Below are 115,343 nucleotides of genomic sequence, written 5' to 3' on the forward strand. Positions count from 1 at the left end.
TCGTGGTTGTTTTTGGATATGTGTGGGCCTCGGGGAGCTGTGCTCTACCCGAGGCCCGTATCGTGTGAAGCGACGACGTGCTACTCTCCCACACCCTAACGAGTGCAGTACCATCGCCGTGCTAGGTCTTAGCTTCCAGGTTCGGAATGGAACTGGGCGTTTCCCCTAGGCTATGGTCGCCGCAAATCTTTGATTATCCACACCCTTTCAAGGGGCATGGGACTGTGGTCGCTTGGGAACCGGACAGTGGACGCTTTGCTATTTCATCGATCGCTGCAGTCAACAAGTGCTCCTTGTCGCCGAGATGATGCCAGAAGGACCTGCACACCCACCCATCCTAGAAGATGAATGGAGTATGATTGCCTTTCGACTGTTAGTACCGGTCAGCTCCGACCCTTGCGGGTCTTCCACATCCGGCCTATCAACCATGTAATCTACATGGAGTCTTCAGAGACTCGAAGGTCTCACGGAATTCTTATCTTGGAGAAGGCTTCCCGCTTAGATGCTTTCAGCGGTTATCCCTTCCGAACGTAGCTAACCAGCCGTGCCGCTGGCGCGACAACTGGCATACCAGAGGTTCGTCCACCCAGGTCCTCTCGTACTATGGGCAGGACTCCTCAAAATTCCAACGAGCGCAGAGGATAGAGACCAAACTGTCTCACGACGTTCTGAACCCAGCTCGCGTGCCGCTTTAATCGGCGAACAGCCGAACCCTTGGGACCTGCTACAGCCCCAGGATGCGACGAGCCGACATCGAGGTGCCAAACCATCCCGTCGATATGGACTCTTGGGAATGATCAGCCTGTTATCCCCGGGGTACCTTTTATCCGTTGAGCGATGCCGCGTCCGTACACCGGCACCGGATCACTATTTCCGACTTTCGTCCCTGCTCGACCTGTCAGTCTCACAGTCAAGCTCCCTTGTGCAATTACACTCAACACCCGATTGCCAACCGGGCTGAGAGAACCTTTGAGCGCCTCCGTTACTCTTTAGGAGGCAACCGCCCCAGTTAAACTACCCGCCAGGCACTGTCCCTGATGTGGATAACACATCGAGGTTAGATATCAAATGAGAACAGAGCGGTATTTCAATTGTCGACTCCACCCAGGCTGGCGCCCAAGCTTCGAAGTCTCCCGCCTATGCTACACAGTTCGCACCTAATACCAATACCAAGGTATAGTAAAGGTCCCGGGGTCTTTTCGTCCTTCTGCGCTTAACGAGCATCTTTACTCGTACTGCAATTTCGCCGAGCTCCTGGTCGAGACAGTGGGGAAGTCGTTACGCCATTCGTGCAGGTCGGAACTTACCCGACAAGGAATTTCGCTACCTTAGGATGGTTATAGTTACCACCGCCGTTTACCGGGGCTTAAATTCACCGCTTCGCCGAAGCTGACGGATCCTCTTAACCTTCCGGCACCGGGCAGGCGTCAGTGCATATACAGCGACTTTCGTCTTCGCATGCACCTGTGTTTTTGGTAAACAGTCGCTACCCCCTGGTCTGTGCCACCCGCTCCAGCTCGCTCCGTGAAGGAGTCCACCAGGACGGGTCTCCCTTATACCGAAGGCACGGGAGTAATTTGCCGAGTTCCTTGACCAGGATTCTCTCGATCGCTTTGGTATTCTCTACCTGACCACCTGTGTTGGTTTAGGGTACGGGCGGCTATGAATCTAGCACCGAAGCTTTTCTTGACAGCCTGGATCACCGGATTCGAGCTAGAAAGCTCCCATCATCACACCTCGGACTTGCACCCGGCGGATTTGCCTACCGGGCATCCTGCGTGCTTGACCACGGAATACCACCTCCGCAGCCGGCTACCATTCTGTGTCACTCCTGTGCTGTCCTACTGTAAGGAAAGGTCGGAACCATGACGCCATCCACAGCCCGAAGGCTGCATCAGACGACACGGGACCTTAGTACTCCAAATCTCGGATTGGGCGATTCAAAGCCGGTAGGAGAATATCAACTCCTTCATCCATTCGACTACGCCTGTCGGCCTCGCCTTAGGACCCGACTAACCCAGGGACGATGAACGTGGCCCTGGAACCCTTAGTCATCCAGCGTGGGAGATTGTCACTCCCATTTCGCTACTCATGTCTGCATTCTCACTTCCGTACAGTCCACGGCCGAGTTCCCTCGCCGCTTCGCCCCGTACGGAACGCTCTCCTACCCATCAGCCACAAGGGCCGATGCCGCGTCTTCGGTGGTGTGCTTGAGCCCCGCTACATTGTCGGCGCGGAACCACTAGACCAGTGAGCTGTTACGCACTCTTTCAAGGGTGGCTGCTTCTAAGCCAACCTCCTGGCTGTCTATGCGACTCCACATCCTTTCCCACTTAGCACACGCTTAGGGACCTTAGACGACGATCTGGGCTGTTTCCCTTTTGACTACGAAGCTTATCCCCCGCAGACTCACTGCCGCAATACGCTTCACAGGTATTCGGAGTTTGGTTGCTGTTAGTACCCTATACGGGCCCGCAAGCATCCAGTAGCTCTACCCCCTGGAAGTAATCAAGCGACGCTGCACCTAAATGCATTTCGGAGAGAACCAGCTATCACGGAATTTGATTGGCCTTTCACCCCTAACCCCAAGTCATCCCCTCAGTTTTCAACCTAAGTGGGTTCGGTCCTCCACGCAGTCTTACCCACGCTTCAACCTGCTCAGGGCTAGATCATCCCGCTTCGGGTCCAGGACATGCGACTAAAACGCCTTTTAAGACTCGCTTTCGCTACGGTTGCCCCACTCGGGTTAACCTCGCCACATATCACTGACTCGCAGACTCATTTTTCGATAGGCACGCCGTCACCCCGAAAGGCTCCGACGGTTTGTAAGCACATGGTTTCAGAAACTATTTCACTCCCCTCCCGGGGTACTTTTCACCTTTCCCTCACGGTACTCGTACGCTATCGGTCAGATAGAAATATTTAGGCTTATCCAACGGTCTGGACAGATTCGCACGGAATTCCTCGAGTTCCGTACTACTTGGGAGAAACGATCGACAGGCAGCATGTCTTCAACTACGGGGCCATCACCCTCTACGGCCAGGTCTTCAATCCTGTTCGTCTATCACACTGCTTTATCACTGCCGCCGGCCATGTCAGCAACCGGACACATCTTCCCACGACACCCAATGCGCAACGCCTGACAGCTATCACGCGCACTCGGTTTAGCCTGATCCGCTTTCGCTCGCCACTACTCACGGAATATCTTTTCCTGCAGGTACTGAGATGTTTCACTTCCCTGCGTAGCCCCCGCATAAAGCGGTACCACCCCATGACGGGCGGTGTGTTTCCACATTCAGAAATCCTCGGATCAAAGCCCTGTTGGCGGCTCCCCGAGGCTTATCGCAGCCTCATACGTCTTTCATCGGTTCTATCTGCCAAGGCATCCACCATATGCCCTTGCAAGCAACACATACGCACAAACATATGCACTGTCACAAGCCTCTACTAGCAAATTCCCAGACAACAAATCATCACACTAATTGATCACAAACGATCGACACAAACTCCAAACGGAGTTCGGTCTGAAATATACAGCAAACAGGGAAAAACCCTGCTTGCTCGCGTCCACTATCCAGTTCTCAAGCCACCACGGCACCACCAGGCCACCCCATCCACAAGGAACGAAGCACCCCAGAAGGCCTCGAATCGCCGAGTGGCAATCCGGGAGCCCAAAAGCGTATCTGCACGAAAGCCAATCACCGTTCCACGCCAGCATGCCCACGCGGCCACCAACATGATGACCCATAGGCTCGTTCGCTACACACGGTAGCAATATTCTCCGTAGAAAGGAGGTGATCCAGCCGCACCTTCCGGTACGGCTACCTTGTTACGACTTAGTCCCAATCACGAGTCTCACCTTAGACGGCTCCCCCCAAAAAGGTTAGGCCACCGGCTTCGGGTGCTACCCACTTTCATGACTTGACGGGCGGTGTGTACAAGGCCCGGGAACGCATTCACCGCGACGTTGCTGATTCGCGATTACTAGCGACTCCGCCTTCATGGAGCCGAGTTGCAGGCTCCAATCCGAACTGAGACCGGTTTTCAGAGATTCGCTCCATGTCGCCATGTCGCATCTCGTTGTACCGGCCATTGTAGCATGCGTGAAGCCCTAGACGTAAGGGGCATGATGATCTGACGTCATCCCCACCTTCCTCCGAGTTAACCCCGGCGGTCCCTTGTGAGTTCCCACCATAACGTGCTGGCAACACAAGGCAAGGGTTGCGCTCGTTGCGGGACTTAACCCAACATCTCACGACACGAGCTGACGACGACCATGCACCACCTGTGAATCGGCCCCGAAGGGAAGCCCCATCTCTGGAGCGATCCGAAACATGTCAAGCCTAGGTAAGGTTCTTCGCGTTGCATCGAATTAATCCGCATGCTCCGCCGCTTGTGCGGGCCCCCGTCAATTTCTTTGAGTTTTAGCCTTGCGGCCGTACTCCCCAGGCGGGATGCTTAACGCGTTAGCTCCGACACGGAACCCGTGGAATGGGCCCCACATCCAGCATCCACCGTTTACGGCATGGACTACCAGGGTATCTAATCCTGTTCGCTCCCCATGCTTTCGCTCCTCAGCGTCAGTAACAGCCCAGAGACCTGCCTTCGCCATTGGTGTTCTTCCCGATATCTACACATTCCACCGTTACACCGGGAATTCCAGTCTCCCCTACTGCACTCTAGCCTGCCCGTACCCGGCGCAGATCCACCGTTAAGCGATGGACTTTCACACCAGGCGTGACAAACCGCCTACGAGCTCTTTACGCCCAATAATTCCGGATAATGCTTGCACCCTACGTATTACCGCGGCTGCTGGCACGTAGTTAGCCGGTGCTTATTCAAAAGGTACACTCACTCTCGCTTGCTCCCAATTAAAAGCGGTTTACAACCCGAAGGCCGTCATCCCGCACGCGGCGTCGCTGCATCAGGGTTTCCCCCATTGTGCAATATTCCCCACTGCTGCCTCCCGTAGGAGTCTGGGCCGTATCTCAGTCCCAATGTGGCCGGTCGCCCTCTCAGGCCGGCTACCCGTCAAAGCCTTGGTGAGCCATTACCTCACCAACAAGCTGATAGGACGCGACACCATCTCATACCGCTAACACTTTCCCGAAAATCCATGCGGAAAATCGGAACATCCGGCATTACCACCCGTTTCCAGGAGCTATTCCAGAGTATGAGGCAGGTTAGTCACGCATTACTCACCCGTTCGCCACTCTCACCACCAAGCAAGCTTGATGGATCCCGTTCGACTTGCATGTGTTAAGCACGCCGCCAGCATTCATCCTGAGCCAGAATCAAACCCTCCACAAAAAAACCATGAAGAGCCAAAAACGACTCTCAAAAATAATTCATATTGACGGATTCGTCAAAAAAAACGAACCACACAAAAAATCGGCAATCATTAAGTCCTCCCAGACACCCAGCAAAACCAGGCTCATGCCGAACTGGCAATTAATTGACTATAAAAAGTAGTACAAATACGCTCTTGAGTTCTCAAACCACCACCACACCAACAAGCTTCGTTCTCTCTCGTGGAGAAGTCCGCCGTATTGAGCAGCGAAGTACAAACATACACTCATTTCGGCTGTTTCGCATCTTGGTGGGCACAGTGAAGCCGAGAACCGTTGCAAATAAACGTTTCTCTCGGCGTGTTGGATTTGAGCATAATCCTACCTACATCTCAGATTACTCCAACTCAAGACCGCTCAGCGGATTGAAATTTCTCCGCTGACGGCGTGTCGTCATCTTCATTATGGCTTCCGGTCGGTTAACGCGGTATTTCCATCATTTGAACTTCATGTCATGCCATTCATAAGAACATTCATAAGAGCCCCGGTATTGCCATACAGAGAAGAAAGCACAGAACTCGCTCTGCTTCCACATCCACTGCGCGGCAGAGAGGCAGAAACGCAGAAACGCAGCGAGGTGGCTACACCTATTCCGTATTCACTTTCCGTATTCACCCCTGCCGAAACTGCGCACACATCAGCGTGGTAAGACTTGAGTATGACTACAAAGATTGCAGTATTGACAGGCGCAGGCATTTCAACGTCAGCCGGCATTCCCGACTTTCGCGGTCCGAATGGCGTGTGGACGAAGCACCCGGAGCAAATGAATGTATATGACATTGATTCATTCCTCTCAGACAAGGAGTCACGCGAATACTCGTGGCGTTGGCAGAAGGAATCTCCAGTCTGGGGGGCACAGCCCGGTGTTGCGCATAAGGCCCTGGCGAAGCTTGAACAGGCTGGACTGCTGACCTTGCTCGCAACGCAGAATTTCGATGCACTGCATGAGAAGGCCGGCAACAGTGCCGATGTCATCGTCAATCTGCACGGAAGCATTGGCACATCACACTGCATGAAATGCGGCGCGGCATATGACACCGCTGACATCATGAACGACCTGGACAACAATCCAGATCCGCATTGCCGTCGCAAGCTGCCGTACAAGAGCAATATGCCATGCAACGGAATCATCAAAACCGATGTCGTCTATTTTGGTCAGGCATTACCGGATGGGGCAATGGAGAAAAGCATGCGGATGGCATCATCCGCAGATGAATTCTGGGTCATCGGTTCGACGCTGGAAGTCTACCCGGCGGCATCACTGGTGCCCGTGGCAGTTCAGGCTGGCGTGCCGGTAACCATCATGAACATGGGCCACACCCAATACGATTCGATTGCATCGCGGCTGATCCATGACCCAATTCAAGATGCCCTTCCGAAGTTGGTTGACGAAACCATTGCCGCAGCCAAAAAGGCCTAAGCAGCGAAGCTCCCTACATTTCTGGTTTGCCGGCCCGCCAATATCCCATGAAAGCCACCGCTGAACGGTTAACGCCGAACTGCTGCACGATCATGCGGCGAAGCGTTCGAATAACCGAAGCCTCACCGGCCATCCACGAGTAGAACGAACGGCCAGTCGCCGATTCCGGCGTCTCCCACAGCAAATCCTTATCGACATCCACATCCTCCAGTGCCGAGGACTGGCTTGCAGCACCGTTCGCCGATGCACGTCCCGGATTGAGCATGGTCTGATTCGTTGCAGCATACTTACGCATGCGCGTTATCAGGCTTGCACCACGCTCGATTGTCGGTTCTGTGGCGTGACAGGACTGTGACCGAGCCACCCAGTCAACGGTGAGGCCCAGATCTTCTGCGTTGCGAAAGCCCTCCGTCTGCTTCAAGGCTGCGATGTCCTCTTGGTACGGGATTTCGAGCAGCACCATGCCCTGACCATGCCAGGATGCCTGGTGAAGCGAACTCAGGATGCCGCCGATGCCTGGCACCGCAGTCTCATCGCCAATCAGCAAGAGATGCTTCGCATCGCCAGGATGAAAATCAATGCCCTCTGCCGAATGAATGGAATGCGCGTCCGGGCCGATGACGAAGATTTCGTCACCCGGCTGTGCCCTCTGCGCGAAGGCACCAGCGGGCCCGGGATTGGCATGCAGCACGCAATCGACGGTGAGCTGACAGGATTGTGGATCGATTGCTCGAATCGTATAAGTTCTCATGGGATTGCGGTCCTTGGGCGGCAGCGCGCACCATCGCTCCCACCACGAACCCTGTTGAACGGCTTGCGGTGAACACATGTCAGGGTCACCCCAGCGGTTCCCATCGAGCGGCAGCAGCAGTTTCATCCTCTGATCGAAGCCGTCCGTTCCAAAGTTAACGAGATCATCGCCTTCGAATACCAGCCTGACAAAGCTTGGCGAAAGCGGGATGCGTTGTGCTACATGCACGCGATACGGCCTTGATCCTGGACGATCATCCTTATCAATCCGCTGAGATGAGACATGGATTGCATTCATAGCTTCTCCTTATCGAGGATTGCGCGCTTTGGAGCCAAAGCATGGCGTGAGTCGGCGATAATCATGGGCGTTTGACTTTCAGGATCCTGGATGATGCGCACATCCATACCGAACACTCGTCTGATTACATCTGGGGTGACGACCTCGCTCGGCGTGCCAAAGGTGTCACACGCTCCATCTTTCATGGCAAGAATCCAGTCGGCGTACCGTGCGGCCAGGTTGATATCATGAATGACCATGATGATGGTGATGCCGTCGATTGCATTTAAATCGGCAAGCAAATCAAGAACTTCAAGCTGATAGGCGACATCGAGATATGTGGTCGGTTCATCGAGAAGAAGAATATCCGTATCTTGAGCCAGCGTAAGAGCAATCCAGGCACGCTGACGCTGACCTCCAGAAAGCTGGTCAACGATGCGATCAGCGAACTCGCCCATATGCGTGACTTCAAGAGCATGCTCGACGGCATCCTGATCCTGCTTGGACCATGATGAACCGAATCTATGATAGGGATATCTCCCTCGTGAAACCAGATCGAACACAGTGATGCCCTCTGGCGCAATGGGCGATTGCGGCAATATACCTAGCTGCGTGGCGATGCGCTTGGTAGGGAGCGTGGCAAGGTCATGGCCGTTGAGAACGACCGTGCCTCCCTGTGGCTTCACCAATCGGGCCAAGGCTCGCAGGAAGGTTGACTTACCGCAGCCATTCGCACCGATTATGGCGCCTATCTGACCACCATGAGCATCAAGATCAACGCCCTTGACCGCAAGATGCTTGCCATAGGCGACACGTATCTTATGAGCCGAAAGACTTGCACGCTCAGATTGCGATTTACCGGAGTTCCGGGGATTCGCTGGAAGCTTCTGCAGTTTCATGGTTACGATTCCTTCCGCATGGACAAGTACATGAGCACGACCAGCACAGGTCCGCCAACGACACTGGTAACCACACCTACCGGGAATTGTGTGCCGGAAGCATGCTGAGCAATGATGTCAGAGCCAAGAACGAGGCAAGACCCCACCAAACCGGATGTGGCAATTGCGGAAGATCCTGAATGAATCAGACGCACGGCGATTGGCCCGGCGAGGAAGGACACGAATGCAATAGGCCCAACGGCACTGGTTGCAATGGACAGCATCAGCACAGCGGTGATGACAATCGCAGCTCTCGAAAGACCAACCCTGACACCAAGCCCGGCAGCAACATCATCTCCAAGACGCAACATATCGAGCTGACGACTTAACGGCATAACTGCAGCAAGGCCAAGGACGAGGGTTATCAAGGTGATGATCACATATGTCCAATCCGAGTCGGCAAGACTGCCGGTAAGCCATCGTGATGCAGATTGAATGTCCCACTGGTCAGCCCGAATCAGCATCCAGGAGCTGACGGCATTGAGCATGGCTCCGATGGCAATGCCAATCAATACCAGCCGCTGAGGGGCAAATCCATGATGGAAGGTGAGCATGGCGACGACAATTGCCGTCGTGAGACCGCCAACGATGGCGAAAACGCTGAGTTCCAGACCAGAAATGCCGAGAACGACGATGCCGAAAACAGCTGCCGTATTCGCACCTTCCGTAATGCCGATGATGTCTGGACTGGCAAGCGGATTATGCAGCAACCGTTGGAAGCTTGCTCCAGCCATCCCGAAAAGCGCACCGCATGCAAAGGCCGTCAACGCTCGCGGCAATCTGATCTCACCTATCACAAAGGTGATGCCACCAGGGGCACGACTCGTGATGACTTTCATCACGTCGTTGAACGTATACAGAGAGTCGCCTGCGATGATGTCAATGTAAAGAAGCGCCAGAGCAAGAACGAGCAGCGATGCAATCACCACTGCGGCACGCTGTGACGATATCCGTGCAGCAAGTGACTTTTCGTCGTGTGTTGGGTTCATGATATCTGCCTTCAGACCTGGCGAAGCATTCGACCGCGAGCAAGCGCGATGAAGCATGGAGCACCGATGATGGCGGTGACAATGCCTACCTCAACGTCGGAGGGACGTGTGAGGATGCGGCCTATGATATCGGCTGCAAGCAGCAAGATTGGGCCGAGAACCGCCGAAGCAGCAAGAATGTGACGATAATCCGAACCGACAAGCAGCCGTGCAGCATGGGGAACGACCAGACCGACAAATCCGATTGGTCCTGCCAGCGATGTCGTTGCAGCCGAAAGCAGCACGGCAGCAATCCAGGCCATGCCGCGAGTGAATTTCACCCGGCTTCCCAATCCTTGTGCGAGTTCATCGCCCATGGCAAGGGCATTGATGCCCGGAATCGTGAGGAGCGCAAGAAGCAAGCCACCCACAAGCAGCGGAAGCACTGGAAGCATCAAGGCAAACCGTGCTCCGGAAAGACCTCCTACCTGCCAGAAGCGATAGGTTGAAATCACCTGAATGCGAGGCAGCAGCAAGGCCGAGGTAAGCGAGGACAGCATGGCGGTGACGACAGCGCCAGCAAGCGTAAGTTTCAAGACCGTGGCACCGCTTGGGCCCATTGAGCCGAGAATCCACACGGCAAGAGCAGCTATCGATGAACCGATCAGAGCCACCCAGACATACTGCCTTGGAGCGCTCAATCCGAAAAACGACATGGAAACCACTACAGCGAAGGCCGCCCCGCTGTTCAATCCAAGAATCGAAGGATCAGCGAGAGGATTTCGCGTCATGCCCTGCATAAGGGTTCCAGCAACAGCGAGCGCAATGCCTGCAAGAATTCCAAGTATCGTCCGAGGAACGCGAAGTCTCACTGCCGCCGCCGAAATGCTGGAATCAGCAGGGTCTGCAAATGCGTGAAACACTTCGTTGACCGGTATGGTTCGAGAACCGATTGCGACGGACACGAGGCATAACACCATGAGCGTGACACATCCCAAGCAGAGAAATAGCGTCAAACGGCCATTTCTTGATCTCGACACGGTATTATTCATTCCCCATCCACAGTCTTATTCGCGAGCATTGCAACATATGTGGCGCTGCGCCTGCACCTCCAGAACGACAGGCAGAACGACGAGCTGGCTCGCACGCTCATCAGATGTTATCCGCTGCCTTCGAAAGAAGTCCGACATATTGATCCACAGTGGCAGGGATCGACAGCGCTGACGGTGCTATGGCGGATTCCAGAGCAGATGAGTTGTCGATGACTACAACGGATCCGCGCTTGACCGCAGGGATCTTACCGATGAGCGGATCGGCCTGAAGTGTTTTGAGCGTCGAGCTATCGCCATAGGTGACGATAATGTCTACGTCGTCGAGTTGGTCAACGTTTTCACTGGAGATGTCTTTGTAGAAGGATTTGGTACTGGCAGAAATCTTCTTCACCGATGCCGGGGTCCGAAGTCCGAGATCGTTGAGGAATCCAGCACGGGTATCGAGTGTGGTGTAGACGCTGACCGTTGAAAGCTTGGTGGTGTCGAAATACATGACCGCAGCCGTTTTGTCCTTGATGTTCGGCTTGGCGTCGACAGCCTTCTTGATGGCAGTTTCATCATCGGCGAGCACCTGCTTGCCCTTGGCTTGCATGTTCAGTGCCTTCGCTGCAATGGTAACGACATCGCGCCAAGGCGTTGCCCAGGCTTCCTTGGGATAGGCCAGCGTTGGAGCGATTTTGCTCAAGGTCTGGTATTGCTGCCGCGTGATGCCGGATTGTGTCGCTACGATCAGGTCTGGATTGCTGGATGCGATGGCCTCCGTATCGATGCTGTCTGATTCATCATGCAGTTTGGGTGCCTTGCTGCCGGTTCCACCAAGCTCCTTCAGCTTTGCGGAAGTCCAGCTGTACATCCCATTCTGGGCATCGCCGTCTGACACTTTTGGCATATCAACTGGAATGACACCGAGCGAAAGCACGGCATCGTAGGTTGTCCATCCAACGGTTGAGATGCGAGTTGGCTTGCTCTTGAGCGTGACGGAACCATAAGTATTCTTGATGGTTATTGGGTATCCGCTTGCGGAATCGGAGTCTTTTGACGACGCGGTTGAACCAGCGGTTGATCCGCATGCCGCCGTAAAGCCCAAGCCCAGTGCCATGATTCCCGCTACGACGAGCCTCAGCGTTTTTCTGGTCTGATTCGTCCTGTTCGGTGCGCTGGTGGAATCGAAGTGAGTCACCTCAGCTTCCTCGGTCGCATTACCTGTGAAATGTACCTGGTCTGCCAAGGACATCAACAGCTCCTCTCTTGTGTTCTTCTTGCCGTGCTCAGTTTCGCGAAATCAGCGTGTATGCGCACTGACGAAAGCATCTCATGTGGTGCCTTGCCACGGATTGCATGGAAAAGTTATCCGCATTCTCTCTGCACCTGCAATGTAGCAAATAAGTCTTGTTTTCAACAGACTTGATTTTTCATGGCAAGCAGGGTAAAGCGGTGACTTCTGGAGATTGGCGCAGACGAAAAACACGCTGATTGGCAGATTGTGGGAGTCATTGTGTGAGCCATTGCGGGAGGCTGCGTCTCAAGTCTTGACATCATGCGGGTGTCGTGACTGGTGCGTGGTTCATAATGTGAGACATGCAATCTGAACTCATTGAGAAGTTTCTCTCGCGAAACCATGTTGAAGATCTGAATAACGCAGCGCAACGGCTTTCGGGTACCGTTCGCCATACGGACATTGTTCCGTCACAGATTTTGAGTGACATGAGCGGTTTCTCCGTTGACCTGAAACCTGAGAACCTGCAGCGCACAGGCTCATTCAAGATCCGTGGTGCGTACAACAAGATTGCGTCATTGCCGCAAAGTCAGCTGGACAAGGGCATCATCACCGCTTCAGCGGGCAACCATGCGCAGGGAGTCGCATACGCGGCACGCGAGCGCGGAGCGAAGGCCACCATCGTCATGCCACAGATCACGCCGCCCCTCAAAGTGGATGCGACGCGAGCCTTTGGTGCCGAAGTGGTGCTCGAAGGCAGTGTATTCGATGAAAGCTTTGCCTATGCGGTTCAACAGGCAGAAGAGCATGACCTCACCTTCGTTCACCCCTTCGATGACTATGACGTCATCTGCGGGCAGGGCACCATCGCCTTGGAAATACTCAATGATGTGCCCGATGTAACCGACATTGTCGTGCCGATGGGTGGTGGCGGTCTGGCCGCAGGCATAGCCATGGCCGTGAAAAGTTTCAAGCCGGGGGTACATGTGATTGGTGCAACCCCGGAAGGTTCTCCCGCCTGGCATGATTCATTTGCTGCGGGGCATGTGGTTGAAGCTCCAAGCGTGAATACATCTGCCGAAGGCGTCGCCGTCAAAAAACCGGGTGATTTGACCTTCAGTCTGCTGAATCAGTATCTCGATGATCTCGTCATGGTGAGCGAACGTGATATTTCCGAGATGATCCTCTTGATGTTGGAGAAGCACAAGCTGGTTGTCGAGGCTGCTGGCGCGGTTTCTCTGGCAGCATTGAACAGGCTCTCCACAAGCCAGGTCTTCCAAAAAGCACCGGGGAAGCATGTCGTCGTTCCCATTCTTTCGGGAGGAAACATTGACACCGTCACGATTGGGGCTGTTATTCAGCGAGGCATGATTTCTCGCGGACGAATCATGCAGTTTGGGGTGGAACTGCCAGACGTGCCGGGGCAGTTGGCAGCCATTGCCAATCTTCTCGCGACGCTCAGGGCCAACGTGATTGAGCTCAACCATGATCAGTTCAAGGCTTCCGGACATTACCGCAACGGAGTGCTGCTTGAGGTCACAGTCGAAACGAACGGGCCGGATCATATCGCACTCATTTTGGATACATTGCGCACCAAAGGCTTCCGGGTACGGCAAGAATACTGATTTTCGCCGCATTGTTGCCTGTTGATTCGCTCATTGTGAACTTCGCAAAGTATCAACGCATATTTTTGGCCTTTTCACGCACCAATTACGCCATTTTTTAGCGTTTGTACTTTGACAAGTTCACAATGAACATAGTTGTTGCGTTATACGCGGTATACGAAAGCTTCCCAAGGGGAAAGTCGGCCGGTCACGAGTGCCGTGGCAGAGTGATCTGCCGAATAATTGCTGATGAGCACGCGATCCTGATCTATCATGCCCTCAGCAACGATCGACCATGACGGGTCAAGACCTATCGTCTTCGCCGTTTCCGGGGGAATCTGTGCTGTTCGACTCGTGAGATTGGCCACTACAACGATGCGGTCAACATCCTCAGAACCGTGGGACACTCCATCTGCATGGCCCGGTATATCGATGAGGGGAATCGAACGAGTAAACGCATACACACGCTGATCGTCCGCGTCAAGCAGGGTGAAATCTCCGGCAGCAACAACGGGATCGCTATGTCGCAGACGAATCATTTCCTTATAGAAGGCAAGCACCGAATTTGGATTATGCTGCTCGTTACGAACATTGATGTATTGCTTGTTGATGTTCACAGGAAGCCACGGGTGCTTATCGCCGTTCGGATTCATGAACCCTGCATACCGACTGCCGTCCCATTGCATCGGCGTGCGAGCATTGTCGCGACTGCGACGACCAAGAGCATCGATCATCTGATCATGGGTGGAAAGATGCATGGAAAGCACGCGCACACGGTAGAGATCAAGGGATTCAATATCGCGATACTGGTCGAGTGCCGTAAACCCGGCATTGGTCATGCCAAGTTCCTCACCTTGATATACATACGGGGTTCCTCGATGCATGTGCAGTATGAGCCCGATGGCCTTCGCTGAGTATTGTCGAAGCTCGTCGTTGGACGTATCTCCCCATCGCGAGACGACCCTGGGTTGATCGTGATTGTTGAAGAAGAGACTGCTCCATCCAACGTCCCTCACTGCATTCTGAGCGCGAGTCATGATCTGTTTGAGAGGCACGATGTTCAAGGGCAGAGGATTCCACTTGCTGCCATTCTCGTCGAACTCAACATGCTTGAAAAGGAAAAGCATATCCAGCTCGCCGTTCGCCGGATCGGTGATATGCCTATCTCTATCAGGAGAGATGCCTGGGGCTTCGCCCACGGTCAGCGTGCCGTCACGCCGGTCAAAAACCTCGTGGCGCATCTGCGAGAGAAACTCATCGAGTCGTGGCCCGTCGGCGGCGACCTTCTGCGAATTGGCATACCCGTCTTCTCCTGGCTCGCCGTCAGGAAGCGTGCCGTCTTCGAGCACAGGTTTCGAAATCAGGGTAATGACATCCATGCGGAAGCCGTCGATGCCACGGTCCATCCACCAGTTCATCATGTCGAAGACGGCTTGCCGTACATTCGGATTCTCCCAATTCAGATCAGGCTGCTTCGGTGAGAATGAATGCAGATAGTATTCGCCACGGTCTGAATCGAACTCCCACGCGGAACCCCCGAAATCAGAACCCCAATTATTGGGTTCGGCGCCAGGAGTGCCGGGGACGTGCCCCTCCTTTGGCGGACGCCACCAATACCAGTCGGTGTATCCATCAAAACTTTTACGGGATGCTTGGAACCACTCATGTTCGTCAGAGGTGTGATTCACCACCAGATCCATGATGATTTTCATGCCGCGTTCATGAACTCCAGCAATCAAATCGTCCATGTCGTAGAGGTTGCCGAAAACAGGGTCAATGTCACGATAATCCGAAATATCGTAGCCATTGTCGTCTTGCGGCGATTTATATACGGGACTTAGCCAGATGACATCGACACCCAGGTCCTCCAGATAATCCAAGCGTGAAGTGATACCGGGAATGTCGCCCATGCCATCGCCGTTGGAATCCTGAAAGCTTCTTGGATATATCTGATACACGACGGCATTCGTCCACCACGGGTTAGGTGTCGCACCATTCGTACGGATTGAATCCGGAAGATATATGCGCTGCTCGTCAGTCATATCCCTCATCTCATAACGGCCTTAGCACCTGGCAGTATTGTCGAAAGTGACGCAACGAAAGCGCTCAAGGAATCTCTCCTCAAATGGGCTCGTTGCGTCACATATCGGAACAACGACAATAGTAGATGCTACAGACTGTATAAGGCTAGAGTTTTATGAGATTGCGCAGCGCAACAGCCACGCAACAGCAGCGCTCTAACATGACGGTGACTTGATTCTTACACAATTATCACTCACGAGTGGCATCCGATTCGGCTGCAAGATATCCGAGCAGTCGCTGAACGGATGCAGCATTCAACAGTCGAGAATGTGCGCGCGTAATTCCGGCACCGACCTTGATGCTCCACGAGTCCTCCGGCATGACGGCAAACATGGTCTCGTCCGTCGAGTCATCGCCAGCGGCAAGTATGAAGTCATAGTCTCCGCTTTCAATGATCGGGGACACGGCCTGACCCTTGCTCACGGCGACTGGGCAGACTTCAACGACCTTGGAATTTTCCATAACCATCAGCCCAAGCTTTCCGGTGATTGCACGGAGCTTCTCAAGAAGTCTTCCACGCTGATCATTCGCCTTGCGCTGATCGCTCAGACGATAATGCCAAGCCATGGCATCATCCTTGTACTCGATGAACGATTTTGCGAGAGCATTGACTGAGTCCTTCATAATCGGCTCAATCTGCCTCTTCCATTCTTCAGCGTTAGGCAGACCTTCGAGACGAGTCCACTTGCGGCCCTCTCCAACGTCTTCCATGGACTCATAGTCACTTCGCCAGACACCGTGCTCTGCAATCAGGGCAACCGGCAGATCGCCAAACCATGCATTCATGGTTTCATGCGAGCGCCCTGAAACAATCTCAAGCTTGACCCCCGGATCCGAAGCAACGCGACGAATCAGCGCGCGCAGACCGTGTGTAGGCTTTGCGCGCTCTGGTGTTCGAACGAGCGGTGTGAGTGTGCCGTCATAGTCCAGCAGCAGCAGACGTTTCTTCGCCCCATCCCACTGCTCCATGATGGTGTTGCGCTGATCCATGCGCAGACGCTTGTCTGCAAGGCTGGAATCAGCAACCTGTGCAAGCGAAGCCAAGAATCCGGTGCACCATGTGGCTGCAGTTCTGAACTTCAAGCGTGCCTGCATCGCAATGTTGCGACGCCTTGACTCCTCATTCGAAATTTCCAGAGCTTCATGCAGCGCCTCACACACGGCAGAGGTGTCGTAAGGATTGACGATGAAAGCCTGATCCAATTCGCGAGCCGCGCCGCACATATCAGAAAGTACGAGGGCACCTGCACGACCGTCATGGCATGCAAGGTATTCCTTGGCCACGAGGTTCATGCCGTCTCGGAGGGGCGTGACCAGGGCGACGTCTCCGGCAGCGTAGATGCCGCATACAGGCTTGATTGGCAGGGAGCGGGTGATGTAATGGATGGGGTTCCATGACAGCAGCGAATATTTGCCGTTGATCTGGCCGACTAGCTGGTCGACTTGCTCCTTCAAACGCTTATAGGTCGGAACATTTTCACGCGATGGGGTTGCCAACAGATAGTAGGTGACGTGACCAATCCATTCCGGATACTTGTCGAGCATTTGCTCAAAGGCACGCAGACGTTCTGGAATGCCCTTGGTATAGTCGAGCCGATCGATGGAAACGATGACCTTGTTTGGCTTCGGACTGTTGGAGGCAGCAGAATTGGCCAAAGCCAGTTCGGGCAGATCTTCGCTTGAATAGTGGCTCCACCATGCGCCTTCCTTGGTGGAAGCCTCTGTCGCCGCATTGCTTTCTGCAGTCAACGACGTTGCATAGCGTTGGCCCGTTCGTTTGCCACATACCGATTCGATGCCTCTGCGCATTTCCGTTGCAAGATTGGAACGCGAAGTTCTGCGATAGAGATTGTAGTCAATGCCAATCGGGAATGCGTCGATGGTGCTCCTACGACCATCCTCCATCTCGATATGGCCTTGGTCGTCTACATCTTTGTCAAGAAGAAGCTTGACTGAGGCATTGAAACTGTTCGCATAGTCGACCGTGTGGAAACCAACCAGATCAGCCCCCAAGATACCGTTGAGAATGTCACGGCTCCATGGCAACGAGCGGAAGATTTCAGGACTTGGGAATGGGACGTGCAAGAACCAGCCGATGGATGCCTCCGGGAAGCGTTTGCGCAGCATCTGAGGAAGCAGCATCAGATGGTAGTCCTGAATCCAGATGGTATCGCCCTTATGAATGAGCGGGGCAATCTTGTCTGCGAACTTCTTGTTCACTGCCGTATAAATGTCGAAGGTCTCTTCATCGAAGTTTGCCTGATGCGCGAAATCGTGAAGCAGCGGCCACAACGTATCGTTGGAGAAACCTGCATAGTAGCCCTTGACTTCTGATTTCTTGAGGAAGATCGGGACACAGCGTCGTTTCGAGAACTCCTTCTTGATGCTTTCAACTTCCGATTTTGTATGGTTGGACGCATCGATACCACTCCAACCAACCCAGATGCTGTCACGATGTGCCTTATGATATGGTCCGATTGCCGTTGCCAGGCCACCAACATTCTGTCTCAGTGTGAATGTTTTGTCTTCGGTTTCTTCCATCGAAAACGGCAGTCGATTTGAAACTATTATGAGTCTTGACATGAAATCCTCCCCGGTTGCCGGTGGAAATAAGCCCGATCCAGCTGCTCAATGTGAGCGTTTCGTGTTTAAAGTCCTTCTCACGTTAAGCTATAGCACATCGCAATATCGGGTTGAGAGACATCCGATAAAGAACACGCCAAATCTGGTCGTAATCAAACTTGACTCAATTCAGTCATCGCAGCGGTCGATCATGCCGTTCATCAAGATTCAGGGGGCTGGATACCCGTGACGTTGGCGCTCAGACACATGTCCTGCATCTCGCCTTTCACCGATTCTGCCGACAGAAGATGCACTCCCATCTTCAAACCGCACTAGCGCACATCCCCTTTGAAGACTTCATATACTGCTATCGAGGAAGCAGCTGACCATGCTTGAGGGTGACAGGATGCCGGGTATGCGACCATATTCGGGGCCTTATCTCCCGAAAACAGTTCAGGCATCTGATAGTTGAAGATCGCGGCAGCATCAATGAGTCCGTTCCCAATCTCTCTGGCCTTCTCTTTCTCACCTTCCCTATAGAGTCCGAGCATTGCTATTGCAGTGTCGTGAGCCCACACAGAACCGCAGTGATAGCTCAACGGCCAATAACCTCCAGAGTTGCAGCTCAATGTACGAATGCCGTAGCCGGAATTCAATTCCGACGACATCAGACGCCTGCTCACTGCCTGTACCTCGTCCTCTTCGAGGATGCCAGTACCTAGCAGATGGCCCATATTACTGGCCACCGAATTGACAGCATGCTTATGCCCATCGAGTGCGACCGCGGGATAAGGGCCAAACTCGTCTTCCAGCCAGAAACTGGAAGAGAATCTTTCCTTGAGTTTGCTCGCCCACGCTCTCAATTCCACAGCACCATCTCGTCCAAATGCATCGAGCACGCGAGCACCGTCCATTGCCGCCTGATAAGCATATCCTTGAACCTCACACAAGGCGATCGGTCCTTCGGCAATGGTTCCGTCCATCCAACGAACCGAGTCGCCAGAATCCTTCCAGCCCTGATTTGTCAACCCATGGCCGGTCACATCAATGTATTCCAGAAAACCATCGCCGTCTGCATCTCCAAACTCTCTCATCCAGCTCAAGGCTCTTTCCATATGTGGAAGGAGCGTCTCCGCCTGCGATTGCGAGATCCCTGAGTCCACAAGCTCAGCAAAGAGAATGATCCAGAGAGCCGTGGCATCGATTGTTCCATAATATAGAGGTGGCAAACTCAGATGGCCCTGCGAAAATGCTTCTCCATAATCCACGGCTGCCGCTCGCAGTTCATGAGGAATCTTGCCCGGTTCTGCATTTGTTTCAAGATTGAATTCATCCGCTTGGAAATGGGCCAGCGTGCGCAATGTTCCCAATGCTGGAACGCTGGTTATGGGGAGCATGAATCGGGCCGCCCATAATGAATCTCGCCCAAAGAGAGTAAAGAACCAAGGCGCTCCGGCAGCGAAGAATTCATCGTTCGGCAAACTGGGTATCGACATTCGCAAACCTTCAAGGTCTCGAAGTGACCTATCAATCCACGCATCCAGATTCTTATCACCCGTGTCTATTACCGTGTCATGCCAGGAGGCCTTTCCCTGAGCAGGGATTACGACTCGTGTGGGCGATTGTGTATTCACGTCGAGCATGAACTCGCACTGATCGTCAGATCCGACTTCAGCATCCCACTGGAAGGTGCAGTCCAATCCTTGGTAGGTAATTGATGGAACTGGAACTGCACTCATGCGTAGAATCATGGATGGCGAACGTGCCTGAAGCTCGGCATCGGTATGCTGTACATGCAATGATTTCAGAGCTTCCTGTTGATTCTCCATTCCTCCTTTAAGACTTTGCATATCGGTGTTATCAATTCGAATCTGCACGCCGAATGTAAACTTCAGTGCTTTGTGCAACCCGTTCAACACTTGGAACCTGAGCGTAAGCGCGTCTTTGTTGATTTCCCGAAATTCATTGATTCGGAACACGGGGTCGACCGTAGCGCCACTGATATTGCGGGCTAGATATGTATTGCTTGTAGCATGCGAACTTGTTATTGAATTGTTCACTAATTCTGGCGCAAGACCGTTGATCGTTACCTCGATTTTCGAGATCAGTCTGGTATCCCCAACATAGAAGCCGCTGATTCCATGACCGTCTACGGCACCTTCGCGGCTGCTCCAAAGCTGTGCTGGAGCTGAGAGAATGACTTGCTTGTCATGAACCCACGGTTGTGCAGAAGCTGCATGCAGGGTCGCATCATCGTTAGATTTCATCGTTGAACTCATTTCGCGTGATCTCATTCCTTGACTGAACCTTCATTGGTATTCATGATCCGTTTTTGGAATATAAAGAATAGGATTGCTACAGGAACGGTCATGATTGCCGCTGCAGCAAGCTTTATTGGATATTGTGTACCGGCACTGAGCTGACCACTTGCCAGAGATGCGACTCCTTTTGTCAGTGTCATCAATGATGGAGACTGCGTGGCAACTATGAAGTGAGACAGCTCGTTCCAAGAACCTTGAAACGATAGAATCGTGATTGTTATCAGCGCTGGACGAGCCATCGGTAGAACGATTGACCAGAAGATTCTGAATGTCCCAGCTCGGTCGATTTTTGCCTGTTCCTCAACACTCTTCGGGATCGATTCAAAAAAGTTTTTCATGATGAACACACCGCTGGCATCAATCAACAACGGAAGAATCATGCCAAAATAGCTGTCATAGATTCCAAGACTTTTGATAATCAGGAATTTAGGAATCAGGAGCACGACCATGGGAACGCTCATAACAGCCACCAGCATCGCGAAAATGGTCTCACGACCTCTGAATTTGAGGCGGGACAATGCGTAACCAGCCATCGAATCGAAAAACACACGTCCCGCAGTGACACATACAGTCACGATTACCGAGTTCTTGAACCATAGTGGAAAATCGGAATTCAAGAACAAGCGCCTATATGCTGCAGTCGTCCAGATCTGTGGAACCAAGGATATCGGATGAGCTGCGGCATCAGCATCGGTTTTGAAGGATGTCGCTATCTGAATGATGAAGGGCATGATATAAATCATGGCCAGAATGATCAAAGCCATATACAGTATCCAAGAGCTGTTGGAAATGGCATGCGCCACTTTTCGGACTCTCCTTGAGTTCATATTCCTCCCTCGAACTGGAGAATTCTGAGTAGCTATCGCTTGGTGTTCACTCATGATGATCTTCTCCCCGACCAGAAGCGTTCGCGCTACTGCTCAATTGAGATGCGCTGACATGGCGCAATCCACGGGTTTCTGATTTCAATGCTTCGTAGTACGCAATCTTCCGACGCGACATTTTTCGATCTTTCATGATCTGGCGCTGAATCCAAGTCATGACAACGATGATGACGAAAAGAATGAACGAAATGGCGGCTCCCTGACCCCACTCTTGATTATCAAATGCAGCACTGTACGAGAGATAGGCAGGGGTGAGGGTGGTTTTGGAAGGACCGCCCTTCGTGCCCGTATAAATCTGATCGAATACTTGCCATGTTCCAATGATGCCAAGAGTGACGACAGTGAATATCGTTGGTTTCAGTTGAGGAACCGTGACATGCCAAAGCCGTTGCCATGCATTCGCACCATCCATGATTGCCGCCTCTTCGGTCCCCTCACCGATGCTCTGGAGCGCAGCAATGAACATCAACATGAACGTACCCGAGGTCGTGAAAATGACCATGAGTATTATTGCAAACATCGCCACTGAAGGACCTGCCAGCCAATCCCACCAACTGATTCCTAACAAACCATGCTGAGTCAGCGCTGATGGCCCCCTGCTGACACCGAGATGTGCCAGCAGTATCTGCAACAATCCTCGTGGATCATTGAACCAATTCGGCCCTTTGACACCGAACCACGAAAGGACCGCATTGATTGAACCAGTAGATCCAAAGAGAAACAGCCAAAGAACTGTGATAGCGACGGAGCTCGTGACCGAAGGAAAGTAAAAAGCTGTCCTGAAGAAGCTTCTTGCCTTGAGAATCCTACGATTGAGCATGACCGCAAGCAACAAGCTCAAGAGCGTCTGCAACGGTACGACAAGCAACGTATACCAAGCATTGTTGCGAATTGCCGTGCCAAAGTCGCTTTGAGCCAATCCCGGGGTGGTGAGAACCGACTCATAGTTCCCAACGCCAATGAAGTGAACGCCAGCGGAGAATGGATTCCCACGACCAGTCCAATCTGAAAAACTCACCCATAAAGCCATGATTATTGGAATGACGAGGAATACACCAAGAATGATCAGCATGGGTGCACAAAAAAGCCATGCCGATAATTGCTCTTTTGCATGCTTGATCTTTTTGGGAGCATATGGAACAAAATCATTTCCCGTGGATTCGGTATCGGTTTTGGCAAACATACCTGATCCTCTCTCTTGAATGCGGTGCAGGATTCGAACCGCAGCTTTGCGGGTGACGCACCGCTTCAGCGCTACTTATAAATTGCCTCAAGGTTGGTCTGTGTCTTGTCTAGAATCGCTTTCGGCTCGGTATTTTTCAACTGTGCCAGTTGAGAGTCAAAATCTGAGACTACAGTGCTTGCTCCCTTGGCAGCTGGCACACCGATGGCGTACTTAAGACCATCAATGAATGGTGCTTGCTGAGGATATTCCTTTTCCCAATCTGCAGCGAACTTCGAATTACCAGGCATGATTCCAAATGCCTTGGCAAACTCCATGATTACGCTCTCGCTCGTCAGATACTTCACTAGGCTGACGGCACCTTTCTGATCCGGACTGTCCTCTGCGATACCCCAACCGTTGGTGAACTGCATGGTTCCCTTGCCTGCTGGTCCAGAAGGCAAAGCAATCACCTTATATTTCACACTCGGATAATCGGCAGCGAGAGAGCCCAAAATCCAGTTACCTTCGATTGTCATCGCCGCTTTCCCGGTACCGAACGCCTCTCCACCCCAACCAGTTCCAAGATCAGAAGAAAACGCCGTGGACCCAGATGCAATGAGCTTCTTGACCTCGGTCAGGCCTTTCAGACTTTGCTCTGAATTGGCAGTCGCCTTGGTCCCCTTCGCATTCACCAATCCCCCACCAGCTTGGGCCATAAAGGTTCCGACACGCGCATATTGAGGTGAAAAGCTCAGTCCAACATGGCTTGATGTGGTGAGCTTCTTTGCGACGTTCTCCAATTGCGCCCATGTCTTGGGATAGTCAGATGCCGTTAACCCTGCAGCAGACCACATGTCCGTGTTGATGACCAATTGCAGCGTTGAAACATCCTTTGGTATCGCATACAACTTTCCCTTATATGTCAGGCTTTGGAGCAGACTAGGGTAGTAATCGTCCCGATTGGATATTTGATCGCCGTAGGCGAGCAGAGAACCACTAGATGCATAGCCTGCAAGTTGGTCCGGTGCCAGGTAGAAGACATCTGCTGGGGAACCAGATGCAAATCCTTGAGAAAGCTGTTGGTTAATATCACTCGCAACCGAAACAGTAACCTTTCTGTCGTTTTTCGTTGCCCAATCCTGAACTGCCTTCTTCACGGCCTTTGTTTCCGGATCCCCTGAGGATGCAATGAGAATGTTGAGTCCCTTGGTCTTATCCGATGTGAGTGAACCCGAAGTCGGTGAGTTCTCACTGCTGAATCCACTCCCGCCACAACCTGCCAGCAACATTGCAAGAACTGAAAAAGTTGATGCGACTACAGCCAGTTTCCTTTTCATGATTCTTCTCCTTACGCTACAGTCTTTGAAATCAATCATTAAGTTTTTAACGTTACAAAATTTGAGTTTGAAGAATACAACTATCCGAGTAGACGCATGCCCCTTATTTCTTTTCCCCCAAGCTAAGTTCGACTTTGAACTATGACTGAAACAATTTTTACGTTCCAATTTATAATCATAATACGGTATCATTGCAGATAATGTCAACTCTGAATATGTGAATATTCTCAAGTGGGCATCACCACGAAAGGCGATTTATGGCAAGCATCAAAGACGTGGCGCGTGACGCAGGAGTGTCGTCTCAGACCGTTTCAAACTATTTCAATAACCCATCTATCGTCACAGTGAAGACGAAGGCTAAGGTAGAAAAATCAGTGCAAAAACTTGGGTATATTCCCAATGCATCTGCACGAAGACTCAGAAACCAGCGAAGCTACACGCTTGCGGTAGGAATTGCCCCTTCTGGATATTCTCAGATCTTCGACCCCCTTCTCCATGCACTCGTCAGTGAGGCCGACAACCATGGATTAAGGATCATGCTGTACAAAACCGATTCAAAAACCGATGAAATCAGGCAATTCAAATCTTTGGTTTCAGGCGGAGACGTCGATTGCTTCATACTCACCGATACCGTATATGACGATCCACGCATCACATGGCTTACTTCTCACAACCAGGCATTCGTACTCTTTGGAAGACCCTGGGGGCAAGAGACCGACAGGGATTCATCGACGGCATGGGTGGACGTGAACGGCAGATTGGGCATTGCAGATGTGACTCGTCATCTTATTGTGACAGGGCACCGACGCATCGGCTTTCTTGGCTGGCCGGATCCATCGGGAACTGGCTCAGACAGACGGTCGGGTTGGGAAGATGCAATGCTTACGGCAAAGCTCGCCAGCAAAGATGAGCTGAAGTCGCTGCAAATCGAGTCTGAAGACAATATTCGAGCCGGCCAATTAGCATGCCAGAAACTGCTTAGAAAACATCCGGATTTGGATGCAATAGTCTGTGTCAGTGACACTCTCGCAACCGGCGCGCATACCTTTCTGCGTCAGGATTGTCACATCGATATAACGGGCTTTGACAATAATTCCTCTGCACAATCGCTCGGATTTATATCGCTCGAACAACCAAGCTCCGAGATTGCACACGAACTTGTCCGCATTGCCATCGAGAAAATCAGCGAAATCGAGCATGGTACAGTACACGCTGACCTGCAGTCTCAGCATGTGCTGTTAACGCCACGGATTGTACATGGGTGATTGAGCAGTGCGCCCAGTGCAAGCGTGATGCCACATCGTGACGCATCGAATGGCTGAGCCTGCAATCATATGAGACGATAGACAAAAGCTTCCCATGGAGATAGGGAACCCGTCAACAGTGAAGCGGCGGTATTCTCAGCTGGATAGGTGCTCAGCAGCACACGATTCGAATCAATTCCACCCAGAGAAGATATTTCTGCGGAAGACCTATCCACTCCCAATCTTCTCGCTGTCATATCAGGCACGCGGGTCGAATGCGATGAAAGATTCACTACAACGAGCAATTCTCCATTATCATGAGATTCCCCATATCGATCGGAGCCTTCATCACCCGGGAGCGAGCGCGTGAACGCGTAGACATGGGGGTCATCTGCATCGAGGAGATGCCATTCCCCGGCCGCAACAAGAACGTTGGTATGCCGCAGTTCGATGAGTCGCCTATAGAAGGCAAGAACGGAGTCATCGTCCTTGTTCTCGCGCTGGGCGTTGATCACATCATGGTTCGGATTGACCGATATCCAAGGCTCGGTAGGGGCATACGAGGCTGTAAAACCAGCATATGTGGTCGAATCCCACTGCATGGGTGTGCGCGCATTGTCTCGGCTCATCACCCCCATCGCATGCAGCATGGATTCGGACGACTGCACCTTAGCTTCTACTACCCGCTGACGATACAGGTCAAGGGACTCAATGTCGCGATACTGGTCGAGTCTGGTGAAACCGGCATTCGTCATGCCCAGTTCCTCACCCTGATAAATGTAAGGTGTTCCGCGATGCATGTGAAGCAGCAGACCAAGCGCCTTTGCAGAACGAGAGCGCATCTCCTCGGATGACGTGTCTCCCCAGCGCGAAACCACGCGAGGCTGGTCATGATTATCGAAATACAAGCTTGCCCAGCCAGCCTTGCGAACCGCTTCCTGCTGATTCGACATGACGGTTCGCAATTTGCCTACCTCAAACGGCAGCACATCCCACTTTGAAGAACCCTGATCGATGCCTACCTGTTCAAAGAGAAACAGCATATCCAATTCCTTGTTTTCAGGATTGGTTATGTCACCAATTCTCGCAGCCTTCAGCCCTGGTGCCTCGCCAACGGTGAGGTATCCTTCCCGCTTGCTGAATACTTCGCGACGCATCTCTGTAAGAAATTCTTCAAGCCGTGGACCATCGCAGCAGAATCCGGACGGATCCGAGAAACCTTCTGGTCCTACCGGATTGTCTTCCAGCTGACTTCCAGCCTCGCCGGGCAAACGGCCGTGCGCATCCATGAATTTCGAAATCAACACGATGACATCCATGCGGAAACCGTCGATGCCACGATCCATCCACCAGTTCATCATTGCATATACTGCATTGCGAACCGCTGGATTCTCCCAGTTCAGATCAGGCTGCTTGCGAGAGAATTGATGAAAGTAATATTGACCGCGTTTGTCGTCATATTCCCAGGCAGAACCACCAAAGTATGAGCCCCAGGCATTGGGCTCCGCACCTTGTTCGCCAGGCGTGGTACCGGGGCGCGCGTCACGCCACCAGTACCAGTCAGCGTGCTCGTCGTTGCGGTCACGGGAAGCTTGGAACCAAGCGTGCTCGTCAGAGGTATGGTTGACCACCAAATCCATGACAATCTTGATGCCACGATGATGTGCCTGAGCAATCAGTTCATCCATGTCATCCAAGGTGCCGAACATGGGGTCGATGTCCTGATAGTCAGCAATATCATAGCCGTTGTCGTCCTGTGGAGACCGGTACACCGGGCTGAGCCAAATCACGTCAACGCCAAGGTCTTGCAGATAGTCAAGACGGGAGGTGATGCCGGGGATGTCACCTAAACCATCGCCGTTGGAATCCTGGAAGCTTCGTGGATATATCTGATACACCACGGCGTTCGTCCACCAAGGGTTCGGGGTTTCGCCATTCGTACGAGTCGAATCCGATATAGAGACACGCTGTTGTGTAGTCATTACACGTACTTTCCTTACTTGATTTGATATGGGAACCGCTGTCGAGGGTTGTCGGGGATTGCCAAGGATTGTCAAGGATTGTCAAGGATTATCAAGGCTGATGCTTGAGTTTTGGTTCGCGCTTCGGAGGATTTTGCATGAAGCACAATAACCAGATGCGGGGGTCGGACGTGACCGACGTGCATTGAATCCCGCTGATTATTGTGCTTCGTACAATCGTCACAGCCTTGAGGCGACTGCCTCCAGGCCACTCACTGAGACTACTTCACTGCGCCTCTCATAACACCGGATATGACCCAGCGTTGTGCGAAGACGTAGACGATGAGAATCGGAGCCATGGCCATCAGATAGCTGGCGAAGGCCATGGGATAGTTGGTCGCAAACTGCGAACTGAAGACATACTGCGCCAGAGGAATCGTCTGATTCGACTGATCGGTCAGCACGATCAACGGCAGAAGGAAGTCATTCCAAGCCCATAGTGCAGTCAGAATGGCGATGGTCGCGTTGATGGGTCCCATCAACGGGAAGATGATCTTCCAGAAGATGCGCCAGGTGCTTGCACCATCGATTCTTGCAGCTTCCTCAAGCGACACAGGAATCGAACGAATGAATCCCGTGGCGATAAAGAGATTCGTTCCTAAGCCGAGAACAGTGTAGAGCATGATTAGACCGAGCTGATTGTCGAGATGCCAGCTACCGAACTGCTTCGCGATGGGGAGCATGACAACGGGGAAGGGCACGAACATGGCTGCGATGAAGAAGTAGTAGAGGAAGCGGAAGAAGCGCTTGTCCATGTTTCTTGCGATGGCATACGCCACAAAGGTGTTCGTGAACAGGGTCAGCACCACGGCCGCAACCGTGATGATGGCCGAATTCAATGCCGCCTTCGGGTAGTTCACCTTGGCCGACGCATCGGCAAAGTTATGCCATTCCCAGCTTGTGGGCAAACCGAAGCCACCGGCCTCTGCAGGCGTCTTCAACGCGGTGACGACGGTGAAATACAGCGGAATCAGAATGGTGAGCGACAGCACAGCGATGACTGCGGTGAGCCACCAGTTCACTTGACGGTGGCTATGCCACTTGGAATCAGTCTTTGTGCTTTGCTTGCCTTGCGAGCCTGAATTCGAAATCGTTACAGAAGTCATGTCAGATCTTCTCCTTGTTACCGAAGAACTTCAGCTGAATGAACGCGATGATTGCGAGGACGATGAAGAACAGTACCGCGTTAGCGGTCTCGTATGCATATTCTCCACCGGTCAGGCCGTTCGTATAAATAAGGTAGGTAACCGTTTCCGTAGAGGAATCAGGGCCACCTTGAGTCAATGCCATAACCTGATCGAAGGTTCCGAATGCGTTCTTCATGCTCAGCACAAGGTTGATGGTGAAGAACGGTCCGATAAGCGGGAAGGTGATTTGCCAGAAACGCTGCCACGGATTGACACCGTCAATGGATGCTGCCTCGTAGATCTCACCATCAATCGTCTGCAGACCTGCAAGATAAATCAGTGTTGAGTAGGCAACGCTCTGCCACACGGCAAGGAACACGATAGGAACCCATGCATAGTGTTCACTGGTGAGCAAGGACTGCGAAAGCCAGTTGATGTGCAGCGCCTGCCCAATCTCTGGAAGCGGCGTCATGAAGATGTACTTGAAGACATAGCCAATAACCAGCACTGCCAGAGTGTAGGGGATGAAGAAGATCGCTCTGAAACCATTCTTGAAGAGAATCTTGCCGTTCAATGCAACCGCCAAGAACATGGCAATCAGGTTCACGAGAATCGTGATTGCAACGGCAATCAGGAAGGTGAACAGATACGCATGTCCGACACGATTATCGATGAACAGCGCGAAGTAGTTCTTCAGACCGATGAACTTCGACTGACCGTATCCTTGCGAATTGGTGAATGAATAGCCAACGCCCTGAATGAATGGAACATAGAGGAACACTGCAAAAACCACTGCAGCAGGAACAGCCATCCAATAGTAGACGTGATCCACCTTGCGCGTTGAAAAAGCACTCTTGCGCTTCTTGCGAGGCTTACCCGCCTGGGGAGCCGAACTCGATACCGGAACATTCGTCATTGCCGGTGATTGTGCATTTGCCATGATTCTTCCTCCCCTTACTCGAACGTTCTCGCCTGAACTTTATCCCAGTCGGTCTGCATTTGATTCGTAAACCGTGGGACATCACCGGTGGTGGCCAGCGTCTGAAGATATCCACCGATGTTGATTGATGCAGGAATGTAGTGATCGCTGAAATCCGCAAGCTTATTGGACTTGAAGAATGGAAGCACGCCCTTCAGCGCATCATCGCCAATTCCAGTTTGCTTCAACGGAGTGAAGGCGGACTGAGCCTTGGCATATTCGTCAAGCTGTGGCTTGCTCATGAGGAAGTTGATGAACTTCATGGCCTCTTGTGGATGCTTGGTATTGGCACCCATCGTCAGCATGACATCATCGCCAGCCGTGAGAATCTGCTCGCTTTCGTTATCTGTTGCAGGCAGCTGTGCAAAACCAAGATCAGCCTTGGCATTGACCAGACGAACCTGTGGAATCGCATATGTTCCCAGAGGAAGAATGGCAACCTTGCCTGCAGCAAGATTCTGCGTCGCCTGCTGGTAGGTCACGCCCTTGTCGCTCGTCGCGTACTTGTAGAGCTCAACCTCTTTTGTAGCGGTTGCCGTCCAGATCTTGGCAAAGGTCGTCTCGCCCTTCTTCAGCTTGATGTATTCACTGGCTGGAACCAAGGTCCCAGCAAAGGAAGCGAAGGGGGCCTGGGTTGTCCAGGAATCAGCGAGCGAAGCCTGAATGGGGGTGATGCCGGCCTGTTCAAACTTCTGAAGCAGCGCAACCATCTCAGACCAGGTCTTCGGCGGGTTGTTGGGGTCCACGCCTGCCTGACGCCACACTGTTTTGTTATAGATGTATCCACTGGCATTGCCCGCGAATGGAAGACCGTAGAGTCGCTTCTTTGCCGGATCTGTGGTCTGAACCAAGTCCTTGGCAATTTTTACCATGCCAGGATTGAGCTTCTTCACGATTGGATCGTTGGTGAAATCATGGAAGACACCAGAAGTTGCGAATTGCCCAAAATTGATATCCCCATTGAATGTTATGACATCCGGCACACGGTTCTTCACCAGGCGTGTGCGAAGATCGGTCTGTGCACTGGCGGAGTTGTTAATGTTAATGCGTATGTCAGGATTCTGAGCCTCAAAATCCTGAACCATTTTCTTGAACTGATCCGCGGCTTCGGCCTTGAACTGGAAAAAATCCAAGGTGACAACGTTCGCGCTGGCTGACCCACAGCCCGACATGGAAATTCCGAGCACTGCCGCAACAACTGCTGTGGCGATGCGTCTGAGCATCTTCATAGAACTCGTTCGGATTCCCATCACATTCGAATCGCCGCCGAGCTGATTGATAGAATCACGTCTCATTTCTCGACTCCTTCGTCTTGCGCCTCGGACTCTTGACATCCGAATATCGCACTGTTCAGGATAAATATCTCCTAGCTTTTTTTACCACTGTTGGCGAGTCTACGGGCTTGGGAAAATAATAAGTCCGTATTTTTGTATATAAAGCAAGAAATTACTAGGATGGATGCAGGAAACGGCTCTACTACAACCATCACGCCTCATCCAGCAAGGGGATTCAATGCCTAGTTTCAATGGACTTACGAGTGAACGCGATCCCGCTGGTCGACATCCTGGCAGCCGTCTCGGCGCTGAATCTTCAATGCGGTCGAACAGAGGAGTTTCAAAGATCAGCGTTGGCTCGTTCAGGCCAGAGGAAGACGCCTTCGAACAGCCCTTGCCATCATGGTTTTCAGCATCGTCCTATACGCATCAGGTTGCCGCTGATATTGTGCAGTATGGGCCCATCGCACGAACAACGCTCGCAGGGCTGCTTGGGCTTTCGCAGGGCGCCCTATCCCGCATCACCAGCGATCTACTGCACTACGGGGTTATTGAAGAATTGAATCCCGAAGATCCAGACGCCTCGCGACACAAGCCTCTGCCACTCGGTTTCGTACCCAAGGAGAACGGAGGCGAGCGCCGCGGTCGGCCACAGACGGCACTTCGCATACGCAAGAACAAGCACACCTTCATCGGCATCAATGTCAGAGGCAACAGTGCCTTGGCAACGGCATTGAATGTTGCATGCGAAGAGATAGGCGATACTCATATCGTCGATTTTGAGGATCAGAATCCTCGCGAAATATGCAAGACGCTGACAAAGCTCGTCAACGAATGCCTTGAAGACATCAAGACGGCACACCTGAGCAAACCGGTTGCCGTTGGCGTCAGCATCGGTGGCCATGTCATCAATGATTCGACGGTGACCTTTGCACCATTCCTGCATTGGGATGGTTCTGTGAACCTCGCCGGCATGATGACCGAGGAATGCGGCATCCCAACCGGTGTTTTCAACGATCTGGATGCACTGCTGCATTATGAATGCTGGTTTGAGGCAGGCGTGGGCATTCCGCGATTTGCCGTCGTCACCATGGGTGCAGGCTTGGGATATTCACTGGCGCAGAACGGGCTGCCCATTGATTATCGCGATCAAAGCTACGGTCTGACCTCACATACCCTGATCGATCCGGAAGGTCCTCGCTGCTATCAGGGCCACAGGGGTTGTGCTCAATGTCTGACCAATGATTCGATAGCCGAGCAGTATTCGCAGAATGTGGGACGAGCGGCTTCGTTTGACGATTTTATCTATGATGCCAGGCATGGAGTTTCTCAAGCAACACAGCTGCTGAACCGAACATGTTTCAGATTGGGAGTATTCATTGCAACCGTGGCGAATATCGCCATGCCTCAGAAGATTCTTGTGGCGGGCGAATCCGCCTTCCTTGCTCGAATGAACACGGAGTCCATCCGCAAGGGCATCGAATCATATCGCCATAGCCAGGCTGCACCGGTATCTCTGGAAATCCTCGATGATACGTGGGATAGGTGGGCGTCTGCCGCAGGGTCGTGTGTAATCAGCCGGTATATCCTCGGCTGATTACACACCACTCGATTACACACCACTCCTATCTGCAACTGGCTCTGCGTTCAGATGCTGACGATCTCGAAGAGCACGGCCTGCGCAGGGTTGAGCGCTGGCGGACGGATGCCACAGTCGGCAAGGAACTCCCCTGGAAGGACGGTCCCCTCTTCGTTCCACCACCCCAGCTTGGATTGACCATTGCCGAGACCTTCCAGATCGAGCGATATCTGCAATGGCCGCACTCGATACACCTCGTCGGCATCAAGTCCTGGAATGCGAATTGGAGCAGCCGGATAATGCTGCGACGTGGTCAGCTGCGTGAACCGGACAACTGCACGACCCTTGTCCTTGGCAACCACGCCATCGACACGCACCGAAGGATCAGAACTATCGGCATGGATCACGGTCCCGCTCGCAAACATCGCCCGATTCTGCTTATACGCTTCAACCCACTGCGCGAGCCTCTCCAAAGCGTCGTCGTTCTGCTTCTGCAAGTCCCATTCGATGCCGAGATGACCGAAGAATGCTGTTGCCATACGCATCTGCTGGCTGGTTGCACGCATCGTTGAATGGGCAGGAGATGCACCAATGTGCTCACCGATCATCTCGGGGGGCACAAGAAGCGATGTGTATCGTTGAATGTCGGCGCGCTCAACCGGATCGACGCAGTCGGAAGCCCAGATTCGGTCGGCAAGGGCAAGGATGCCAAGATCGACGCGTCCACCGCCAGAGCTGCACGTCTCAATTTCGAGTCCCGGGTGACGCTCTTTCAAAGTCTTGAATATCCGATAGACGGCTTCTGTCTGCGCATGCACGCAGGGCAGCCCGGAATAAGGCGAAACGGGCTCAGTGACCAGCTTGTTGTGATCCCACTTGATGTAATCGATGCCGAGAGAATCGACAAGCGCATCCATCGCATTGAACACATAGTCATAGGCTGCGGGATTCGTGAGGTCCATGACTTGCTGCGAGCGTCCCTGCATCGGCAGCCTGCTGTGAGCCGCATGCATGATCCAGTCAGGATGTGCGCGAGCGGTATCCGAATCAGGATTGATCATCTCAGGCTCGAACCACAGACCGAACTCCATGCCCAGACCATGAACATACTCGGCGAGCGCGCCAAGGCTTTTCTCCCCTCGCGGCCATACCGCCGGATCGATCTGCCAATCACCGAGTCCTGCAGTGTCGTCTCGGCGATGCATGAACCATCCATCATCGACGACGAAGCGTTCAACGCCAGAGGCCTGTGCCTTGTCGGCGAGCGCCTTCAAGGTATCGAAGGAATGCTCGAAATAGACAGCTTCCCACGTATTCAGGATCACGGGTCGCGGCTTGGATGCCAGGTTTGGATGCTGAGCGCGCACGAAGCTGTGCAGGCGCTCGGCCACAGCGTTCAATCCCTCGCCATAGGCACCATATACCCATGGCGTGGTGTAGCTTTCGCCTGTTCTGAGCTGCATCTCGCCGCCAATCAGAAGCTCCGCACCACCGATCAGACCTTGCGTATATGTCGTTCTCTCAGCCGAAAGCACTGAGTTGCCGCTCCAGCCCACATGGGCGGAATATACCTCGCCGTGGGAGAATCCAAATCCGGGAACGCCCGCTGAAATAAGCAGCGACGCGTCAAAATCGGGGCGGCCGACCATGCTCAGACGCTCGACTCTTCCGATATTGAAAGGCTGACGTTGCGGTGAGCGCTCGCGGAAATGATGCCCGGTCGTGGAGAGTATTTCACTGGCTTCTTCGGGCACGGGATAGGCGAGCTCTATTTTGTCCACCGACAAGGTGCCTAGAGATGCCTGCGCATCTTCCACTGCCCCTTCAGACTCAGCATCGTCATAGCTATTCGTGATGGTGACCTGTTGGCGGATCAGACCCGATTCGGTTATCTCGCACTTCCACAGCAAGGTGAGAGCGTTTTCGGCATCGACTGCGGTGACCGAAACCGTTCGATTGTCAATAGTTATGGCATCATCCACGGTACGGAAGCAGCAGAACAGCTCGACGTTGTCTCTACGAACCACGAGCCGGGGCGAACCCGTCCACGCTTCTGATTGCGTTGGAATGACGCTTGGCCAATCAGTGTCATCAAGGCCACCGGAGACGCGCTGCGGATTGACCGCTTCGAAGCAGTTCACGAGATATTCGGCATGAGGAATTGGACGGCCCCATTGTACGATTCGTGGCAGCTCATTGTTGCGAAGCAGCAGAAGGATGGCAGAATCAGCCTGTGCGTCTTCGCCATAGAGGACGGTGGATTCGGTGCCATCTGATGCGGTTTGTGCAAAGCGTTGCCATATGCCGCTGCTCGAATCGGACGATGGTCGTTTTGTGTTGTCAACCACGTTGTTCATCACACGTTTCCTTCGACATTGAATTTCGTTCGCTTGGAATGTTGCCTGACGGTGCTGAGCATTCCAACTTGTTTCGGATGATTGCAAGATGCTGGTCATCCACCAATATTTTCAGAATAATGATGAACTTTTTTTGTTGTCATCCTCGCGCATGTTCTGACACTTGGTAAAAAAATAACCTCGCACCGTCCAGCCATAGGCCTAGGAACGGTTCGAGGTTTCACCGGAAATAGCCTGACCGCTGCGTGGAATCGAATCTACGCAGCGGTCAGGATTGCGTGACCAAGCTCAGTCTTCTCTGCCCTGCGCGGCCTTCACCAGATTCTCTGCATCCTGGACTGGCGTTGCATCGGTGGAATTGCAAGCATTCTGTGCTGCTTTGACAATGTCAGGATTATGGATCTTGAACGCAAGTTCTGCAAGGTGCACGCCGTGTGTCAGGAATTCATGCGTTCTGCAGACGTAGTCATGATCGCGACCGATCTTCGCAATGCATCCGTTGATGAAATCGACCTCGGTTTTGCGCCCGCGAGACATGTCCTGATACATCGAAGGATAGTGCAGTGGGTTGGCGACACGGCTCACGTAATCGACGGACTTGAGTTCTTCCTGACGGCTCTCGATCAATCGAATTCCGGCACGGTCACAGGCATCATATGCCTCGTCGATAAGCTGCTTTGCCATATCCATCGAACCCGGATACTCGATGAATTCGCCCATGGTGATCTGATACATCGTGCACAGTGTATTGACGACGGAATTGAAGACGACCTTCGCCATGCATGTGCCCGTAAAGTTCGTGGTGATGATCGGGTTCATGTTCGAAGTCTTGAAATCTTCAAACATGGAACGCTCGACATCAGTCGTCTGCTCGTTGAACGCACACATGTGCATCACTCCAGTGCCTGACTTGCCGATGAAATCGACATCGCCTGGCCCGTTCAGCACCGTCGCTATCATTGCCGTACCGCCATAGATGCGGTCATCGCTGAAGTATTGCTGAATCTTTTCGAAATGACCCCAGCCGTTCATCGCCGAAAACACGATCTGGTGATCCTTGAACAGGGGTGCGCAACGTTTCAGCATCTCGTCAAGCTGCATCTGCTTGACGAAGATGATCCAGACATCGGGATCGCCTTGGTATTCCTCCGGTGAATAGATGTTGATTGGAACCAGATGACGATTCTTGCGATCTCGTGATACATAGACGCCGCCCTGCTGATGAACGGCCTTGATATTGGGCTCCCAAGCATCGATAAAATCAACTGTGCGGCCCGCGTTCTCCTGAAGGAGCACACCATAGCGATATCCCATGGCACCTGCGCCGATTACTGCATATTTCATCTGTATCTTCCCATACATATGTGCACTGTTGCCGACAACGTGAAGCAAGGCGTAAATAATGAGTCTGCCTGGGCATCATTGCGCTGAATTGCGCCATGCTCTTGCTTGTCCTGTACCTGCGCGTGACTGATTATCACAGCTCTGCGTCAGGGACGTGCCGCACCTCCTGCACACGTTTGCGATTATCATCAAATCGTCAATGAAGATGGGACTGATAATCCCAATCAAGACCCCCACTGGCTGCGACCCCACCCCGGTCTTGTGAACCAAAGCCAAGAACGTTATGTTTCGAGTATGTAATTTATCCTACCAGTGGACGACTTTTGTCCACATAGTGAACGCGCTTGTCGTGAAAGAATGCGTTCAGCAAACTGGCGCTTTCTTGCTCTTTCACCCCTCCGATAACCACAGGCTTGTGCCCCGTGTGTGGATCCCGCGGAATATCCCAGACCGACCCACAGGCGCCAAGCTTGGGATCCCAGCAGCCAAAGACGATGCGATCTACGTGCGACAGCACCGCAGCCCCCGCACACATGGGGCACGGCTCCATGGTTACTACGAGGGTCAACCCGCTGAGATTCCAATTCGCCGGTCTCACACTTGCGATTCTGGACGATTCAGGCATATCGAACAGCGGCACGTCAACCGTTGTCCCATGAGCCTGTCTGAGGGCAACGATTTCCGCATGGGCCAAAGGATCGCCGGTGGCCTCGCGCCGGTTGTAGCCTTCGGCCACAACCTCCCCCTTCTTGTTGAGCACGACAGCACCGATGGGAACATCACCACCGTCTTGGGCAATGTGAGCCAGTGCGAGTGCCCTATTCATCGCGTGATTCCAAGGCCTAGTGATCAAAGAGTCCATTCATCAAGCTTAGAACATGAACTCCTTGATCGCACAGCCCAACCAGCCCGATCATCCCAGGAAAGCGTCACGAACCAACCATCCCCGCAATCTTTCTTCGCGCCTGATGAACGGCTGCATACAATCCCGTTCGAGCGCCGTATCCACGAGCTGCGAGTCGAGCGCGGATGAACTTATCGCCTTCGGATAGGATCAGCACGCTGAGGCCGATGGCCATGCACAGTCCCCACTGCCACAAGGCCAGCGGAGCCATGCCCAACACTGATGCAATGCCCGGAATATACATTGCGATTGCATGAATCATGAGAGCCGCGATAGACGCTACTAGCAGGAATACGTTGCGAAGCGGGTTGAGCTTGAAGATCATCACGGTTTCAGAGCGTGCCGACATCGACATGAAGAAGTTGAAGAGCACCAGCAGTGTCAATGCCATCGTTCGTGCCGATACGACATCAACGCCGTGATCTATTTCTACTCGGAACATCACGAGAACGCACAGCGCCATCCACAGACCGCATATGGCTGTCCGCGCCCACAGCGCAGACGAGAGCAGCCCTTCGCTGTTCTTACGAGGCTTGTATTTGAGCTCGTCACCGCTTCCAGGTTCAAACCCCAGAGCGACATCCTGCACGCCGTTGGTCACGAAGTTGATCCACAGCATCTGTAGCGGCAGGAACAGCAACGGCATTTCTGCAACCACATTCACGCCGACGGCAATCATTGCGGCAACAGCGGTGGAAAGCAGGAAGAATGCGGATCCACGAATTGCCTTGAAGGTGACCCTTCCCTGTCGAACCGCATGTGTCAACGTCACAAAGTTGTCGTCGGTGAGTACGACGTCGCTGGCTTCGCGGGCGACGTCGGTTCCTGATTTACCCATGGCGATGCCTACGGAAGCCGACTTCAATGCTGGCGCATCGTTCACGCCATCACCGGTGACTGCAACGACTTCACCCTGATCTTGCAGTACCTCGACGATTCTGAGCTTGTCCTGTGGAGATACTCGTGCGGCAATCGAGGTTTCCTTCAGCCGCGCTTTCAAGACCTCGTCTCTCATTTCGGACATCTCGCGGCCTGTCAGAACGTTATCGGTCTGCTGAAGTCCGAGACGTTCACCTATTGCTGCCGCCGTCGTCGGATGATCGCCGGTTATCATCTTGACTTCGATACCGGCCCCAATGCACTGTTCTATAGCCTCTCGGACGCCGGATCGGGGCGGGTCGAGCATGCCTTCAAGTCCGAGGAAATGAAGCTTGCGCGGCTTTCGATAGGTGACAAGATCCTGGTCGGCATCGATATGTCTGCTCGCCACGCCAATCACCCGCAGTCCGTCTTTGCCCATCTGCTCGTATGCGCGATGGATGGCACCGGCATCGATGGGCACCGTATTGCCTTGACCATCATCCATGGTCGCGCTCATCATCGCCAGCTTGTCAGGAGCACCCTTCACATATTGCGTGAAACCGCCTTGACTATTGGGTTTGATGGCCATCGAGTAAGCATGTTCCGGCTCATACGCGGTCTCAAGCCTGGTCTCGGTCTCGCGATCTTCGTCGCTTACGGCTCCCAGATCATCGGCAATTCTCATCATTGCCACATCTACTGCATCGCCGGAATACGACACGTCACCTTCGGCAGACACACTTCGATACGCCTCATTGGTCAAGGCAGCCGCCTTCAGCATGGCAAGGAGCCTTGCCGTAGCATCGCTGCCGAAGCCATCATCCTTGCTCTCTTCAACGCTGAACGGATTCCCCGCACCCAGGCTCAGACGCTCGACCGTCATGCGGTTCTGAGTGAGCGTTCCCGTCTTGTCCGAACCGATGACCGTGGTTGAGCCGAGCGTCTCAACTGCAGGCAAGCTTCGAACGATGGCATTGCGCTTGGCCATGCGTGATATGCCGAGAGCCATGGCAACCGTGAGCACGATGGGGAGAGCCTCGGGCATGGATGCCACGACAAGCGATACAGCCGATAGGAACGAATTCGTCATATCGTCGTTGATAATCGTGCCCGCGATGAACACGAACACTGCCACGATGATGACACCTATGGATATACCCCTTTCCGTCCGCTGCATGATGTGCTGCAACGGAGTCTTGCCGTTGGCATTATTCACCAAGCTGCTTATCTCGCCAAGTTCTGTATCGCTTCCCGTGGCGACGACGACTCCACGCCCCCTACCGCTGGTCACCATCGTTCCCGAGAAGGTGATGCACTTTCTATCGCCAAGCGAGGCATCCTCCTCTACCGGATCCGTGTGCTTCTGCACATCGTTGCTCTCGCCAGTAAGCATCGACTCGTCAATGCGCAGGCGGCTCGTATCGAGCAGACGAATATCGGCAGGCACTCTGTCGCCACTCTCAAGCAACACGATGTCTCCGGGAACAAGATCGGCGGCTTCGATTTCAAAGCGGCTGCCGCCACGAATCACGCGGCAGGTCGGGCTGGAAAGCGATGCGAGCGCATCCACTGCCTGATCCGCCTTGGACTCCTGGTAGTAGCCAATGATGGCGTTGAGCAACAGCACCAGAAAGATGGCAGCCGCGTCGATAAGGTGATCGAGAACAATCGTGATGATGCCGCACACTATCAGCACTGCTATGAGCGGGCTTCTGAATTGAATGAAGAAAAGCTTCCACTTTGGCATCTTCTCGACCGAAGTGAGCGCATTGGGGCCGAACACCGAAAGTCTGCGGTTTGCCTCTCTTCTTGAAATGCCTTTTCGGCTGGTTTCCAAGACTTCCAAGGCCTTGTTCGCATCAATGTTGTGCCATGCCGTGTCATTGTTGGCAGCGGCGTCGTCTATCTGACTGGTAAGGGGTGCGCTGTCTGTATCTGTTGTGTCCCGTTTCGGGTTCTTTGGTGCTGTCGGGATATTGTTATCCATAGTTGTCATTGTCGTAGGGCCTTTCTGAGTTGAAGCATCGTAAAGGTCGCTGCGGTCCTTGTCATTCCATACGTGATGTCAACATTGCGTGTATGAAACTGACTGTTACACAAAGCTTCTTCCAAGCTAACATATCGTTGCTTCGGAGTCTCGAACCTTCGCGGATGGAGAAGAATGATCATCTGCAGCATGTCGTCTCGCTTATCGCACAATTGTGGAAGCATGCGATGCGTATAGTTACATGTGGTACATGCGATGAAGATAGGAGTGGCCTGTGGAATCATTCACTCTGATACTGTGCATCATCGGCGCAGTGCTCGTGTCTTCTTTCATAAGTCGCTTCATTCCTCGTATTTCAACGCCTCTTGTTCAGATTCTTCTTGGCGCGCTCATGACAGTGCTGCCGATTGTGCCCAGCACGAATCTTGATCCTGAATTGTTCATGGTGCTCTTTATTGCACCGTTGCTGTATTACGAAGCTCACAGCATCAACAAGCAGGCATTGCTGAAGAATCTTCGACTTTCCCTTTCGCTTGCCATCGGACTTGCCTCGGTGACGATGCTTGCCGTCGGCTACAGTCTGCATGGAGCCTGGCTGTCGATACCGCTTGCCGCAGCCTTTGCTCTGGGTGCGGCGCTCGGTCCGACCGATGCCGTTGCGGTGTCTTCAATCGGCAGAGTTGCAAACCTCAGCGAACGTCAACGCTCGATTCTCAATGGCGAATCGTTGTTCAACGATGCGACCGGCGTCATCGGCTTCCAGTTTGCCATCTATGCTGCGTCGACCGGCTCGTTCTCTGCCGTTGGTGCCGTAAGCCAATTTCTCTTCTCGTTCATAGGTGGCATAGCGGTTGGAGCCGTGGCTGGGTTGCTGATGAACTGGGTGTTTGAGACCAGCAGACACTTGGGTTGGGAAACCACGACGACCCGCATCTTGCTGGAAATCTTTTTCCCATTCCTGTTATATCTGATTGCCGAACATGTGCTTCATATCTCAGGAGTACTTGCCGTGGTGACGGGAGGACTGCTTGCCCGATTCGACACCAGCGGCATTGGGCCGAATGTTTCTCGAACGAATATCGTGTCATCGAGTGTGTGGACAGTTCTCTCCTTCAGTTTGAATGGCGCTGTCTTTGTATTGCTCGGCATGCTCCTGCCGAATGCTATGATGTCCAGCTGGTCGGATGACAACATCAGCCACGGCTTGCTCATTGAGATCATTGTCCTGGTCTCGCTCGTGGTGATCCTCATGCGTTTCATCTGGATCTCCGCGATGCTTGCCTTCACCAAGGATATGGTTACCGGCGAGCGCAGACCGATGAGCCTTGAGCGTTGGCGGTCCGCTGCGATTATGACCTTCGGCGGGCCCAAAGGCACCATTACGCTTTCACTGGCACTTACGATTCCTTACACGGTCCGTTCAGGAGCATGGTTCCCCATGCGCGATGAGCTTATCTTCATTGCGGCAGGCGTCATCATCGTGACGCTGCTGCTGGCCAATTTTGCCCTTCAGGCCCTCGCTCCTCCAAATACCCAAGGGGTTTCGACAAAATTCGTGGAAGCCGTTCTTGAGGTTCTGCGTCGAACCATCGAGCGACTCTCCGAGCATGACACTCCGGAGAATCATCATGCCCTGCGCATGGTGCTTTCCTCCTATAATCAGCGCATCGCGCGCCTTAAATCGCAGATCGGGCAGCATGATTCCAAAGAATTGGAACGTTTGCAGATCATCGTTCTGAACTGGGAACGCGATTATATTGAAACCCGAATCACCATTATCGAGCAGGAAATCATCGACTTCAACGCTTCGCACGGTGACGAAAGCGAAGAACTCGCTGCGATGGATTCCGACGACACAGGCAATATGCCCGTCACCTCGCCTGACAACATGAGTGAGAAGGCACTAGAAGACACGCCTGAACTCTCTGATGAACGCAAATCCTGGCAGAATTCCAAAATCGTTTCTCAACTTACGCCACTGCAGCGCTTCGAATCGGAGCGTCAGGCAGCAGAACGCATTCTCGTGCATATCTCTCGTACATTAAGCCACATCTCAGAAGCGAGCGAGATGCGCTGGAGACTGCGGTCTCTACGCCGTCGCACGCATAATCTGGCAAAGGGCATCGAAAGCCGCGTACGCCATTCCACGCCGCTGGTCAGCGATGACACCATCTATGCAGTATCTCGACGACTGCATCTCGATTTGAATCGCTACGTGATCGAGAAGCTGTATGCCGAACTTGCAAAACCGGATTTCAACACTGAAGACGTGCTATCGGTGATCATTGAGCATCAGCGTGCGGAAACCGCTCTGCGCGCGCGCCCCTCGGTAAATGAATCGGCTCATGTGCTCAATGGCATTCAAGAAATCAAGCGCGAAGGCTATGCAATCGAACTCGAAGTGATTCAGAATATGTTCGAATCGGGCGACATCACCCGTGCCGAAGCACGCCAGCTCAGAAGAAATGTCTATGTCATGCAGGTTGATGCCGATTCCAACCTCTGACGCATATGAGCTTCGGCAGCGTTACATCACTCCCGAAGCGATGTTATTGTCACTGAGCCATTGACGAATGTCGTTGAATTCATCCAGACTCACGGCATGGTCCAAACCGGAGTATCCGCGGGATTTCAACCATGTGTGCTCCTCAAGCCACGCGGCCATACCAAAAATCTCATATTTGGGAATGACATTGTCCGCTTTGCCATAGCCGTAGAATACCGGAATCTCGAGGGCAGCAAGTCGATCATCGGCAGGAGATGTGGCGGCAATGACTTTCGGTGCGAGAAAGCCGGACAAGCTCACCGCTGCACGATACCGTTCGGGATGCACGCGAAGCAGGTGAACAGCGAGAACACCGCCCTGAGAGAAGCCGAGGGGAACGACTTCACGTTCCGCAGCGATATTCGATTCGACCCACTGATCTATGGCTTGCGAGGCTGCGTACGCATCACGATCAAGCTGGGCTCCCGTGGGAACGCAATCATGGAACCATGTATAGCCCCCAGAACCGAACTGACCGAATTGCTGGGGCATGTTCAGGGGTGCACGAAGCCCGATGTAATCATTGAAAGGTGCGATATATTGCATCAGATCAGCCAGATCCTGCTCATTCGAACCCCAGCCATGCAGCAGCAGGAATAACGGTTTGGCGGGATTGGCCTGGGCGTTCCTATTCGAATACAGCGCATGGGAAATCTGCAGCGGATCGCCGAAATGACCCGGAATAACCGTTGACGCCTCTCCAATAAGAGCATTCATGTCAGAAGCGGCCGCTGTGTCGCCCTGCCTGTCGTCATCACGCGTATTTTCACTCATATTGCACACCTTAGCGGCTTTAGTTTACTGTGCAATGACATGGTGCAGCTTTCAGGCAGCACAGGCGTCAATCGGCCATGCGCAGGTCAGTTAATCAACGAATGAATTATGTGATTCACATTGTTCACTCAGCAGCTCATTCAACTGTTCATTCAATAGTGTCGATGGTGCCACCCCATGATTTCTGCAATTTTTCAATATTGGCCTTCTCACCAAACACAAGCCACGTCTTTCCATTCAGGGTGCGCCAATCACCCTGAGCCTCGCTGTTATTCGAATGCTCCTCAAGCATGTCGGAAATCTTTGAGTTGACCGCTCCTCGTTCAAAGCTGGCCATGGTCGGATTTTCAAAGGTGACATATGCCATTCGTGGTTCTTTGCAAAGCTCTGCGAGCGACAGCCCCGGGTATGAGCTCGTGCCCAATGACTCCCAGCCTCCGGTGCACGTCCCAACCGAGCTTTCTATGCCCTTGCGCATCGTCTTGCTGCTTGAAACGGGAGCATTCTCGGAGACCTTGGGCTGTATCACACCTTGAGGGAACAGATTACCAATCAACAGACCACAGACAGTGATCAGCAGAGCCAGCACGATTGCGATAATGCCCCACGTGCCTTTTCGTCCCCCTTGCCTTGCCCGCCTGTGTGAAATCTTGGCGGCAATAACGAAGATCAAGGCAAGAACGCTGAAAACGAACGACCCTGCTTCAAGAATTGGCATAGACAGCGAATCGCTGAACTTAAGAGATGCTGGCGCTATGGTTCTCGTGATGAAGAATACAGAGAGGATGACTGCTATAAGCCCGAGGATGGCAGCGATTGCGCTTAACACCGATGCACCTCGTGAACGAGGCGGTTCAGGCTCATACTCCGGCCCAACTTCGCTGTAGGCATATTGCCGTTCTTGCGACGCACCGCTTTCAACAGTTCCATCTTGTTCGTATGCCATCTGCTCTCCCGCCATCTCGTTGGGCCACATCATACATCGACTCAATACATCGACTCATTCAAAACTTTACGTCATTAAGCTGCTACGGAGGAACAATCCTCTGGCCGCAATGCTGATCCGAAAAGCAAAAACCCGGCGGGGTGACCGCCGGGAAGAAAGGAGAGAGAAGAAGAGTTCAATTATCAGGAGAAAAAATCTCTTGCTCGATGAGTTGCTGCCATCCATCGATAGGTATAACTTAATCATCCCGACCTTGGCAGAATCATAATGAAAGCTGAGAATTCTCTATGATTTGCAGTCACTGTGATACAGCACTTCGAAATCAGGTCTCGACACCGGCCACGCAAGAGGTTTAGCTTCCGGTTTATTCTGGTTGTGGAATGGTGGGGGATCTTTAGCGCGACGGCGAAAAGGAAAGCATTACCGCAAGAGAAAAGGACAGGTATGGCAGACAGCATACAGACGGTCAATTCGATTATTCTTGTTCGTCACGGTCGCACGGGTTTCAATGCACAGCACAGGCTTCAAGGTCAAATCGAGCAGCCCCTCGATGAGGACGGCCTCTGGCAGGTAGCGCAGACCGCCCGTGCGTTGCACACGCTCTATGTTGAACATGCCCAGGAGGTGCCGAAACAGCTGGTTGTCAGCTCCGACCTCAACCGCGCACTCGATACTGCCCACCAATTCGCAGATCCACTCAAACTTGAGGTACATACCGATCCAGCTTTTCGTGAACGCAGCTATGGAGATTGGGAAGGGATGTCCCGAGAAGAGATCCAGTCGAAATGGCCTGAGGACTTCACGCTCTGGCAGCATCTAGAGGGCGGTGAGCTGAAGCATCACGCCGAACCGCTCGAAGATGTTGGACAACGCGGTGCCGCCGCACTGCAGCATTGGGCTACTTCGGCAGGAGCAGATACGAATCTATTCATCTTCGCCCATGGGACATTGATAGAAACCTTGCTGCACACGGTTTTGGACATTCATAGCACCCCTCCATGCACGTCCCTGGTTGGCATGAGGAATGCGCATTGGGCACGATTGGTACCGTTGCATTATTACAACGGCGATGACGAGCAGCTGAAATGGCGACTGTCTGAATACAACCGCGGACCGGCCATAGCATCTACAGGCGATTGGCGCGATGTCACACCACTGAAGGCAGCGATCTGACCTTTTGCATATTTCCAACAATGAAAACCCTACGATCAATAGATAGCACCATGCACATTGCTTCACATGACCAGTCACATGCAGGAACAACCACAGGCTCGGACTCAGACTCAACATCATCGGCATCGCAGAAGTCAGCATCCCGGCAGAGAATCTTCATGCTTGTCATATCAACCCTCGTTCTTGGCATAGTGGCGGGAATATCTTCAGGACTCTTGTCGGTATTGCTCAAGATCGTCGAGCATTACTTCCTCGGCTTCCTTGAGGATTCCTCAATGCCTGGCGCATTCAACGTCAACCGTTGGCGAAGATTCATCTCGCTGACCGTTGGTGGCATTGTGGCTGCTTGTATATGGTGGCTTCTGCGCAATAAGGCCAAACGTGTGCCCTCGGTCAAGAAGGCTGTCAAAGGTGCGGATATGCCAGTCTGGCAGACCATCGTGCATGTGGTCACACAGATATTTCTCGTAGGAACCGGTGGATCAGTCGGTCGAGAAGTCGCACCACGAGAAGCTGGAGCACTGTTCGGCGGTCTTTGGTTCCGACTGGCACACAGATGGGGACTACCACGCGAAGATCGTGAGCTGCTTGTCGCAGCGGCTGCAGGAGCAGGATTCGCTGGAGTCTATATTTCTCCTTTGACGGGTGCTCTCTTCAGCGTTGAAATCCTGCTGAAGCGAGTGAACGCAGAAACCATCACGGTCAGTCTGGCAATGTCATCGATTGCTTCGTATGTCGGAGGACTGATCCATGGCACCGAGGCATATTATGCCGTGCCAGATTCGCCATTCTCGTGGCAAATCCTCGCATTCTCCATCGTTGCATCTCCTCTGATAGGCATTGCCGGGGGCTACTTCTCCCGTGCATCCTCTTGGGCAGAAACGAAAAAAACCACGGGTAACCACATTCTGTGGCAACTGCCGCTGGTAGCACTGCTGACCGGAGTCGTGGCACTCTGGGGGCCGCAGGTCATGGGCAATGGAAGAGCCCTTGCCCAGACAGCGATGAACTATTCGGCAGAGAACTCAGGACTGACAGTTGTCATAGCCTTGGCTGTTCTCGCCTGTGCAAAGGCTCTGCTGACCACATTCACACTCAAGGCTGGCGCTTCAGGCGGCACACTGACGCCTTCCATCGGCATAGGCGCAGCGCTTGGGGCCATACTCGGCATTGCTTGGAATTACTGCATTCCTGGCACACCACTGTGGCAGTGCGCAATGGTGGGTGCCGTCGCACTGCTTTCGGCCTCGCAGCGCGCTCCATTGATGGCCATGATGATGCTGATGGAAGTGAGCCATCTTCCGATTGTGGCTCTTGGTCCACTCGGCATGGCAACCAGCCTCGGTGTGGCAACTTCCAATCTGGCCAAGACCATCGCACGCCGCAACAAGTAACCGCAAGAGTTCTAGCGCGCAAAACAACGCTTTCACAAGGCGCGATGTGCCCTGCCCCTCAAACTGAGCTAGGACATGTCCGCACGTTGTCCGGGCACTGTCCGGACATGTCCGGGCAACGGTGCACGCGACAATCGATTGAAGCTTCCCAGCTATGCCAGCTTGGTTTACAGGCTTGTGGCGAAGGCTGAGTTTTCGGATTTTGCGGCCTGCGCGAACGCTTGCTCCAAATCTGCAAGAAGATCATGCACGTCTTCTATGCCGATGGCAAGCCGAATGAGTTCATCGCTGATGCCCAGCTTCAGACGTTCCTCTCGTGGAATCTCGAAATGTGTCATTCTACAGGGCAGCTCAGCAAGGCTCTCAACCGCGCCAAGGCTCACTGCAAGACGGAAGACCTCAAGGCTGTTGACCACAATGCTGGGATCTACGCCGCGCTTTACCTCAAATGAAAGCACGCCACCAGCTCCACGCAGACCTTTTGACTTGAGCGAAGCCCTGCCCTCCTCATCGGCTCCCGGATAGTGCACGGCACTCACGAGCGGATGCGCGAGCAGGTAGTGGGCAATCGTTGATGCGTTGCTCTGCTGCCGGTCCATACGCAATGCCAGTGTTTGCAGGCCTTTACGCACCGAATCGCATTCGGCAGGTGCCAGGACCCCACCGAGACGGTTCAGCGCAAAATACAGACGATGCGCAATCGATTCGCTCTTTGCCACAGCCAGGCCGGCAATAACGTCTGAATGACCGGCAAGATACTTGGTCGCCGAATGAAGCACGATGTCGGCACCCAAATCGAGTGGCTGCTGCAAATATGGCGTCACGAAGGTGTTATCCACAATGAGGATTGCATCATATCGATGAGCCAGACTAGCGAGCGCTGCAATGTCATTGACCTGCAGCAAAGGATTGGTCAGTGTTTCGACATACAGGGCCTTCGTTGGCCGGAGTCTGAGCTCGCGCTCTACAGCGTCCAGATCCTGCGTATCGACTGGCGTGAAATCAAGTCCCCAGCGATCGAAATGCTCATGAATCTGTGAATAGGTACCACCATAGATATTCGCTCCCACGACGATACGGTCGCCTGGAGAGAACACCGATAGCGTTGCATGAATGGCTGCCAGACCGGAAGAGAACGCAAAGCCTTGGAATCCATGCTCGAGCTGAGCGATCTGTCGCTCCAGGAATTCACGAGTCGGATTGCCCGAACGGGCATAATCCCATCGTGGAGCTTCATCTACAGAGCGGAACGCATAGGTCGATGAATTGTAGATGGGTGGATTCACGGCACCTGTCTCATTGTCGTGAATGTGGACACCGTGTACCAGTTGAGTTGCAAATTGAGCCATCATGCTACCTTCTTGCTATCTCTTCAATCGTCATCTTCACTCAAATGCCAAGCGCGTCACATCTCGGCTGATACGGCACCAAGCTATCAGCGTCCTGGACGCGCAGCCAAGTGCTGCAATATACGAAAAACTTATGTGCCGTTACTGCTTGTTGAAATCTCAAAGCTCAGCGAATCCTATACGCGCCAGATTGATTGCTTCAACGGTTCCACGACACTCCGAACCACTCACATATTGAATGCTGCAGCAATCTCTTGCCTGGGTCTCAGATCCACATTCGTCACCTGCACGTCATCACCAGATTGGGCAATCCAGATCACCGCATTCGCAACGGTTTGCGGATCGATATAGTCCTGCGGCACAAATTCGATACCGAGGCGTGCGTTGATGGCGTGCAGCATCTTGGTGTTGATCTGTCCAGGGTATACAGTGCTGACGCGCACGCCGTTCGAGGACTCTTCCAACCGAAGCGTGTCTGCATATCCACGCAGGGCGTGTTTTGATGCAGCGTAGATGGAGTGGTTCGCCACTGCACGCTCACCTGCACCAGAATTGATGAAGATGACCGTCCCCTTCACTGTTCGTATGGACGGTAGCAGACCTGCTGTAAGCAGAGAAGGTGCGATGATATTCGTCTTCAATACGCTGTCCCAATCATCTGCAGTTGCCTGTGCCGCCTTCCCTACTACCGCAATGGCAGCAACGTGCACGAGCAAGTCGATTCCCGAGCTCTCCCGCGCGCTCAACTCCTGAGCCCAGGAAAGCAGATCGTCGGTCTGCAGCAGATCCAGCGTGAACGCTTCCACATCATGAATCGCATTCAGCTGTTTCGCGTCATCATAGGCTCGCACGACTGCGAGTACACGCCAACCTTGCTGTACTAGGCTGCGTACCACGCTACTGCCGACCGAACCGCCAGCACCGGTGACGACCGCCGTTTTCTGGCGTGCGGAATCACCGGCCACACCTACTATCACCGAACGAATTGCACGATTCGCCGCGAAATTCGCCACATGCCTGTTCGTTGCCATCCTATGCCTCCTCGCGCATACCGCCGAGATATGCTTCCTGAACCTGTGAATTATCCAACAGTGATGATGCTGGGCCTTGCAGTCTTATGCTGCCGTTCTGCAACACGTAGCCATAATCTGCAATCGAAAGAGCCAGTTCCGCCTGCTGCTCGACCATGAGTACGGATACACCCAGCTCATCTCGCAATCTGGCTATCTGTTCGAGAACATCCTCAACCAGTCTCGGAGACAGCCCCATCGTTGGTTCGTCCATGCAAATCAGACGCGGATGGCTCATCAAGGCCCGTGCGAAGGCGAGCATCTGCTGCTCACCACCTGACAGGGTGCCGGCCTGCTGGTTACGACGCTCCTTCAAGCGCGGAAAACGGGCGTACATGTCTTCGAGATCATAGCTGATGTCACTCTGGCTCTTTCTCGTATATGCGCCTATGACAAGGTTCTCTTGTACGCTCATCTTCGCAAATACGCGTCTGGCTTCTGGCACGGCAGCTATGCCAGAAATCACGCGATGCCGCGTGCTTGTTGATGTGATGTCACCGCTGTCATAGAAAATCTGACCTTTTTTGGGTTGCTCAAGCCCGAGTATGGTCTTCATGGTCGTTGACTTGCCGGAAGCATTGCCTCCAAGCAGCGAGACGATTGCACCTTGTGGAACATCGATGGAGACGCTTCGCAACGCATGAACCTGACCATAGAACACGTCAACATCATGCAGACTCAGCAACGGTTTCGATGAATCTCTGAAGGTGTCGTCGACTTTGCTCTGATTGTGCTGCTGCAGCGCGTTCTGAACACTGAGTATGGCACGAGAATCATCGATCTTTTTCTTGGCCGTCTCTCTTCGCTTACCAAGATATGCTTCGACAACCTGCGGATTCTTTCGCACATGATCGGGGTCACCCTGTGCGATGATTCTGCCACCGTCCATAGCCAGCACTCGATCGGAAAGCGCTGTGACCAGTTCGATCTTATGCTCGACCAGCAGCATCGTATGGCCTTGGCTTTTGAGAAATTGCAATTGCTGCAGCACTTCGGCTGTTTCAGACTGGTTCATGCCTGCCGTGGGTTCATCCAGCAGCAGCAGCTTGGGTTCGCTGATATGAGCACGCGCAATCTCGGTTCTTCGCCGATTGGCATACGACAAGGTGTAGGCGTAATCATTCCTGCGTGACTCTAACCGCTCGCGAAAGCGGTCGATTTCGCGGCCGATACGCTGCTCGACTTCGCGCTGTTCTCTGTGCGCATTCAGTCCTGGAAACAGGGCAACTGCCGTCTCTGCCAACAGCGGCACCCATTTCAGCAGTGGAAAACGCTGCAATCCAGCGAATGGGCGCTGTGCATGAAGCTTCTTGTGAAATCCCAATCCAATGTTCTCATCTACGGTTAGCCCCGCAAAAACTCGTCCGTTCTGGAAGGTTCGTGCCAGTCCGCGATTGGAAACCTCGGCTGCGCTCAAGCCTGCAACAGGATCGCCATCAATGTCGATAAGGCCCGAATCGGGTGCGATAAAACCCGAAATCAGATTGATTGTCGTGGATTTTCCTGACCCATTAGGACCAATGATGGAAATGACCTCACCCTCGTGAAGGTCGAAGGAGACCTTGTCGACGGCCTTCAATCCCTGAAACGATTTCTCTATGTCGCGCACGCGCAGCACGAGAGGGTTTTCAAGCACCTTTCTACGATGTTCCTCGTTATTGAGCTCTGCCTCCGGTTCTCCACCGCTCACCCGGTCTTTGCCTTCATCGTTGTTCTCGTTATGAAGTTGTTCAGTCATTGCAATCAGACCTTCCTTGCAAACAGACCCTGCGGTCTGAAAAGAATGATGAGAATCAGGAGCACACCATAGACGATGATTCGAGCGTCGGGAACAATGCGCAGCATTTCTGGCCCGCCAATCAGAATGATTGCCCCTAGGACTGCTCCCAGCGGTGAATTCATGCCGCCCAGAACGATGATGGTGAGAATAAGAACCGAAACGTTCGACGTGAAGATGGTTGGATCTATATAGGTGTATTGATGTGCCAGCAGTGCACCGGCAAGCCCCGTGAAGAATGTGGCAATGGCATAGGCCAAGGATTTATAAGCACCCGTGCGAATGCTCAGAGCCTGGGATGCCTCCTGATCCGAACCGATTGCTTCAAAGACCCTACCCAGATGCGAAGAGCGAATGCGCGTCACCACAACCAGAGCGAACAGGAGCACAACGATGTCAAACAGATACTGCATTTGCTGCGTGAACAGAACATGTCCAAAGATTGTCGGGAAGGGGATTCCCTGAATGCCAAGCGAGCCCTTGGTCAGCGGTTCCCAGAGCCTGATTATGGCAACCATGACAGCTCCTACACCAATCGTTGCGATGGCCACATAATGCCCCGAAAGCTTCCATACGGGGAATGTCAGCACGCTTGATGCAATGGCTCCAACTATGCCTGCAGCCAGGAAAGCAATCAGAAATGGCCAGTGCAGCTGCGTCGTCAGAATGGCCGAAGCGTATGCGCCAACGGCCAGAGGGCCCGCCATGCCAAGAATTGTTTGGCCCGCTGAGCCAGATATCAAGGTGAGACCAACTGCGGCAATTGCGTAGATTGCAATCTGCGTGCCCACTCCTGCGAGATAGTCCGAGAAGAAGAAAGGTGTGGCGAGCACAACGCCGGCAAGTGCAAGATTCCCCCACCATGGCAGTGCTATCGGTCTACCTCCTCCCAGGAAAGTTCCGGTGAGCGGCTCGGATTTCACATCATTCTTTGGTCCCAGCAAGCCCTGCGGCTTAAGAATGAGAATGATCAGCAAGGCGCCGAACGTTATCAGATCATGTGCGCCATCGCCCAACCAAGAAATGCCGACCGCTTCGATGACACCAAGGACGAGCCCGCCAACGACAGCGCCAGGAATTGAACCAAGACCTCCGATTGTTGCGGCAACGAAGGCTGTCATTCCAATGGTTCCACCGTTCATCGGATTGATGTTCGAATTGAACAAGCCTACGAAAATGCCTGAGACACCCGCCAGAACCGACCCGATGACGAATGAAGTGTTACGAATCGACTTGACTGGAATGCCCATCTGCCGTGCGGCCTGAGAATCCTGTGACGTCGCACGGATTGCCTGCCCTATCTTGCCGTACTTGAGAAATGCCCACAGAGACACCATAATCAGCACGGTGAGTATCACCATCACGACATCGGATGTGCCAAAACGCACATCGAACAACTGCAGATTGTATGTCGGCAGAAGTTTGGGGAATGGCCGTGTCTGCGGGCCGAAAATCACCTGCAGACCGTTATCGAGAATCTGACCAATCCCAATGGTCGCAAGCAATGCAGCAATGGGCTTGCGCCCTTCGAGCGGTGTTATGATCGCGGCGTTCATCAATAATCCCAGCACCGCTGTGACTACGATGACGGCCAGTGCGGTCGGAATAATGCCCCAACCGAGCGAGGTACCGAGCCACCAGGCAACCATGATGCCAACGGCCACGACTGAGCCTTGCGCAAAGTTGGCAACGTTGGTGACCCCGAATATCAGTGACATGCCAACTGCCACCAAGGCATAGGCGCTGCCGTGAATGAGTCCGGAAAATAATGTATCAATCATATGACGTGCTTCCCCGCTGCATGAAGCGGCAGACGATTACTCATCTGCCGCCATGTCTGCATGCGTCGATTACGCTTCGTACTGAACGAATTTGCCGTCTTTGACAATCAGCAGAATCGGTTTGATATTGTCTGCCCTGCGGGTTTTCTGATTGAACTTGAAGCTTCCGCCGTTGCCCTGATACAGGGGGAAATCGGTGACAGTCTGCAAAGCTTTCTGAATGCCAGCACGCGTTGGCTCTGTCTTGTTTGCCGCATATGCCAAATCGGTAATCGCCTGATATGCAGTCACCTCGAAGTTGCCTGGATTATTGCCATATTTCGCATGGAAATCTTTGACAAACTGTTTCGCCTTGGAATCCTTGGTCCCCGTGGCGGAGAAGCTACCCGTGATAATGGTTCCGTCAGCGTTCTTGCCTGCCAGATTCAGGAATTCGGCTGTCTCCTGACCGCCGAAGTACGAACCCGTATAGCCAAGCTTGTCGCGTAGAGTGTTGAGCACGAGTGCACCGTCAGGTCCATAGCCGATGTCAACCACAGCATCAGGCTTTGCGTCACGCGCTGGAATCAGAATCGGGGAGAGATCCGTCGAATCGGCAAGATATGAGGATTCATAGACGATCTGTGTTCCATTTTTCTGTGCTTCAGCCTTGAAATATTCGTAGGCTTGCTTGCCCCAGTCATTTTCAAGATAGACCACTGATATCTTTTTTGCCTTCTTTGCAACAATGTCAGCATTGGCCTTTTGATAGGTGTCCTGACCGATCTGTGGCGTCCAGACGTGGTCGCCGGTATCGGTAAAGGTTGGAGCGGAATTATTGAAGCCATAGTGCACCAGCCCAGCCTGCTGGAAGGTTGGCGAAGCAGCTGAAGAGGCCGGCGATGCATAATCGCCCACAACAGCAATAATCGACTTATCGGCAACCAATTTTGGAGCAATGGCTGCATCCTGCTTGGGATCGGACTGAGTATCGAAGTATTTCAGGCCAAGTTTCTTGCCGCGAACACCGCCATCAGTGTTCACTTTTTCAATCGCCAGATTGAAACCCTGCTCAAAGAGCTTGCCGTATTCGGCGTATTGTCCTGTTTTGGGATAGATAACACCGATATTGACGGTATCGGACGAACTGCTGTTCGACGAAGCTGATGAGCTGTCGCCGCCGAGTCCGCATGCGGAAATGGCAAATGTGGCACCTATGGCTATCGCCGAGGCAACACTGATCCGTAGATATTTTTTGAAACTACTCATGGTAACTGCTCTCTCTTCTTCTGTTCACTGCACTTCTTGCTGGATATCTATGATTGGTTCATTACATTGATTCATAAAACTGACGTGGCTGAATTGTTGCCATGCATGGCACGTGCTGATCTGCGTTCTGGATTCTCAGATCAGAGTGCAAGCTTCGCCTTGTTCAGGATTTCGAAGGCCTTATCGCTGGCTGGCGTTGGAACGGTGCAACTCGGTGTCAGAAGGAATGGGGTGCCTTTCAACGCAGCAATGCTCTGTTCGACATTCGCAGCTATATGATCCAGACGCGTGTCGTCCGCGAAATCCGTCGAACGCGCCCCCACAACGGGAACACTGCTGGTCACGGTTGCTACTGCCGGGTTTCCTGCAAGGAAAGGATCCCATTGCAGGAATTCGAACGAGCCATCGTCGAACCATGCCGCGTGAGAATCGGCCTGACATGTGTGAAACAACACGACCGCCTCGGGGCTTTCGGCGCGGATCGCATCGAGCACAATGCGATCATATGGTTCAGAAAATTCCTTGTACTGCTGGTAATCGAAGTAATCCTCGCTCACCGTGCCAGTTATGGCATAGAAAATGCCATCCAGACCGGCCCCTCCTTCTGCAACTGGCTTCACCAAGGCTGCCGCATATTCGGCAAGCGTGTGAGCGATGTGTTCGAGCGCAACTTTCGCCGCTTCGGGCTGATTGAATACGAAGTCTTGAACCGTGGTATTTGAATGTGTGTAGGTGTCGTTCGGGTAGAGTGGCAGATCGGCAATTTGCAGTAACACCGAAAGTGGCGAGAATATGGTCTGCAGCACGGCACGATCTTCGAGTCCTTGCCTGATCAGCCGGGCAGCTTCAAGAGCTTCGGCAAATTCGGGAGTTTGCAGGGCAGAAAGCTGCTGAATGGCCGCAATATCGGCTGGAACCGTAATTGGTGAGCTGATTTTCTTAGGAATTACATAGCCCTGGTAATCGTTTTGGTCATAGACGCCGCCCCAAGCCTCGGCATAATAGACCGCGCGTGGATTGATTTTGACCCAGTCCCAATCCCACCGCTTGATGAAATCTATATAGGTATCGGCAAACTCCTTGGCACCGTATTCGTGCCCGACCAGATGCTGCCAGGCGCTCACGAGATACGGTGCTGGTGCTTCATCGCTATGGCGAGCGATGTTGTGAAATATCTGACGACGATCTGCAGCCATGATCTCCCTTTCGTTTGAGACTTCTTCAACGTCTTTTCCTGCAATAACGCTGAATTAATGATTATGAAAGTTGATGTTCGGATCCGTAACACGGTCGCATGGAGCATTGCTGCGTCACCGGATAGTGACTAGAGAACCGCATGATTGCAGGCTTCGTCAAGCTCGAAACACGGTTTTGGTTAGAGGGCTTTGTTATAACGCATCATCAATCGTTGCAAAGGTGTACATCTTATGCGCATTATTCAAAACGTCTATAACGAAGCGCTGTGTCGCTGACCTTCACTGTTGAATAATGGGCATCACTGCACCGTGCACTTCAACAACTTCACACAGTGCAGTCCACTTTTTTATAAGGCAAGCCTCGCAAGGGGAGACAATCGAAGGAGCTGAATACAGGGTGAGTCGCAATAACAGCTTTGACACTGTCCGCATTCAGGGTAGCTACAACCCTGAAGAGCACCATTACGCTTCGAATGTCCCCATCTATCTGAGTGCAGCATTCACCCTGGGCAGCGCTCAGCGCGGGAGAGACATCGCGGAAGGCAGGATACCTGGCTTTAGCTATTCACGAGTCGGCAATCCGACAGTTGCTGTTCTGGAACGCCGAATCGCTGCGCTTGAAGGCGGGGTTTCAGCAGTTGCAGTCGCCTCAGGCATGGCGGCCATATCGAATACGATTCTCACCGTTGCCGAAGGTGGTGGTCGAATCGTCGCGCAACACGACATTTACGGTGCCAGCTTGGATGAATTCGTGACACTTGCACCGAAGTTTGGCATTCACTTCGATTTTGTTGACGATATCAACGATTCGCGGCAATTGACTGCGGCGATTGGACCGGACACGAAGGCGATCTATGTTGAAAGCGTGACCAACCCAATCACCCGCGTCACCGACATTGAACACGTCGCATCAATCGCTCATAAGGCTGGGATTCCCTTGATTGTGGACAACACCTTGCCCACCCTGTATCTATTCCGCCCTATCGAGCATGGCGCTGACATTGTCGTGTATTCATCGACCAAAGGCATCAATGGCCATGGCAATGTGGTGAGCGGACTGATTGTCGATGCTGGACGATTCGACTGGTCACATACCCGCTTTCCTCAGTTTTCTGAGCCGGAGTTCACGCTCTACACCGAGGAGTTAGGCCACGCACCAAGCTTTGTGGAAACCTATGGAAACGAAGCCTTCCACCAACGACTTCGATGTAAGACCTTACGATTATTGGGTGCCGTTTTAGGGCCGCAGGAGGCATATCTCGAACTGCTTGGCCTGGAGACCATCAGCGAGCGCATCAGCAAGGAAGTGGCCTCCGCTCGCAGCATCGCACAGTTCCTTGATCATCATGAGCACGTCCGACGAGTCAACTATGCCGACCTGCCATCCAACGGTGAGAACAGCAAGCAGGCGCGTCTGGTCAAAAGTCTGTTTCCCAAGGGCATCGGGGCGATACTCTCATTCGAGCTTGAGGGCTCGGAAGACCGTGTCAACAGATTCATCGATGCGACCCAATTGTTCCACTACATTCCCAACATAGGCGACGTTCGTTCATTGATAGTCAATCCCGCCCGGATAACCCACCGCGAAGTGCCTTTTGAGTTCTGGGAAAAGAACGGTCTCAACGTCAATCTGATCCGACTTTCTATAGGTCTGGAAGATGTGGATGATCTGATTGCCGACTTGGAACGCGCCTTCGAGCTTGCCTATCGCGATTGACCTTCCCACATGCCCACTGCCTAACAACTGCCTCATCACTCGTATCACCGCCTAGCAACTGTCTATATCGTCACAGTTGCATTGCGTCATATGCGAAAGCGCGGTTTCCAGGCATAGTGGGATTGTAGGATAATCACAACTAACAAGGGGGCGGTTGTGGTCAATACAGATAACGGCAAGCACAATGTTGAGGCGCATAAGGCTGAGACTCATAAGGTTGAACAGCAGCAAGAAAGCACGGCTACGGTGACGTGGAGCCGCATGCTTGCCGGCAACAGGCGCTTTGCACAGGGCGAGGCCGAGCACCCTTGGCAAGACAAGGACACTCGTGAAGGCCTGATCGACGGGCAAAGCCCAGATGCGGCCGTGCTCTCATGCTCGGATTCTCGCGTGCCCCCGGAAATCATATTTGACGAGGGACTGGGTGATCTATTCACGATTCGAACTGCCGGTGAAATCATTGACGATGCCGTGCAAGCCTCGCTGGAGTTCGCAATCGAATCCTTGCATGTGAGCCTGCTGGTCGTTATGGGTCATGAACATTGTGGGGCCGTTCAATCGGCTCTGGCTGCTTTGAATGCCAACGAATCGCTGCGGACAGGTTTCTCCGAAGGCAACAATGTCGACGAACTGGTTTCCGATTCGATCGTGGTTCGTCAGGTAGGAGCCTCCATTCTTGCCGCGCAGACAGCGGATCTGAGCACAACCGATGAGTTTGAGCGTGTGCATGTCGCCAGAACGATTGAGCGTCTGGTCTCAAGCTCAAGCATCATTCAAGAAGCCATTGCAAGCGGCAGGGTTTCGATGGTTGGAGCCCGTTATCTGCTCACCACCGGCAAGGTTGAGGTGCTCTCCTTCTGAGGCTGTCGATGTGGCTTTCCACGAAGCTCTCGATGGTCTGTCAAAGCGCGGTCTTACAACGCGTTGCTTCGCTTCTCTTCGCTCACAGAGGTGCTCGGCGTGCAATTGACGGCTGCTCACAGTAAATTGGAGATATGTCGTTGTGGCTTAATATCGTGCTGATCTTTGTATTTCTCGTCATCGGCTCCGTATTTTCAGGTACGGAGCTGGCCTTGGTGTCGCTGCGCGGCTCTCAGATTGAGCAAATGGAGCAGGAAGATGCCAAGGGTGCGCGAGTGGGCAAAATTGCACGCGATCCGAATACATTTCTTTCCACAGTGCAGATTGGCGTCACCCTTTCTGGTTTTCTTTCCGCATCGTTTGGCGCATCATCGCTTGCACCGCAGATAGTGCCGATGCTTAGCTCCTGGGGTATGCCCAACAATGTGGCATCACCGCTGACAACAGTCGTTCTGACTCTGATCATTTCATATTTCTCCATCGTGATTTCCGAGATGGTGCCCAAACGCATCGCCATGCAACGCACCGAACAGATTGCACGAGCAACCGTTCCTGCCATTCATGTGTTCTCTGCCGTGTGCAAGCCTCTGATCTGGCTTATCGGCAAGAATACGAATGGCATCGTGAGACTGCTGGGCTTCGACCCGCAGCAGACCAACACGCAGGTCAGCGATGACGAGCTCAGGGTTCTTGTCTCAAGCAATACGCATCTGAGCAAGGATGAACGCACCATTCTGGACGATGTCTTCGATGCGTCAGAAACGATTGTCGCCGAAGTCATGCGACCGCGCGCCGATGTCACCTTCCTTGACGCCGACATGTCTTTGCATGACGCGGCTGTCTTCGTACGCAATGAGCCCTATTCGCGATATCCGGTCAAAGGCAAGGATTTTGACGATGTGCTTGGTTTCGTGCATGTCCGCGATTTACTCGATGTTCGCGATTCGAATGCCAAAACCGTTGCCGACGTGACCCGTGACGGCATCTCGCTGCCAGGCACTTCAAAGCTGCTTCCCAGCCTCGAAATGCTGCGTAAACGTGGCATCCATCTCGCCGTAGTCATCGATGAATACGGTGGTACGGACGGCATCGTCACGCTTGAGGACATGACAGAGGAGCTGGTCGGCGATATCCGAGATGAATATGACCTGCCTGAAACGTCTGGGAAGCCACGGCAAAAGCAGACCGCGTTCGTCAACGGCATCGCCACGATTGACGGCGGCATGACCATCGAAGATTTTGCGGATGTGACCGGCATCGAACTGGAAGACGGACCTTACGAAACAGTTGCCGGATACTTCCTTGCTCACACCGGAAAGATGGGCCAAATCGGTGAGATTCTGCACTCCGATGACGGCTATGACATGGTCGTCACGCAGGTCGAGGGAAGACGCATCGAAACGATACAGGTACGCCGCAGGCAGAACATGAAGCCCCTGAATCCGTTGACCGGCTCAGGCAACGAGGCGGATGCGGCACAACAAGGAGTCTGAGACCAAGGGATGCGCAACAAGTCATAAATGTTCACGTTTCACTGATTTGACTTCTTGAATGCGGCATTTACGCTAGTGATTAGGGTGCAAAAGCAATGGCTTCCATCTGTTGAATCGCACCAACGAACACGATGGAATGCCCAACATTATACGAAGGAGTTTTTATGGCATTGACTTTCACGGTTCCCGGACTTGATGAAGCAGCTTCCGAGAAGATTATCTCCATTTTGCAGAACAGACTGAGCCAGGAACAAGAGGCTTCACTGGTGCTCAAGCACGCTCACTGGAACGTAACCGGCCCAAACTTCATTGCAGTGCACTTGATGCTTGATCCACAGGTCGACGAGGTCAGGAACATGGCCGATGAGACCGCAGAGCGCATTGCAACCCTCGGCGGTTCACCAGATGGCCGCCCTGAGGCGATCATTCGTAACCGCACTTGGAAGGGCGTGGACCTGGATGGTCGTAAGTCCACTCTTGACTATCTGAAGGCGCTGTGCGGTTTCTATGATTCATTCATCGCCGATGACCGCGAGGCCATCAAGGAATTGGATGAACTTGATGTTGTCAGCTCCAACATCATTCAGGATCATGTGCAGAAGCTCGAAGCCTTCCAGTGGTTCATGAGAAGCCATTTGATCTGAGTTCTCTCGCATAGAGATTTCACACAGTGCGCCTTCGGTGCAGCTTTTCAGCAGTTTTAGTTTTCTGCAGTTTTTAGTTTTCTGCAGTTTTTACGAAAGCGATTCCGAAGGCACACTGTTCTTTTTGTGTGGCTGTTTGTGTGTCTGTTTGTGTGGCTTTGCATGCAATAGATGCACGGCTCAAGCTGGAATCAGCTTTGAATCAGCCTGGAATCAGCCGATGATGTGGTGATTCAGAGTGCGACGGCGTTGTTTCCAGTCCGGCATGAATGCGGTCATATAACGCTGGAATGTCGCGCCGTGACCGGAAGCCCAGAGGTGTGTCAGCTCATGGACGAGCACATATTCGAGTAGCTCAGGCTCAAGCCACGCCAGTTCAAGATTCAGGCGAATTCGCCGTGTGGCAGGCGTGCACGATCCCCAGCGGGTTGTCATAAGTCTCAAGGAAATGTTGCTCGGCTCACGGCCAACAATCGGCAGCCACTTGTTCAGCAATGCAGGTAGGACGGCGTTCATTCTTTGTCGAGCCTCGTTTTTTCTGGCAGTCGACCAGACTTGCTTCGTTCCCGATTCCATGGCCGCACTTCTTGCCTCGCCAAGCTCCCTTTCTGCTTGTTCAATCCAATCCCACCGGTTCTCAATAAAATCTCGGATAGTGCCGTCTGATATCCGAAATGGTGCAGTTACAGCGATTCTGCCGTCCTTGGTTTGAATGCGCAGGTACATGTTCTTCACAGACTTGCGGGTAATCGTGACCGGTCTGCCATGGAATTCGGCTGTATGAACGGTGGTTGTTCGGGCGGTACGCCTCGTGACACCTCTTGTATTCGCACTCACCTTGTTCTGCAACCAACCCTTGCCATGTCTCGACCACACATTCAGATTCATTTCGCGCATGCCCACAAGCTGCGACGATGTAACGATGCGAATAACCGCACTATCATCCACCTATTATTTCCTGTCATATTCGCTCAACCAGCATAGAACATGGTGCTGTTTTTCGGCTGGCAATGCGCGGCAGCATAAGGAAAAATCCATGCCCGAAAACGACACGGTGGAATTGACTTCATGAGGCTAAGACTGTATCGTATCTCCTTGTGTGTTTTACACGCACAAAAGCGGGCCCGTAGCTCAGGTGGTTAGAGCGCATCCCTGATAAGGATGAGGTCGGAGGTTCAAGTCCTCCCGGGCCCACGCTAAGTTAACTATTTGGCAATTCGGGGCTATGGCGCAGCTGGTAGCGCATCTGCTTTGCAAGCAGAGGGTCGGGAGTTCGAATCTCCCTAGCTCCACGGTTATCAAAGGGCCGGTCCGTCGTGACCGGCCTTTTTTGTTGCCATTTCAGTGTTTTCCCCTTGTGCTTCCATGGTTTCCCGGTTGGTCTGTCTTGACGTGCAATGCCGTGTTTTCGCTTGCTGTTTCCTGTTTGGCGTGGTAATTCATGTGGTAAAAGCAGCATGGTTCACGGGTGCAGGAGGATGTTATGACTCGGAGATTCGGTACGCTTCGGCACAAGAGCAATCGGACGAGCGCGTGGATAGAGGCGAGTTATCTGACGCCCTTCTGGGCTTTTGATAAGTGGCCTGGATTGAGGGAGCGTCAGTATGCCAGCTTCGACATTGATGACGAGGCCGGTGCACTGGTGTGGCTCAGGGACGCCAAGCTTCGTATCGACGCCCATTCATGGCAGCCTGAAAGGGAGATCCTTCGGGAGCAGCAGCGTCGCTCGTTGACCTTCGCGCAATACTTTGAACAATGGCTGAGTCTGCGACGCACCCGGTCGGGCGACCAACTCCAGGCAGGCACGGTCTACAGGATACGCAAGGACGCGACGAACCATATCCTCCCGTTTTTTGGCAAACGACGCTTGGCCGAGATCACGAGCCGTGATGTGGATCGGTGGTGGGACGGGTTGGATCACTCGCAGCGCAGCATGTGCATCAATGCACTCAAAGTGCTCAAGAGCGTGTTGGCATCCGCCAGCAGTCCCGGGCCCGATGGGGAAAGCCCAATGATTTCCAGGAATCCCTGCACCATCATGACACCATCGCAGCGACGCAACACCGAGACGGTGCCCGCCACGCTCGCACAGGTACGCATGATCTACGAGGCCATGCCCGAACGGTACCGTGCGGCGGTGTACATCGCCGTATTCTGCAACGGCCCGCGCATCGGCGAGATCTGCGCGCTCACCAGAAGCAGCATCGATCTGGACCATTTGGTGCTTCATATTCGCTCGAGCCGCAAGACCATTGGACCGGAACTGATCGGCAGCACCAAAACCGAGCACAGTGAACGCGACGAGAGCATACCTCCGCAATTGAAACCAATGATGGAGACGCTACTCGACCTTACCGGTCCCGAAGCTGGTGCTTTTATTTTCCCCGGCGTCAATGACCATTCGGCCCCGTTGCACCCCAACACGCTCAGAGGCTGGTACGACAAGGCCCGAATCCAGGCGGGACGCAAGGATCTTCGTTTTCATGATCTGCGTCATACGGCGTTGACGTTGCTGGCCCAGCAGGGTGCGACGGTGCGTGAGATCATGGATGCAGCCGGTCATTCGGATCCGCAGACCGCGATGCGTTACCAGCACAGTGTCCAGTCGCGGTCAAGGGATCTCGCGAGGCAGATAGGTTCGCTCATTCCCGGTGAGGATACCGTCGAGTCGCTGCGTTCGCGTATACGGGATAACGATCAACGCATAAAGGAACTCAAGCAGCAGAACGAACAACTGACGATACGGCTCACCGCTGTTATGAGGAAAGCTGAAAAACTCAAATAAACACGGGGACGGACTCGACTTTCCCCTCAACTCTCATGTGTGCAGCATGAGCGTGCTCAGATTCGGTACAGTGTCTGTTGCTGATGGCTCGCCATGTCTTGGCTCATTGCCAGGTAGTTGCGGAAGTCCTCGATGACTTGCACGGTGACGTCCAGCTCGCAGGCGATGGCGTAGACGTCACCGTCGTATTCGTTCTCGGCGAGGGCGTATTCGCACGGCCGTATGAGCTTGGACGCGGTTTCCATGCGGGCATGGCGCTCGATCTTCGAGCCCAGGGTTCCCGAACAGGTTTCGTCGGCGTGCTCCCAGTGCACGAGCTCGTGCGCCAGGGTGCAGCGTTGCTGGGCGCTGATGAGCCGCTGGTCTATGAGGATGAGCTTCGTCGCTTCATCGTATATTCCGGTGAGATCCCCCGGAAGCAGAGTGTTGACGACACTCACGTCGAGGTGCTCGGTGTCGTTGACGATCTGCGTGTATGTCCGGTGCAGGAAATCGGGGAGGACGCGCCTGTTATCGTCCATCGCCGCCTGCCGCCTCAACCCATTTGTTGGGGTCGTGCGATGCCGCGAGCCTGACATCATGGCTGGCTATCTTGTTGAGCACGTACGCTGTCTTGTCCGCTTCGGACAATTCGCTTGGCTGCGACTCCCCCAGGGTGACGGGTCCCCGCTGATCACGTTCGATGAACGCTTCGGCGGATTGGATGAGTTCGTGGGGGTAGACGCCGAACACCTCGGCGAGTTGGGCGAGCTGGGTGACCTTGATGTCACGCTCATTCTTGAGAATGCGGATCAGGGTGCGTTCGGGAACGCCCGAGCGTTCCGCGAGCCGTTTGATCGTCAGCCCCGCCGCCGATCGTTCGGATGCTATGGTCTTCGCTGTAGCTTCGTTCATGTCCATATGGACACTCTATAACACTGAACAGTCATTATCAAGCCCTATATGGGCACTTCCGATATTGACATACTGCCTGTTTGGGCATTAACATGTCTTTCATGGACAGTTCAAGTTTCGCGACACTCGTCGCGCACCATGTCGCGGCGGTCATCACCCGGTCGGGCGCTTCCATACTGCGTGCCTCGCAGCTGACGGGGATCCCTCGGATGACCCTGATCCGCCGGCTGCGCTTCCCCTCCACATCACCATTCGATGTGCATGAGCTGGAGATGCTGGCGCGAGCCTTCCACGTCGACATCGAGACCCTGGTAAGCCCCGTCGAAGAGGCGGCCCTACCAGTGCCGGACACGCATCACGGGGTTACGGGCGAAAGGGCCGATCATGATTAGCAGTGACGGATTCGTGCCGAAGTGGGTGAATCTGAGTGAGGCGTCGATCATGCTGGGCATGGATCGTCGCCAGATCCTCAAGCTCGGCAGGGAGGGTGTGCTGCGCGTATGCCAGCCCTCACGCCAGTATCGGGTGTCCACGGACAGCATCGAGCATCTGGACGAACGACTCGCCGAGGTGCGCAGCACCGCGAGGATCCATCGCAGGAGACGCCCGTGAGTCTGCGCAGCATGCTGTGGGCGTTGAACGACGCGCCCACGGGCAAGGATACGACCGCGAAGGTCATCCTGATCGCCTTGGGTGATTACGCCAATCCCGACGGCACCGGCGCCTACCCCAGTCTGGCGACACTGTCCCGGATCGCCGAGGTGTCACGCCGCACGGTGCAATACAAGCTGCGCCTGCTGGAACGGTCCGGAGCGATACACCATGGCAACCAGCGGCTCGCCTCGTACCTGCCCGGCAACCATCGCCCCACCGTATGGGACCTGAACCTGCAAACCACGAGACACACAGTGAAGGACACAACCGTCACGGGTGCAGATCCTGCACCCGTGGACGTTCACAGGGATGCAGCAAGCACTGTCCAGGGATGCAATCACAGCCCCGTAGACATGCAACACGGTGCACACGAACCACATAACCCGACAAATAACCCGGGTGAGAGACTCCCCCACCGTCGCCGCCGACCCACGATGAGCAGAATCGGCGACTGGCGGCCTGATAGTGCGCACCACGCTCTCGCCACCACGCTTGGCTTGGACTGTGATGCGGAGTTTGCGAAATTCCGCGACCGATGTCTCTCCTCGGCACAGGTCAGTGCCGACTGGGATGCGAGTTTCCGCAACTGGCTCAGACGCGGCCATGAACTCAACCTCATGAGCAAGGCCCGCCACCCATCCGACCACGCTCACACGCACACCTGGAAATGCACGCACGTGCTCGCCTTGCTGCGCAGGGACGAGGAGAATGCCACTCCCGACGGTCTCGCGGTCACCCTGGCCAAACTGTTGAACACGGGCATCACCGGCATTCAGGCACTGCAACGGCTGGGCCTGCCAACTGACGATGACCTATCCACGCCGTGACGTGTACGCACGCACGGCAAACAACAATTGTGCCCTCGTTATCACGGTTCTCTTTTGCCTGATGAGCCCGATAGCAGGGGCCTGCCAGGGCAACCCATAAGGGGCTGCCCCTTAATGATAAGGGAAGAATATGAGGAATTGGAAGAAGGGTGCGACCGTGGCAGCAGCCGTGATCGCGGCGCTTTCCACGCTCGTTTCACCACTGGCCTACGCCGATGGCGGCGGCGGATCAGGTGGCGGCGGCACAGGCTCGGGCGGTGACGGCCAGATCAGTTTTGCCTATCGAGACAGCTTTGGCGCTCCTACGCTGGCCAACGTCGATGTTGCGCTGGCTTCAATGGGTCTGACATCATTCAACGATGCGTCGCATCCTGCGGATGCGGCGGCCACGACGGCATTGAACAGTGCGGTGAGTGAATGCCAGTCCCGCTATGCCGCGAAGCATGATGGCAGCACGAATGCGGGCTGCCGCTTGGTCAGTGTCGGCGCGGTTTCGACTGATGGTGTTTATACCGGCAGTACCGGTGGATTTAATACATCTCAGTGGGCGTCTGCATGGAATGCGGTGACTCAGGGGAAGACCTACTCGTATGAAGGTGTCGGCTATCAGACGACCACTCCGTTCTCGGATGGGGTGACCACGATCAACGGGCTGGTCGCCCGTGAAGCGGCGAAGACTCCAGGAATTATTGTCATCGTCCTTTCCAGCGATGAACCACCGGTCGCCTATAAGCTTTCCGTGTCCACCAAGCAGGCGTCTGCCGCCTCGATGAAGGTGGGTTCGACCGCTGCCGTGCATGACGTGATCACCACGTCTAATGGTGGTTCCTCGCTGAGTGAGAATCTGACGGCGAAGGTCATCATGCACTATGACGGGCAGAGGAACGGGTACGTGGCCGCGAAGAGCGTGACGAAGAGCGTGACCATCAGTAATGATGGTTCGAAGAACTCTCCCGACTTCACGCCTGCCGACTTTGGCATGTCGCATTGGCAGGAAGGCACGTACTGGTTTGACGTGCAGGTTGCCAAGCAGGGCAAGATGGCGGCTGCCGTGGATACCACGGATCGCGAGGCTTCTGAATCGTTCCCCGTGGCTGCGGTCCCTCCTGCAAAGCCTTCGAAGAGCATCGAAGAAGGCACGTCTGCCGACCGGATGGTGAATCGCACGACGATCACGACCGGTTCCGGTCGCGGCGGCTACGAGATGACCATCAAGGATACGATCACGCCTAATGGCGTGAACTATTCCATCGACAACTGCAAGCTGGTGGACACCACGAGTGGTGCCGACGTTTCCGGCGATTTCACGATCACCTGGGACAAGAGTGCGAACACGGTGACTGCCGTGCGACCCGCGTCCAAGGGCGAGATGCCGTTGGATCACACCTATGCGTTCAGCTTCGATGTGACGGTTGCCAAGCCTGACTTCTCCAAGGTCGATGATGTCGCCTCTGTGAAATGGAACCAGGATGCCACGGTCAACACTGATGGCCATTCCTTCCCTACATGGAGACCCAACCCTGACAAGAGCTGGATCAAGCAGATCAATGGTAAGTGGCAGGCCGTGATCGACCCGTCCAGGAGTAACCAGACCGGTGCCGACACCGAGACATTCCTTGACGGCGATACGGTTGGCTCGGTGGTCAACGGGATGGTTGCCGCGAACCTGATCCAGGCTCCTACGAAGTTGACTTTGACGGATGATTGGGCGAAGGCTGACTGCATCTTCGATGCTGCTGACGCTTCGAAAATTCGAGTGTATGCGGCTGATGCTAGCAGTGAGAAGCAGTCCAGTGTCGCGGACATCGCCAATACGGGCAAGGATGTGACCGACGAGTTCACCATCACCGTGAACGGCACGGTTGCCACCGCAACCGCTAAGGCAGATTACCTTGCTTCGTTGAAGGGCCTGGCGAAGGCCCGGCAGATTACCCTGCTGATTCCAGGAACCGTGAACTTCGCCAACGGTGGCGGCGCCAAGCAGGTGCACTCCGACTTCGGCAAGAACGCCGGCGACGAGCTGACCTTCTGCACGAACCCCGACGGCGTGAACGATGGCGCGGGTTTGACGAACGCGGGTTCCGAAACCGTGAATACACAGACCGAGGATACGAACGAACCTGAGATCTGCGGCTATGTGCCACCGGTCACGAAGGATGTGCTGGCAGAGTCCTCCCAGGGCGGCGACCAGTCCAGCGTGGACGGCAAGACCGTGTTCCCCGGCCAGAAGGTCGAATACAAGCTTGAGACCACGCCGAAGCTGCCTGCGAACCTGGCCTATCAGGTGACGAACGTGGGTGTGACGGACAGTTACGACCAGTATCTGAACGTGGACAAGCAGACCTTGGAGGTCACCGACCTGAACACGGGCAACATCATTCCCAAGAGCCAGTACACCGGAACCTGGGATGACACCGCGCACACGGTTCGTCTCGCGTTCTCCGATGCCTGGGTGAAGGCCAACTGGAAGGCCGGATCAAACCCGAGGGTCATCGTGCGCTTCGAAGGCACCGTCTCCGCTGACGCTCCCGCGAACACGAAGGTGGACAACCAGTGGAAGCTGACGCTGAACAACAGCATCACTCCGTCGAACATCGTGGAGAACACGCCTCCCGACGACAACCCTTCCAAGCAGGACACTCAGAAGGATGCGTCCATCAACATTGACGGCAAGACCGCCGTACTGGGCGACAGGATCTACTATCGCGTCAACCTTGACGCCTCGAAGTTGGACAACACCGCGTATGTGGTGCAGCGTCTGGGCATGGTAGACGACTACGACGAGCAGTACTTGAAGCTCGACACGACGGCGATCCAGGTGCTTGACGCCCAGGGCAAGGACGTGACCGGCAAGTTCAACATCCAGGCGAAGGACGGCATCGTGTATGCCTTCTTCAAGACGGTGGACACGACCATTCCCGCGACGGGCGAGACCGTGAAGGGCGATCCTCAGCCGTCAGACCTGAAAGCGTATTCGACCGAGAGGCTGGATCCGCTCACCTCTCCCGCCATCGACCAGCAGGTGCTTGGCCAGACCTACCAGATCGTGCTGCCCATGACGGTGAAGGCCGTCAAGGACGGTTACACGGTGAAGAACACTGCGATCCAGGTCACCAACAACGAGCAGAAGCTCACCAACACCGTGTCCAACCCGTTGAAGGAGATCAACCCCTCCAAGGATGTGACGGTCAACGTGGGCGGCGCTTCGGCCGACGGTCAGAGCATCTATCTGAATCACCTGTTCCTCTACCAGCTGGATTCCTCGACCCTGCACACGAATCGTGCGTACAAGACGATCACCGACTGGAGGATCACCGACGGCTACGACCAGTCGCACGACCGGTACACCGGCCAGTGGGCGGTGTACGCGACGAAGGATGTGGTCGAATACCAGGATGGCAAGGCCGTGACCTTGGCCGAGAAGGGTGACCGGATCGCCGGCAGTGGCGTGGACTCCACGAAGTTCGGTGGAGACCTGTTCACGGCTCAGGATGTGAACGGTGTCATCACGATCACCGCCACGGCACGCTATCTGGCCATCGCATCCTCGAATGACACGACCGAGCAGGGTTGGCGTGCCTACGTGCAGATGGAACGCACCAGGACCGGCGACGTCAAGAACCAGTTCATCGAGAATCTGAACGGCCAGGATCGCCCATCGAACGTGGTCACCACCCACACGCCCGACCAGACGCCATCCATCAGCATCGAGAAATACGATGCGAAGAGCGGCATGAAGGCCGGGGATCGCAACGATCCCAAGGACGCCCTGGACGTTACGGGTGACACGCAGATCGTGTTCCACATCACCAACACCGGCAAGGCCAGTCTCTCGAAGATCGACTTGAAGGACTCCACCATCGCGGGTTCCGGCACGGTCGTGGACTTCAAGTATCCGGCCAACTGGAACACGCTCGTGTTGAAGCCCGGAGCGTCGGTGGATGTCACCGGCACGTTGAAGGGCATCAAGAGCAACGACCACCACACGGATCGTGCGAAGGTCACCGCGCAGCCGATCATCGACTGCCCGGCCGTCGACACCGACCCGTTCGACGGCAAGATCCCGACGGTGGATCCATCCAAGGTGTGCTACGACACTGCGATCAGCGCGCACGACGACTGGAATGGATACAACAAGCCCACGGCCGCCAAGAACGCCCTGGCGAAGACTGGTGCCGACATCTTCTGGCTGGCTGCCGCCGTGGTTCTGCTTGCTGGTGGCGGTGCGGGACTGTTCCTCTACCGCCGTTCCCTCGCCCTCTCCGACGTTTCCGGCAAGGATACGGACAGCAAGGAGTGATCATGCTTGCCCCGTCCATTTCTCTCTTCTTCGGGCGGGGCATCCCCCCCCCCCCAAATCATCATCCATCCAGTCTCGAAAGGAGCCATCATGCTGTGGATCGTGGCCGTTCTCGCGGTGTCATTCGTCCTGCTCATGGTGCTGTCGCTGTGCAGGGCTGCCGCGATAGGAGACAGGCAGCTTGAACACCTCGATGCGGTCAATCACCGCACCGACCCTCATACAGGACGCTGACGGTTCCCCCAATTGTCAGCGCCACGGTCGGCAGCCAACATTCGCCGGCCATATGACGCCCCGTCTGCTTTCCCCTGCGGGCGGGGCATTCTTCAATTTTCAACCATTCTTTTGAACGAAAGCGAAGGCCATCATGGTCATGGAAGAACAGATCGCACAAAGCGTGCTGAGCGCGGCCATGCAGGGAGCGACCCTTATCCTGCGCGTCAGCGAGAAGGGCGCGAACATACTCGCTTCGGCCACATCAACGACAATCTCCAAGATAGGGAAAACCACGAAGGACACGCTGCGGCAGGGCCGTGAATCCGTGGTGAAACTCACGAAGAAGTCTGGCGGCGACCTGCACTTCACCGAGCAGCTTTCACGCGAGGATATGCGTAATGCTCGCACGCAACTGCACCGTTACGGCGTACATTACGGTATCGAGAAAAACCCCGATACTGGCAAATACTATCTGGTATTCAAAGGTTCTGACGCTGATATGGTCAAGCACGCGCTTGAACGCACGTTGGCCAAGGTTGATGGAAATGTCGCCATCGACCTCGTGGTAGTACCCGAACAGGCCCAGGGAGTGAATCAAGCTGCACAGGATGTGGCTGTGACGAAAGCCTCAGACCTTGTACCGGCAACATTGCCGGCTGACGCCCCCCAGTTCACCATGCAGTTCAAGACCGTGCAGTGGGATCGTGATGCGAAGATCATCAGCGATAACTTCACCAAATTGGGTATCCCATACACGATGAGTGACGGTGAGAACGGGGTGAAGCAGGTTGCATTCCCGCAATCATGCGAACCGGCAGTCAAACAGTTCATCGACTCATACGCGCAGAACGTGAAACATTTCGACACGAGCCGTGTGGTCAATTACGCTCAGCTCGCCCCAGCGCAGCCAAAGCAATCGCCCTCGGTGCAGCAGCCAGTGCATACGCAGACCCGTGTGTCGTCAAAATCTGCTCCGAAGAAGACAGCGTCGGATGTGCGACGTGAATTGAAACAGGACACCAAGGAACGCATCAACCGCTCTCGTAACGCGGCACCAGTGCATACGGTGTCAAAGGCGAAAACCAGGTGACTTCGATGAATGAACAGCGCGATCTCCTTCCACCAGGGGCACAAGTGTGGATCCGTGGAACCTTGCTGAGAGAGCCAAAACATGTGCGCTTCAGCGATGGTAATGAAGTCACATATCTGCTGGTGACCTGCGATATTGGCGGCAATCAGCTTATCAGCGTGCCGTGCAATGCCCGTGGCACGGTATCCCGATACTGCCAGTCTCATCAGTATTCCCGTGGCGATCTGCTTTGGATACGAGGCTTTGTCAGGGAGAAGCAAGACAATGCCGGCCATAGTTCTGCCGTGGTCAACGTCGAGGCGATGACCGGGGATACGAGCGAAACATGGCAGGAGAGTGAACTATGAATGCCACCGCTCAGCTTCGCGTCGGCGGCATGCAATCCAGTGAGTCTAGCTTGCGAGTCTTGCAGGCGATGACGGGAACGACCGCCCCGCGTGTGATCTCATGGTTCGGTGACGGCATCACCGTGGTATCTATACCACTTTCTTCCACGGATCCAACCCCACCGGATCTCATCCGGCGTGAGGAGCATACGGAACCGTTGCCGCCCCGCGTTGAAGAACCTGCACCGGTAAGCGCTCCCACACTTCTGGCGCACGATGATGGGCAGGCAGATGATACTCGGCGGCGCAGCGCGCTGGATGTGAGAAACCTCCTGCATCAGACCGCGCAACGGCTCATCGATGAGCAGCATGCGCGAGAGCAGCAGGCCGCTAGCGGCTCATCAGACAGCAGCGTGCTCACCCATGAGGATGAACGCAACGCCCGCATGGACACAGTGAAAAGGTGAAGTCATGAGAAGAACCCGCAGTACACGAGACCTGACCATATTTGGCATCGTCTTTGCCGTCATCTTGTTCTGGATAGTGGACAAGGTCTGCTTCCAGGTGCGCGTGGATCATGCCCGGGGCATGAGCATCGATGCTATCTCGAATCGACTGTTTACGGACATCATCTCGCGCCCACTACACTTTTCCCTCTACCGGACGGATCTATTGGCAGCCACGGCAAGCCTGGTCGCACTAGGTCTGATCGTGCTCTACAACGCTGGATGGCGCAAGGAACGCAACGGTGAGGAACATGGTTCTGCTTCATGGGGAACCGCGAAAGACATTCGCTCCTTCATGGATCGCAAGCCTGCAAAGAACATTCAATTTACACAGACTGAGGGATTGAGCATTGATACTCACCAGACGCAGCGCAATATCAATGCTTTCATCATCGGCGGTTCTGGAACCGGTAAGACGCGCTTCTTCATCATGCCAAATCTGCGCCGTGCCCTGACCAGCTATGCGGTGACCGATCCCAAGGGGGAGATCATGCGCGACTACGGATTGGAGCTGGCGTCACGCGGATACCAGGTACGATGCTTGAATCTGATTGACTTCGCCCAGTCGAACCACTTCAATCCTATGAAGTATTTCAACCGTGAGGATCCTGAAGTGTCAATCCTACGGCTGACGGAAAACCTGATCAACAACACCTCCGGTGCCGCCGCCAAGGAATCATCGGACTCGTTCTGGGTGAGTTCGGAACGCGCCCTGCTGAACGCTCTGATAGCGTTCGTCTACTTTGCCGAAGAGGATCCGTCGCTGCCGATGGTCATTGATCTGGTCGGCCGCATGGGAGCTAGCGAGCAGGATGAAAACAAACGGTTCGACGTCGATTTGATGTTCGAATCGGCAAAGCACATGGTGGCCTCATATTTGAAGGATCCCGACCAGTTCGACGACGACGCCACGCGCATCATCCAGGGCCTTGAATTCGCCATCAAGGAGTACACGCCGTTCACCCAGGGTGCCGGAGAAACCAAGAAAAGCATCATCATCAGCCTGGGCAACCGGCTCGCGCCCATGCAGGTCGGCCATGTGCGTGCCATGCTCTCCGACGATGACATTGACCTGGGACGGCTAGGCAAGGAAAAAACGGTACTGTTCCTAGAGTTGTCGGACACGGATCGCACATTCAGCTTCCTCGCCTCGATCTTCTACCAATGCCTGTTCGAAGAGAACATCTACATTGCCGACCACAGCCCGGAAGGGCATGTGCAGGTGCCCATTCAGTGCCTGCTGGACGAGTTCGCCAACATTGGCAAGATTCCCGACTTCGAGCAGCGCATCTCCACATTCCGCAGCCGGTGGATCAGCGCATGCATCGTCATGCAGTCCTATAGCCAGGGCAAAGCCATGTACAAGGAGCAGTGGGACACCATCGTGGGCAACTGTGATTCCATCCTCTACCTGGGCAGCAATGACAACACCACGAACGAGTGGCTGAGCAAGCGGCTCGGATCGGGAACCATCGACGTGCGTGAGGACAGTCAGAGCTACGGGATGAGCGGCAGCAGCACCAAATCATGGCACAAGGTGAAGCGAGAGCTGATGACCCCGGACGAGCTGGCGCTGATCAGATCCGACGAGTGCGTGTACACGCTGCGCGGCGTGAGGCCGTTCCTATCCAAGAAAATCAACCCTTCCACCTTCGTGTATGAAGCGAAGCGATCATGAGCGGTTGGGAAAGGATGATGCCAGGGCTGCAAGCAGTGCGTGTACGTCCGTGGCAAGCTCCCACGATGATTCGACGTGCGGCCGACGTGGTATGCCTCCGGTCGGCCGTATCAGACCCGCATGTTCGAGCGCGAGACAGTCGCGGTATATCCCTGTTGGTGACTGCTCGGGAAGGCTGGCCTGAAGCTGTGAGATCGTGCAGCTCCCGGACGGCTCATCAGCTATGTGCCTCAGCAGGAGGTAGCGGCGCATATTCAGGACTGCATGCAATGCATCGGCCGGGTCATTAGATCTCATAGGCACGATTCTAGTATAAAACTATAAATACATAAAATGACGTTATATAATTATTAGTGAGTTGAGAAAGGCATGACATGACCATTCAAACAATTCTTAACCTATTGAAGACCTTCGTCACCATCGGTGGCGGCCTGTGGATCGTCTGGGGAGCCATCGTTGCTGGCCTGGCGATGAGGGATCACCAAGGCCCACAGATTCAGTCGGGTATATGGCAGATTGTTGGCGGAGGCTTGATTATCGCCGCCGCACAGTTGTTCCTGAGCATCCAGGTCTGAGGTTCCTATGGATCAGTGGATTGTAGCGATGCTCAACGCTATCAGTACAGGAAATACTGATACGAAGAACTTGCTGAAACTGCCCTCGGGCTACAACGCCACGATGTACAACGCGATGACCACATTTCAGAATGTGGCCGTCAAGCCCATCACAGCTCTGGTGCTCAGCGTGATGCTCATGCTTATGCTGCAACAGGCCACCACCCGTGCGGACGGCGACAAGATGCTGTCGGTGCGCCTGGTGGCATCGGTGATGATCAAGGCCTGCCTGGTGCTGGCCGTGCTGAGGATCAGTGGGGCGCTGCTGCAAGGCATTGACAATATCGGTGTCTCACTGGCCAAGAGTGGCAGCAACATCGATGTCGGCACTGGATCTGCCAAGGGGCAGCTCCTAGGCGATGCCATGAAGTCTTCGATAGATTCTGCGAATTGGGGTGCACAGGCGGCCATGCTGATGATCGTGCTGTTCCCTTGGCTGATTGCGAACGTGGTGGGGATCCTGCCTACGGTGATGATCTTCTGGCGGTTCATCCAACTGGATCTGATGACTGCGTTTAGCAGCCTTCCCCTGGCATTCTTGGCCCACGAGGACACCAAGCAGATCGGCATTGGATATCTCAAACGCTATGCGACGATCACCTTGCAGGGCGTCATGCTGATCGCAGGAATCAAGCTCTACCAGGCCTTGATCAGTGGATGGGTGACCAGCACGGTACACACTAGCAGCGATCCAATGGACTTCCTCATGAAGAACTTTGGGAACCTGTTCGTCGCTCCGATAATCCTGGCTTTGGTGGTCATAGGTTCCAACAGCCTCGCCAAGGCTGTTATTGGGGAAGGATGAGGCAATGGCATTGGAAGTGCAAGTTTATAAAGATGTGCGCGCCTATGAGGCGAAGGTCATGTTTGGCATGAGCTGGCGTCAGCTTGGTGCTGCCGCTGTGGCGGTGGTCATTGGTGGTGGATCCTATGCGGCGATGGCCATTGCAATGCACGCGAATGGCGCATCCTGGGACAATGCCACCAACATTGCGCTCTACGTCCTGTTTCCGATACTGATTCCCATTGTTGCGTGGGGATGGTGGCGTCCCAAGGGATTGAAACCCGAACAGTATATCGGCTATGTCATCAATCATTACGCATCACGAAAGGTCATAACTTATGCAGACGAATACCGAGGACTGGACGCAGGCCGCCCAGCAGATCAGCGAGACGCAAGAGAGCAGAGGAAGGATAAAAAGAAGGAGAAGGAAAACCTCAAAGAGCGCTGACACGCATCTCTCAGCCAAAGGCCATATCCGCCACGTAACCGGCTACGATGATGTGAGCCGTGGCGTCTGGTCAGCTGCCCCCAAGCGAACCGGTGACGTCATCGGATACAAGGCGATGAAGCCTGACGGTATCGCCTACCTGGGCTCCGATGAATGGTCGTTGACCATGAGCATGTCCGACATCAACTATGTGGCGTCGGCGCAGGACACGAAAGAGGCTCTGGTAGACCAGTGGGCCAAGTTCATCAATAGCTTCGGCGCAGGCACCAGGATCCAGGAGAATGTCATCAACCGCGTGCTCGATGAGGCTGATGTGACCGATCTGGTGCAGAAGCCGTTGACCGGCGACCGGTTCGATGAATGGCGCGAGGACTTCAACAGGATTGCCACGAACAAGCTGCGTTCCGGCAGCGGGAAAAGCGTGGTCACCGAAAAGTATCTGACGGTGACGGTTCGTGAAAGCGATGCTGAGAAGGCTTCCGCAGCGCTGAGCCGCGCCTATGGGGAGATTCAGGGCATGCTGAGCGCTATGGATGGCTGCCGGATGGAACGCCTCGACCGCACGCAACGGCTCGCGCTGCTTTCTCACCTGATGCGTCCCGGCGAGGTGCCGTCGTTCACGGAGGATGATTTCGCAGCGGCACGCAAGTCCATGCACACGAAGGATTACATCGCCCCCTGGGCCATCAAGCTTGACGCTGACGGCAAGGGCTGTGAGCTGATGAACGGTTCCGGTTCATCCCATCACACGGTGCTGTGGGTGCGGGACTATCCGCGTTGGCTTTCTGATAGTCTCATCGGGGATCTCACGGCGATCAAGAGCGATCTGAACATCAGCCTGCACGTCGAACCATTCGACCAGGCTGACGGCATGGGCATGCTCAACCGACAGATAGCAGAGTTCGAGATGCAGGTCATGACCGAGCAGAAGAAGGCCCGCAGGGCGCACTATGACGAGACCATGATCCCTCACCGTCTCACTGAGGGCCTGGACGAGGCCACCCAGTTGCGCGAGGAGTTGGAGCAGTCGAATCAGAAGATCCTCAGCACCGTGCTCATCATCGGCATCACCGGCATCACCAAGGAGGACTGCGACCAGGTGACTGAAGAGGTGATGACCGCGATCCGCAAGCATTCCTGCCAGGCGGAACGCGCCACGTTCATGATGCTCGACGGCATCAGCACCGAACTGCCGATTGGTGTGCGTGCCCTGCCGATGAGACGCACCATGACCACGGCAAGCACAGCCGTGATCATCCCATTCACCACACAGGAATTGCTGGCCCCGCACGGCAACTGGTATGGGATCAATTCGCAGTCCGGCAATGTGATTCTTGCGGATCGCACCCAGGAAATGAACGGCAACGGGTTCATCCTGGGCACCACCGGATCCGGCAAGAGCCAATCAGCGAAGATGGAGATCACGAACGTGTTTCTCTCCCATCCTCACGATGACATCATCATCATTGACCCGGAACACGAATACCCGCCACTGATCAAGGCGTATGGCGGCACCACAATACAGATACACGCTGGATCTACGGATACCGTCAATCCGATGGACATTAGCCTGGAGTCCGGCATGGCAGACGGTGACGCCATCCACGAGAAGTCCGATTTCATACTTCAGATGATCTCAGCCCTGGTGGGCGGCAAGGAAGGGTTGACCGCTACCCAGAAGTCACTCATTGACCGCGGCGCCGTCAAGCTGTACCGAACCCATGCGGCCGCCGCCCATGATGGCGTGCCGATGGTGCAGCCGACCTTGCTGGACTTGCAGAAGTCTTTGCAGGACTCAGAGTCAGCGGAAGGCCACGAGCTGGCAGGAGCGCTCGACCTGTACACGACCGGCTCGTTGAACCTGTTCGCCCACCAGACCAACGTGCAGGTGGACAACCGGCTTGTATCCTGGGACATTTCGTCTTTGGGCAACGAGCTGAAGACCTTCGGCATGATGGTGGTGCTCGACCAGATATGGCGTCGCACGGCCTACAACCGCAAGCGTGGACGTCGCACCTGGCTGTACATCGATGAGTTCCACCTGCTGTTCTCCAACAAGTTCAGCAGCGAATACTTCCGAAGCCTGTACAAGCGTGCCCGCAAATGGGGGCTGATCCCCACCGGCATCACACAGAACATCGATGAGTTGCTTTCCAACGATGACGCTCGGCTCATGCTCGCCAACTCGAACTTCCTGTACCTGTTGAAGCAGAATGCGACCGATGCCGACACACTGTGCGATCTGTTGCATTTCAGTGACGAGCAGAGGCGCAGCTTCACCAACATTCCGGCCGGATGCGGCCTGATCCGCTGTGGCAGTGCTACAGTGCCCGTCGATGGGCGCATTCCCACCACGAGCGGCCTGTACCGGCTGTTCTCCACCAAGTTCGGTGAAAGCGAGTCCTGATGAAAGCCAGGACACACCAGGCCGGCACGGTGAGGTTCGGCCGACTCAACGTGAAGTCACGCAAGGGCAGCATGAACTTCCACAGGGAAGGCGCTGCCCTGGGCCGGCGTCGTGGCGCACAGTCCATCGTGAGCAACGAACGCCATAAGCGAGGCAGACTGCTTTCCAAGCTGAGCAATGGCATGCGTTCCACGACGTCAACGCTGACCGGACGCGATCAGCGCGACATGAACGAGCGCGTTGGCGACAAGTCAAAGCAACTCCTGCAATCAGGAGCGAAGCGGGCAGCCAACACCGGGGTGAAGGCCGCAACGAGCGTCGCCCGGAAAACCACCGGTTGGGCAGTGCATTCATCCTCACGTGCAGTCCACCATGCAGCCTCCTCTATCACTCGCAACGTCACCCATGCCACCGCGCAGAAACTTGCTCAGAAGTCCGCACAGCGAACCATGAAGCAGACAGCGGGCGTTGCCGCCAGGAAAAGCGCCCAGAAGGCAGCGAAAAAGGCTGCTGCGACTGCTGCACGAACGTCAGCCAACATAACCAGGCAGACGGTGGCGATGGCTACCCGGGCGGCGTCGGCTATCGCCGCTGCCGCGAGTTCCATGTCGATGCCCTTCATGGTCGGCGTCGTCTCCATCGTTGCGGTCATCGCAATGGTCACCTCACTGTTCTCATGGCTGCCAGGAGCGGCCAACGATCAGAACACGCAGACCAGCAGCGCGAAGTATCCGATCACCGATGACTACCCTTACAAGGGCCATTACAACGACGGCACGTCGCCACTGGGATACGAGTACGGCAACTGCACCGACTTCGTGGCTTGGCGCGTCAACCGTGATGCCGGCGTCACCGCCGCTCCCTGGAAATACAAGTGGGCGCAGCTCACACCCTTGGGCGGCAACGGCGGACAATGGGGATTATCAGGAAACCTGCCAGGATGGAACATCACCACAACGCCCTCCGCAGGTGACATCATCTCCATTCCGGCCGGCGTCGCCATTCTCGGTGCAAGCGGCGGCCAATACGGCCATGTGGGATATATTGCCCAGGTGTCAAGTGACAGCGTGCTCATAGAAAACTATGGCGGGGGCAAATACTTCCAGACCAACCCCACCACCAGCCAGCTCGCCGCAAACGTGAAGGCCGGACAAGCCGTGATCAAGCACAATCCACTCGGTCGCGCCGCGTCCGGATCCACCGGTGGCACGGGCACGGACGCGAAAAGCTATGCGAAGAGTGCGCTGCACGATGACACCCAATACAACTGCCTCGTGCAATTGTGGGATCACGAATCGGGTTGGAGAGTGGACGCTGAGAACGCATCCAGTGGCGCGTATGGAATTCCCCAGTCATTGCCCGGCAGCAAGATGGCTTCGGCAGGTGCCGACTGGAAAACCAACGGCGTGACGCAAGTGAAATGGGGGCTATCCTACATCAGTTCTCGACCTGACTATAAGAACCCTTGTGGCGCATGGGCGAAATGGCAGTCCCGCAGTCCACACTGGTATTAAAGAGATGCGCAAGGAGAAGAATCATGAGTAACAAGAAGAAATGGACACTTATCGGTGTCGCAACCGCTGTTGTACTGGCCATCATCATCGGATGCACCACAGTGATCGTAGGCTCACTGAACCGCAACCGACAGCAGCAGGCGGACATCGCCAACAAGGCATTCGGCTACAGTGCATCATCATTTGCTGCTGCCGGTGACGGCGGCAAGGGCGGCGAGGACGACAGCTACACGAACGTCCCCGACGCGGTGGTCAGTAAAGCCACCAGCGTCGTGGCATTGATTGCCACAAACTACGGCAAGCTCGAAGATAAAGTCAGCGAACCCACCGCGGCCGACCTGCAATCCTCAGGCATGAACCAGCAGGCCGCCGCGTCCTACACATCACTATGGGACACCGTGTTCGCCAAGGCACACACCGCCGGCATACAACCCAGCGGCGAGTCAGCGTACACAACATGGGCAGTGCAGAACGTATCCGGAAAGAAACCAGATCGCACATACACCTTCACGGTAACCGCATCGATCCAACCCTGGTATACGGATAAGAACGGGCAGGATGTGCAGTTCGATGAGGAAAAGGACACCTGGACAGTCACCGTTGATGAGAAAAGCGACCTGGTGACCAAGGTCGTCAACCCCACGGCAGACCAGCTCAGCTTCCGCATCCCTGATGACCTGGTCAACGAAACACAACAGCAGCAGTAAGGATATTCACCCATGATCCAATCGACGGCGGCCATCTATGATGACGGGTCGGCCACCCTGACGGTTAACGGACATCGACGCAAGATCCGCGAAAAGGATGCACAAGCAGCCCGAGCGATGATCCTGACGATCCTTGTCCGCGACGCCACCACGCTCAAAGAAGATCATGCACTCAACGTCATAGAGTCGAACGGCCAACACCACTTCGTGATCCACCCTGACGGATCCCTGACCGACACCCAGCAGGCCGGCCAACCCGCCAACCCATCGACCCTCACCACCACACGACCGGCCGACGCCGCGTCAGCCATTGAAACTGTGGCATCCCCTCACCCGCTACCAGTCGAGGTGACGCAACCCATCAACGAGGCAACCACCCAGCAACTCGAACCAGTTGCCGCACACAATGACGAGCCGGCGCCTACCCTGGCGCCATCACCGACACGGGTGATGCACCTGCCTTCCATCAGCCGCACCACACTCGTGAAAGCCGCCATCACCCTGGCCGGCATCCTCGTGCTCGTGGCCGCCTCGACAGGAGGTTTGTACGCCTGGCACAGCTCTCAACATCAACAGGCCATACAATCATGCGAATCTGCCATCCAAAGCCAGACAGACGCCGCTAGCGTGCTCACGAAGAGCCATGCACAGGCAGCGGAACTCGCTGCCATGCAGGCCGGCCAACTCACCAACCCATCGACCCTCACCACACTCAAGCAAGCCCAAGCCAAGAGCGCCAAGCCACTCACAGCAGCATGCTCCACAACCCTCACCACCACAAAACTCAACGACCTCACCCAGCAGATCGCCAACACCACCAAAACCATGAAAGCCGACGCCGCAAGCATCAACGCTGCTGCTCGTGCGGTGGTGGTGTCGCGTGATGCGAAGGTGTTGGCTGATGCGAAGGCGTCGTTGGCTCAGGCGATCAAGGATGCCCAGGGCACGCTTGATTCCTCGAACGGCAAGGTTGCCGACGACAAGACTCGTGAGACTCTGCAGAAGGCGTTGGATGCTGCGAACAAGGTGCTTGCTGATTCGAGTGTGAAGGATCAGAAGCGTTACCAGGATGCGAAGGCGACGCTGGCCGCACCGGTCAAGAGCGTGAATGATAGCGTGGCCGCGAAGGCTGCTGCTGATAAGACCGACGCTGACGCGGCCGCCGCGCAGACCGCTCAGTCGCAGGCTCAATCTCAATCGAAGTCGTCTTCGGGATCCTCGTCTTCTGGTTCGTCTTCGTCTAAGCGTTCTTCGTCTTCTGGTACGTCGGGATCCACTACGCGACGTTCTACCGGTGGCGCATCAGGATCAACCAGCACCAACCAATCCAATAACAGTCCCTCATGGAGCGTACCCAGCAGTGGCAGCGATGAAGGCAATATCGGCGGCAGTGATCCAGGTCTCTAAACCGTCAGCGCCCGCGATGTTTTCCTAGCCGTTGGGCTGTGGTGTCTTCGGTTCGTGTGCGCTGCTGCTCACGGCCGCGTAAGGCTCGAACCTGTCGGGCAAGATCACTGATCTGCTTCTCGCTACTGCTGATCTGTGCGTCCAGGCTTTCCACTTGTTCGCTGGTCAGCCCTTCCTCGCAGCTTGCCACAATCAACGACTGCAAGTCAGCCTGCCGTTCACGGATCGTGTTGCTGATCGCGTCCACGGCTTGCGTGCTGGTCATGCCGCCTTCGATCAGGTATTCACGTACCGTGCTGATCTGCGTGACCACAGCATTGACTTCCTCAACTTTCAACGCTTGCGCCATGAGGCGTCTGCGCTGCTTAGGGTTCGCTGTATAAATTTGTGGCAAGCTGTTGCGGATCAGTTTCTCGATATTCAGGTTTGGCGGGGTGAAATACTCGTACAATCCTTCTGTGGGAATCTGCTGCACGAATCGTCCCTGCCGGTCGCTCAACACCTGGTCTGAACCCCTGGGCAGCCACGCACGGATCGTCTGCCCGTCGATCACGAGACGTTCACGCGGCACGGTGATCTGTTTATTCCTTTTGGTACCTGGTACCCATATGCTCACGTTCTTCGAATCCTGTTTGGCGATCATGCTCTTGTTGAAGCTGATGCACTCCAAACTCTCCTGGCCGATCTTGACCATGATATTCATTTCGTCGTAGGCTTCGCCAAGCTTGCTGTCACGGAACTTCATCCCGGTTTCCGCGTCCTCGAAGGTCAGATACTTGCCACGAACATGCGTGAACACGCCCACCGAACGCAATACCCGTTTCAACTGTTCGAACGACTCAACCCTGCCCACGCTCTGATCGATGCGCAGGCGAATCGACTCCTTGACGCTCTCTCCTTTCAACTGCGTGTACAAGTCCGGTCGGCTCTTCCCGTACCGTTGCACCTTCGGTTCCTTCAGCACCCGCAACCCGGCGTCGCGGCACAGTTCGTCGCTGATGGTTCTGAGCTGTTTGAGATAGGTTCGCGGCACTCTCATCCGCTTCGATGTTTCCAGGTTCACTGGGCTGAGCATGATGTGGTTGTGGATATGGTCGCGGTCGGTATGCGTGGCGATCACGTAATGCTGCATGCCCCCGGTGATGCGTTCCATCAGCTCCACGCCCAGCTCGTGCGCCCTCTCCGGGGTAATGTTGTCACCCGGGTCGAACGACTGAATGATGTGGTGAGCGCGCACCAGTGTGGTCTTCGTCGGGGCGCGGCCTGTTTCGATTCGGTGCTGCTCTTCAAGAAAATACTGTGCAAAAGCGGTAGGGTCTTTGCCCACGGATGGAAGGTTGGTGCTCACCAGCTCCATGTCCCGGGTCTTGTCGGGGTTGCAGATGTACTGCATGGCCTTGGAAAGCGTCTGCTTCACCTGGCCGATCTTGACTACGGCCATCCTATCGGCCCTGCTGTTCGTTGAATTTTTTCCACGCCTCACCGACGAGACGATGCACTTCAGCCAACTCGGCCTTCACCTTACTGACCTCTTCCAAGGTTGCATAATCCTGTGCATTGACTCGATGTGCGATCTGGTTGACGTTCACACCGATCTTGTTGACCTGAACCTCCATCTTCGTATAGTCCAAAGGCACAGCAATCAACGTGATCTGTTTGCCCAACACCGACTGACACACAAACTCATTCAGCGACATCGGCCGATACTCACGAACCTGGTCAAGGATGGCCGACGCCTGTTGCCACTCCTCAGGTGTGAAACGAATTTTCTTCTCTACTGATCTGTTTCTGTGATGATCGTTGCTCACTGCTGCTCCTATCGGGTTCGGGTGTCCCGCAGTCCGGCGGAAGCCGGAATGAGCATTGGGGTCCCCCCAATGCTATGCTTGCTACCCATTTTAGCCCCAAGGGGGCACAGTAGGTAGTTTTACTTGTTTTGTCATTTCTTTGAGCTTCTAGTGCATGAACTATAATCGATAATTGAGCAATATAATGCATATTTTTATAGAGATTGGAGCACAGTAATGGCGTCGAGAATGAGCGAGAATACTCTGGGTAGTGATGTACTGAAACGAGAGCGTGCACTTGCATCAGAGAAGCTCAAGGATATGAAGACTGTGTTCAATGAGCTTAAGAAAATGATGGACGCTGCTTCGGTTTTGAACACTGAATTGGCCAAGTTCACGAATAAGTATGGGATGAACAAGCAGGCAATCGATGAGCTTTTTGAGCTTTCTTCACAGCAGAGTTCTTTGATTAGACAAGCGGCTGCGAGTGATTCATCCTCGGAAAATGCGGAAGAAAAGTCATCGAATGAGGAAACAGAATCTCAGGTTACTTCGCAGAATACGATCAGTGATGCTCCTGTTTTTGAACATCAGGATGCATGATTTCTTCTTCACTGACAAACAGTAATGCCCCGCAAAAACGGGGCATTCTTTATTCGTTTCGGGCGATTATCCGCGCAAATTTCGTGATTCTATCGGCTTATTTCTCTATTCTTCCTTACTGTTTTGGTCTGCGATTTCCTCGATGTTGTCGATGAGTATTTCCATGTCCATTGCCGATGCATCGTAGGGGCCGTAATGAATGTGGCTGCATATTCTTGCTTGTTCGGCGTCGATGAGGGGTTGGACGAGTTGAAGGTATTCTTCGCTGATGTACGTGTGCCCGCGCATGGGAATGTAGCCGTATGCCATGAGGTTGACGCTTACGGGGTCGGCTCCCATGTTGCCCAGCTCGTCTCTGTATACCGTCATCAGTGCCAGTGATCTGTCTGCTTGGAATCGGCAGACCGTGTATGTTATCGGTTCATCGAACCCGTTGGTACCGGTCAGTGCGTGTCCTTGACTGTCGTTGAGAAATTGCATTTTATCTTCTTTCTTTGTATGGTTCCAATCATTTTTTTGGAACTTCTTGAACTATTTCCACGGATGCGATGGAGCGCATGAATGCAAGCCTGAGCGGCGCGACTGAACACGCCTGTGGCGTGTGACCGGAGTGGCGCGCAGGCCCGAAGGCCCGTGTGCGGCGGCAGCCTTTGCCGACTCATCCGGGTTGCATGAGGCAGCACCGGCGCTACAGTGGAATCGGGTCAAGAAGGGACGAAAAAGGCGCGCAGCGAAGCGCAGCCACGATCATGAGGACACTGTGCGACCGCCCCATTGGCGGTCGTTCCTCTCATCAATGCGCGGGTGAAACCCGCTCCATCTGCCGCCGGTAGGCGAGAGCGGCTTGGAGTGCGCCACGTTGTCCGTGGCACGCGAGAAACGCACGGGACGCGAGCCTTGGGCACTCCACGCTGGCTGTGGAGTGCCCGGCCGGTTCAGTGTGCCAGGAGTTTTTGCACGGTCTCGCGGTCGCCTTCCTCGTAGGCTGGGTAGCGTTTCGATTCCTGGAAGTCGCCGTTATCGTCAAGTGTCAACGCGACTTTGCGCAGCCCATTCACGAAATAGTAGATTGGTTTCTTCTTCCACTGGCTGACTTTTCCGGCATCGATGAGCCGCTGGCTATGCTCGCTGATGGGCGTGCTGTCGGCCTTGCTTTTCACGGCTTCGAGATAGGCGACCTTCTTTCTCAGGGCGGTAATCTTGCTGCCGAACGTGCAACGTTTCGCATCCTTGTGGGTTTTGTTCCAAGCTTTCGCTGCCTCGTTGTCGGCTATCATCCGGGCTAGCTTGCCTTTGAAATAGTCAAGGTTGTTGACGCTGGTGGCGGCTCCCACGCTTGCACCCCTTGTGCGTCCCACAACGCGAACATCATGCAACTGGTCGTTGTCTTCCTTGAATTTCTCGACCATTTCGAGCATGTCCACGCGGTCGGCTGCACGCTCTTCCTCGTCGGCAAGGCGGCGCGTCCTGTCCCATTGCTGCTGCACATGCTTGTAGATGTTGCCGCGTCCCTCGATGTTTGGCTGGCCGAACGGTATCGCATGCGCCTCGTCGCGTGCCGCCTGTTCGGTCGCTTCTCGTTCGCTTCTGACCCGTTCGAGTCTGCTTTTCGCCTGTTCCAGGCTGTTTGCTTTGATGATGCTGGTCATGATGTGCTGCTCCTTAGTTGATGCTGACGGTGACGCAGTCGGTGCTGATTTCCTGTGGAAGGTCGGGAAAAGTGAACCGTGATGGACTGCATTTTCCGTGTGCATCTTGCAGTTGTTCGTACTGTTCCGTGCTGATTTCCCACTCGTCGCCGCAGTCGTTTTCTAGATGCCACACGTCGGCGGCTATCGTGTCCATCGATGAGATGATCTGGTCTGCGTCATCGTTGCCGATGCCCTCGCTATGCACATAGGTGTCGCATCTGTTCCATGTATGGTTGCTCTCTGACGGCTGCTCGACGCTGATTCTGAGTGTGCGGCTCATGAGTTCTACCCCCTGTTTTTTCTTTTTGGCCGGTTGGTCAAGCGAAGCGTTATCGAACAAAGCGGGTTCCGTCATAAGCGACGCTCCGAGCTTGCTCGCGTGCGTCGCGTTGACGGGTTCCGCGACTTCGATATGATCCAAGGCGATAGCCGACCGGTCAAAAAGAAAACAGAAAAGCGCAGCCGAAGGCTGCTCCGTCTCCTGCTCGATGCCTCGCCTCTTCTCTTCAGGCATCGAGGACGCGGCCACGTTGTTCGGCCGCCTTCATGTGTCTGCATCCGCGTTTGTCGGACGCTCCTTTCGATGGTCAGCGCAGCCGCAGGCTGCTCCCTTCCCCTCCATCGCTTGACTCTGACGGTGGGAGTATGCCCGCCGTTGTTATGCGTCGGGCATGACGCTCAGTCGTGGAAGTATCGTGGCGAAAGAATCGATTTGGGGAATGATACGCTGCGTGAATCGTCGTAGTCGTAGTCACTGATGTTCAGATAGCCATCGTGCTCTTCGATGAGGCTGTCCAGATTCTCTGTGGTGAGAATGTCCATCAGATGATTCACCAGCAAATGCCGTTCGATGGTGGCCGGCTCCCCGCTGCCCCCGTCCGTCTCACGAATCGAATACCTGTAGTAGCCGTGTGGAACCTGTTCGTGGTTCAGCCTCACGTCACTGTAGAATGCGGCGACCGGCGCTTTCCGTGCCTCGATTTCAAGGCGTATCGAATACAGTTTCTCCGTTTCGTTCGCGTCATGCTTTTCAAGACCTGTGCTCACAGTGTGTTCAGAGCTGCTGGCTGGTGCTGATTCCAAGCGGCGACATTCACAGGTGAAATGTTCGTCACATGCTTCGTTTTCCTCGGCTGGTCTGCCGCACCGTGAGCAGTGGTAATAGGTGCTTGCCATGATGATTCCTCCTTGGTTTGTTCCAATTGATTGACGTGACGATTGGCTATTCCTGCTTGTCGTCAAGCTCGTTGCCGAGCCGGTCGAGGCCGTGCTTGGCTATGTCCTTGAACGTGTCGATGGTCTGCTTGGGCAGGTGGCCGCCATGGTTGGGGTCGTCCTTCGACTGGTGCGCCTGCCACATGTCTTCCAGTGCCTCCCATTCGCTGGTGCGGATATTGGTTATGGTCACTTTGGCGTCGATGCACAGCAGCGCCTTGTAGAAGCTCTTGGGGTTTTCGTTCATCATCTGCTTGATGATGCTGATGTAGGGCTGTATCAAGTTGATTTCGACGCTGGCTTCCATCACCTGCTCCACTCCGGTGGCGAGCATTTTCCTGTAGTGTGCCTTGGGGACTCTGGTCTGCTTGTAGGCGTAGGTCATGTCCTCCATCGACCCTGCCATCCTCTCGGCGGTCATTGCCTTGAAATCGTCATAGAACGTGTTCGTCATCGTTATCTGTTCCTTTCACTGCCCAACTGTTTTCCTGACGCCTGGAATGGCGGCACAACAGGAAGCGGAGAGTCAAGCCGCGTGTGGATCGGAACATGGGGAGCGAAGCCCAAGGGGATACGCTTTTATATCCCCGAAGACGAAAGCGAGGCGTGGGCCGGGACACATCCGGCTTGACCCGAAGCGGGTTGTGCCAGAGTGGAAGGTGGCAGGAAAACCCAGCCGTCCAACCTGTTCAGCCTTACCGCCATAGGCCGTAAGGCGACGAAAACCGGTCTGCCCCTCTGGGGGGCAGTCCGTCTCCGCTAGCTCATCGAATGATGCGATCCTGTAGACACGGGTCACATCGCGGCCGGCAGATAGAATGAACGTCCTCGAAGAAGGGTGATGCCGATGAGTGGACGCATGTTCGTGCTGGCCGACGCGGATAGCTTCTACGCGTCATGCGAGAGGGTGTTCCACCCCGAACTCGCACGCCGGCCGCTCGTGGTGCTCTCCAACAATGACGGGTGCGTGGTCTCGCGCAGCCGCGAGGCGAAGCTGCTCGGCATCAGCAACGGCCTGCCCTGGTTCAAGATCAGAGGCCAGGCAGAGCATGATGGCGTGATCGCCAGGAGCAGCAACTACGAACTGTATGCGAGCCTGTCCAGGCGCATGATGCGGCTCATGGCCGCGACCCTTCCCGGCCAGGAGATCTACTCGATAGACGAATGCTTCCTGCGCGGCTTCCAGGATCCGCAGCGCACCAGGATGGCCTGCACAAGAATGCGGGAAACGGTGCTGCAAGGCATCGGCATCCCGCTCACCATCGCCACCGCCCCAACCAGGACGCTGGCGAAGATCGTCAGCCACTACATCAAGCACCAGGGCGGCGGCATAGGCGACTGGGATCTGCTTAGATCCCAGGAGCCGGACGTGCTCGACCGGATCGACGTGTCGGAAGTGTGGGGCGTCGGCCGACGCCTCACCAGAAAGCTTCAAGGCATGAGCATCACCACGGCCGGCGACCTCGCACGCGCGGATCCGTCCAGGATCCGCCACCTGTTCTCCGTGCTCCTGGAACGCACGGTATTGGAACTGCAAGGCATACCCTCCATCGAACTGGACGACTTCGACGCCATCGACGGAACCAGGAAACAGCAGCTCATGTGCAGCAGAATGTTCGGCCAGCCCATAACCGGCCTGCCCGACCTGTCGGCCGCAGTCGGCACCTACGCGCAGCAGGCATCCATCCGGCTACGCAAGCAAGGATCACTGGCAGGCATGGTCACCGTGTTCATCGCCACCAGCCCCTTCAACCAGGACTACCAGTCCAGAAGCGGCAGCATCATCCTCACCGACCCGGCAGACGACCCACTCACCATCGCCAGGGCAGCCGTGGGCACGCTCCCCCGCATGATCGACCCACACGCCCGATACGTGCGGGCCGGCGTCATGCTCGGAGCACTCACCGACGCCGCGTCATACACGACCTTCGACGGGATGGACGCCAAGCGAGACAATGGCCTGGGCACGATCCTCGACCAGGCCAACCGGAAATTCGGGCTGCAAAGCGTCGGCATCGGCTGGGCCGGCATGAAAGGCAAGGGCAGGGCACGCCAGGAAACCGGCGCCACATGGAACATGAAACGGCAGCACCTCAGCAACCGAAGCACCACACGATGGGACGAACTCTGTATTGTAAAGGCATGAACGAAACAAGTAACTCCGACACTGGCATAACAGATCAACAACACAAGCGGAGGCAGGACTCCTTGCTGAAACATATCCGAGCAAAGTTGCATGCCTGGGCACCCGGCATGGCGAAGTTCGCGAGGAATTTAGCCTTGCTGTTTCTCTGGATGCTCTGCCTTGTTTCTCTGGCTTTCTGCATTTACAGGTTCTTTGCGGCCTCTTCCCTGGAGAAATGGGATGTGCTGGCAGTAATCAGCATATTAACTTCCATACTGATCATGTCTGAGGTTGGCTACTTCAGGCAGAAAAACAAAGGTTTTCGATTCATGATGGAGGATCGTCACCCAGTGCTTACCCATCCTGGACAATGGAAATTGCTACCAAGCATTCTTGTTATCAGCGCAGTCAGTCTTTTTCTGCTTGTCGCTTCATGGCATGCTTGGGCATGGGCAGACCTTAGGAACGGCAGTGCAAGGGCCACAGCAAGCCTTGCTGTTGTGGGTGGTCTTGGACTCATGGTCTCTCTGGTTGTCGCCTATAGAAAGCAATCATTAAATGAGCGTGTGGAAGGCCTGAAAGAATTCACCGACTCAGTTGTCTTATTAGACGGTAAGTCAACTCTCTCAATAAGAACAGGTGTATATTCCCTGATTCGAGTTGGCACTTCTCATCCTCATTTACGTCAGCAGGTCATAGATACTTTGACGGAATATTTGAGAAGGGATAAAGCCGCAGACGCGAGTGTCGAATCTCTGATCATCGCGCAGATTCGCAATGTCTTATCGACGAATAATTCAGTTCGTTGGAGAAACATTAAGCTAGATTTACATGGCATTGTTTTCCGGGAGAACTGCAATTTCTCAAATTGCATTATCAATAAAGCAGACTTCAAAAATTCTGTCTTCCTCGCCGGACAAATGTTTATTCATACGCAGTTTATGATGTCAACCTCTTTTTCTGGAACGCATTTTAGGCAGGAGGCGCAATTCCAGCTCTCGGAGTTCCATGGTCGTACAGATTTCGATGGTGCAGTTTTCGATGGTCGCGTTCGTTTCAATCACACGAGATTCATGGTTGGCGAGGGTGAGGAGTCAAACATTGTCTATACTCAAAATCAAAGTTCACCAAGTTTAATGCCGCTGCAGCCAGGTGTAAATTTCTGCGGCACGAAATTTAAGTCAAGCTTGTTCTTCAATAACGCCGAATTCAACAACAATGTTTACTTTGGATCGCAGGTTTACAAAACTCTGGGAGTAGCCCAGTTTGAACAGGACATTCTCTTTGATGAGACAGAATTCAATCAAGGGGCATTCTTTGGCAAGTCAGCGTTTAAGGGTGGGGTCTCATTCAAGGACGTGGTCTTTCATGATCCGAAGAATAAAAAAGAACTTAACCACGCCTTGCAAGGCTCCGGCAAAGCGCAGTTAAGTTAAGTTGTTTAGACTTTGGATCCTCACCATATCCATGTTAATTTATGCTGCGGTTTACAGCTATTAGTTACATTGCCTGAACCCGGATTATTCCATGGAACCTACAGAATTTCATACGTTGGATCATTGTTTCAGACAGCCGTAGATGGTCTGCCGGCTGACGTGGTACTGGTTGGCGATCTCCTGCACGGTGAGCGTCCCGCTCTGGTAGAGTTCGCGGATCCGCTCACGCTGCTTCCCGGAAAGCTTGGATGGCCTGCCACCCAGGTGTCCCCTGGCTCTGGCGGCCTGGAGTCCCGCGTTGGTGCGTTCACGTATCAGGTCGCGTTCGAACTGCGCCATCGCGGCGAACACGTTGAAGACCAGGACACCTCCGGGTGTGGTGGTGTCCATGCTCTCCGTAAGGCTTTTGAACCCCACGCCCCTGGACTGCAACAGGCTCATGAGATCGACGAGGTTCTGCACGCTACGGCCAAGCCGGTCGAGCTTCCACACGACGAGCGTATCCCCGTCGCGGATCACATCAAGCAGGTGATCCAGTTCGGGCCGGTGCGCCTTCGCACCCGACGCATGATCCGTGAACAGCCGTTCGCATCCGACCCTGGTGAGCGCACCGGTCTGCAATGCCTCGTTCTGATCCAAGGTGCTCACCCTGGCATACCCAATGATCATGACCGGTCCGTCCCTACAGCAGTCCATCGTGCGTGCCGGTGCGCGCAAGAATGACTCGCTCGCCCTCGACCCGGTACACCAGCAGCCAGTCACCCTGGATATGCAACTCTCTGAATCCGCGCATATTGCCCTTCAACTGGTGATCCTTGTACCGGCCGTCCAGCAGCATGCGGTCGTTGCGTCTCAGCACCGCCTGCGCTTCGACCAGCAATCCCATGTCGTAGTGCTTCTGTTTCAATCGCTTGACATCACGCAGGAATGCCGGGTTGACGCTGATCTCACGCATTGGCGATCATATCCGCGAAGGAGGCGTCATCCCTGACGGGAATGCTCGGCTCGTCCATCGTGGACAGCACAGCGTTCTCGAACGTCTGCGCGGCCGGCTGGAACGGCAGCCTGCGCTCATTCACGATCTGTTTGAGCATCATGTTCACCGCCGTGGTCAGATCAAGTCCCATCCCCTCCAACAGAGCCGTGGCCTGATCCTTCAGTTCCTTGTTGCTGCGCACCTGCACCCGTGTATCCATCTTCATGTTCCACCATCCTTAACGTACTTCCATTGTACTTCCAATGGACTCGATTTGCAAATGATGCTCTCGTTCTGTTGAAAAACTCATCACTAGAGAAGTGATTCCATACATTGATTCCTATACGGGTTTCTATACACATTTCGGCATGAAAAACGGCCCGGATCGGCAGGCCGTGGGATTGTCTAGAAAACGGCCGTTTTGTGGTTGTCTGGGGTCTCCGGGATTTTCCTGGTGTGTCCGTGAATGTTTTTCCGTATCCCGTTTCATGAGATGTCTTGGTCGATCGGCATCCCTTGACGGGCATGGCTTGCCCCTCGAATGCCGCGGTCGAGGGATGGTTCCTGCAACGACAGGATGCGCCATGAAAAGGAAACATGCTGTGAATGTTATTTCGACATGCCCGCTTCATCCATGCTTTGGAGCGAGAAAGTTGATGTCTGAAGGCATATGGGAAGAACAAGGGCATGTGTGGAATAGCAGGATTCGTCAGCGACGCGCCAATTGATGTCAAGAAACGCGTGCTCAAAGGCATGACAGACATAATTGCACATCGGGGTCCCGACTCGGAAGGCCATCTCGTCGATGCGCATGCGGCTCTCGGATTTAGGCGGCTGAGCATCATCGATCTGCGTGGCGGAGATCAGCCGATCTATAATGAGGACCGCACCATGGCCATCACTTTCAATGGCGAGATCTACAACTATGAGCACCTGCGCAAGCAACTCATCGGACTTGGACACGACTTCACCACGAGGTCCGACACCGAGGTCATTCTCCATGGATATGAGCAGTGGGGATCGGGAGTGCTGGACAAGCTGCGCGGGATGTTCGCCTTCGTGATATGGAACAGCGTGACCAACGAGCTCTTCGGGGCGCGCGACCAATTCGGCATCAAACCGTTCTACTATGCGACTATGGGCGATACGTTCATGTACGCCTCCGAAATCAAAAGCATGCTGCGGCATCCCGACTTCGTGAAGGATTTTAACGCCGATGCGCTCAAGCCGTATATGACGTTCCAGTATTCGGCCCTTGACGAGACCTTCTTCAAGGGCGTGTTCAAGCTCAGAGAGGGGCATTACTTCACGTACAAGAATCACAGGCTTACCATTCGCGAATACTGGGATCCTGCCTTTGGCGAGACCAAGCAAGGCCTCGACGGTCTGGTGGAGTCAATTGATGAAACCGTCAAGGATTCCGTCCGGCATCATATGATCGCTGATGTCGAAGTCGGCTCGTTCCTTTCGAGCGGCGTGGATTCCAGCTATGTCACGGCACTGGCAAGACCCGAGCACACGTATTCAATCGGCTTTGGCGAGGATACATACAATGAGTCCACGCAAGCCCGGGATCTGGCGAATCTGCTCGACGTCGACAACACCTCCGCGACCGTTCGTGAAGACGAAGCGTTCTCATTCTTCCCACAGATCCAATGGTACATGGACGAACCCGATTCCAACCCTTCATGCATCCCTCTGTTCTTCCTGGCGAAAATGGCGTCACGCGACCTGCGCGTCGTCCTGAGCGGAGAGGGGGCGGACGAGCTGTTCGCTGGATATCTTGGCTACGGCGCGCACACCAGATCAAGGCTCATCAAGGACATCACCCGCCTGCTCGCTCACGCACCGACCCGCACACGGCGCAGGATAGCGCGCTGGTGCAAGGGAAAGACGTTCCATGGCGCATGGCACCTCTACGCAAACCTCGCCCAGGCTGAAAGCAGCTTCATCGGTCAGGCCCGGGTGTTCAGCGAGGAGGAGTCGCAGAGACTGCTCAAGCCCCGATACCGGAATGCTCCCAGCGTCCGATCAATCGTTTCGCGGACCTATGACCGGATCAAGGGCAGGCATCTATCGGAAATCAAGAAGAAGCAGTACCTCGATTTCCATCAGTGGATGCCCGGAGACATTCTACTCAAGGCCGACAAGCTCACCATGGCCCACTCACTCGAGCTCCGTGTGCCACTGCTTGACATGGAACTCATGAAAATCGCGGAAAAGGTACCGACCAGGTACCTCATCAACGACGAGAACACGAAATACGCCTTCCGCCGCGCTGCGGCACGCCACATACCCAGACAATGGTATGACCGCGAGAAACTGGGCTTCCCCGTGCCCATCAAGAAATGGCTGCGCGAAGAACGCTGCTATCTTCAGGTGCGTTCCACGTTCAGACAGGAATTCGCATCCCGGTTTTTCGATCAGCGAGCATTGCTCGCCATGCTTGACGACAACTACGCATGCCGTGTCGATGACAGGCGGAAAATCTGGACCATATACACCTTCCTTGTATGGTATGACATCTATTTCATCCATGACGGACTCAAACCAGCACCACAGGAAATTAAAAAACCCGCTTGATCCCGCGACAGGAATCCACGACCGCAGCCGCACACGTGCCCGCACACCACAGCGGAGATGCCGGACGCATAAACCCGGCAACGACGTATGACAGCCCCGCCTCGGCACTCACCCGCTACAAGCCAACGTACCCTCACCAACACACCGGCGAAGAATAAAACCCACACTTTCGTCGCTATAAATCCCGTCTTAATGCTCACCATTCACAAAACATCCGTTTACTCCACACGCTTCATGACGGTCCGCGACCTTTGATTTCCATCCAATTTTGCTTTGCCGATGCACAGGGCACCCTTAAAGCGTTCTTCATCCAAAGTGACATCCAGTAAAACAGCACCCGTTAAATTCGCACCTGAAAAGTCAGAGCCTTGAAAATTAGTTAGTATTTTATACATTATGCTTTCGCCTGGGATCGACCGTTCTTGCAATGCGTATCTGTTACTCCACGCGGAGTGACTACCATTACCTATAGTTTGGATGATGAAGAAGCTGTGCCGTGGCCTCCGCTGATGGGATGGTGAGATTATGCGTGATTCATTGTGGAATCTACGTGATTATCGACTATGGTTCACTGCCGACACGTCAGACGTGATCGCCATGACGTTCCGCTCCTTCGCCATTCCACTCATTGCGATTGCCCTTACAAACTCGGAATCCGTTTCGGGGATTCTGGTAAGCGTCGAAGCGGTCCTGGTACTTGTCCTTTCTCCCATAGGAGGCGCATTTATCGATCGTCACAGCCGTCGGAAAATCATGATTCTGCTCGGGATGCTGGGGATGCTGTTTGCGGGAATTGCTTCGCTGCTCATGCTGGCGAACCGTTTTACCCTCATCATTCTCACCGTGCTGATGGTGTTCTTCGGACTGCTGCAGGGGTTGCTGGGAGGCTCGAATGATGCGATTCTCAAGTCGCTCATACCTACGGAATCTTTTGCCCGCGCGCAGGCAGTGCGCGAGGGAAGGGAGTCCTTCGTCGGCATGGCTGGCGATGCAGTGAGCGGTCTGTTGTATCGCGTTGCTGCATACATGCCGTTCATGGCTTCTGGAATTCTCTACGGCGTTGAAATGGTCACTGCGATATTCCTTCCCGACGATACGGCAAGGCTGACCGCCAGGGAAAGACGGCCGTCTTTCCTCCAGCATTTCATCGAAGGGTGGAGATGGGCCATCACCAAAAAGAAATTCATGCAGATCACCCTCGTGGGGTCCCTGGTCAACATAGCGCTGACTGCACTCACCGTAGGAGCTCCCATCATGCTGGCAGCCCGCAGAACGGACCCCGTGCTGATTGGCCTGCTGGGAACGGGCTCGGGCATTGCCGGGTTCCTGGGATCATTGATCGCGGCCAAGATCCTGCAGCGGATCGCGACCGGTCGTCTGCTGACATTCACCTTCTCCTTCATCGGGCTGTGCTTCGTCCCCATGATGTTCAGCGACGGATACGTGGTTATTCTGTGCTGCACGACAGCCGTCGGGCTGCTGCTGCCATCATTGAATTCCGGACTGGTGGGATTCGTGTTCGGCAAGGTGCCTGAAGACATGCAAGGCAGGGCCTCGTCGGTCTTCGAAACACTGCTGGGAGCCTTCAGCGCAGTCACACCAGCAGCTACGGGATTCATTCTCAAGATAAATCATGGGTTCATGCTGCTCTCAGCCTGCGCCTTCCTGCTGGTGCTGACAGCCACCTGCATCACCTGCTTCGCCTCCATCCGAAACATACCCACACCCAACCTTTGGAACTCCACCGATTTATAAGCAAAAGTCGTTGGCTGCGCGCTGAAAACTACCAGTTCAGACATGAATAGCAGAAGGTATGAAGATCCTGATGGCGAGATTGCACATGGCTTAAATACTTTGCTCAAAGGTGAGCTATCCATTGATGATGTAGCTGCTAAACTCAACTTTCGTGGCAGATGCAATAAACGGCAGCCATACTCCATCATCACTCAGCTGATGAAAACTGGTCATATTGAAGATGTTGAAGTTGGCACTTTTCTCTCCAAAGATGACCAGGATAGATACTCCAGAAGCATGAATTACTTTTCTTGGATTAACAAGAGATCCAATCCGAGCCACTGGCATAGGCAGGAAATGCTGCATGATTCTTCAGCGGCAATAATCGGCGCAGGAGGCGTAGGCAGCGGCATTGCATACCATATGGCGGCTTCAGGGGTCGGTAAAATAACGATTGTGGATTTTGACAAGGTAGAACTGTCAAATCTTAATCGCCAATATCTCTTCAATGAATCTGACATCGGCAAACTTAAATCCGAAGTAGTGGCTGGAAAAGTTTCACAGATCAACCACGATGTGGATGTTGAGTCAGTCAATCAAAAAATTGAAAAATATCTGGATATTATACCCTTAATCAAAGAATCCTCACTGTTTTACCATTGTGTGGATTCTCCAGATGCAATGCCATTCTGGGCCAACACTGCAGCTCTCAAAACCAGGGTGCCTTGGGTGGATTGCAGCTATACAGGTCCTGTTATACAGTGCTGCACGTTTGTTCCTGGAATGACGGGACGCTATCTTTGCTTGCGCGAATCTGAAAAAAGAAAATTGTCTTCTACTGGAAGAGGGGAAGCTTACTCGGACCATGTTCCTGACGATAACCCAGGATTTGGTCCCGTTGTGCAAATATCTTCCGCTTTGGCATCATACGAGGGACTTCGTTTCATATCCCATTTAAATCCGAACAGCGTAGGCAGAGCCATTCATCAGAATATGTATGATTATTCATTATCCTATGCGATCGAAGTGCCCAAAAATGCACCCATGATCCCGAATCTTAGCTGTATTTATATACAGTCTTTAAAAAAGTACTCGTAAATCTTAGCTGCAGCGTTGCCGCTGCTGCCCGTACTCACTGTCGCTCAGTGCCTGGTACACGTTCGGTGTCGCGGAATCATCATGACCACCAGGCTTGAAGCCGATAGCTGGCAGGAGCCGGCGATCCTGCTCGGGAGGCAACGGCTGTACGATCTTGTCGAACATGGCTTCCAGCCTGCTATAGTCCACGTTCTCGTGGGCGATGAACGAGGCAATGTCGTTCTCACGCTTGGATACCTGCGACCAGTCCAAACCCCAACCGGCGTCACGGGCTATCAGCGTCCAGAAGACGCGCTGCGTGCGACCATTGCCCTCACGGAAGGGATGCAGGGTGTTGAAGTTGTCGAAGTTGATGCTCAGTCGCTCGATGAACCGGCCGCGATCCAAGCCTTGCAGCATATGATCATCGCGCAGCGTCGCCTCAGCGTACTGCACGCCAGTGATAAACAGTTGCAGGGGCTGGAAGACACTGCCTCCACCCTTGCTCATGTCGATGGTGCGGATCCGTCCCGCCCACTCGTACACGTCCTGGAACAGGAAATGATGGATCCACCGCAACTGCCTGACCGTGCCCTCGGCAGCTAACGGCATGATACTGAGTTTGCTGTAACGGGCATTGACCAGATCATTCTCGGCGGCAGCCAACGCCTGCCCGCTATGAGCGTTGACTTTGTTTCGAAGTACATTCGCCCCGGGGATCAGATACGGGTCGATACCCGCATCATCATTCATGCGGTTTCCAGACCGTACCGGATGCGGGTTCGTCGGATCAGCCCATCCTCATCGATGAGGCCATCGATGTAGTCCTGCGCGTCGCGACGGTAGGCAGCAGTGACATGACCGCCTTCAAGCTCGGCGGAATGCATGCCATCCCGAATAACCAAGCTCCTACGTGTTCGCTCATCCATCGCATCCTCCTTACCTCACACACTCCATTATCCCACAAACAGCCACATTTCAACCTGCCACACACTGGGTGAGTAGTGAAGTGGGTCTGGTTTTGTTCCTGATTTCCCCTTGATAAGGAATGATGGGATTATGAGTACGAGATATGCCAAGGAGTTCAGGGACCGGGCCGTCAGGCTGCTGGCCGAGTCCCGGGAGAATTACGCGTCGGAGACGAAGGCGTTGCAGGGCGTGGCGAAGGATCTGGGTGTGGCGGCGGAATCATTGCGCCGCTGGCAGGCCAAGGCTGATACGGCAGGCACGGCGGGTCCCGAGGAGTCCGGCGAGCTCAGGCGGCTGCGTCGGGAGAATGCGCAGCTGCGTCGGGCGAACGAGATCCTGTCGAGCGCGTCGGCTTTGTTCGCCTCACGGCTCGACCCGACACGACGTTGATGGTCGAGTACATCGACACTCATCGCCACCGGTTCGGGGTCGGGCCGATCCGCACGGTCCCGCGGGCTGCGCTGGCTGGCGGGTTTCTCACCGCCAGAGCATACCGGCAGGTCAAAGCCCGTGCCGCCAGCAGGATGCGTGCTCGTCACGAGACGCCGGCCCGTGACATCATGGTGATCCACGCGCACCGGTTCATGGCGGTGTACGGGTATCGGAAAGTCCATCGTCAGCTGATCCGCCGGGGATGGCGTGGGATCGGGCGTGACCAGGTGCTGCACGTCATGCGCTCCCTCACGATCCAGGGGGTGCGTCGGGGACGGAACCCGATCACCACGCGACCCGCCAGAAGCACCGGGGACAGGCCGGACCTGGTGAACAGGCAGTTCACCACCGAGGCTCCTGGACGCTTGCACGTGGCCGACATCACCATCGTCACGACTCGCGTCCGGCTCGTTCGCGTATGTGGCGTTCGTCACCGACGCGTACGCCAGAAGGATCGTGGGCTGGGCCGTCGCCGCGAGCCAGCACACCAGGACGCTGCCACTGCTCGCGTTGGACCGGTCCATCAGCTGGACAGCCCGGCACGGGCGGACCACGGGCCTGATCCACCACAGTGATCATGGCACCCAATACATCAGTGCCCTGTACGGCACGCACCTGACACAAGCAGGCATCCTCGCATCCACCGGCAGCGTGGGCGACTCCTACGACAACGCGCTGGCCGAAACCGTCAACGGCGCGTACAAGGGCGAACTGATCCGCCGATCCAAGCCATTCGAATCCGTGCACGCGTTGGAACAGGCCACGTTCCCATGGGTCTCCTGGTGGAACAGCCAACGTCTCCATGAAAGCCTCGGCTACCGGACACCATGCGAAGTCGAAACCCTGTATCATCAACGCCAGGCGATATCAATCGCCCCAAAAACCAACAAAACAGCGTGAACAAAAACCAGTCCACTTCACCCCAGACCCCATTGTGTGAGCCAATCCTCACAAACAGAGGATCTGCTTCAGAGGTCTGCCTCACCCACGGCACCCACGGCCAGCCCGCGAGAACCCGCCAATCCAAAGGGCATATCCCCAGCTGCAACGCCTCGCAGCAGTTCGGTCGCCGAGTCCACGCTCGTCGTCGCGGTGAACAGCGTCCGCCCGTCGCGCACGGACCGCAGCACGTCGCAGCGCTCGTACACGGCGTTGAACACACTGTCCGCATCCAGCACCACGAAGTTCGCGGGCTTGCCGACTTCCACACCGTACGAATCGAGCATGCTGAGCGTGGTCGCGCCGTTGACGGTGAGGAACTTCATCGCGTCATCGATTTCGGGGAAGCTCATCATCTGGGCCACGTGCAGCACATAGTCGAGAATGATCATCATGTTGCCGTTGCCGAGCGGATACCACGGGTCTTGCATAGAATCCTGACCGAGCGACACGTTGACGCCGGCGTCAGTGAGTTCCTTGACGCGCGTGATGCCGCGACGCTTGGGGAAGGTGTCCTGTCGGCCCTGCAGGTAGAGGTTTTCGGTTGGGGCGCACGCGAAGTTGATGTGCGCAGCCTTAAGCAGCTTGGTCAGGTGGAAGAAGTATGCGTTGTCAGCCGATCCCAGGGAGCACGTGTGGCTCGCGGTGGTGCGGGGGCCGATGCCCGCGCGGTAGGCGAGCGCGCTGAGCAGTTCCACGTAGCGTGAGTTCGGGTCGTCGGTTTCGTCGCAGTGCACGTCGATGAGCTTGTCATACTTGGAGGCCAGCTCGACCACCGTGAGCATGGAGCGCTCGCCGAATTCGCGGCACTGTTCGAAATGCGGGATGCCGCCCACGCAGTCGGCGCCCATGCGCAGGCCTTCTTCCACAAGGTCCGCGCCGCTTTCGCCGTTCGGCCCCGCGTAGGAGTACATGCCTTCCTGCGGGAAGGAGACGATCTGGATGGTCACCGTGTCTTTGAGCTCTTCCTTGAGTTCAAGGAGCGCTTTGAGCGAGGTGAGGTTCGGGTCGGTGACGTCCGCGTGGGAGCGGATGTACTGGACGCCGTGACGCAGCTCCATGCCAATGGCCTTGCGGGCGCGTGCCTTGATCTCGTCGACGGTGAGGTCGGATTTCGTGTCGCTCCAGCGTTGGATGCCTTCGAGCAGGGTGCCGCTTTCGTTGACGGCGCCGGGCTTGCGTGCGGTGAACACGTAGTCGAGGTGCAGGTGAGTGTCGCAGAACGGCGGGGTGACGAGCTTGCCGCCGAGATCCACGGTTTTCACGCCGGTCATGTCGTAGCCTTGCGTGGGAAGGCTTGCGGCGAGGCCTTCGCCGATGGCGGCGAAATGGCCGTCTTCGACGAGGATGTCCTGGAGCGGGGCGGTCTGGGCGGCGGTGCTGCCGGGCTGTCCGGTGACGATGTGGGCGTTGGTGAACAGGGTTCTGGTGGTCATGGTGTGCTCCTTCCTGCTGCCGTGCCGTCGTCTGCCGGTTTGCGCCGGCCGGTACGACGAATCGGGTTCGTAATGTATGTCGCCTATTGTGGGCGCGATGATGCGCGTTGCCGTAACGTGGAGGTGACGTCGCGAAGCCGGGAAATGGACAGTTTGTATGACGCTGACGGTGCATGACGTGATGACGGACCCGATGTTCGCTCGTACCGATCCGACAATCGAGGCGGGAGAAGCAGGCATGGACCGCACGGTCCGTTGGGCGTACACGAATGAGCGGTACGATATCGCTTCGTTCGTGTCCGGCGGCGAACTGGTGATCATCGAGGGCAGTGCGCTGCTCGGCCATATGGGCGACGATGAGATCATCCGATATGTGGACACGTTGGTGGACGCCGGCGTAGCAGGTCTTGCCATCGAACTCGTGGAGGGCGTGCGCACCGTGCCAAAGGCGATGATTGCTCGCGCGGACGAGCGTGGCCTGCCCGTCATCGGTATGCATCGGCGCATGCCGTTCGTCGACTTGTGCCAGTCCATCAACACCTCAATCGTCAAGGATCAGCTGCTGGTGCAGGTGCGCACCGACACACTCGCCACGACGATGCGCACCCGGCTCGCCACGGCCCGTTCCGCGCAGGATGTCGCGAAAATCCTCAACGAGATTTTCGGCGAATCCGTGGCGATTTTTGATTCCGACGGTCTGGTGATCGCGCATTGCGGACCGTCGATTCGCCCGGCGGACGCCGATTATCCCGCGGAACGGACGCTGGTGCTGGACGTGCGCAAGAACGGCGGCCCGCTCGCAAGCATCGAAATCACCCAGCGCAATCGTCTCGCAGACGGAAGGATCGCAGACCGGGTCGATGAAGTGATCAAGCAGGTACTGCTCGCATTCGTGCAGACGCAGCCTCGCAACGCGATGCTTGCCCACGTGCTGCGGGGACCGACGAACGGCTATCGGGCGGGAGAACAGGAGATCAACGATGCAGCCACCATGTTGCAGGCGATTGGCCTGAGCGACGTGAAACACCTGATTCCGTTTGCTATCGGCATGGATTCGGTTTCGTCGTCAATCGACGCCGTCTCCCGGTGCCTGTCCGGCGACGAAGAGGAGGATGCTTCAGACGAGGACACCATCGCGGATGTGCTGGAGGGGAACATGCTGTTCGGGCTGTATGCGGCGGCTGACGGCGGCGATGACAAGGGGCCTGGTTCGGGCGCGGAATTCGGCTCGGGCTTGGATACGGGCACGAATCCGGGCTCGGCCTCAGATGCAAATCCGGGCCCTGCCCAAGGCGGCGGTACTGGCAAGGCCGGCAATCGCGGCGACGCGGTGATGCGACTCAAACGGCGGCTCGCAGATGTGGCCGCGCTGCCTGGAACATGGTGCATATATGGCAGGCCGGTGCCGAGCGTCGGCATGCTGCTTGATGAATGCGGTCTGCTTCAGTTCGCCGCGCACGATGCCGCAGGCCTGCCCGGCACCGGTACGGTAACGAATCTGCTGGCCGCCGCGCCGCAACGACTGCTCGGCATCGGACACACGAGGGACGCCGCCGGCGCGTTGCAGTCACTGATGCTGGGGGACGCGCTGCCGAATCAGGAATCGCTGATGCGCACTTTGGGAGCCTGTTTTGACGCAGGCGGCAATATTTCCAAGGCGTGCGAACTGCTGGGGATTCATCGTCAGACGCTGTACAACCGGCTGGCAAAAATCACCGAATTGACCGGCATCAGCAAAGAGGACAGCATGGCTTGGCCGCTGCTGCTGTGCGCCGCGAAACTCAAAGTCGCGGAACTCCAAGCCACGGAATTTCAAGCCGCGGAGCCGGCGGACGGCGGGCAATAACCGGCGCGCTCCGCGTAATGGAGAGCCGAGACAACGGGCATAAGCACGGCAACGCGCGATCGCTGCACCAGCCAATCGCCCGGAAGCCCGCGATAGCCGCGGACCTAGCAATAGTCACTGGCCTAACAACCGACGCACACGCATCAGTCAAGGCGCCCAGCAAATCACCGGTCCGAATCAATCAGCACGCTTCACCCACGCTCAACAACTAGACAATTTGTCCATTTGTCGCTCCGACACCGTAATCACCGGTTCACCATCGCGCAAATCACTCCGGCGATAGTACGAGGCAACGCAAACATCGCAAGTGCATAGCCAATCAAGTACAGCACCGCAATCGAGAAAGGTCCCGTCATGAACGCTGCCACGGAATACCAGGTGATGAAACGCCCACAGGACGATGAGCAACGGACCATGGTCCGCAAAGTCGCCGTTTCCTCCTTCATGGGCAACTTTATTGAATGGTTTGATTACGCCTCCTACTCCTACTTCGCCACTGTCATCGCGACCGTGTTCTTCCCCTCCTCAGATCGCTCTGTCGCGCTGATGCAGACGTTCGGCGTGTTCGCCCTCTCATTCATCCTCCGGCCGATCGGGGCATTGTTCTGGGGCGCCTTTGGGGATAAGCGCAGCCGTAAAAGCGCCCTGTCTCTGTCCATCATCCTGATGAGCGGCGCATCCTTCCTCATCGGATGCTTGCCATCCTATGAGGCCATCGGCCTTGCGGCGCCAGGCTTGCTGATGTTGCTGCGCATGGTCCAGGGATTCTCTGCCTCCGGTGAATACGCCGGAGCCGCAACATTCCTCGGCGAGTACGCACCGTCTTCCAAGCGCGGCATCTACTGCTCGCTTATTCCCGCCTCCACCGCAATCGGTCTGCTTGCCGGTTCGACGCTCGCGACTGTGATGACATCAAATCTCAACACTGTCGCCTTGTCCGGCTGGGGCTGGCGCATCCCGTTCCTGCTCGCCGGTCCGCTCGGGCTCATCGTGCACTATATCCGCACCCAGCTTGCTGACTCCCCGGTGCACGAAGAAATGACCAAGGCGCTGGAAAACAAGGAGAAGACCGCAGCCGATGGTGCGTCACCGCTCAAGGTGCTGTTCCGAGACCATCTGCGTGAATTAGTCATCAGTTTTGGTGCAAGCGTGCTCAATGCCGTGGGCTTCTATACCGTACTGACCTACCTGCCCACGTATCTTTCCGAAACCGTGGGCATGGACGCCACCCAATCCTTCACCATCACCACCATCTGCCTCGTCCTGTATGTGCTGCTCGTGTTCGGCATGGGGCATATCTCTGATCGATTCGGCCGCAAGAAGGTCCTTATTGGCGCATGCGTCGCGTTCATCGTACTCACTGTTCCGGCTTTCGCAATCCTGAATACCGGATTGTTCTGGCCGATACTGCTGGTCGAACTCGCCTTGTGCGCCACCCTCAGCGCGAACGACGGTACCCTGTCCAGCTATCTGACCGAGACGTTCCCAACCAACGTGCGTTTCACCGGGTTTGCATTCAGCTTCAACGTCGCCAACGCACTCTTCGGCGGTACGGCACCGTTCATCGCCACTTGGCTGATCTACACGACCAAATCGACGATGTCTCCGGCATGGTACATGGTCGGCATCGCATGCATCGCACTGGTGGCAATGATCCTGTCGCACGAGAGTACAGACAAGGACCTCGCCTCTATCTGACGGCGGCCTACCTGGCACGCAACGGCCCCACACGCAACAGACAACACAGAAAGGATCACCATGAGCTATCGCATCGCGGAAATGACCTGGCCGCAATTCGCGGCACGCAAGAACAAGCCGGTAATCGTCCCCATCGGCTCAACAGAGCAGCACAGCCAGCACCTACCTCTCAGCACGGACGCCATCATCGCCGACCGTATCTCCCTCGACCTTGCCAAGGCGCTTGACGGCATGGTCATGCCGACGCTCTCCTACGGATACAAGTCAAAGCCCCTGTCCGGCGGCGGCCCGCTGTTCCCAGGCACCATCGATATGAACGGCACGACGGTCATCAATCAGATGCACGATATCCTGCATGAACTCATCGATGACGGTTTCACCAAAATCGTCGTTATGAACGCCCACTTCGAGAACGAGGCGTTCATCGTGGAAGCCATCGATCTGGTAACCCGCGAGACCGGTGGGAAAGCGACCATCGTCGAATCGAATTGGTGGGACCCGCTGCCGGAAGAGGTGAACCGCCAAGTGTTCGATGGCATCGAATTCCCTGGTTGGGCCCTTGAGCACGCCGCCGTGACGGAAACCTCGCTTCTATTGCATTACGCTCCGGAGCTGGTGCATATGGACCGTGTCGTGTTCACCGGCAACGCCGAAGCGAAACCGTATGTGCGCTATCCAGTTCGTCAAGGCGACGTTCCCGATTATGGTGGGCTGGCCGATCCACGCGGAGCAACAGCCGAACGCGGCAAGCTCATTGCGGATGCCTGCGTCGCCGAGATGACGCGCATCTGCGAGCGCGAATTTGGGGAGTGACCTTTACTCGCAAGTTCTTTCTTTCCCCTCTATGACCACCACTATGGCCGGCCCGCGCTGGGTGATTACTCGGCGCGGGCCGGCCGTTGTGTGAGCTGGGACTCGCATTGCCACCTGCAGGCAGAGCAATACGGCGGATTTCAGCCGACCGGGACCCCATTGTGTGAACGAATCCTCACACGACGACGCCCGCTACGATCCACACACCAGCCCGGAACGATAACACAGGTGACTATGTGAGCCAATCCTCACACAGTGACACCCGCAACCTGCCAGACACCAGCTCGAGACCATGGAACCGGTCATTGTGTGAGCCAGAACTCACACAATCACCCTCTGACGCAGCAACACAGCAGATCACGGCCAGCCAGACAGTCATTGTGTGAGCCAATCCTCACACAAACACCCCTCACGACGGGAAATCAACGGCTTTCAGTCGACTTGACTGCCACCATGCGAGCCAATCCTCACACAATGACGCCCAACACCACTCGCTGGAAGGAATCAGAGCACGCCAACCGGCATCGTGTGAGCCAATCCTCACAAAGTCACGGCTCGAGCCTCTCAAAAGTGGCTGGCACAACAGCGACGACCCTAGCCACCCAGCATCTGCCCAATCACGTATGTCTGGCCATACGCGGGACGGCGGACCTGCCAATCGAGCTGGAGTATCAGCTGACATCTGGCGTCTTGCGCTTCCCGTGATATACGTAACCAGCCAATTGCCGGACATCCCCGCAGCATCGACCCACATCCATCAACTTACGTATGCCCGCACATACGCACGATGACAGGCCCGCCGTCCGGGCTGAGGCATCTCCTGGCATCTGTCACCTCGCGTATGTCCACGCAAACTCACAACGACAACCGAGGGTTAAATGACAAAATGTGTGTTTTATTTTGCCACTTATCCCTACTGCCGTAAGGCGTGTCGCGGGGTGATTTTGGGTCCGGGGCATTATCGAGGTCCCCGCTTGACTTTTCCGGAAAACGTGCTCCTGCTGTGCTTGACGGATGGGCAGAAGAAAATCATCCAAAGCGAGACTGTGCACGATATGCGGCGAGCCGATGCGCAAGAACGGGACGACATCGTCGGGCAGGCAGCGGTGGCGGTGCATGCGCTGCCGCGCGAGCAGCGCGGGCTACGGCGGCAACGCGCGGGGAAGCGCCGAGTTCCGCGCGTTCCTAGTCTGGGTGACCGGCCGGATGACGCTTGCGCAGGCCGCCGCGATGCTCGGGGTGTCGCCGCGCACGTTCATCCGTCGCATCCAATGGTGCGACACCGGAAGCCGCGCGGCATACACCCGGCTGTTCTCCAGGCTGCCCGCCCCGCGCGCGCTCGTCACCGACGGGGGCGCCGGATGCGCCGCGGCCGCCGCCGACACGTGGAAAGACACAAGAATCCAACGGTGCCTCGTGCACGTGCTGGGCAACACGCGCACGGACCTCACCTGCAGGCCACGCACCGACGCGGGCAAAGACCTGCTCAGGCTCGCCGGGAAACTCGTGAAGGTCCGCGACGCCGACGCCGCCGCGGCCTGGCTCAACCTGCTCAACGACTGGCACACCCGCTACGCCGACATCATCGGCCAACGCACCACTGCACGCGACGACCCCGGCAACCCCAAAGCCCGCGCCGGACGCACATGGTGGTGGACCCACGCCCGGTTGAGACGCGCCTATTACCGGTTCATCCGCCTGCAACGTGACGGTACGCTGTTCGCGTTCTGCGAGCCCGCCTCCGCAGGCAGCGTCCCGTCCACCACCAACCGTCCCGAGGGCGGTGTCAACGCCGACATCAAGCGCGTCCTCGACGCCCACCGCGGCCTGACGGAGGAACACATGAAACGCGTATGCGAATGGGTATTGTACATGAAGACGCACAACCCCGACCCCGGGTCGTTCATCACCGCCGCACACGACGAAACCACCGAGCCGCCCACCACGAGCACCGGCCTGCCCGCCGGCAGCATACAAGATGCCGCACCCGGCGTTGACGCCTACGAATCAGGATTCGACATCAGGAAAGGCTGGGCAGGCAAGACCCGATGACGCCAGATAACGTCCGGTTTTTTGCGCAAATTGGTGGGTGCTTTTTGAGGTGGTGGAGCATGGCTTGTCACCTGTGTACGATTTCAGTCGCCAGACCATTAACCGCTCTAGAAAAGCAGGCGACAGAACCATGCCCGATACAATCATACAAGTCAACCAAGCCATGTTCGAGACCCAATTGGATCGCATGGTCACCCAGAAGGTCACCGAGATCCGTGGGCCGGATGCTGGACGCCGAGGCCGACGAGATCGCCGGCGCGGCCCGCTACGAGCGCTCCGATGGCAGGAAGGCGTATCGGGCTGGTCATTACGAGCGTGATCTGACCGTCAAGGCCGGGAAAATGGCAGTGAGGGTGCCGAAGTTGAAGGGCGCCCTGTTCGAGTCGGCGGTGATCGAACGGTATCGTCGCCGGGAGGAGAGCGTGGAGGAGGCGCTGATCGACATGTACCTGGCCGGTGTCTCCACGAGGCGGGTGGACGACATCAGCCAGGCCCTGTGGGGCGAGCGGATGCCGTCGCAGACCCTGTCAGACCAGCTCAAGAAGGTGTATGCGGGTATCGACCAGTGGCGTGAACGCCCGCTATCCCAGCCCTACCCGTATGTGTTCATGGATGGCGTGTGGCACAAGCGTTCGTGGGGTGGCGCCGTGGAGAACGTGAGCATACTGGTCGCGATCGGCATCGGGTCGGACGGGCACCGGGAGGTGATCGGCGTGGCGGAAGGCATGAAGGAGGATTCGACGAGCTGGAACAGCTTCGTCTCCTCGCTCATCTCGCGTGGGCTTACCGGCGTGCGCCTGGTGACCGGCGACCGGTGCGCCGGACTGGTGAACACCGTCAGTGGACTCCTGCCACAGGCCCGCTACCAGCGGTGCATGGTGCACTTCATGCGCAACGTGCTCGCCAAGGTTTCCCCTCGTCACACCCGGTGGGCCGCCGACGCGCTGAAAGCGATCTTCGCGTCGGAAACCCGCCAGGCCGCCCTGGAGAAGGCCGAGAGCATCGCCACGCAGATGGACGCAAGGAAACTCAAAGAGGCCGCCAAGTGCCTGCGGGAGGGCATCGGCGAGACCACGACCTACCTGCTGGACGACTACCCGGTCGAGCATCGTCGGCGTATCCGCACCAACAACATGATCGAACGACTCAACCGCGAAATACGCCGCAGAACTCGCGTCGTGGGAGCGTTCCCCGACGGCAGGAGCGCACTCATGCTCATCACTGCGAGAATCCGCTACGTCACCGGCAACCAGTGGTCGACCCGCCGCTACCTGGACATGTCCCGACTCCACGACACCATACAAGAAGCGAACTGACAACGCACACAGGAAACAAAAACCAAAGTGCGCAAGAACCCGGGCACTACCCGCGTCATAGGCGAATATTGAGGTTCTTGCTCCGTATGTAGGCGGTAATGAGAGCACTCAAAGTATCCATTCCATTAAAGCAGTGTGTCCAGTAATGGTGGTAGGAAGTTCCACCTATGAGGTGGACTATTATTTCTCCGATCTGGATGGCTATGTTTTTCATTGTGTAACAGCAATCACTGCCTTTTTTCGATTATAGAGTAGATACTCAGCACTGTAATCAATACTAACGGTACTTTCGATCAGAACTGAGCGCCGATAGTGGTATTTTTTCTTGTCGTACGTTGGGAATCTCATGTGCTGCTCCGTCGTTGTGCTGCGCGCAGTCCGTTGAGGATGACGATGACCTCGGCGCCTTCGTGAACAAGTACCACAGCGGCCAGGCCAAGAACTCCGGTAATGGCCAGCGGGAGCAGAATCGCAATGATGAGTATTGACAAAACCACGTTCTCGTTCATGATCGTGCGCCCGCGGTGTGCGTGCGCAAGAGCTTGAGGGATGAGACGCAGGTCGTTCCCAGTAAATGCGACGTCCGCTGATTCAATCGCAGCATCGGCACCTTTGACTCCCATCGCGATTCCTACGTCTGCGGCCGCTAGGGCGGGTGCGTCGTTAATGCCGTCGCCGATCATCGCCGTGGGCTGCGTTCTGCATAGTTCTGCGACAGCGGCGGCCTTATCTTCTGGGCGCAGTTCGGACCGGACGTCGGTAATACCGGCCTGTGCAGCCAAGGCTCGCGCTGTGCGTGGATTGTCGCCAGTCAACATGGTTACGCCGATTCCGCGTTCGTTCAGCGTGCGTATTACCTCGGGCACTTCGGGACGCAGTTCGTCGCGCACTCCTACTGCCCCAACGGGTCTGCCGTCGCTATGCACGATGACGACGGTCATTCCCTCCATCTCCATCGCTCGCACCTCATCAGCCAGGGGGCCAGCATCGAGCCATCGAGGACTCCCGACGCTGACACAGACACCATCGATTACCCCAGAAATACCGCGACCCGCCGTTTCCGTGACATCATCGGCCTGTGGAGCGTCACTCACTGCGCTTGCGATTGCAGTGGCAAGCGGATGCGTACTGTGACCTTCCAAACTTGCCGCCCACTTCAGAACCTCGTTTTCACTCACACCATCGTCCGTCACTACGCGGGTCACGGTGGGGTTATTCCCTGTCAGAGTGCCAGTCTTATCGACTGCGAGATGTCGGATGCCACCAAAACGTTCAAACGCCGCACCGGATTTGACGACCACCCCGAACGCGGAAGCCGCACCAATAGCAGAGACGACGGTGACCGGGACAGCTATTGCCAAAGAACACGGGGATGCTGCGACGAGCACAACCAGTGCGCGCGTAATCCATAGCTCAACGTTCCCACTGAGCAGTGACCCGAGTAGGCCGACCAGTACTGCGAGAATCATTACTCCGGGCACAAGCGGACGTGCGATCCGATCAGCTAGTCGGGCACGCTCACCTTTCTCGCTCTGGGCCTTCTCGACAAGCTCCACAATTGTGGTAAGCGAGTTATCGGTGCCAGCGGCCGTGGCCTCAACGTCGAGCGTGCCCGTGGTGTTAATGGACCCTGCCGAGACATCCATGCCAGGTTCAACTTCGACTGGGATTGACTCGCCGGTGATCGCGGATGTGTCCAGGCTGCTCCGCCCGGCACGCACGATGCCATCAGTGGCAATCCGCTCGCCCGCCCGAACCACCAGCACGTCACCAACGCGCAGATCCTTTGCCTCGACCTCAACCGTTGCATCGCCACGTTTAACCAGTGCGGTCTTTGGCACGAGTTTCAACAATGCCCGCAGTCCAGCGCGAGCACGATCCATTGCCTTGTCCTCAAGCGCTTCCGAAATTGAGTAGAGGAACGCCAGCGCTGCTGCTTCCTCAACGTATCCAAGAATCACAGCACCAGTCGCGCTGATCGTCATCAGCAGACCGATACCAAGCTTGCCTTTCGTAAACAACCCTCGCAGCGCACCCGGAACAAAAGTGTACGCGCCCAAAAGCAGGCCGATCCAGAACATCACTAGACCTGCGGTCTTTGCGCCGGTCAAATCACACACTAGGCCAGCAGCGAATGCAATACCCGATGCAATCGGAATCAGAACGCTCGGACTGCGATACCACGGCCGATCGTCATCATCATCGTCATCGAAGTCAGGATGCTCAACCTGCGAATTTGTTACCGTACTCACGCTCGCACCTCCCGTGCCTCGCAGCCCCTAACATTGCAGTCGGAGTCCATGCATGGCACGCTCTCATCAACTGCAAGTGTCACATCAATAAGGGCAGTCAGCGCATGGGCTAGATGGGGGTCGGCGATTTCGTAACGGGTCTTCCTGCCCTCGGGTTCAGCCACCACGATGCCGCACCCGCGCAAACACGTCAAATGGTTTGACACGTTCGAACGAGACAGCCCCAGTTCTCGAGAGAGAACGGCAGGGTAACTGGGCCCATCTAACAGCGCCATCAGAATCCGTGAACGGGTCGGGTCTGCCATGGCCCGACCTAGCCGGTTCATTACATCAAGTCGATTCGTAATAGTCAGCATGCGATGACTATACATTAGATGATGTACTGTTGTCAAGTCCGGACATCAGGTAGTAGGCAGCTACGGAAATCAGGCACTAACGAAGTCCATAAATCGGGTAGCGCACGTCAAAGAATTGACACAAATTTTGCAACGCGGATGAAGTGCAATCAATAATTGCATCACATTCTGTAGGCAAGAAATCTCGTCATGAACTCCACAGTGAAAACTCTGACCCCGCCTAGTTATATGGCCGTGTAGCGGATCGGCGACAGCCGGTGGAGTGGTCACGTTGAGCGGAAACACTTGCCCTACTCAGGCAAACGTTCTTACGATGCAAGTGCACGGAGTCCTGCGAGACAACGCATTCTCTATGAGTTTACCGACAAGAATCTTGGTTCAGATGGAATTTTGATGTGAGAGCAAATCGTCTCAGCACATAGGAATTGTTTTCTGAGGATTATTGCCAGTGTTGTGCGGTTGTCTGAATGGCGTCCCATGGTGCGGCGAGGGGTGGTGTGTAGGAGAGATCGAGGTCGGATAACTGCTGGATGGTGAGTCCTGCGAATATGGCGGTTGCGATCACGTCGGCACGTTTGGAGACTTCACTGCCGTAGGTTCCTACGAGTTGGCCTCCGAGTAATTGGCCGGTGGTGGGGTCTGCGGTGAGTCGGATGGTGATTGGGTGTGAGCCTGGGTAGTAGGCTTTGTGGTCGTCGACCGTGGCTGTCACCGAGCGTGCGGGAAGTCTGGCACTTTGGGCTTCGGTCTCGCGCAGACCGGTCCGGGCGGCAACGAGGCTGAAGACTTTGACGGCCTGTGTGCCAAGAACGCCTGCGAAGGTGGCGTTGCCGCCGACAGCGTTCTCGCCGGCGATGCGGCCTTGCTTGTGTGCGGTGGTGCCCAGGGGAAGCCAGGTGTCGCCAAGCAGGCGGTGCTTGGTGGTGACACCGTCGCCGGCCGCATAGATGTCGGGCAGGCTGGTGCGCATCTGGTCGTCGACTGTGATCGCTGCGCCTGGCCCTGTCGTGGCTCCGGCCATCGTGAGCAGGCTCGTGTTGGGGCGTATTCCGGTGACGGCGATGACGAGATCGGTGCTGATTTTCTGGGTGCCGGTGGGGTCGTCACTGATGACGACCGGGCCGCGTTCGCCGCGTTGGATGCTGCGTACACTGGTATTGAGGTGTACGTGGACACCGTGGTGGACGAGCTCGCTGTGGACGAGGGATGCGAGGTCAGTGTCGAGGGTGGAGAGGACTTCGGGGCCGTGTTGCAGCATGGTTACGTCCAGGCCACGCCGGGTGAGGGTTTCTGCCATTTCGAGGCCGATGTAGCCGGCGCCGATGATGACGGCGCGGCGGGGATGCCGGGTGACGAGGGTGCGCTGGACTGCGTGCATCTGGTCGATGGTGTGAAGCTGATGCACGCAGTCTGCAGGGCCGAGAGCATCGGGACCGGTCAAGCCCGTGATGCCGGTGGCGGTGGGTCTTGCTCCGGTAGCTACGACGAGCCGGTCGTAGCTGATCGTTTCCTGATTTCCGTCGGGCTTGGTCACCGTGACCGTGTGCGCTTCGGCGTTGATGCTGGTGGCAAGGGTGCCCAGTCGCAGGGAGAGTCCGGCTGCTTCGAGGTCGGTCTGGGTGCGGTGGGCGAGGTCGTGCCAGTCGGGCACGTCGCCGGAGAGGTGGTAGGGGATGCCGCAGATGGAGTAGTTCGGATACTGGTCTGCGACCACGAGGGTGACGTCGGTCTGAGGTTCGAGTTGTCGGGCGCGCAGGCCGGCCATGATGCCGGCGTCCGAGCCGCCGATGATGAGTAGTCGCATGGCGTGGTGTCCTTTGATGTCTTGGCTAGCGGGCGGAGGCGGAGCGCGCCAAGGGGGCGCTCTGGCTGAGACTGTGCAGACTGTCCTGCCCGATAGGGGGTGTGGGCAGCAGGGGAACGACGGCCATGCGTTCGGTGAGGTGCTGAACGTGTTTGATCTGGGGGATTTCCCCGTCTGCGACGGTGTGAAGGAATTCGGAGGTGGGGTGAGCGGCGGCAACGGAGCGGTTGACGACCCATGCCCAGGGGGTGATGGATGCTCGTTGGAGGTCACATTGCAGTTGCTCGGCTTCGAGGACTGGTGTCGTCTCGGGCAGGGTGACGATGATCATCTTCGTGTAGTCGGGGTCCTGGAGCCGTGTCAACGGGGTGGCGACGAGATTGTCCCCCATCTGATGGAGCATCTCGCGATGGTAGGAGCCGGTGGCGTCGAGCAGCAGGAGCGTGTGTCCGCTGGGTGCGGTGTCGATGACGACGATGTGATCATGTGCTTCGCGGATGGCTTCGGAGAACTTGCGGAAGACGGCGACCTCCTGGGTGCAGGGGGATTGCAGGTCTTCCATCAGTTGGGCGCGGCCCGTCGCGTCAAGGCGGGTTCCTTTGGTGGCCATGACTTCGTTTTGATACTCGCGCAGAGCCTGATCGGGATCGATCTTCGCGATGGTGAGGTTCGCGACGGTGCCATTGAGCGTGTCAGTGAGGTTTCCCGCGGGATCGGTCGTGGTGAGCAGAACTTCGCGGCCGCGTTCGGCAAGGGCCACGGCGATCGCCGTGGCGACGGTCGTTTTGCCGACTCCGCCCTTCCCAAGCGTCATGAACAGTCCGTGAGTCTGCTCCGCTAACTGGTCCACGAGGTCTGCCAGCGGCGGATACTTCCCGGCAACTTCACGGACATGGTTGGCGGCCTGTTCCGATTGTGTGGGAGTAGCAGTGAAGAACTCGCGAAGACTGTTGATGCCAACTACGTTACGTGAGTGCAACGTTGTCGTGTCGTATGGCAGTCGAGCGAGTCCACTGGGGAGAGAAGCAAGCTCCTTATGTTCCTGATCTCGGATCGCCGCCGCCAGAGAATCACCGTCGAGATCAGGCATGAGTGCGTTGATCAGTAGGTGCTGATTACCCATACCGAGAGCTGCAAGTTCTCGGCTGGTGCGCTCGGCTTCCTGAATCGCTGAGCGTTGGGCGCGGGCGACGAGCACGAGCACGGTGCGGGCTGGATCTGAGAGCGCGTTGACTGCGGCCTGATAGACGCTACGGCGGGATTCAAGGCCGGCCATGGGACCTAAACAGGAAGCGTCACCCTTGCCCTCGTCAATGAACTGGCTCCAGTCGCCGGGCAACTCCAACAGACGGATGGTATGCCCCGTGGGTGCGGTATCGAGCAGCACATGGTCGTAATCACTAGTGAGGTCGGGATCGGCGATGAGGTCGGCGAACTCGTTGAAGGAAGCAATCTCGGTCGTACATGCCCCTGACAGTTGCTCGGTCATTGCTTGGATTTCCGTCTTCGGCAGGAGGCCGCGTACCGGTTTTATTATTGATTCGCGGTTTGTGGCGGCGGCCGCTTCGGGGTCAATCTCCAGAGCGTCGATACCGGGAGCGGTGTTCAAGGTCGTAATCTGGTTGCCAATGTGCTGGTCAAAGACCTGCCCGATGTTCGAAGCCGGGTCCGTGCTCACGAGCAGCACTGACTTGCCTTGGTCGGCCAGAGCCAACGCCGTCGCACAGGTGGCCGACGTCTTACCGACGCCACCTTTGCCGGTAAAGAACGCGAACTTGGGAAGGTGGTCAAGAAAGGTGGGTTGGTTCATGGTTTCTGGTCTCCTATTCTGCGGCGTGGTTCAGCAGCATCCGCTTGCCCCGCAGCAGCATCCGGACTGTTCGGCTGTGTTCTCGGAGACAGGGGTTGTCGAGGGCGCGTCGATACCTGCCATGCGGAATAGTTGGTCGCGTGTCGGGTATGTGCCGGTAAGGACCGTCTGCCCGTCGACCTGGACGATGGGCAGCGCCTGTGAGCCGATACTGTCGAGTGCGTTGCGGACCTGAGAGTTTGCGACGAAGTTTTCCGGCTCGCTGGCAAGGTTGTGGCGCGTTATCGAGATCCCATTGCCCGTGATGGCCGCGCAGTCGGCGGTGAACGCGATCAGTGTGGCATCCGGGTCACTGCCACAAACCCCGGAACTGCAGCACATTGCCGGTTCATAAACGTCAATGCGAGGGAGTTGAGTCGCTTGGTGTGATGTTGTATTTTGCATGATGAGATGCTCCTTACTTTCTTGTTTGTTAATGGCTTGACTATTTGTTGTGTTTACTGAATCCTGACCGGTTCTAAGTCGTCGCCGGTCCGGTCGTGGAGTGGGAACAGGTGAGGCCGTAGCCACAAGGCGACATAGACGAGGCCGAGCAGTACCGGCACTTCGACCAGTGGGCCGACGGTGCCGGCTAGGGCTTGGCCGGAGACGACGCCGAAGGTGCCCACACACACGGCGATGGCGAGTTCGAAATTGTTGCCGGCACCGGTGAACGCGAGGGTGGTGGTCTTCTCATAGCCAAGGTGCAGGGCGTGGCCAAGGATGAACCCGAGGGTGAACATGATCGCGAAATAGATGACGAGCGGCGCCGCGATGCGGGCGACGTCCCAGGGCTCACGTGAGATGCGTCCGCCTTGCATGGCGAAGAGCACGACCACGGTGAACAGCAGTCCCCAGGTGGCCAAAGGACTGATCCGCGGAAGGAACCGGCGCTCATACCATGCACGACCCTTAGCATGCTCCCCAAGCACTCGACTGGCCCAGCCGGCCAGCAGTGGCACGCCGAGGAACACGAGCACGGATTCGACGATCGCCCAGAATGAGAAACCGGCCGATGTTGTGGGCAGGCCGAGCCAGCCGGGCAGTATCTGGAGATAGAACCAGCCGAGACCGGCGAACGCGAGAATCTGGAAGATCGCGTTGAGGGCGACGAGAACGGCGGCAGCCTCACGATCCCCGCAGGCCAGGTCGTTCCAGATGAGTACCATCGCGATGCAGCGAGCCAGTCCAACGATGATGATGCCGGTACGGTATTCGGGCAGGTCGGGCATCAGCAGCCAAGCCAGCGTGAACATGAGGGCCGGGCCAACCACCCAATTGAGGGCAAGGGATGCGATGAGCAGCCTACGGTCGTGGCTCACCCGGCCCAGCCGGTCGTAGCGGACCTTTGCCAACGGCGGGTACATCATCAGCAAGAGGCCCACGGCGATCGGCAGGCTCGTGGAACCGAGCTTCACCGAATCGATGAGCCCTGCCAGCCCAGGCCACAGTCGCCCCGCGCCCACCCCGACAATCATCGCCATCAGAATCAAGAGAGGCAACAACCGGTCAGCCGTTCCGAGTCGTGCGTGTGTCTGGGATTGTGCTCTCATCGTGCGACCTCCTGAGTGAACTCAATACATGTATCCGGGAATCCGGTTCGGTTGAGACCGTCGAGATATTCAGCA

At 55.3% G+C, this 115,343-nt stretch carries 89 protein-coding genes, 2 tRNA genes, 3 rRNA genes and 3 pseudogenes; 43 read left to right on the forward strand and 54 right to left on the reverse strand.

What is annotated here, in order from left to right; genetic code table 11:
* Positions 1–67: 67 nt before the first annotated feature.
* From rrf to QN215_RS00015, 3 genes are all read right to left on the reverse strand, one after another.
* Positions 68–184 (reverse strand): 5S ribosomal RNA (gene rrf / locus QN215_RS00005).
* A 168-nt stretch (positions 185–352) separates the two neighbouring features.
* A 23S ribosomal RNA gene (locus QN215_RS00010) occupies positions 353–3,413 on the reverse strand.
* Positions 3,414–3,787: 374 nt separating this feature from the next.
* Positions 3,788–5,310: ribosomal RNA gene (locus tag QN215_RS00015) — 16S ribosomal RNA — on the reverse strand.
* Together the 16S, 23S and 5S rRNA genes form the textbook arrangement of a ribosomal RNA operon.
* A gap of 696 nt (positions 5,311–6,006) precedes the next feature.
* Between QN215_RS00015 and QN215_RS00020 the strand changes: the two genes are divergently transcribed.
* A complete protein-coding gene (locus QN215_RS00020) occupies positions 6,007–6,768 on the forward strand; it encodes a Sir2 family NAD-dependent protein deacetylase (protein ID WP_369344150.1) in 762 nt (253 codons plus the stop codon).
* Positions 6,769–6,781: 13 nt separating this feature from the next.
* Here the strand turns inward: QN215_RS00020 and QN215_RS00025 are convergent, their stop codons facing one another.
* The 5 genes from QN215_RS00025 to QN215_RS00045 all read right to left on the reverse strand — a co-directional run bounded on the left by QN215_RS00025 (position 6,782) and on the right by QN215_RS00045 (position 11,987).
* Positions 6,782–7,816 carry a siderophore-interacting protein gene (locus tag QN215_RS00025; protein ID WP_369344151.1) on the reverse strand — a complete coding sequence of 345 codons (1,035 nt, stop codon included), beginning with the start codon at positions 7,814–7,816 and terminating at the stop codon, positions 6,782–6,784.
* Positions 7,813–8,694 (reverse strand): ABC transporter ATP-binding protein, encoded by an 882-nt coding sequence (locus QN215_RS00030; RefSeq protein ID WP_369344152.1) that lies wholly within the window; start codon positions 8,692–8,694, stop codon positions 7,813–7,815. Before QN215_RS00030 ends, QN215_RS00025 begins: the two co-directional genes overlap by 4 nt.
* A 2-nt stretch (positions 8,695–8,696) precedes the next feature.
* Positions 8,697–9,722, reverse strand: coding sequence for a FecCD family ABC transporter permease (locus QN215_RS00035; RefSeq protein WP_369344153.1), 1,026 nt, complete (start codon positions 9,720–9,722; stop codon positions 8,697–8,699).
* 11 nt (positions 9,723–9,733) lie between these two features.
* Positions 9,734–10,753: a FecCD family ABC transporter permease gene (locus tag QN215_RS00040; RefSeq protein ID WP_369344154.1), complete on the reverse strand. Its 1,020-nt coding sequence runs from the start codon at positions 10,751–10,753 to the stop codon at positions 9,734–9,736.
* 100 nt (positions 10,754–10,853) lie between these two features.
* Positions 10,854–11,987 (reverse strand): iron-siderophore ABC transporter substrate-binding protein, encoded by a 1,134-nt coding sequence (locus QN215_RS00045; RefSeq protein ID WP_369344155.1) that lies wholly within the window; start codon positions 11,985–11,987, stop codon positions 10,854–10,856.
* A gap of 344 nt (positions 11,988–12,331) precedes the next feature.
* Here QN215_RS00045 and ilvA point away from each other — a divergent pair, with 344 nt between their 5' ends.
* On the forward strand, positions 12,332–13,594 hold the full coding sequence (gene ilvA / locus QN215_RS00050) for a threonine ammonia-lyase (RefSeq protein WP_369344156.1): 1,263 nt from the start codon (positions 12,332–12,334) through the stop codon (positions 13,592–13,594).
* 143 nt (positions 13,595–13,737) lie between these two features.
* Here the strand turns inward: ilvA and QN215_RS00055 are convergent, their stop codons facing one another.
* From QN215_RS00055 to QN215_RS00080, 6 genes are all read right to left on the reverse strand, one after another.
* Positions 13,738–15,615, reverse strand: a complete 1,878-nt coding sequence (locus tag QN215_RS00055) for an alpha-glucosidase (RefSeq protein WP_369344157.1) — start codon at positions 15,613–15,615, stop codon at positions 13,738–13,740.
* A 229-nt stretch (positions 15,616–15,844) separates the two neighbouring features.
* The gene (otsB, locus tag QN215_RS00060; RefSeq protein ID WP_369344158.1) at positions 15,845–18,238 is read right to left on the reverse strand and encodes a trehalose-phosphatase; all 2,394 of its coding nucleotides are present in this window, start codon (positions 18,236–18,238) and stop codon (positions 15,845–15,847) included.
* Positions 18,239–18,549: 311 nt separating this feature from the next.
* The gene (locus QN215_RS00065) at positions 18,550–20,484 is read right to left on the reverse strand and encodes a glycogen debranching N-terminal domain-containing protein (RefSeq protein ID WP_369344159.1); all 1,935 of its coding nucleotides are present in this window, start codon (positions 20,482–20,484) and stop codon (positions 18,550–18,552) included.
* 23 nt (positions 20,485–20,507) lie between these two features.
* The gene (locus QN215_RS00070) at positions 20,508–21,302 is read right to left on the reverse strand and encodes a carbohydrate ABC transporter permease (protein WP_369344160.1); all 795 of its coding nucleotides are present in this window, start codon (positions 21,300–21,302) and stop codon (positions 20,508–20,510) included.
* A 109-nt stretch (positions 21,303–21,411) separates the two neighbouring features.
* The gene (locus tag QN215_RS00075; RefSeq protein WP_369344161.1) at positions 21,412–22,605 is read right to left on the reverse strand and encodes a carbohydrate ABC transporter permease; all 1,194 of its coding nucleotides are present in this window, start codon (positions 22,603–22,605) and stop codon (positions 21,412–21,414) included.
* Positions 22,606–22,676: 71 nt separating this feature from the next.
* Positions 22,677–24,092 carry an extracellular solute-binding protein gene (locus QN215_RS00080; RefSeq protein ID WP_369344162.1) on the reverse strand — a complete coding sequence of 472 codons (1,416 nt, stop codon included), beginning with the start codon at positions 24,090–24,092 and terminating at the stop codon, positions 22,677–22,679.
* Positions 24,093–24,181: 89 nt separating this feature from the next.
* Here QN215_RS00080 and QN215_RS00085 point away from each other — a divergent pair, with 89 nt between their 5' ends.
* Positions 24,182–25,189 (forward strand): LacI family DNA-binding transcriptional regulator, encoded by a 1,008-nt coding sequence (locus tag QN215_RS00085; RefSeq protein WP_369344163.1) that lies wholly within the window; start codon positions 24,182–24,184, stop codon positions 25,187–25,189.
* Positions 25,190–25,254: 65 nt separating this feature from the next.
* Here QN215_RS00085 and QN215_RS00090 read toward each other — a convergent pair whose 3' ends face one another.
* From QN215_RS00090 to QN215_RS00105, 4 genes are all read right to left on the reverse strand, one after another.
* Entirely contained in the window at positions 25,255–27,150 is a 1,896-nt protein-coding gene (locus QN215_RS00090; protein ID WP_369344164.1) for an alpha-glucosidase, read from the reverse strand.
* A gap of 260 nt (positions 27,151–27,410) precedes the next feature.
* Positions 27,411–28,295: a carbohydrate ABC transporter permease gene (locus QN215_RS00095; protein ID WP_369344165.1), complete on the reverse strand. Its 885-nt coding sequence runs from the start codon at positions 28,293–28,295 to the stop codon at positions 27,411–27,413.
* Between the two features lies 1 nt (position 28,296).
* Positions 28,297–29,232, reverse strand: coding sequence for a carbohydrate ABC transporter permease (locus QN215_RS00100; RefSeq protein ID WP_369345003.1), 936 nt, complete (start codon positions 29,230–29,232; stop codon positions 28,297–28,299).
* Between the two features lie 38 nt (positions 29,233–29,270).
* The gene (locus QN215_RS00105; protein WP_404978507.1) at positions 29,271–30,548 is read right to left on the reverse strand and encodes an ABC transporter substrate-binding protein; all 1,278 of its coding nucleotides are present in this window, start codon (positions 30,546–30,548) and stop codon (positions 29,271–29,273) included.
* A 259-nt stretch (positions 30,549–30,807) separates the two neighbouring features.
* Between QN215_RS00105 and QN215_RS00110 the strand changes: the two genes are divergently transcribed.
* Entirely contained in the window at positions 30,808–32,166 is a 1,359-nt protein-coding gene (locus tag QN215_RS00110; protein ID WP_369344166.1) for an ROK family protein, read from the forward strand.
* Positions 32,167–32,216: 50 nt separating this feature from the next.
* On the opposite strand, the gene QN215_RS00115 is transcribed toward QN215_RS00110, so the two are convergent.
* The 4 genes from QN215_RS00115 to QN215_RS00130 form a co-directional block, all read right to left on the reverse strand.
* Entirely contained in the window at positions 32,217–34,505 is a 2,289-nt protein-coding gene (locus QN215_RS00115; RefSeq protein WP_369344167.1) for an alpha-galactosidase, read from the reverse strand.
* A gap of 288 nt (positions 34,506–34,793) precedes the next feature.
* Positions 34,794–35,849 (reverse strand): ketopantoate reductase family protein, encoded by a 1,056-nt coding sequence (locus QN215_RS00120; RefSeq protein ID WP_404978508.1) that lies wholly within the window; start codon positions 35,847–35,849, stop codon positions 34,794–34,796.
* Between the two features lie 301 nt (positions 35,850–36,150).
* Positions 36,151–36,711, reverse strand: coding sequence for a nucleoside deaminase (locus QN215_RS00125; RefSeq protein WP_404978496.1), 561 nt, complete (start codon positions 36,709–36,711; stop codon positions 36,151–36,153).
* Positions 36,712–36,778: 67 nt separating this feature from the next.
* The gene (locus QN215_RS00130; protein WP_369344170.1) at positions 36,779–39,601 is read right to left on the reverse strand and encodes a cation-translocating P-type ATPase; all 2,823 of its coding nucleotides are present in this window, start codon (positions 39,599–39,601) and stop codon (positions 36,779–36,781) included.
* 274 nt (positions 39,602–39,875) lie between these two features.
* Between QN215_RS00130 and QN215_RS00135 the strand changes: the two genes are divergently transcribed.
* Entirely contained in the window at positions 39,876–42,107 is a 2,232-nt protein-coding gene (locus QN215_RS00135) for a cation:proton antiporter (protein ID WP_369344171.1), read from the forward strand.
* Positions 42,108–42,128: 21 nt separating this feature from the next.
* Here the strand turns inward: QN215_RS00135 and QN215_RS00140 are convergent, their stop codons facing one another.
* A complete protein-coding gene (locus QN215_RS00140; RefSeq protein ID WP_369345005.1) occupies positions 42,129–42,863 on the reverse strand; it encodes an alpha/beta hydrolase in 735 nt (244 codons plus the stop codon).
* 205 nt (positions 42,864–43,068) lie between these two features.
* Positions 43,069–43,866: a hypothetical protein gene (locus tag QN215_RS00145; protein WP_369344172.1), complete on the reverse strand. Its 798-nt coding sequence runs from the start codon at positions 43,864–43,866 to the stop codon at positions 43,069–43,071.
* Positions 43,867–44,310: 444 nt separating this feature from the next.
* Between QN215_RS00145 and QN215_RS00150 the strand changes: the two genes are divergently transcribed.
* Positions 44,311–45,039 (forward strand): histidine phosphatase family protein, encoded by a 729-nt coding sequence (locus tag QN215_RS00150; RefSeq protein WP_369344173.1) that lies wholly within the window; start codon positions 44,311–44,313, stop codon positions 45,037–45,039.
* 50 nt (positions 45,040–45,089) lie between these two features.
* Complete coding sequence (locus tag QN215_RS00155) at positions 45,090–46,433, forward strand: chloride channel protein (protein ID WP_369344174.1); 1,344 nt, start codon at positions 45,090–45,092, stop codon at positions 46,431–46,433.
* A gap of 167 nt (positions 46,434–46,600) precedes the next feature.
* Here the strand turns inward: QN215_RS00155 and QN215_RS00160 are convergent, their stop codons facing one another.
* From QN215_RS00160 to QN215_RS00190, 6 genes are all read right to left on the reverse strand, one after another.
* A complete protein-coding gene (locus QN215_RS00160) occupies positions 46,601–47,782 on the reverse strand; it encodes a PLP-dependent aspartate aminotransferase family protein (protein WP_369344175.1) in 1,182 nt (393 codons plus the stop codon).
* 227 nt (positions 47,783–48,009) lie between these two features.
* Entirely contained in the window at positions 48,010–48,813 is an 804-nt protein-coding gene (locus tag QN215_RS00165) for an SDR family oxidoreductase (RefSeq protein WP_369344176.1), read from the reverse strand.
* Position 48,814: 1 nt separating this feature from the next.
* Complete coding sequence (locus tag QN215_RS10065) at positions 48,815–50,590, reverse strand: ATP-binding cassette domain-containing protein (protein WP_404978497.1); 1,776 nt, start codon at positions 50,588–50,590, stop codon at positions 48,815–48,817.
* Positions 50,591–50,595: 5 nt separating this feature from the next.
* On the reverse strand, positions 50,596–52,410 hold the full coding sequence (locus QN215_RS00180) for an ABC transporter permease (RefSeq protein ID WP_369344177.1): 1,815 nt from the start codon (positions 52,408–52,410) through the stop codon (positions 50,596–50,598).
* 69 nt (positions 52,411–52,479) lie between these two features.
* Positions 52,480–53,658 carry an ABC transporter substrate-binding protein gene (locus QN215_RS00185; protein WP_369344178.1) on the reverse strand — a complete coding sequence of 393 codons (1,179 nt, stop codon included), beginning with the start codon at positions 53,656–53,658 and terminating at the stop codon, positions 52,480–52,482.
* 140 nt (positions 53,659–53,798) lie between these two features.
* Complete coding sequence (locus QN215_RS00190) at positions 53,799–54,854, reverse strand: uroporphyrinogen decarboxylase family protein (RefSeq protein WP_369344179.1); 1,056 nt, start codon at positions 54,852–54,854, stop codon at positions 53,799–53,801.
* Between the two features lie 397 nt (positions 54,855–55,251).
* Here QN215_RS00190 and QN215_RS00195 point away from each other — a divergent pair, with 397 nt between their 5' ends.
* The 4 genes from QN215_RS00195 (at position 55,252) to QN215_RS00210 (ending at position 59,569) form a co-directional block, all read left to right on the forward strand.
* Entirely contained in the window at positions 55,252–56,571 is a 1,320-nt protein-coding gene (locus QN215_RS00195; RefSeq protein ID WP_369344180.1) for an O-acetylhomoserine aminocarboxypropyltransferase/cysteine synthase family protein, read from the forward strand.
* A gap of 261 nt (positions 56,572–56,832) precedes the next feature.
* Positions 56,833–57,432, forward strand: coding sequence for a carbonic anhydrase (locus QN215_RS00200; protein WP_369345007.1), 600 nt, complete (start codon positions 56,833–56,835; stop codon positions 57,430–57,432).
* A gap of 134 nt (positions 57,433–57,566) precedes the next feature.
* Positions 57,567–58,925, forward strand: coding sequence for a hemolysin family protein (locus QN215_RS00205; protein ID WP_369344181.1), 1,359 nt, complete (start codon positions 57,567–57,569; stop codon positions 58,923–58,925).
* A 164-nt stretch (positions 58,926–59,089) separates the two neighbouring features.
* Entirely contained in the window at positions 59,090–59,569 is a 480-nt protein-coding gene (locus QN215_RS00210) for a Dps family protein (RefSeq protein WP_369344182.1), read from the forward strand.
* Positions 59,570–59,782: 213 nt separating this feature from the next.
* On the opposite strand, the gene QN215_RS00215 is transcribed toward QN215_RS00210, so the two are convergent.
* Positions 59,783–60,517 (reverse strand): M48 family metallopeptidase, encoded by a 735-nt coding sequence (locus QN215_RS00215; RefSeq protein WP_369344183.1) that lies wholly within the window; start codon positions 60,515–60,517, stop codon positions 59,783–59,785.
* Between the two features lie 172 nt (positions 60,518–60,689).
* On the opposite strand from QN215_RS00215, the gene QN215_RS00220 reads away from it, so the two are divergent.
* From QN215_RS00220 to QN215_RS00230, 3 genes are all read left to right on the forward strand, one after another.
* Positions 60,690–60,763 (forward strand) — tRNA-Ile (locus QN215_RS00220).
* Between the two features lie 25 nt (positions 60,764–60,788).
* Positions 60,789–60,861, forward strand: a tRNA-Ala gene (locus tag QN215_RS00225).
* A 191-nt stretch (positions 60,862–61,052) separates the two neighbouring features.
* The gene (locus tag QN215_RS00230) at positions 61,053–62,354 is read left to right on the forward strand and encodes a tyrosine-type recombinase/integrase (protein WP_369344184.1); all 1,302 of its coding nucleotides are present in this window, start codon (positions 61,053–61,055) and stop codon (positions 62,352–62,354) included.
* A 56-nt stretch (positions 62,355–62,410) separates the two neighbouring features.
* Here QN215_RS00230 and QN215_RS00235 read toward each other — a convergent pair whose 3' ends face one another.
* Positions 62,411–62,875, reverse strand: a complete 465-nt coding sequence (locus tag QN215_RS00235) for an ImmA/IrrE family metallo-endopeptidase (RefSeq protein ID WP_369344185.1) — start codon at positions 62,873–62,875, stop codon at positions 62,411–62,413.
* Positions 62,865–63,248, reverse strand: a complete 384-nt coding sequence (locus QN215_RS00240; protein WP_369344186.1) for a helix-turn-helix transcriptional regulator — start codon at positions 63,246–63,248, stop codon at positions 62,865–62,867. Before QN215_RS00240 ends, QN215_RS00235 begins: the two co-directional genes overlap by 11 nt.
* Positions 63,249–63,340: 92 nt before the next feature.
* Between QN215_RS00240 and QN215_RS00245 the strand changes: the two genes are divergently transcribed.
* The 9 genes from QN215_RS00245 to QN215_RS00285 all read left to right on the forward strand — a co-directional run bounded on the left by QN215_RS00245 (position 63,341) and on the right by QN215_RS00285 (position 72,845).
* A complete protein-coding gene (locus tag QN215_RS00245; RefSeq protein ID WP_369344187.1) occupies positions 63,341–63,640 on the forward strand; it encodes a hypothetical protein in 300 nt (99 codons plus the stop codon).
* A complete protein-coding gene (locus tag QN215_RS00250; RefSeq protein ID WP_369344188.1) occupies positions 63,633–63,860 on the forward strand; it encodes a hypothetical protein in 228 nt (75 codons plus the stop codon). Before QN215_RS00245 ends, QN215_RS00250 begins: the two co-directional genes overlap by 8 nt.
* Positions 63,857–64,729 (forward strand): helix-turn-helix domain-containing protein, encoded by an 873-nt coding sequence (locus QN215_RS00255; RefSeq protein WP_369344189.1) that lies wholly within the window; start codon positions 63,857–63,859, stop codon positions 64,727–64,729. Before QN215_RS00250 ends, QN215_RS00255 begins: the two co-directional genes overlap by 4 nt.
* A gap of 130 nt (positions 64,730–64,859) precedes the next feature.
* Entirely contained in the window at positions 64,860–69,029 is a 4,170-nt protein-coding gene (locus QN215_RS00260) for an LPXTG cell wall anchor domain-containing protein (protein WP_369344190.1), read from the forward strand.
* A gap of 90 nt (positions 69,030–69,119) precedes the next feature.
* Positions 69,120–69,263: a hypothetical protein gene (locus QN215_RS00265; protein WP_369344191.1), complete on the forward strand. Its 144-nt coding sequence runs from the start codon at positions 69,120–69,122 to the stop codon at positions 69,261–69,263.
* A gap of 133 nt (positions 69,264–69,396) precedes the next feature.
* Positions 69,397–70,335 carry a DUF3801 domain-containing protein gene (locus QN215_RS00270; RefSeq protein ID WP_369344192.1) on the forward strand — a complete coding sequence of 313 codons (939 nt, stop codon included), beginning with the start codon at positions 69,397–69,399 and terminating at the stop codon, positions 70,333–70,335.
* Between the two features lie 5 nt (positions 70,336–70,340).
* Positions 70,341–70,682, forward strand: coding sequence for a hypothetical protein (locus QN215_RS00275; RefSeq protein WP_369344193.1), 342 nt, complete (start codon positions 70,341–70,343; stop codon positions 70,680–70,682).
* On the forward strand, positions 70,679–71,128 hold the full coding sequence (locus tag QN215_RS00280) for a hypothetical protein (protein WP_369344194.1): 450 nt from the start codon (positions 70,679–70,681) through the stop codon (positions 71,126–71,128). The genes QN215_RS00275 and QN215_RS00280 overlap by 4 nt, the downstream gene beginning before the upstream one ends.
* Positions 71,129–71,132: 4 nt before the next feature.
* Positions 71,133–72,845 carry a VirD4-like conjugal transfer protein, CD1115 family gene (locus QN215_RS00285; protein WP_369344195.1) on the forward strand — a complete coding sequence of 571 codons (1,713 nt, stop codon included), beginning with the start codon at positions 71,133–71,135 and terminating at the stop codon, positions 72,843–72,845.
* On the opposite strand, the gene QN215_RS00290 is transcribed toward QN215_RS00285, so the two are convergent.
* Positions 72,840–73,142: a hypothetical protein gene (locus QN215_RS00290; RefSeq protein WP_369344196.1), complete on the reverse strand. Its 303-nt coding sequence runs from the start codon at positions 73,140–73,142 to the stop codon at positions 72,840–72,842. The genes QN215_RS00285 and QN215_RS00290 overlap by 6 nt on opposite strands.
* Before the next feature lie 77 nt (positions 73,143–73,219).
* Between QN215_RS00290 and QN215_RS00295 the strand changes: the two genes are divergently transcribed.
* Genes QN215_RS00295 through QN215_RS00325 form a run of 7 tightly spaced genes read left to right on the forward strand, consistent with a single transcriptional unit; the run spans position 73,220 to position 80,726 of the window.
* Positions 73,220–73,420, forward strand: coding sequence for a hypothetical protein (locus tag QN215_RS00295; RefSeq protein WP_094695315.1), 201 nt, complete (start codon positions 73,220–73,222; stop codon positions 73,418–73,420).
* 7 nt (positions 73,421–73,427) lie between these two features.
* Entirely contained in the window at positions 73,428–74,264 is an 837-nt protein-coding gene (locus QN215_RS00300; RefSeq protein WP_273193486.1) for a hypothetical protein, read from the forward strand.
* Positions 74,265–74,268: 4 nt separating this feature from the next.
* Positions 74,269–74,691 (forward strand): PrgI family protein, encoded by a 423-nt coding sequence (locus tag QN215_RS00305; RefSeq protein WP_369344197.1) that lies wholly within the window; start codon positions 74,269–74,271, stop codon positions 74,689–74,691.
* Complete coding sequence (locus QN215_RS00310; RefSeq protein WP_369344198.1) at positions 74,582–77,098, forward strand: VirB4-like conjugal transfer ATPase, CD1110 family; 2,517 nt, start codon at positions 74,582–74,584, stop codon at positions 77,096–77,098. The genes QN215_RS00305 and QN215_RS00310 overlap by 110 nt, the downstream gene beginning before the upstream one ends.
* Positions 77,098–78,612 carry a CHAP domain-containing protein gene (locus QN215_RS00315; RefSeq protein ID WP_369344199.1) on the forward strand — a complete coding sequence of 505 codons (1,515 nt, stop codon included), beginning with the start codon at positions 77,098–77,100 and terminating at the stop codon, positions 78,610–78,612. Before QN215_RS00310 ends, QN215_RS00315 begins: the two co-directional genes overlap by 1 nt.
* Positions 78,613–78,635: 23 nt before the next feature.
* A complete protein-coding gene (locus QN215_RS00320; protein ID WP_369344200.1) occupies positions 78,636–79,319 on the forward strand; it encodes a hypothetical protein in 684 nt (227 codons plus the stop codon).
* A gap of 12 nt (positions 79,320–79,331) precedes the next feature.
* A complete protein-coding gene (locus QN215_RS00325) occupies positions 79,332–80,726 on the forward strand; it encodes a hypothetical protein (protein WP_369344201.1) in 1,395 nt (464 codons plus the stop codon).
* Positions 80,727–80,730: 4 nt separating this feature from the next.
* On the opposite strand, the gene QN215_RS00330 is transcribed toward QN215_RS00325, so the two are convergent.
* The gene (locus tag QN215_RS00330) at positions 80,731–82,167 is read right to left on the reverse strand and encodes a relaxase/mobilization nuclease domain-containing protein (protein ID WP_369344202.1); all 1,437 of its coding nucleotides are present in this window, start codon (positions 82,165–82,167) and stop codon (positions 80,731–80,733) included.
* 1 nt (position 82,168) lies between these two features.
* Positions 82,169–82,534, reverse strand: a complete 366-nt coding sequence (gene mobC / locus QN215_RS00335) for a plasmid mobilization relaxosome protein MobC (RefSeq protein ID WP_158215586.1) — start codon at positions 82,532–82,534, stop codon at positions 82,169–82,171.
* Positions 82,535–82,834: 300 nt separating this feature from the next.
* On the opposite strand from mobC, the gene QN215_RS00340 reads away from it, so the two are divergent.
* A complete protein-coding gene (locus QN215_RS00340) occupies positions 82,835–83,116 on the forward strand; it encodes a hypothetical protein (protein WP_369344203.1) in 282 nt (93 codons plus the stop codon).
* Positions 83,117–83,221: 105 nt separating this feature from the next.
* On the opposite strand, the gene QN215_RS00345 is transcribed toward QN215_RS00340, so the two are convergent.
* The 5 genes from QN215_RS00345 to QN215_RS00365 all read right to left on the reverse strand — a co-directional run bounded on the left by QN215_RS00345 (position 83,222) and on the right by QN215_RS00365 (position 86,476).
* Positions 83,222–83,596, reverse strand: coding sequence for a hypothetical protein (locus QN215_RS00345; RefSeq protein WP_369344204.1), 375 nt, complete (start codon positions 83,594–83,596; stop codon positions 83,222–83,224).
* Positions 83,597–84,051: 455 nt separating this feature from the next.
* Positions 84,052–84,765: a hypothetical protein gene (locus tag QN215_RS00350; RefSeq protein WP_369344205.1), complete on the reverse strand. Its 714-nt coding sequence runs from the start codon at positions 84,763–84,765 to the stop codon at positions 84,052–84,054.
* Between the two features lie 13 nt (positions 84,766–84,778).
* On the reverse strand, positions 84,779–85,321 hold the full coding sequence (locus tag QN215_RS00355; protein WP_369344206.1) for a hypothetical protein: 543 nt from the start codon (positions 85,319–85,321) through the stop codon (positions 84,779–84,781).
* A 164-nt stretch (positions 85,322–85,485) separates the two neighbouring features.
* Positions 85,486–85,983 carry an LPD28 domain-containing protein gene (locus tag QN215_RS00360; RefSeq protein ID WP_369344207.1) on the reverse strand — a complete coding sequence of 166 codons (498 nt, stop codon included), beginning with the start codon at positions 85,981–85,983 and terminating at the stop codon, positions 85,486–85,488.
* A gap of 46 nt (positions 85,984–86,029) precedes the next feature.
* On the reverse strand, positions 86,030–86,476 hold the full coding sequence (locus QN215_RS00365; protein WP_369344208.1) for a hypothetical protein: 447 nt from the start codon (positions 86,474–86,476) through the stop codon (positions 86,030–86,032).
* 393 nt (positions 86,477–86,869) lie between these two features.
* On the opposite strand from QN215_RS00365, the gene QN215_RS00370 reads away from it, so the two are divergent.
* On the forward strand, positions 86,870–88,168 hold the full coding sequence (locus QN215_RS00370) for a Y-family DNA polymerase (protein ID WP_369344209.1): 1,299 nt from the start codon (positions 86,870–86,872) through the stop codon (positions 88,166–88,168).
* A complete protein-coding gene (locus QN215_RS00375; protein WP_369344210.1) occupies positions 88,093–89,583 on the forward strand; it encodes a pentapeptide repeat-containing protein in 1,491 nt (496 codons plus the stop codon). Before QN215_RS00370 ends, QN215_RS00375 begins: the two co-directional genes overlap by 76 nt.
* 120 nt (positions 89,584–89,703) lie before the next feature.
* Here QN215_RS00375 and QN215_RS00380 read toward each other — a convergent pair whose 3' ends face one another.
* Genes QN215_RS00380 through QN215_RS00390 form a run of 3 tightly spaced genes read right to left on the reverse strand, consistent with a single transcriptional unit; the run spans position 89,704 to position 90,785 of the window.
* Positions 89,704–90,252, reverse strand: a complete 549-nt coding sequence (locus QN215_RS00380; protein WP_369344211.1) for a recombinase family protein — start codon at positions 90,250–90,252, stop codon at positions 89,704–89,706.
* Positions 90,253–90,265: 13 nt separating this feature from the next.
* Entirely contained in the window at positions 90,266–90,538 is a 273-nt protein-coding gene (locus QN215_RS00385; protein ID WP_369344212.1) for a type II toxin-antitoxin system YafQ family toxin, read from the reverse strand.
* On the reverse strand, positions 90,531–90,785 hold the full coding sequence (locus QN215_RS00390) for a type II toxin-antitoxin system RelB/DinJ family antitoxin (RefSeq protein WP_369344213.1): 255 nt from the start codon (positions 90,783–90,785) through the stop codon (positions 90,531–90,533). The genes QN215_RS00385 and QN215_RS00390 overlap by 8 nt, the downstream gene beginning before the upstream one ends.
* A 461-nt stretch (positions 90,786–91,246) precedes the next feature.
* On the opposite strand from QN215_RS00390, the gene asnB reads away from it, so the two are divergent.
* Complete coding sequence (asnB, locus tag QN215_RS00395) at positions 91,247–93,142, forward strand: asparagine synthase (glutamine-hydrolyzing) (RefSeq protein WP_369344214.1); 1,896 nt, start codon at positions 91,247–91,249, stop codon at positions 93,140–93,142.
* Between the two features lie 218 nt (positions 93,143–93,360).
* Here asnB and QN215_RS00400 read toward each other — a convergent pair whose 3' ends face one another.
* A complete protein-coding gene (locus QN215_RS00400; protein WP_369344215.1) occupies positions 93,361–93,537 on the reverse strand; it encodes a pentapeptide repeat-containing protein in 177 nt (58 codons plus the stop codon).
* Between the two features lie 130 nt (positions 93,538–93,667).
* Between QN215_RS00400 and QN215_RS00405 the strand changes: the two genes are divergently transcribed.
* Positions 93,668–94,897, forward strand: coding sequence for an MFS transporter (locus QN215_RS00405; protein ID WP_369344216.1), 1,230 nt, complete (start codon positions 93,668–93,670; stop codon positions 94,895–94,897).
* 42 nt (positions 94,898–94,939) lie between these two features.
* On the forward strand, positions 94,940–95,974 hold the full coding sequence (locus QN215_RS00410) for a ThiF family adenylyltransferase (RefSeq protein WP_369344217.1): 1,035 nt from the start codon (positions 94,940–94,942) through the stop codon (positions 95,972–95,974).
* A 3-nt stretch (positions 95,975–95,977) separates the two neighbouring features.
* Here the strand turns inward: QN215_RS00410 and QN215_RS00415 are convergent, their stop codons facing one another.
* Together QN215_RS00415 and QN215_RS00420 are read right to left on the reverse strand one after the other, a co-directional pair.
* A complete protein-coding gene (locus tag QN215_RS00415; protein WP_369344218.1) occupies positions 95,978–96,706 on the reverse strand; it encodes a Fic/DOC family protein in 729 nt (242 codons plus the stop codon).
* The gene (locus QN215_RS00420) at positions 96,703–96,882 is read right to left on the reverse strand and encodes a hypothetical protein (protein WP_369344219.1); all 180 of its coding nucleotides are present in this window, start codon (positions 96,880–96,882) and stop codon (positions 96,703–96,705) included. The genes QN215_RS00415 and QN215_RS00420 overlap by 4 nt, the downstream gene beginning before the upstream one ends.
* Before the next feature lie 130 nt (positions 96,883–97,012).
* On the opposite strand from QN215_RS00420, the pseudogene QN215_RS00425 reads away from it, so the two are divergent.
* A pseudogene (locus QN215_RS00425) lies at positions 97,013–98,232 on the forward strand (IS3 family transposase); the annotation flags it as partial.
* Positions 98,233–98,409: 177 nt separating this feature from the next.
* Here QN215_RS00425 and QN215_RS00430 read toward each other — a convergent pair.
* Positions 98,410–99,729, reverse strand: a pseudogene (locus QN215_RS00430) (amidohydrolase family protein); the annotation flags it as partial.
* 157 nt (positions 99,730–99,886) lie between these two features.
* On the opposite strand from QN215_RS00430, the gene QN215_RS00435 reads away from it, so the two are divergent.
* The 6 genes and pseudogenes from QN215_RS00435 (at position 99,887) to QN215_RS00460 (ending at position 107,454) form a co-directional block, all read left to right on the forward strand.
* On the forward strand, positions 99,887–101,575 hold the full coding sequence (locus tag QN215_RS00435) for a PucR family transcriptional regulator ligand-binding domain-containing protein (protein WP_369344220.1): 1,689 nt from the start codon (positions 99,887–99,889) through the stop codon (positions 101,573–101,575).
* A 354-nt stretch (positions 101,576–101,929) separates the two neighbouring features.
* Complete coding sequence (locus tag QN215_RS00440; RefSeq protein ID WP_369344221.1) at positions 101,930–103,273, forward strand: MFS transporter; 1,344 nt, start codon at positions 101,930–101,932, stop codon at positions 103,271–103,273.
* Between the two features lie 60 nt (positions 103,274–103,333).
* Entirely contained in the window at positions 103,334–104,086 is a 753-nt protein-coding gene (locus QN215_RS00445; RefSeq protein ID WP_404978498.1) for a creatininase, read from the forward strand.
* Positions 104,087–104,560: 474 nt separating this feature from the next.
* Entirely contained in the window at positions 104,561–104,791 is a 231-nt protein-coding gene (locus QN215_RS00450; RefSeq protein ID WP_369344222.1) for a hypothetical protein, read from the forward strand.
* 363 nt (positions 104,792–105,154) lie between these two features.
* Entirely contained in the window at positions 105,155–106,138 is a 984-nt protein-coding gene (locus QN215_RS00455; protein WP_369344223.1) for a transposase, read from the forward strand.
* A gap of 130 nt (positions 106,139–106,268) precedes the next feature.
* Positions 106,269–107,454 (forward strand): annotated as a pseudogene (locus tag QN215_RS00460) (IS256 family transposase).
* Positions 107,455–107,798: 344 nt separating this feature from the next.
* Here QN215_RS00460 and QN215_RS00465 read toward each other — a convergent pair.
* The 6 genes from QN215_RS00465 to arsB all read right to left on the reverse strand — a co-directional run bounded on the left by QN215_RS00465 (position 107,799) and on the right by arsB (position 115,268).
* A complete protein-coding gene (locus QN215_RS00465; protein WP_369344224.1) occupies positions 107,799–109,706 on the reverse strand; it encodes a heavy metal translocating P-type ATPase in 1,908 nt (635 codons plus the stop codon).
* Positions 109,703–110,062, reverse strand: a complete 360-nt coding sequence (locus tag QN215_RS00470; protein WP_024464623.1) for a helix-turn-helix transcriptional regulator — start codon at positions 110,060–110,062, stop codon at positions 109,703–109,705. Before QN215_RS00470 ends, QN215_RS00465 begins: the two co-directional genes overlap by 4 nt.
* A 439-nt stretch (positions 110,063–110,501) precedes the next feature.
* On the reverse strand, positions 110,502–111,866 hold the full coding sequence (locus tag QN215_RS00475) for an FAD-dependent oxidoreductase (protein WP_369344225.1): 1,365 nt from the start codon (positions 111,864–111,866) through the stop codon (positions 110,502–110,504).
* A 25-nt stretch (positions 111,867–111,891) separates the two neighbouring features.
* Positions 111,892–113,676, reverse strand: a complete 1,785-nt coding sequence (arsA, locus tag QN215_RS00480; protein WP_369344226.1) for an arsenical pump-driving ATPase — start codon at positions 113,674–113,676, stop codon at positions 111,892–111,894.
* A gap of 30 nt (positions 113,677–113,706) precedes the next feature.
* Entirely contained in the window at positions 113,707–114,120 is a 414-nt protein-coding gene (gene arsD, locus QN215_RS00485; protein WP_022861527.1) for an arsenite efflux transporter metallochaperone ArsD, read from the reverse strand.
* A 53-nt stretch (positions 114,121–114,173) separates the two neighbouring features.
* The gene (gene arsB / locus QN215_RS00490; protein WP_369344227.1) at positions 114,174–115,268 is read right to left on the reverse strand and encodes an ACR3 family arsenite efflux transporter; all 1,095 of its coding nucleotides are present in this window, start codon (positions 115,266–115,268) and stop codon (positions 114,174–114,176) included.
* Positions 115,269–115,343 lie beyond the last annotated feature (75 nt).

This window comes from Bifidobacterium sp. WK041_4_12 (genome assembly GCF_041080795.1).
Lineage (GTDB): Bacteria > Actinomycetota > Actinomycetes > Actinomycetales > Bifidobacteriaceae > Bombiscardovia > Bombiscardovia aquikefiricola.

Coding starts and splice junctions, on each gene's coding strand:
- QN215_RS00180 (WP_369344177.1), bottom strand. CDS start 52,410: ATGATTGATACATTATTTTCCGGACTCATTCACGGCAGCGCCTATGCC.
- QN215_RS00100 (WP_369345003.1), bottom strand. CDS start 29,232: ATGACGAATGTTCCGGTATCGAGTTCGGCTCCCCAGGCGGGTAAGCCT.
- QN215_RS00185 (WP_369344178.1), bottom strand. CDS start 53,658: ATGAGTAGTTTCAAAAAATATCTACGGATCAGTGTTGCCTCGGCGATA.
- QN215_RS00305 (WP_369344197.1), top strand. CDS start 74,269: ATGGCATTGGAAGTGCAAGTTTATAAAGATGTGCGCGCCTATGAGGCG.
- QN215_RS00205 (WP_369344181.1), top strand. CDS start 57,567: ATGTCGTTGTGGCTTAATATCGTGCTGATCTTTGTATTTCTCGTCATC.
- QN215_RS00030 (WP_369344152.1), bottom strand. CDS start 8,694: ATGAAACTGCAGAAGCTTCCAGCGAATCCCCGGAACTCCGGTAAATCG.
- QN215_RS00020 (WP_369344150.1), top strand. CDS start 6,007: ATGACTACAAAGATTGCAGTATTGACAGGCGCAGGCATTTCAACGTCA.
- QN215_RS00390 (WP_369344213.1), bottom strand. CDS start 90,785: ATGAAGATGGATACACGGGTGCAGGTGCGCAGCAACAAGGAACTGAAG.
- QN215_RS00325 (WP_369344201.1), top strand. CDS start 79,332: ATGATCCAATCGACGGCGGCCATCTATGATGACGGGTCGGCCACCCTG.
- QN215_RS00230 (WP_369344184.1), top strand. CDS start 61,053: ATGACTCGGAGATTCGGTACGCTTCGGCACAAGAGCAATCGGACGAGC.
- QN215_RS00310 (WP_369344198.1), top strand. CDS start 74,582: ATGCAGACGAATACCGAGGACTGGACGCAGGCCGCCCAGCAGATCAGC.
- QN215_RS00035 (WP_369344153.1), bottom strand. CDS start 9,722: ATGAACCCAACACACGACGAAAAGTCACTTGCTGCACGGATATCGTCA.
- QN215_RS00405 (WP_369344216.1), top strand. CDS start 93,668: ATGCGTGATTCATTGTGGAATCTACGTGATTATCGACTATGGTTCACT.
- QN215_RS00165 (WP_369344176.1), bottom strand. CDS start 48,813: ATGGCAACGAACAGGCATGTGGCGAATTTCGCGGCGAATCGTGCAATT.
- QN215_RS00120 (WP_404978508.1), bottom strand. CDS start 35,849: ATGAAATATGCAGTAATCGGCGCAGGTGCCATGGGATATCGCTATGGT.
- QN215_RS00385 (WP_369344212.1), bottom strand. CDS start 90,538: ATGCGTGAGATCAGCGTCAACCCGGCATTCCTGCGTGATGTCAAGCGA.
- QN215_RS00110 (WP_369344166.1), top strand. CDS start 30,808: ATGCCTAGTTTCAATGGACTTACGAGTGAACGCGATCCCGCTGGTCGA.
- QN215_RS00420 (WP_369344219.1), bottom strand. CDS start 96,882: ATGGATGAGCGAACACGTAGGAGCTTGGTTATTCGGGATGGCATGCAT.
- QN215_RS00140 (WP_369345005.1), bottom strand. CDS start 42,863: ATGAATGCTCTTATTGGAGAGGCGTCAACGGTTATTCCGGGTCATTTC.
- QN215_RS00115 (WP_369344167.1), bottom strand. CDS start 34,505: ATGAACAACGTGGTTGACAACACAAAACGACCATCGTCCGATTCGAGC.
- QN215_RS00315 (WP_369344199.1), top strand. CDS start 77,098: ATGAAAGCCAGGACACACCAGGCCGGCACGGTGAGGTTCGGCCGACTC.
- QN215_RS00475 (WP_369344225.1), bottom strand. CDS start 111,866: ATGCGACTACTCATCATCGGCGGCTCGGACGCCGGCATCATGGCCGGC.
- QN215_RS00285 (WP_369344195.1), top strand. CDS start 71,133: ATGAGAAGAACCCGCAGTACACGAGACCTGACCATATTTGGCATCGTC.
- QN215_RS00145 (WP_369344172.1), bottom strand. CDS start 43,866: ATGGCATACGAACAAGATGGAACTGTTGAAAGCGGTGCGTCGCAAGAA.
- QN215_RS10065 (WP_404978497.1), bottom strand. CDS start 50,590: ATGACTGAACAACTTCATAACGAGAACAACGATGAAGGCAAAGACCGG.
- QN215_RS00265 (WP_369344191.1), top strand. CDS start 69,120: ATGCTGTGGATCGTGGCCGTTCTCGCGGTGTCATTCGTCCTGCTCATG.
- QN215_RS00340 (WP_369344203.1), top strand. CDS start 82,835: ATGAAGACTGTGTTCAATGAGCTTAAGAAAATGATGGACGCTGCTTCG.
- QN215_RS00240 (WP_369344186.1), bottom strand. CDS start 63,248: ATGAACGAAGCTACAGCGAAGACCATAGCATCCGAACGATCGGCGGCG.
- QN215_RS00245 (WP_369344187.1), top strand. CDS start 63,341: ATGTCTTTCATGGACAGTTCAAGTTTCGCGACACTCGTCGCGCACCAT.
- QN215_RS00160 (WP_369344175.1), bottom strand. CDS start 47,782: ATGGCTCAATTTGCAACTCAACTGGTACACGGTGTCCACATTCACGAC.
- QN215_RS00295 (WP_094695315.1), top strand. CDS start 73,220: ATGACCATTCAAACAATTCTTAACCTATTGAAGACCTTCGTCACCATC.
- asnB (WP_369344214.1), top strand. CDS start 91,247: ATGTGTGGAATAGCAGGATTCGTCAGCGACGCGCCAATTGATGTCAAG.
- QN215_RS00190 (WP_369344179.1), bottom strand. CDS start 54,854: ATGGCTGCAGATCGTCGTCAGATATTTCACAACATCGCTCGCCATAGC.
- QN215_RS00045 (WP_369344155.1), bottom strand. CDS start 11,987: ATGTCCTTGGCAGACCAGGTACATTTCACAGGTAATGCGACCGAGGAA.
- QN215_RS00445 (WP_404978498.1), top strand. CDS start 103,334: ATGAGCTATCGCATCGCGGAAATGACCTGGCCGCAATTCGCGGCACGC.
- QN215_RS00210 (WP_369344182.1), top strand. CDS start 59,090: ATGGCATTGACTTTCACGGTTCCCGGACTTGATGAAGCAGCTTCCGAG.
- QN215_RS00260 (WP_369344190.1), top strand. CDS start 64,860: ATGAGGAATTGGAAGAAGGGTGCGACCGTGGCAGCAGCCGTGATCGCG.
- arsB (WP_369344227.1), bottom strand. CDS start 115,268: ATGAGAGCACAATCCCAGACACACGCACGACTCGGAACGGCTGACCGG.
- QN215_RS00090 (WP_369344164.1), bottom strand. CDS start 27,150: ATGACTACACAACAGCGTGTCTCTATATCGGATTCGACTCGTACGAAT.
- QN215_RS00070 (WP_369344160.1), bottom strand. CDS start 21,302: ATGGCTTTGATCATTCTGGCCATGATTTATATCATGCCCTTCATCATT.
- QN215_RS00380 (WP_369344211.1), bottom strand. CDS start 90,252: ATGATCATTGGGTATGCCAGGGTGAGCACCTTGGATCAGAACGAGGCA.
- QN215_RS00270 (WP_369344192.1), top strand. CDS start 69,397: ATGGTCATGGAAGAACAGATCGCACAAAGCGTGCTGAGCGCGGCCATG.
- QN215_RS00435 (WP_369344220.1), top strand. CDS start 99,887: ATGACGCTGACGGTGCATGACGTGATGACGGACCCGATGTTCGCTCGT.
- arsD (WP_022861527.1), bottom strand. CDS start 114,120: ATGCAAAATACAACATCACACCAAGCGACTCAACTCCCTCGCATTGAC.
- QN215_RS00355 (WP_369344206.1), bottom strand. CDS start 85,321: ATGCCTGAAGAGAAGAGGCGAGGCATCGAGCAGGAGACGGAGCAGCCT.
- QN215_RS00250 (WP_369344188.1), top strand. CDS start 63,633: ATGATTAGCAGTGACGGATTCGTGCCGAAGTGGGTGAATCTGAGTGAG.
- QN215_RS00085 (WP_369344163.1), top strand. CDS start 24,182: ATGGCAAGCATCAAAGACGTGGCGCGTGACGCAGGAGTGTCGTCTCAG.
- ilvA (WP_369344156.1), top strand. CDS start 12,332: ATGCAATCTGAACTCATTGAGAAGTTTCTCTCGCGAAACCATGTTGAA.
- otsB (WP_369344158.1), bottom strand. CDS start 18,238: ATGTCAAGACTCATAATAGTTTCAAATCGACTGCCGTTTTCGATGGAA.
- arsA (WP_369344226.1), bottom strand. CDS start 113,676: ATGAACCAACCCACCTTTCTTGACCACCTTCCCAAGTTCGCGTTCTTT.
- QN215_RS00200 (WP_369345007.1), top strand. CDS start 56,833: ATGCTTGCCGGCAACAGGCGCTTTGCACAGGGCGAGGCCGAGCACCCT.
- QN215_RS00075 (WP_369344161.1), bottom strand. CDS start 22,605: ATGTTTGCCAAAACCGATACCGAATCCACGGGAAATGATTTTGTTCCA.
- QN215_RS00360 (WP_369344207.1), bottom strand. CDS start 85,983: ATGGCAAGCACCTATTACCACTGCTCACGGTGCGGCAGACCAGCCGAG.
- QN215_RS00400 (WP_369344215.1), bottom strand. CDS start 93,537: ATGTATAAAATACTAACTAATTTTCAAGGCTCTGACTTTTCAGGTGCG.
- QN215_RS00415 (WP_369344218.1), bottom strand. CDS start 96,706: ATGAATGATGATGCGGGTATCGACCCGTATCTGATCCCCGGGGCGAAT.
- QN215_RS00275 (WP_369344193.1), top strand. CDS start 70,341: ATGAATGAACAGCGCGATCTCCTTCCACCAGGGGCACAAGTGTGGATC.
- QN215_RS00155 (WP_369344174.1), top strand. CDS start 45,090: ATGCACATTGCTTCACATGACCAGTCACATGCAGGAACAACCACAGGC.
- QN215_RS00370 (WP_369344209.1), top strand. CDS start 86,870: ATGAGTGGACGCATGTTCGTGCTGGCCGACGCGGATAGCTTCTACGCG.
- QN215_RS00150 (WP_369344173.1), top strand. CDS start 44,311: ATGGCAGACAGCATACAGACGGTCAATTCGATTATTCTTGTTCGTCAC.
- QN215_RS00455 (WP_369344223.1), top strand. CDS start 105,155: ATGCGCAAGAACGGGACGACATCGTCGGGCAGGCAGCGGTGGCGGTGC.
- QN215_RS00065 (WP_369344159.1), bottom strand. CDS start 20,484: ATGAAATCTAACGATGATGCGACCCTGCATGCAGCTTCTGCACAACCG.
- QN215_RS00095 (WP_369344165.1), bottom strand. CDS start 28,295: ATGACTTCTGTAACGATTTCGAATTCAGGCTCGCAAGGCAAGCAAAGC.
- QN215_RS00290 (WP_369344196.1), bottom strand. CDS start 73,142: ATGAGATCTAATGACCCGGCCGATGCATTGCATGCAGTCCTGAATATG.
- QN215_RS00040 (WP_369344154.1), bottom strand. CDS start 10,753: ATGAATAATACCGTGTCGAGATCAAGAAATGGCCGTTTGACGCTATTT.
- QN215_RS00450 (WP_369344222.1), top strand. CDS start 104,561: ATGACGCCCAACACCACTCGCTGGAAGGAATCAGAGCACGCCAACCGG.
- QN215_RS00375 (WP_369344210.1), top strand. CDS start 88,093: ATGGAACATGAAACGGCAGCACCTCAGCAACCGAAGCACCACACGATG.
- QN215_RS00055 (WP_369344157.1), bottom strand. CDS start 15,615: ATGACTGACGAGCAGCGCATATATCTTCCGGATTCAATCCGTACGAAT.
- QN215_RS00410 (WP_369344217.1), top strand. CDS start 94,940: ATGAATAGCAGAAGGTATGAAGATCCTGATGGCGAGATTGCACATGGC.
- QN215_RS00440 (WP_369344221.1), top strand. CDS start 101,930: ATGAACGCTGCCACGGAATACCAGGTGATGAAACGCCCACAGGACGAT.
- QN215_RS00235 (WP_369344185.1), bottom strand. CDS start 62,875: ATGGACGATAACAGGCGCGTCCTCCCCGATTTCCTGCACCGGACATAC.
- QN215_RS00350 (WP_369344205.1), bottom strand. CDS start 84,765: ATGACCAGCATCATCAAAGCAAACAGCCTGGAACAGGCGAAAAGCAGA.
- QN215_RS00025 (WP_369344151.1), bottom strand. CDS start 7,816: ATGAATGCAATCCATGTCTCATCTCAGCGGATTGATAAGGATGATCGT.
- QN215_RS00130 (WP_369344170.1), bottom strand. CDS start 39,601: ATGGATAACAATATCCCGACAGCACCAAAGAACCCGAAACGGGACACA.
- QN215_RS00300 (WP_273193486.1), top strand. CDS start 73,428: ATGGATCAGTGGATTGTAGCGATGCTCAACGCTATCAGTACAGGAAAT.
- QN215_RS00345 (WP_369344204.1), bottom strand. CDS start 83,596: ATGCAATTTCTCAACGACAGTCAAGGACACGCACTGACCGGTACCAAC.
- QN215_RS00320 (WP_369344200.1), top strand. CDS start 78,636: ATGAGTAACAAGAAGAAATGGACACTTATCGGTGTCGCAACCGCTGTT.
- QN215_RS00280 (WP_369344194.1), top strand. CDS start 70,679: ATGAATGCCACCGCTCAGCTTCGCGTCGGCGGCATGCAATCCAGTGAG.
- QN215_RS00330 (WP_369344202.1), bottom strand. CDS start 82,167: ATGGCCGTAGTCAAGATCGGCCAGGTGAAGCAGACGCTTTCCAAGGCC.
- QN215_RS00470 (WP_024464623.1), bottom strand. CDS start 110,062: ATGCTGACTATTACGAATCGACTTGATGTAATGAACCGGCTAGGTCGG.
- QN215_RS00125 (WP_404978496.1), bottom strand. CDS start 36,711: ATGGACTCTTTGATCACTAGGCCTTGGAATCACGCGATGAATAGGGCA.
- QN215_RS00365 (WP_369344208.1), bottom strand. CDS start 86,476: ATGACGAACACGTTCTATGACGATTTCAAGGCAATGACCGCCGAGAGG.